The sequence below is a fragment of the Nocardia sp. CWNU-33 genome (assembly GCF_046764895.1).
Lineage (GTDB): Bacteria > Actinomycetota > Actinomycetes > Mycobacteriales > Mycobacteriaceae > Nocardia.
Genome location: NZ_JBKOQN010000029.1, coordinates 1 through 90,119, shown reverse-complemented (window position 1 = coordinate 90,119; position 90,119 = coordinate 1). Strand labels below are relative to the sequence as shown.

95 protein-coding genes and 1 riboswitch are annotated in these 90,119 nt (G+C 66.4%); of the genes, 55 read left to right on the top strand and 40 right to left on the bottom strand.

Annotated elements, in window-relative coordinates; genetic code table 11:
• The first annotated feature begins 118 nt into the window (after window positions 1-118).
• From folB to ACLMAL_RS30120, 16 genes are all read left to right on the top strand, one after another.
• Window positions 119-490 carry a dihydroneopterin aldolase gene (folB, locus tag ACLMAL_RS30195; RefSeq protein ID WP_328408492.1) on the top strand — a complete coding sequence of 124 codons (372 nt, stop codon included), beginning with the start codon at window positions 119-121 and terminating at the stop codon, window positions 488-490.
• A gap of 99 nt (window positions 491-589) precedes the next feature.
• The gene (gene folK, locus ACLMAL_RS30190; protein ID WP_328408494.1) at window positions 590-1,135 is read left to right on the top strand and encodes a 2-amino-4-hydroxy-6-hydroxymethyldihydropteridine diphosphokinase; all 546 of its coding nucleotides are present in this window, start codon (window positions 590-592) and stop codon (window positions 1,133-1,135) included.
• Window positions 1,132-1,608 (top strand): DUF3180 domain-containing protein, encoded by a 477-nt coding sequence (locus ACLMAL_RS30185; protein WP_412002172.1) that lies wholly within the window; start codon window positions 1,132-1,134, stop codon window positions 1,606-1,608. The genes folK and ACLMAL_RS30185 overlap by 4 nt, the downstream gene beginning before the upstream one ends.
• A gap of 70 nt (window positions 1,609-1,678) precedes the next feature.
• Window positions 1,679-2,638 carry a DUF6779 domain-containing protein gene (locus ACLMAL_RS30180; protein WP_412002171.1) on the top strand — a complete coding sequence of 320 codons (960 nt, stop codon included), beginning with the start codon at window positions 1,679-1,681 and terminating at the stop codon, window positions 2,636-2,638.
• A 185-nt stretch (window positions 2,639-2,823) separates the two neighbouring features.
• Window positions 2,824-3,756 carry a Rossmann-like and DUF2520 domain-containing protein gene (locus ACLMAL_RS30175; RefSeq protein WP_328412661.1) on the top strand — a complete coding sequence of 311 codons (933 nt, stop codon included), beginning with the start codon at window positions 2,824-2,826 and terminating at the stop codon, window positions 3,754-3,756.
• The gene (gene panC / locus ACLMAL_RS30170; RefSeq protein WP_412002170.1) at window positions 3,756-4,709 is read left to right on the top strand and encodes a pantoate--beta-alanine ligase; all 954 of its coding nucleotides are present in this window, start codon (window positions 3,756-3,758) and stop codon (window positions 4,707-4,709) included. Before ACLMAL_RS30175 ends, panC begins: the two co-directional genes overlap by 1 nt.
• Before the next feature lie 15 nt (window positions 4,710-4,724).
• Window positions 4,725-5,216, top strand: a complete 492-nt coding sequence (gene panD / locus ACLMAL_RS30165; protein WP_412002169.1) for an aspartate 1-decarboxylase — start codon at window positions 4,725-4,727, stop codon at window positions 5,214-5,216.
• A gap of 5 nt (window positions 5,217-5,221) precedes the next feature.
• Window positions 5,222-6,019, top strand: coding sequence for a type III pantothenate kinase (locus tag ACLMAL_RS30160; protein WP_328408503.1), 798 nt, complete (start codon window positions 5,222-5,224; stop codon window positions 6,017-6,019).
• Between the two features lie 183 nt (window positions 6,020-6,202).
• Window positions 6,203-6,823 carry a cysteine dioxygenase gene (locus ACLMAL_RS30155; protein WP_412002168.1) on the top strand — a complete coding sequence of 207 codons (621 nt, stop codon included), beginning with the start codon at window positions 6,203-6,205 and terminating at the stop codon, window positions 6,821-6,823.
• A gap of 8 nt (window positions 6,824-6,831) precedes the next feature.
• Window positions 6,832-7,254 carry a rhodanese-like domain-containing protein gene (locus tag ACLMAL_RS30150; RefSeq protein WP_328412663.1) on the top strand — a complete coding sequence of 141 codons (423 nt, stop codon included), beginning with the start codon at window positions 6,832-6,834 and terminating at the stop codon, window positions 7,252-7,254.
• Between the two features lie 297 nt (window positions 7,255-7,551).
• Window positions 7,552-9,018, top strand: coding sequence for a lysine--tRNA ligase (gene lysS / locus ACLMAL_RS30145; protein ID WP_328412665.1), 1,467 nt, complete (start codon window positions 7,552-7,554; stop codon window positions 9,016-9,018).
• Between the two features lie 116 nt (window positions 9,019-9,134).
• Complete coding sequence (locus tag ACLMAL_RS30140; RefSeq protein ID WP_328408507.1) at window positions 9,135-9,494, top strand: histone-like nucleoid-structuring protein Lsr2; 360 nt, start codon at window positions 9,135-9,137, stop codon at window positions 9,492-9,494.
• Window positions 9,495-9,707: 213 nt separating this feature from the next.
• The gene (locus ACLMAL_RS30135) at window positions 9,708-10,331 is read left to right on the top strand and encodes an FHA domain-containing protein (RefSeq protein WP_379069093.1); all 624 of its coding nucleotides are present in this window, start codon (window positions 9,708-9,710) and stop codon (window positions 10,329-10,331) included.
• A gap of 159 nt (window positions 10,332-10,490) precedes the next feature.
• Window positions 10,491-11,162 carry a DUF1772 domain-containing protein gene (locus ACLMAL_RS30130; RefSeq protein WP_412002167.1) on the top strand — a complete coding sequence of 224 codons (672 nt, stop codon included), beginning with the start codon at window positions 10,491-10,493 and terminating at the stop codon, window positions 11,160-11,162.
• Between the two features lie 75 nt (window positions 11,163-11,237).
• On the top strand, window positions 11,238-12,179 hold the full coding sequence (locus ACLMAL_RS30125) for an esterase/lipase family protein (RefSeq protein WP_412002166.1): 942 nt from the start codon (window positions 11,238-11,240) through the stop codon (window positions 12,177-12,179).
• Between the two features lie 267 nt (window positions 12,180-12,446).
• Window positions 12,447-15,008 carry an ATP-dependent Clp protease ATP-binding subunit gene (locus ACLMAL_RS30120; protein WP_412002165.1) on the top strand — a complete coding sequence of 854 codons (2,562 nt, stop codon included), beginning with the start codon at window positions 12,447-12,449 and terminating at the stop codon, window positions 15,006-15,008.
• 63 nt (window positions 15,009-15,071) lie between these two features.
• Here ACLMAL_RS30120 and ACLMAL_RS30115 read toward each other — a convergent pair whose 3' ends face one another.
• The 5 genes from ACLMAL_RS30115 to ACLMAL_RS30095 form a co-directional block, all read right to left on the bottom strand.
• Entirely contained in the window at window positions 15,072-15,869 is a 798-nt protein-coding gene (locus tag ACLMAL_RS30115; protein WP_412002164.1) for an LLM class flavin-dependent oxidoreductase, read from the bottom strand.
• A gap of 29 nt (window positions 15,870-15,898) precedes the next feature.
• The gene (locus ACLMAL_RS30110) at window positions 15,899-16,168 is read right to left on the bottom strand and encodes a hypothetical protein (RefSeq protein ID WP_412002163.1); all 270 of its coding nucleotides are present in this window, start codon (window positions 16,166-16,168) and stop codon (window positions 15,899-15,901) included.
• Window positions 16,169-16,341: 173 nt separating this feature from the next.
• Window positions 16,342-17,028 (bottom strand): response regulator, encoded by a 687-nt coding sequence (locus tag ACLMAL_RS30105; protein WP_412002162.1) that lies wholly within the window; start codon window positions 17,026-17,028, stop codon window positions 16,342-16,344.
• Window positions 17,028-18,395, bottom strand: coding sequence for a histidine kinase (locus tag ACLMAL_RS30100; protein WP_412002161.1), 1,368 nt, complete (start codon window positions 18,393-18,395; stop codon window positions 17,028-17,030). The genes ACLMAL_RS30105 and ACLMAL_RS30100 overlap by 1 nt, the downstream gene beginning before the upstream one ends.
• Window positions 18,392-18,544, bottom strand: coding sequence for a hypothetical protein (locus tag ACLMAL_RS30095; RefSeq protein ID WP_412002160.1), 153 nt, complete (start codon window positions 18,542-18,544; stop codon window positions 18,392-18,394). The genes ACLMAL_RS30100 and ACLMAL_RS30095 overlap by 4 nt, the downstream gene beginning before the upstream one ends.
• Here ACLMAL_RS30095 and ACLMAL_RS30090 point away from each other — a divergent pair.
• Both ACLMAL_RS30090 and ACLMAL_RS30085 read left to right on the top strand, forming a co-directional pair.
• The gene (locus ACLMAL_RS30090; protein ID WP_412002159.1) at window positions 18,543-19,445 is read left to right on the top strand and encodes an ABC transporter ATP-binding protein; all 903 of its coding nucleotides are present in this window, start codon (window positions 18,543-18,545) and stop codon (window positions 19,443-19,445) included. The two genes, ACLMAL_RS30095 and ACLMAL_RS30090, sit on opposite strands and share 2 nt — an antisense overlap.
• Complete coding sequence (locus ACLMAL_RS30085; RefSeq protein WP_412002158.1) at window positions 19,442-20,305, top strand: ABC transporter permease; 864 nt, start codon at window positions 19,442-19,444, stop codon at window positions 20,303-20,305. Before ACLMAL_RS30090 ends, ACLMAL_RS30085 begins: the two co-directional genes overlap by 4 nt.
• A 103-nt stretch (window positions 20,306-20,408) precedes the next feature.
• Here the strand turns inward: ACLMAL_RS30085 and ACLMAL_RS30080 are convergent, their stop codons facing one another.
• A complete protein-coding gene (locus tag ACLMAL_RS30080; protein WP_412002157.1) occupies window positions 20,409-21,044 on the bottom strand; it encodes a TetR/AcrR family transcriptional regulator in 636 nt (211 codons plus the stop codon).
• A gap of 109 nt (window positions 21,045-21,153) precedes the next feature.
• Between ACLMAL_RS30080 and ACLMAL_RS30075 the strand changes: the two genes are divergently transcribed.
• From ACLMAL_RS30075 to ACLMAL_RS30065, 3 genes are all read left to right on the top strand, one after another.
• Window positions 21,154-21,801 carry an FMN-dependent NADH-azoreductase gene (locus ACLMAL_RS30075; protein ID WP_328408531.1) on the top strand — a complete coding sequence of 216 codons (648 nt, stop codon included), beginning with the start codon at window positions 21,154-21,156 and terminating at the stop codon, window positions 21,799-21,801.
• Window positions 21,801-22,121, top strand: coding sequence for a DMT family transporter (locus ACLMAL_RS30070; protein ID WP_412002156.1), 321 nt, complete (start codon window positions 21,801-21,803; stop codon window positions 22,119-22,121). Before ACLMAL_RS30075 ends, ACLMAL_RS30070 begins: the two co-directional genes overlap by 1 nt.
• Window positions 22,122-22,349: 228 nt before the next feature.
• Window positions 22,350-22,790, top strand: coding sequence for an OsmC family peroxiredoxin (locus tag ACLMAL_RS30065; RefSeq protein WP_379069053.1), 441 nt, complete (start codon window positions 22,350-22,352; stop codon window positions 22,788-22,790).
• Between the two features lie 71 nt (window positions 22,791-22,861).
• On the opposite strand, the gene ACLMAL_RS30060 is transcribed toward ACLMAL_RS30065, so the two are convergent.
• The 4 genes from ACLMAL_RS30060 to mhuD all read right to left on the bottom strand — a co-directional run bounded on the left by ACLMAL_RS30060 (window position 22,862) and on the right by mhuD (window position 24,989).
• A complete protein-coding gene (locus ACLMAL_RS30060) occupies window positions 22,862-23,284 on the bottom strand; it encodes a hypothetical protein (RefSeq protein ID WP_412002155.1) in 423 nt (140 codons plus the stop codon).
• 114 nt (window positions 23,285-23,398) lie between these two features.
• On the bottom strand, window positions 23,399-24,223 hold the full coding sequence (locus ACLMAL_RS30055; RefSeq protein ID WP_412002154.1) for a CbtA family protein: 825 nt from the start codon (window positions 24,221-24,223) through the stop codon (window positions 23,399-23,401).
• A complete protein-coding gene (locus tag ACLMAL_RS30050) occupies window positions 24,214-24,408 on the bottom strand; it encodes a CbtB domain-containing protein (RefSeq protein ID WP_328408545.1) in 195 nt (64 codons plus the stop codon). Before ACLMAL_RS30050 ends, ACLMAL_RS30055 begins: the two co-directional genes overlap by 10 nt.
• A 30-nt stretch (window positions 24,409-24,438) precedes the next feature.
• Window positions 24,439-24,607, bottom strand: a riboswitch (cobalamin riboswitch).
• Window positions 24,608-24,674: 67 nt separating this feature from the next.
• The gene (mhuD, locus tag ACLMAL_RS30045; RefSeq protein WP_328408547.1) at window positions 24,675-24,989 is read right to left on the bottom strand and encodes a mycobilin-forming heme oxygenase MhuD; all 315 of its coding nucleotides are present in this window, start codon (window positions 24,987-24,989) and stop codon (window positions 24,675-24,677) included.
• A gap of 98 nt (window positions 24,990-25,087) precedes the next feature.
• Between mhuD and ACLMAL_RS30040 the strand changes: the two genes are divergently transcribed.
• Window positions 25,088-25,831 (top strand): alpha/beta hydrolase, encoded by a 744-nt coding sequence (locus tag ACLMAL_RS30040; RefSeq protein WP_328408549.1) that lies wholly within the window; start codon window positions 25,088-25,090, stop codon window positions 25,829-25,831.
• A 3-nt stretch (window positions 25,832-25,834) separates the two neighbouring features.
• On the opposite strand, the gene ACLMAL_RS30035 is transcribed toward ACLMAL_RS30040, so the two are convergent.
• Window positions 25,835-26,713, bottom strand: a complete 879-nt coding sequence (locus ACLMAL_RS30035; protein ID WP_412002177.1) for an A/G-specific adenine glycosylase — start codon at window positions 26,711-26,713, stop codon at window positions 25,835-25,837.
• Window positions 26,714-26,881: 168 nt separating this feature from the next.
• Between ACLMAL_RS30035 and ACLMAL_RS30030 the strand changes: the two genes are divergently transcribed.
• Window positions 26,882-27,505 (top strand): carbonic anhydrase, encoded by a 624-nt coding sequence (locus ACLMAL_RS30030; RefSeq protein WP_328408551.1) that lies wholly within the window; start codon window positions 26,882-26,884, stop codon window positions 27,503-27,505.
• Window positions 27,506-27,627: 122 nt separating this feature from the next.
• Window positions 27,628-28,302, top strand: a complete 675-nt coding sequence (locus ACLMAL_RS30025; RefSeq protein ID WP_328408552.1) for a hypothetical protein — start codon at window positions 27,628-27,630, stop codon at window positions 28,300-28,302.
• 715 nt (window positions 28,303-29,017) lie between these two features.
• Here ACLMAL_RS30025 and radA read toward each other — a convergent pair.
• Both radA and ACLMAL_RS30015 read right to left on the bottom strand, forming a co-directional pair.
• The gene (radA, locus tag ACLMAL_RS30020; protein WP_412002153.1) at window positions 29,018-30,424 is read right to left on the bottom strand and encodes a DNA repair protein RadA; all 1,407 of its coding nucleotides are present in this window, start codon (window positions 30,422-30,424) and stop codon (window positions 29,018-29,020) included.
• 112 nt (window positions 30,425-30,536) lie between these two features.
• Complete coding sequence (locus ACLMAL_RS30015; protein ID WP_412002176.1) at window positions 30,537-31,175, bottom strand: hypothetical protein; 639 nt, start codon at window positions 31,173-31,175, stop codon at window positions 30,537-30,539.
• Window positions 31,176-31,565: 390 nt separating this feature from the next.
• Between ACLMAL_RS30015 and carD the strand changes: the two genes are divergently transcribed.
• The 6 genes from carD (at window position 31,566) to ACLMAL_RS29985 (ending at window position 36,057) form a co-directional block, all read left to right on the top strand.
• Complete coding sequence (gene carD / locus ACLMAL_RS30010; protein WP_011206964.1) at window positions 31,566-32,054, top strand: RNA polymerase-binding transcription factor CarD; 489 nt, start codon at window positions 31,566-31,568, stop codon at window positions 32,052-32,054.
• A gap of 2 nt (window positions 32,055-32,056) precedes the next feature.
• On the top strand, window positions 32,057-32,755 hold the full coding sequence (ispD, locus tag ACLMAL_RS30005; protein WP_412002152.1) for a 2-C-methyl-D-erythritol 4-phosphate cytidylyltransferase: 699 nt from the start codon (window positions 32,057-32,059) through the stop codon (window positions 32,753-32,755).
• Window positions 32,756-32,757: 2 nt separating this feature from the next.
• Window positions 32,758-33,225, top strand: a complete 468-nt coding sequence (gene ispF, locus ACLMAL_RS30000) for a 2-C-methyl-D-erythritol 2,4-cyclodiphosphate synthase (RefSeq protein WP_328412668.1) — start codon at window positions 32,758-32,760, stop codon at window positions 33,223-33,225.
• A gap of 66 nt (window positions 33,226-33,291) precedes the next feature.
• Window positions 33,292-34,719: a cysteine--tRNA ligase gene (cysS, locus tag ACLMAL_RS29995; protein WP_412002151.1), complete on the top strand. Its 1,428-nt coding sequence runs from the start codon at window positions 33,292-33,294 to the stop codon at window positions 34,717-34,719.
• Window positions 34,719-35,699 (top strand): 23S rRNA (guanosine(2251)-2'-O)-methyltransferase RlmB, encoded by a 981-nt coding sequence (gene rlmB / locus ACLMAL_RS29990; protein ID WP_328408559.1) that lies wholly within the window; start codon window positions 34,719-34,721, stop codon window positions 35,697-35,699. The genes cysS and rlmB overlap by 1 nt, the downstream gene beginning before the upstream one ends.
• Window positions 35,700-35,778: 79 nt before the next feature.
• Window positions 35,779-36,057: a DUF4190 domain-containing protein gene (locus tag ACLMAL_RS29985; RefSeq protein WP_412002150.1), complete on the top strand. Its 279-nt coding sequence runs from the start codon at window positions 35,779-35,781 to the stop codon at window positions 36,055-36,057.
• A gap of 3 nt (window positions 36,058-36,060) precedes the next feature.
• Here the strand turns inward: ACLMAL_RS29985 and ACLMAL_RS29980 are convergent, their stop codons facing one another.
• From ACLMAL_RS29980 to kstR, 7 genes are all read right to left on the bottom strand, one after another.
• Entirely contained in the window at window positions 36,061-36,870 is an 810-nt protein-coding gene (locus ACLMAL_RS29980) for an enoyl-CoA hydratase/isomerase family protein (protein ID WP_412002149.1), read from the bottom strand.
• Between the two features lie 578 nt (window positions 36,871-37,448).
• Window positions 37,449-38,624 carry an acyl-CoA dehydrogenase family protein gene (locus tag ACLMAL_RS29975; RefSeq protein WP_412002148.1) on the bottom strand — a complete coding sequence of 392 codons (1,176 nt, stop codon included), beginning with the start codon at window positions 38,622-38,624 and terminating at the stop codon, window positions 37,449-37,451.
• A 261-nt stretch (window positions 38,625-38,885) separates the two neighbouring features.
• Entirely contained in the window at window positions 38,886-39,722 is an 837-nt protein-coding gene (locus ACLMAL_RS29970; protein ID WP_412002175.1) for a metal ABC transporter permease, read from the bottom strand.
• A gap of 29 nt (window positions 39,723-39,751) precedes the next feature.
• Window positions 39,752-40,639, bottom strand: a complete 888-nt coding sequence (locus ACLMAL_RS29965; protein ID WP_412002174.1) for a metal ABC transporter ATP-binding protein — start codon at window positions 40,637-40,639, stop codon at window positions 39,752-39,754.
• A gap of 189 nt (window positions 40,640-40,828) precedes the next feature.
• Window positions 40,829-41,692 carry a metal ABC transporter solute-binding protein, Zn/Mn family gene (locus tag ACLMAL_RS29960; RefSeq protein ID WP_412002173.1) on the bottom strand — a complete coding sequence of 288 codons (864 nt, stop codon included), beginning with the start codon at window positions 41,690-41,692 and terminating at the stop codon, window positions 40,829-40,831.
• 245 nt (window positions 41,693-41,937) lie between these two features.
• On the bottom strand, window positions 41,938-44,508 hold the full coding sequence (otsB, locus tag ACLMAL_RS29955) for a trehalose-phosphatase (protein ID WP_412002147.1): 2,571 nt from the start codon (window positions 44,506-44,508) through the stop codon (window positions 41,938-41,940).
• Between the two features lie 283 nt (window positions 44,509-44,791).
• Window positions 44,792-45,520 carry a cholesterol catabolism transcriptional regulator KstR gene (kstR, locus tag ACLMAL_RS29950; protein ID WP_406235713.1) on the bottom strand — a complete coding sequence of 243 codons (729 nt, stop codon included), beginning with the start codon at window positions 45,518-45,520 and terminating at the stop codon, window positions 44,792-44,794.
• A 162-nt stretch (window positions 45,521-45,682) separates the two neighbouring features.
• Here kstR and ACLMAL_RS29945 point away from each other — a divergent pair, with 162 nt between their 5' ends.
• Genes ACLMAL_RS29945 through ACLMAL_RS29920 form a run of 6 tightly spaced genes read left to right on the top strand, consistent with a single transcriptional unit; the run spans window position 45,683 to window position 52,664 of the window.
• Window positions 45,683-47,899: an acyl-CoA dehydrogenase gene (locus ACLMAL_RS29945; protein ID WP_412002146.1), complete on the top strand. Its 2,217-nt coding sequence runs from the start codon at window positions 45,683-45,685 to the stop codon at window positions 47,897-47,899.
• Between the two features lie 25 nt (window positions 47,900-47,924).
• Window positions 47,925-48,989 (top strand): acyl-CoA dehydrogenase family protein, encoded by a 1,065-nt coding sequence (locus ACLMAL_RS29940; protein WP_412002145.1) that lies wholly within the window; start codon window positions 47,925-47,927, stop codon window positions 48,987-48,989.
• A complete protein-coding gene (locus ACLMAL_RS29935; RefSeq protein WP_406235718.1) occupies window positions 48,974-50,134 on the top strand; it encodes an acyl-CoA dehydrogenase family protein in 1,161 nt (386 codons plus the stop codon). The genes ACLMAL_RS29940 and ACLMAL_RS29935 overlap by 16 nt, the downstream gene beginning before the upstream one ends.
• Window positions 50,135-50,168: 34 nt before the next feature.
• On the top strand, window positions 50,169-51,095 hold the full coding sequence (locus tag ACLMAL_RS29930) for a bifunctional MaoC family dehydratase N-terminal/OB-fold nucleic acid binding domain-containing protein (protein WP_328412674.1): 927 nt from the start codon (window positions 50,169-50,171) through the stop codon (window positions 51,093-51,095).
• Window positions 51,092-51,493 (top strand): MaoC family dehydratase, encoded by a 402-nt coding sequence (locus ACLMAL_RS29925; protein WP_328408578.1) that lies wholly within the window; start codon window positions 51,092-51,094, stop codon window positions 51,491-51,493. Before ACLMAL_RS29930 ends, ACLMAL_RS29925 begins: the two co-directional genes overlap by 4 nt.
• Window positions 51,486-52,664 carry a lipid-transfer protein gene (locus ACLMAL_RS29920; protein ID WP_406235720.1) on the top strand — a complete coding sequence of 393 codons (1,179 nt, stop codon included), beginning with the start codon at window positions 51,486-51,488 and terminating at the stop codon, window positions 52,662-52,664. Before ACLMAL_RS29925 ends, ACLMAL_RS29920 begins: the two co-directional genes overlap by 8 nt.
• Before the next feature lie 135 nt (window positions 52,665-52,799).
• Here the strand turns inward: ACLMAL_RS29920 and ACLMAL_RS29915 are convergent, their stop codons facing one another.
• The gene (locus tag ACLMAL_RS29915; protein WP_412002144.1) at window positions 52,800-53,012 is read right to left on the bottom strand and encodes a hypothetical protein; all 213 of its coding nucleotides are present in this window, start codon (window positions 53,010-53,012) and stop codon (window positions 52,800-52,802) included.
• A 37-nt stretch (window positions 53,013-53,049) separates the two neighbouring features.
• Between ACLMAL_RS29915 and ACLMAL_RS29910 the strand changes: the two genes are divergently transcribed.
• A complete protein-coding gene (locus tag ACLMAL_RS29910; protein WP_328408584.1) occupies window positions 53,050-53,490 on the top strand; it encodes an NUDIX hydrolase in 441 nt (146 codons plus the stop codon).
• A 100-nt stretch (window positions 53,491-53,590) separates the two neighbouring features.
• On the opposite strand, the gene ACLMAL_RS29905 is transcribed toward ACLMAL_RS29910, so the two are convergent.
• Entirely contained in the window at window positions 53,591-54,397 is an 807-nt protein-coding gene (locus tag ACLMAL_RS29905; RefSeq protein ID WP_412002143.1) for a TetR/AcrR family transcriptional regulator, read from the bottom strand.
• Between the two features lie 64 nt (window positions 54,398-54,461).
• On the opposite strand from ACLMAL_RS29905, the gene zapE reads away from it, so the two are divergent.
• The 6 genes from zapE to ACLMAL_RS29875 all read left to right on the top strand — a co-directional run bounded on the left by zapE (window position 54,462) and on the right by ACLMAL_RS29875 (window position 60,286).
• On the top strand, window positions 54,462-55,493 hold the full coding sequence (gene zapE, locus ACLMAL_RS29900; protein ID WP_412002142.1) for a cell division protein ZapE: 1,032 nt from the start codon (window positions 54,462-54,464) through the stop codon (window positions 55,491-55,493).
• Window positions 55,494-55,881: 388 nt separating this feature from the next.
• A complete protein-coding gene (locus ACLMAL_RS29895) occupies window positions 55,882-56,826 on the top strand; it encodes a DUF4129 domain-containing protein (protein WP_412002141.1) in 945 nt (314 codons plus the stop codon).
• Window positions 56,823-57,329, top strand: a complete 507-nt coding sequence (locus ACLMAL_RS29890; protein WP_412002140.1) for a hypothetical protein — start codon at window positions 56,823-56,825, stop codon at window positions 57,327-57,329. Before ACLMAL_RS29895 ends, ACLMAL_RS29890 begins: the two co-directional genes overlap by 4 nt.
• Window positions 57,330-57,597: 268 nt before the next feature.
• The gene (locus tag ACLMAL_RS29885; RefSeq protein ID WP_328408597.1) at window positions 57,598-58,560 is read left to right on the top strand and encodes a MoxR family ATPase; all 963 of its coding nucleotides are present in this window, start codon (window positions 57,598-57,600) and stop codon (window positions 58,558-58,560) included.
• Window positions 58,557-59,831 carry a DUF58 domain-containing protein gene (locus ACLMAL_RS29880; protein ID WP_412002139.1) on the top strand — a complete coding sequence of 425 codons (1,275 nt, stop codon included), beginning with the start codon at window positions 58,557-58,559 and terminating at the stop codon, window positions 59,829-59,831. Before ACLMAL_RS29885 ends, ACLMAL_RS29880 begins: the two co-directional genes overlap by 4 nt.
• A complete protein-coding gene (locus tag ACLMAL_RS29875) occupies window positions 59,828-60,286 on the top strand; it encodes a hypothetical protein (protein ID WP_406235739.1) in 459 nt (152 codons plus the stop codon). Before ACLMAL_RS29880 ends, ACLMAL_RS29875 begins: the two co-directional genes overlap by 4 nt.
• Here ACLMAL_RS29875 and ACLMAL_RS29870 read toward each other — a convergent pair whose 3' ends face one another.
• Complete coding sequence (locus tag ACLMAL_RS29870; protein ID WP_412002138.1) at window positions 60,287-61,153, bottom strand: MaoC/PaaZ C-terminal domain-containing protein; 867 nt, start codon at window positions 61,151-61,153, stop codon at window positions 60,287-60,289. It lies immediately after the preceding gene.
• A 204-nt stretch (window positions 61,154-61,357) separates the two neighbouring features.
• A complete protein-coding gene (kstD, locus tag ACLMAL_RS29865; RefSeq protein ID WP_412002137.1) occupies window positions 61,358-63,058 on the bottom strand; it encodes a 3-oxosteroid 1-dehydrogenase in 1,701 nt (566 codons plus the stop codon).
• Between the two features lie 114 nt (window positions 63,059-63,172).
• On the opposite strand from kstD, the gene ACLMAL_RS29860 reads away from it, so the two are divergent.
• The 4 genes from ACLMAL_RS29860 to dmpG are packed head-to-tail and all read left to right on the top strand — an operon-like array spanning window position 63,173 to window position 67,599.
• Window positions 63,173-64,843 carry an FAD-binding protein gene (locus ACLMAL_RS29860; RefSeq protein WP_412002136.1) on the top strand — a complete coding sequence of 557 codons (1,671 nt, stop codon included), beginning with the start codon at window positions 63,173-63,175 and terminating at the stop codon, window positions 64,841-64,843.
• A 1-nt stretch (window position 64,844) separates the two neighbouring features.
• The gene (locus ACLMAL_RS29855; protein WP_328408609.1) at window positions 64,845-65,630 is read left to right on the top strand and encodes a 2-keto-4-pentenoate hydratase; all 786 of its coding nucleotides are present in this window, start codon (window positions 64,845-64,847) and stop codon (window positions 65,628-65,630) included.
• Between the two features lie 10 nt (window positions 65,631-65,640).
• Entirely contained in the window at window positions 65,641-66,552 is a 912-nt protein-coding gene (locus ACLMAL_RS29850; protein ID WP_412002135.1) for an acetaldehyde dehydrogenase (acetylating), read from the top strand.
• Window positions 66,553-66,564: 12 nt separating this feature from the next.
• Window positions 66,565-67,599, top strand: a complete 1,035-nt coding sequence (gene dmpG / locus ACLMAL_RS29845; protein WP_412002134.1) for a 4-hydroxy-2-oxovalerate aldolase — start codon at window positions 66,565-66,567, stop codon at window positions 67,597-67,599.
• On the opposite strand, the gene ACLMAL_RS29840 is transcribed toward dmpG, so the two are convergent.
• Complete coding sequence (locus tag ACLMAL_RS29840; RefSeq protein WP_412002133.1) at window positions 67,596-67,844, bottom strand: DUF433 domain-containing protein; 249 nt, start codon at window positions 67,842-67,844, stop codon at window positions 67,596-67,598. The two genes, dmpG and ACLMAL_RS29840, sit on opposite strands and share 4 nt — an antisense overlap.
• A gap of 231 nt (window positions 67,845-68,075) precedes the next feature.
• On the opposite strand from ACLMAL_RS29840, the gene ACLMAL_RS29835 reads away from it, so the two are divergent.
• Window positions 68,076-68,603 carry a hypothetical protein gene (locus tag ACLMAL_RS29835; protein WP_412002132.1) on the top strand — a complete coding sequence of 176 codons (528 nt, stop codon included), beginning with the start codon at window positions 68,076-68,078 and terminating at the stop codon, window positions 68,601-68,603.
• A 13-nt stretch (window positions 68,604-68,616) separates the two neighbouring features.
• Here ACLMAL_RS29835 and hsaB read toward each other — a convergent pair whose 3' ends face one another.
• Genes hsaB through hsaA form a run of 4 tightly spaced genes read right to left on the bottom strand, consistent with a single transcriptional unit; the run spans window position 68,617 to window position 72,182 of the window.
• Window positions 68,617-69,189, bottom strand: coding sequence for a 3-hydroxy-9,10-secoandrosta-1,3,5(10)-triene-9,17-dione monooxygenase reductase subunit (hsaB, locus tag ACLMAL_RS29830; protein ID WP_412002131.1), 573 nt, complete (start codon window positions 69,187-69,189; stop codon window positions 68,617-68,619).
• Between the two features lie 20 nt (window positions 69,190-69,209).
• Window positions 69,210-70,115 (bottom strand): iron-dependent extradiol dioxygenase HsaC, encoded by a 906-nt coding sequence (gene hsaC / locus ACLMAL_RS29825; protein ID WP_406235758.1) that lies wholly within the window; start codon window positions 70,113-70,115, stop codon window positions 69,210-69,212.
• Window positions 70,115-70,993, bottom strand: a complete 879-nt coding sequence (gene hsaD / locus ACLMAL_RS29820) for a 4,5:9,10-diseco-3-hydroxy-5,9,17-trioxoandrosta-1(10),2-diene-4-oate hydrolase (protein WP_412002130.1) — start codon at window positions 70,991-70,993, stop codon at window positions 70,115-70,117. The genes hsaC and hsaD overlap by 1 nt, the downstream gene beginning before the upstream one ends.
• A gap of 25 nt (window positions 70,994-71,018) precedes the next feature.
• Complete coding sequence (gene hsaA / locus ACLMAL_RS29815; RefSeq protein WP_412002129.1) at window positions 71,019-72,182, bottom strand: 3-hydroxy-9,10-secoandrosta-1,3,5(10)-triene-9,17-dione monooxygenase oxygenase subunit; 1,164 nt, start codon at window positions 72,180-72,182, stop codon at window positions 71,019-71,021.
• A 198-nt stretch (window positions 72,183-72,380) separates the two neighbouring features.
• Here hsaA and ACLMAL_RS29810 point away from each other — a divergent pair, with 198 nt between their 5' ends.
• Both ACLMAL_RS29810 and ACLMAL_RS29805 read left to right on the top strand, forming a co-directional pair.
• Window positions 72,381-73,592 carry a Rieske 2Fe-2S domain-containing protein gene (locus tag ACLMAL_RS29810; protein ID WP_328408622.1) on the top strand — a complete coding sequence of 404 codons (1,212 nt, stop codon included), beginning with the start codon at window positions 72,381-72,383 and terminating at the stop codon, window positions 73,590-73,592.
• Window positions 73,592-73,921 (top strand): hypothetical protein, encoded by a 330-nt coding sequence (locus ACLMAL_RS29805; RefSeq protein WP_412002128.1) that lies wholly within the window; start codon window positions 73,592-73,594, stop codon window positions 73,919-73,921. The genes ACLMAL_RS29810 and ACLMAL_RS29805 overlap by 1 nt, the downstream gene beginning before the upstream one ends.
• Window positions 73,922-74,031: 110 nt before the next feature.
• Here the strand turns inward: ACLMAL_RS29805 and ACLMAL_RS29800 are convergent, their stop codons facing one another.
• The gene (locus tag ACLMAL_RS29800; RefSeq protein ID WP_412002127.1) at window positions 74,032-74,442 is read right to left on the bottom strand and encodes a cupin domain-containing protein; all 411 of its coding nucleotides are present in this window, start codon (window positions 74,440-74,442) and stop codon (window positions 74,032-74,034) included.
• 18 nt (window positions 74,443-74,460) lie between these two features.
• The gene (locus ACLMAL_RS29795; protein ID WP_412002126.1) at window positions 74,461-75,519 is read right to left on the bottom strand and encodes a saccharopine dehydrogenase NADP-binding domain-containing protein; all 1,059 of its coding nucleotides are present in this window, start codon (window positions 75,517-75,519) and stop codon (window positions 74,461-74,463) included.
• A 96-nt stretch (window positions 75,520-75,615) separates the two neighbouring features.
• Here ACLMAL_RS29795 and ACLMAL_RS29790 point away from each other — a divergent pair, with 96 nt between their 5' ends.
• On the top strand, window positions 75,616-76,539 hold the full coding sequence (locus tag ACLMAL_RS29790; RefSeq protein ID WP_412002125.1) for an AraC family transcriptional regulator: 924 nt from the start codon (window positions 75,616-75,618) through the stop codon (window positions 76,537-76,539).
• A 58-nt stretch (window positions 76,540-76,597) separates the two neighbouring features.
• Here ACLMAL_RS29790 and ACLMAL_RS29785 read toward each other — a convergent pair whose 3' ends face one another.
• The 3 genes from ACLMAL_RS29785 to ACLMAL_RS29775 all read right to left on the bottom strand — a co-directional run bounded on the left by ACLMAL_RS29785 (window position 76,598) and on the right by ACLMAL_RS29775 (window position 79,430).
• Window positions 76,598-77,653, bottom strand: a complete 1,056-nt coding sequence (locus ACLMAL_RS29785; protein WP_412002124.1) for a saccharopine dehydrogenase NADP-binding domain-containing protein — start codon at window positions 77,651-77,653, stop codon at window positions 76,598-76,600.
• Between the two features lie 152 nt (window positions 77,654-77,805).
• The gene (locus ACLMAL_RS29780; RefSeq protein WP_412002123.1) at window positions 77,806-78,558 is read right to left on the bottom strand and encodes a DUF427 domain-containing protein; all 753 of its coding nucleotides are present in this window, start codon (window positions 78,556-78,558) and stop codon (window positions 77,806-77,808) included.
• A 41-nt stretch (window positions 78,559-78,599) separates the two neighbouring features.
• Window positions 78,600-79,430 carry an NAD(P)H-binding protein gene (locus ACLMAL_RS29775; protein WP_328408636.1) on the bottom strand — a complete coding sequence of 277 codons (831 nt, stop codon included), beginning with the start codon at window positions 79,428-79,430 and terminating at the stop codon, window positions 78,600-78,602.
• Between the two features lie 194 nt (window positions 79,431-79,624).
• Between ACLMAL_RS29775 and ACLMAL_RS29770 the strand changes: the two genes are divergently transcribed.
• Both ACLMAL_RS29770 and ACLMAL_RS29765 read left to right on the top strand, forming a co-directional pair.
• Complete coding sequence (locus ACLMAL_RS29770; protein ID WP_412002122.1) at window positions 79,625-80,965, top strand: DUF2716 domain-containing protein; 1,341 nt, start codon at window positions 79,625-79,627, stop codon at window positions 80,963-80,965.
• Between the two features lie 149 nt (window positions 80,966-81,114).
• Complete coding sequence (locus tag ACLMAL_RS29765; protein ID WP_412002121.1) at window positions 81,115-81,300, top strand: DUF397 domain-containing protein; 186 nt, start codon at window positions 81,115-81,117, stop codon at window positions 81,298-81,300.
• 238 nt (window positions 81,301-81,538) lie between these two features.
• On the opposite strand, the gene ACLMAL_RS29760 is transcribed toward ACLMAL_RS29765, so the two are convergent.
• The 6 genes from ACLMAL_RS29760 to ACLMAL_RS29735 form a co-directional block, all read right to left on the bottom strand.
• A complete protein-coding gene (locus ACLMAL_RS29760; RefSeq protein ID WP_412002120.1) occupies window positions 81,539-81,973 on the bottom strand; it encodes a MarR family winged helix-turn-helix transcriptional regulator in 435 nt (144 codons plus the stop codon).
• Window positions 81,974-82,142: 169 nt separating this feature from the next.
• Window positions 82,143-83,198 (bottom strand): acyl-CoA dehydrogenase family protein, encoded by a 1,056-nt coding sequence (locus ACLMAL_RS29755; protein WP_412002119.1) that lies wholly within the window; start codon window positions 83,196-83,198, stop codon window positions 82,143-82,145.
• Window positions 83,195-84,226, bottom strand: coding sequence for an acyl-CoA dehydrogenase family protein (locus ACLMAL_RS29750; RefSeq protein ID WP_412002118.1), 1,032 nt, complete (start codon window positions 84,224-84,226; stop codon window positions 83,195-83,197). Before ACLMAL_RS29750 ends, ACLMAL_RS29755 begins: the two co-directional genes overlap by 4 nt.
• Window positions 84,227-84,281: 55 nt before the next feature.
• The gene (locus ACLMAL_RS29745) at window positions 84,282-85,424 is read right to left on the bottom strand and encodes an acyl-CoA dehydrogenase family protein (RefSeq protein ID WP_412002117.1); all 1,143 of its coding nucleotides are present in this window, start codon (window positions 85,422-85,424) and stop codon (window positions 84,282-84,284) included.
• Complete coding sequence (locus ACLMAL_RS29740) at window positions 85,424-86,311, bottom strand: enoyl-CoA hydratase (protein ID WP_412002116.1); 888 nt, start codon at window positions 86,309-86,311, stop codon at window positions 85,424-85,426. Before ACLMAL_RS29740 ends, ACLMAL_RS29745 begins: the two co-directional genes overlap by 1 nt.
• Entirely contained in the window at window positions 86,311-87,864 is a 1,554-nt protein-coding gene (locus ACLMAL_RS29735; protein WP_412002115.1) for a FadD3 family acyl-CoA ligase, read from the bottom strand. Before ACLMAL_RS29735 ends, ACLMAL_RS29740 begins: the two co-directional genes overlap by 1 nt.
• 97 nt (window positions 87,865-87,961) lie before the next feature.
• Here ACLMAL_RS29735 and ACLMAL_RS29730 point away from each other — a divergent pair, with 97 nt between their 5' ends.
• The gene (locus tag ACLMAL_RS29730; RefSeq protein WP_412002114.1) at window positions 87,962-89,152 is read left to right on the top strand and encodes an acyl-CoA dehydrogenase family protein; all 1,191 of its coding nucleotides are present in this window, start codon (window positions 87,962-87,964) and stop codon (window positions 89,150-89,152) included.
• Window positions 89,149-89,958: an SDR family oxidoreductase gene (locus ACLMAL_RS29725; RefSeq protein WP_412002113.1), complete on the top strand. Its 810-nt coding sequence runs from the start codon at window positions 89,149-89,151 to the stop codon at window positions 89,956-89,958. Before ACLMAL_RS29730 ends, ACLMAL_RS29725 begins: the two co-directional genes overlap by 4 nt.
• Window positions 89,959-90,119: the final 161 nt, after the last annotated feature.

Below are 90,119 nucleotides of genomic sequence, written 5' to 3'. Positions count from 1 at the left end.
GGTGGGGCTGGCAGTACTCATCGTGGCCATCAAATGGCTCGCGACCATGGCCATGCACCCACCGGAACCGAGAGATAACAACCCTATCTGTTCGGGTTGCAGAAGGGATGGTGCCCTAGTGAGCGACCGAATCGAGCTGCGCGGCCTGCGTGCCTTCGGCCATCACGGAGTATTCGAGCATGAACGCCAGGACGGGCAGGAGTTCATCGTCGACCTCACGGTGTCGGTCGATTTCGCCGTTGCCGCTGCGTCCGACGATCTCGCGGCCACCGTCGATTACGGCAGGCTGGCCGAACGGGCCGTGCGTATCATCCAGGGCCCGCCGCGCAATCTCATCGAGACGGTGGTCTCCGAGATCGCCGACGACGTAATGACCGATCCGCGCATCCAGTCGGTCGAGGTGGTGGTGCACAAACCGTCCGCGCCGATTCCGCATACCTTCGCGGATGTGCGGGTTGTCACCGCGCGGCACCGGGAGCGCGCGGCGTGACATTCCGCGATGATGCGCCGACGACCGGCGAGGTGTGTTCGTGAGCGAGCGAACCATGTCACAGCGCTCGATGGAGCCGAGCCGCAGCGAGGCGGCGTCGTGAGTAGGGCCGTGCTCTCGATCGGGTCGAACCTGGGGGACCGGCTCGCCCATCTGCGCAGTGTGATCGACGGTTTCGGACCGCGGGTCGTCGCGGTGTCGCCGGTGTATTCGACCGCGCCGTGGGGCGGGGTCGAACAGGAAGACTATCTGAATGCCGTTGTGCTGGTGGACGATCCGGATTTCGACTGCCGAGACTGGCTGCTCGGTGGCAGGCGGCTGGAGCAGGCTGCCGATCGGGTCCGCGAGGTGCGCTGGGGCGCAAGGACTCTCGACGTCGATGTGATCTGGTGTGCCGGAGCGGACGGTACCGCCTGCCGCAGCGCAGATCCGGAACTGACACTGCCGCATCCGCAGGCGCACAATCGGGCCTTCGTCCTCATCCCGTGGCTGGACGTCGAACCGGACGCGGTGCTCGAGGTCGACGGCATTACCTTGCCGGTGCGCGATCTGGTTGCTGGACTCGACGCCGCCGAACGCGCCGGCGTGCGAGCGACCGAGTTTTCGTTGGCATCGGCCAAGCCTGCGGAGGGGTCGTTGTCGTGAAGCTCAAACCGACCCGAATCTGGGATCTGCTGGCGAATGTCGTCACTGCGGCTGTCATCGCGTGGGTCGCCACCCGGCTGGCCTACAGCAATTTCCCGCCGATATCGATCTTTGCGGGCGCGTCGCTATACCCGGTGGCCGCGATCGAGGTGGCCCTCGCCTTCGTGATCCGCAGCCGGGTCAACGACCACGAGATCGGTAACGGCACCCACCAGCTGCATCCGATCACCGCGGCCCGCGCGGTCGCGCTGGCGAAGGCGTCCGCCCAGGTAGGGTCGCTCGCGGCCGGAGTCTGGCTGGGTTTCCTGTGCTGGGTGCTGCCGCAGCGCGGCACGTTGCGTGCGGCCGCGGCGGACAGTCCGAGTGCGGTCGTCGGCATGCTCGCGGGGGTGGCACTGGTTGCTGCAGCACTGTGGCTCGAGTATTGCTGTCGTGCGCCGGATGATCCTTCGGACGATCCAGCAACTACATAGCAAGTATTCTTTGCGGAATAGCCACGGCTGATTAGTAGCGTGGCTCGCCATCCACGCTACCCTGGCGTCCATGGTTTCACCCTCCCGTAGCAGCAGTTCCCGTCGGCGGCGGGACGATGCGGGAAAATTGTTCATTGGTGTCTTGATTCTGCTCGGTCTGGTTGCCAGCGTTTTCCTCGTTTTCAGCGACAGTCTGCAATTTGTCCGAATAGGCCTCGTTGCGGCCCTGTGGGCGGCCGTGGTCGGCGCCTTGGCTGCCACGCGGTACCGCAAAGAGGCCACGATAGACAAGGCGAAGGTTCGCGACCTGCAGACGGTGTACGAGCTCCAGTTGGAGCGCGAGATCACCGCCCGCCGCGAATACGAGCTCGGCATCGAGTCGCGCGTGCGCGCGGAGGTGGGGGCGGACGCCACCGAGATCGCCGCGCTCCGGGCCGAACTCACCGTGCTCAGGCAGAGTCTGCAGCGCCTCTTCGACGGCGATCTGCCGATGGACCGGCCCGCGCTGCGCGCGGACGCGACCCGGATTCACGAGCTCCCCAGCGCGCTCGCTGATCCGGCGAACGATAGCTCTGGGAATGCCGACGGTCGCGGGTACATGGGCCCTCAGCAACCACGCAGCAGTGTCACTCCGGTGTTCGTCGCAGATCATCCCGAGCCGCCGATGTTCGCAAGCCCTTTCGACGAACCGGTCACCGCCGAGACCGCCGTGGTCCCGCTCGAGTCCGACGACGAGCTGAGCGCCGCCGAGATCACCGACGTCGAGATCGATCGGCACTCCGAGCCGCTCCAGCCGACGCACGGCTGGGCCGATGCCTTCACCGAAGAGCCGCCGACCCCGATTCAGCCGCAGCCGGCGCCACAGCCGCAGGCGGCCCGCCCCACCACCTCTGCGCCACCGGTCGGCACCCCGACCTCCCGCCGCCGCCGCCGCGTCGACCCCGACGCGGACTCCGGCAATTCCTCGCGGCGTCTCTCGGTGGCCGAGATCATGGCGAACCTGCAGTCGGAGGAAAACGGCCGCAGATAGCAGCACTGCGGTGTAAATCACGCCGGTGCCGCATGGCATCGGCAAACTCGAGGCCGATATCCTCGTGACGTAACGTCCGGTACCCGCATGGCGGGACTGGAACGGATCAAGCGCTGGGACGGACGAGTGTCCGGCCATCGCACTTCGAGAGGACAACGTTGACCTCGAGTTCTGGCAACGAGCCGGTGCGTGCCGGCACCGAGCCTGCGGGCTTCGACCCCGCGCCCGCACGACTGACGGTGGGAATCGTCTCGGCGGGACGCGTCGGCTCGGCACTCGGTGCGGCACTCGAGCGCGCCGGGCACGTGGTGTTCGGCGTCGCCGCGATTTCCGATGCTTCCGTGCAGCGGGCGCGTACCAGGCTGCCCGATTCCGAGATCCTGCCCGTCGAACAGGTGGCGGCCCGCAGCGAGTTGCTGCTGCTCGCGGTGCCCGACGCCGAATTGGCCGGGCTGGTTCGTGGTCTCGCCGGTGCGGGCGTGGTGCGGCCGGGCACGATCGTGGCGCACACCTCGGGCGCCAATGGTGTGGCCGTGCTCGCCCCGCTCGCCGCGTTGGGCGCGCTGCCGCTGGCCATCCATCCCGCGATGACCTTCACCGGCCACGACGAGGACCTGGCCCGGCTCGGCAACGCCTGCTTCGGGGTCACCGCGGCCGACGAGGTCGGCTTCGCCATCGCGCAGGCCCTGGTGATCGAAATGGGCGGTGAACCGGTCCGCGTCCAGGAGGAGAACCGCCAGCTCTATCACGCGGCTCTGGCCCATGGCAGCAATCATCTCGTGACGGTGATCGTCGATGCAGTCGCCGCGCTGCGCACCGCGCTGTCCGGTCCGGGCCTGCTCGGCCAGCAGGTCGTCGACGATCAGCCGAACGGTTTGGCGGAGCGGCTGCTTGCCCCGCTGGCCTCTGCCGCGCTCGACAATGCGCTACGCCGAGGCCAATCCGCGCTCACCGGCCCGGTGGCGCGCGGTGACACGGACGCCGTTGTGGCGCATCTGGCCGCGCTGGAAGCCGTCGATACCCGGCTGGCCGCGGGGTATCGCGCGCTGTCGCTGCGCACGGCCGAGCGCGCCAAGACCAATCCTGCCCTGATCGAACTGCTGGAAGGACGCCGATAATGGATCCGAAATTGCGCGGTACCTTCCGGCCGGGCGAGCTGACCGTGCACCACGATCCCGCGGTGATCCAGGCGGTCTCGAAGGCGCTGCGCGGCGTCGGCCGCACCGTGGGCCTGGTGCCGACGATGGGTGCACTGCACGAGGGGCACCTGGAGATCGTGCGCCGCGCCAAGCGGACCAACCAGGTCGTGATCGTCTCGATCTTCGTGAATCCCCTGCAATTCGGTGCGGGCGAGGACCTGGACAAATACCCGCGCACCCTGGACGCCGATGTCGAGCTGCTCCGCAAGGAGGGCGTGGAATTGGTGTTCGCACCCAGCGCGGCCGATATGTACCCGGACGGCATGCGGACCACGGTGCATCCCGGTCCGGTCGGCGCGGAGCTGGAGGGCGCGAGCCGCCCGACGCATTTCGCGGGTGTGCTGACCGTGGTCGCCAAGCTGTTGCAGATCGCGAAGCCGACCGAGACATTCTTCGGTGAGAAGGACTACCAGCAACTCACGCTCATCCGGCAGCTGGTTCGCGACCTGAACTTCGACGTGAAGATCGTTGCGCTGCCGACCGTCCGAGAGCCCGATGGTCTCGCGCTGTCATCTCGCAATCGGTACCTGGATGCGGCGCAACGGGAATCGGCGCTCGCCCTGTCGGCTGCGCTGGCCGCCGGCAAGCACGCGGGCGGCCTGGGCGCGGACGCCGTGCTCGCCGCGGGGCGTGGTGTCCTCGATGCCGCGGCAGGCGTCGAGCTCGACTATCTCGAATTGCGGTCATCGACCCTCGGTCCCGCGCCCGCCAACGGAAATGCCCGGCTGCTCGTCGCGGCCAAGGTCGGCGCCACCCGGCTGATCGACAACACGGCCGTGGCGCTCGGTGCGCCGGTCGACGGCGGCCATCCCACACTTCCCGATTCGCGCGCAGCCGCGGACGACTCCCAGCCTGCCCAGGCCAACATTTAGGAAAGGGCGACGACGATGTTGCGCACCATGATGAAGTCGAAGATCCACCGTGCCACGGTGACCCATGCCGATCTGCACTACGTCGGCTCGGTGACCGTCGACCAGGATCTGCTCGACGCCGCCGATCTGCTCGAGGGCGAGCAGGTCTGCATCGTCGATATCGACAACGGCGCCCGCTTGGAGACCTATGTGATCGCGGGCGAGCGTGGTTCCGGCGTGATCGGAATCAATGGCGCCGCAGCCCATCTCGTCGACCCCGGTGACCTGGTCATTTTGATCGCCTACGGGATGATGGACGAGGCCGAGATCCGCGAGTACGCCCCGAAGGTGGTATTCGTCGACGATGCCAACCGTCCGACCGACCTCGGCTCGGATCCGGCGCATGCACCGGAGGGCTCCGGCCTGGTCACCCCCCGCACATTGACCGCCGCAGTGTCCGAGGCGCCATTCGCGGGGCCCGCCGTGGTTTCGCAGGCAGCCGCCTCCGTGCCCGTCGCGCACGTCTGACGGCCATGCTGCTGGCCATCGATGTCCGCAACACCAGCATCGAGCTGGGCCTTTTCTCCGGCAGCGGCACCCACGCGAAGCTCGCCAGGCACTGGCGGATGCACACCAATCCACTGCTGACTGCGGACGAGTTCGCCATGCAGGTGCGCGGCCTCGTCGGCGCCCAGGTGGAGGAAATCGTCGGGGTCTCGGCACTGTCGACGGTTCCGCCGGTGCTGCGCGAGATCCGGACGATGCTGCATCGCTATTGGGAGAATCTGCCGCATGTGGTGGTGGAACCCGGTGTGCGCACCGGAATTCCGCTGCTCGTCGACAACCCCAAGGAAATCGGCGCCGACCGTATCGTGAACACCCTTGCCGCACACCATCTTTACGGCACCGCCGCGATCGTCGTCGATTTCGGCACGGCGACCACCGTCGATCTGGTTTCGGCAAAGGGCGAATTTCTCGGCGGGGTGCTTGCGCCCGGTGTGGAGATTTCCAGCGAGGCGCTGATCGAGCGCGCCGCGCTGCGCCGGGTGGAGTTGGCGCGCCCGCGCTCGGTGGTCGGCAAGAACACCGTGGAGGCTATTCAGTCCGGCGCGATTTTCGGTTTCGCGGGCTTGGTCGACGGCCTGATCGATCGGATACGCGACGAATTCGATGCCTTTGCCGGCGATGATGTGACGATCGTCGCAACCGGTGCGAGCGCGCCGCTGATCGTCCCCGAGTCCGAAACAATCGACCACCACCAGCCGCATCTGACCCTGACCGGCCTGCGTCTGGTCTACGAACGTAACCAGCGCAGGAAGGGAACTGCTTGATGTTCCCGCTTTCCACTATTGGGAAGGCGAAAGGAAATCGAGTGGGCGGTTCACGCTCTGCTACACTCGCAACCGTGTATTTCCGTGTGCGCACCCAGGAGTGTTGTCGAGGCTGATCCAGCCTCGACCGTTCGAGGCTGACCAAGTCCCTCGACCGTCGATACACTTCCTGGAGATTCGCTCATGCGTTCTTCTGTTCTTTCCCTTTCTTCCGCACGGGACGCCCTTTCGGCTACCCCACCGCTGGATCGTGCTGTCGCACCCGCACTGCCGACCCGCCTGCGTCCCGCCGATCTGCTCCGGCTGACCGACGAGGGCGCCGAGGACGTGCTCAGCGGCCGCTACGACCATCTGCTCCCGGCCGAGGGGGTGTGGCCTGCCGAGGAACGCTGGGCGACCAGGCTGCTCGCCGACGACGAGGTCGATGTCTGGCTGATCAGCTGGACCCCCGGCAAATCCACCGAATTGCACGATCATGCCGGATCGCTCGGCGCCTTGACCGTACTGAGTGGCGCTCTGTGCGAATACCGTTGGAACGGAAAGGAATTGCGGCGCCGCACGCTCACCGCGGGTGATCAGGCCTCGTTCCCGATCGGCTGGGTGCACGACGTCATGCGTGCGTCTGCCGGCCCACGTCCGGTTACCGACAACACCGCCGAGTCCGTCGGCCCACTCGATCCGACGCTCAGCGTGCATGCCTATTCGCCGCCGCTCACCGCCATGTCCTATTACGAGGTCACCGGCCACGGCACCCTGCGGCGCACCCGAACCGTCCTCACCGACCAGCCCGAAGGCGATATGTAATGACCCGTTTGACCATCGATCAGATGCTGGACAACGCGCGGGCCCAGCTGAACCGGATCTATGCGTTCGAATTGCCGGAGGCGCTCGCACGGGGCGCGATTCTGGTGGACATCCGTCCCCAGGCCCAGCGCGGCCGTGAAGGCTCGCTGCCCGGCGCCCTTGTGATCGAGCGCAATGTCCTGGAATGGCGATTGGACCCCACCAGTTCCGCGCGTTTGGCACTGGCCGCCGATCACGATGTGGAATGGATCATCGTCTGCTCGGAGGGCTATACCTCCAGTCTCGCCGCCGCCGCGTTGCAGCAACTCGGACTGCATCGGGCGACCGATGTGATCGGCGGCTACCAGGCGATGAAGGCGGCGAGCCTGCTCACCATCGGAATCCAGGCGCCGCACTTCGCACGTGCGGTGGATGCGCTCGCCTCGCTGTAATTGCCGACGATTTAGTTCTATCTTGAAATAGTCCGTGGCACAGTGGGTTTCGTGTACGACCTGGTCTCGCGGGTGATCTCGGCCTGCGAAAAACCGGTCGCGGTCGCGCGCGGGAACCGCTGCCGGCTCGTTACTCTGCAGTAGTGCACGGGCGGCTCGCAAAACGATTTCCGGTGCCCGCTAGTGTTGTTGGATGTGAGCACCCCGAACACGCCCTCGTCCGGTCGCTCTGCGGGTTCGGTTCCTGCGGAGCAATCAAGCCCAACCGCGCCCGAAGTAGATGACGCGCCGGAGCAGATACGGATTCGCAGGGAGAAGCGTGAGCGCCTGCTCGCCGACGGTGGTGAGGCATATCCGGTCGTCGTGCCCCGCACGCATACCCTCGCCGAAATTCGGTCGGCCTATCCGGATCTGGCGGCGGACACGCAGACCGGCCTGCAGGCCGGTGTAGCGGGCCGCGTCATATTCATGCGTAATACCGGCAAGCTATGTTTCGCGACACTGCAGGAGGGTGACGGCACCAAACTGCAGGCGATGATCAGCCTGAACGGTGTCGGCGCCGATGCGCTCGCGGCGTGGAAGTCCGATGTGGACCTCGGTGACTTCGTTTTCGTGCACGGTGAGGTCATCTCGTCGCGGACCGGCGAATTGAGCGTTATGGCCGATTCCTGGTCCATGGCTGCCAAGTCGCTGCGGCCGCTGCCGGTCGCGCACAAGGAGATGAACGAGGAGTCCCGGGTTCGGCAGCGTTATGTCGATCTGATCGTGCGCCCCGAGGCCAGGGAAATGGCCAGGACCAGGGTCGCGGTCGTGCGTGCGATGCGCAATGCCTTGGAGCGTCGCGGATTCCTCGAGGTCGAGACTCCGATGCTGCAGACACTGCACGGCGGTGCGGCGGCCAGGCCGTTCGTTACTCGTTCGAATGCCCTCGATATGGACCTCTACCTGCGAATTGCGCCGGAACTGTTCCTCAAGAGGTGTGTGGTCGGCGGCCTGGAGCACGTCTTCGAGATCAACAGGAACTTCCGTAACGAGGGTTCGGACTCTACGCATTCGCCGGAGTTCGCGATGCTGGAAACATACCAGGCATACGGCACCTACGACGATGCACAGCGCATGACCCGAGAATTGGTGCAGGAAGTTGCGCAGGAGGTGTTCGGCACGCAGGTGGTGACTCTCGCGGACGGCACCGAATATGATCTGCGCGGTGAGTGGACAACAGTAGAGATGTACCCCTCGCTGTCTGATGCACTGGGTGTCTCGGTCACTCCGGAAACGTCGGTTTCGGAATTGCGCGCACTTGCCGATCGGGTCGGTCTGGAAATTCCGGAAGACAAGGGCTATGGCCACGGCAAACTTGTAGAAGAACTGTGGGAACACCAGTACGGCGACAAGTTGTACGCCCCCACATTCGTGCGCGACTTCCCGGTGGAGACCTCGCCGCTCACCAGACAGCATCGGAGCAATCCTGGAGTTACCGAGAAGTGGGACCTCTATGTGCGCGGCTTCGAGTTGGCAACGGGCTATTCGGAGTTGGTCGATCCGGTGATCCAGCGCGAGCGGTTCGTCGACCAAGCGCGGCTGGCCGCGCAGGGTGATGACGAGGCCATGCTCCTCGACGAGGACTTCCTTGCCGCGATGGAGCACGGCATGCCTCCGACAACGGGTACAGGTATGGGAATCGATCGGTTGTTGATGGCACTCACGGGATTGGGAATCCGCGAAACGATACTGTTCCCAATTGTGCGTCCAGTCACTCGCTGAGCATCGGATTCCATACCGCAGCTCCCCGTCTTGGAATTTTCGAAATTCGGGGTATTCTTGCCTCGGGTAATCGGCCTAGTATGCGGGTCGCACGATTTCGAGAGGACGTTCATCTCATGGCAAAGAAGGTCACCGTTAGCCTGATCGACGATGTCGACGGTGAGTCCATCGCGGACGAGACCATCGAGTTTGCGATCGACGGTGTTTCGTACGAGATCGACCTGTCGTCGGCAAATGCGTCGAAGCTGCGCGACGGGCTGGAAGAGTGGGTTTCGAGTGCTCGGCGCGTGAGCGGCCGACGTCGCGTCAAGGCTGCGGTCGCGGCGGCTGGAAGCCCGAAGAGCCGGGTCTCGATCGATCGTGAACAAAGTGCTGCAATTCGCGAGTGGGCGCGCCGTAATGGCCACAAGGTGTCCGCGCGGGGTCGAATCTCCGCCGACATCACCGATGCGTACAACAAGGCTGCGAAGGCCTGAGTTTCTCTATTTCGGGCTGCCGCCCGGGCAAATCGTGCGACGCCCGGGCGGCAGCTACTTTTTTTGATAGGTCTTCGATATGGCAAGAAGGCCGCACGCGGTGACGCTGCCGCGCCGGGCCGCCGCGATCTTGCTCGCCGAACCGGGACACGGCACCATGGAAACTGTGCAGACGATGTCACCGACGGTATGGAGAGATGGGGTATCGGGGCAGTGACTGCATTCGTCGGATCATTGTTGCGGTTCACTGATGACGAGGGACGTCAGCAGGAGCTGATGCTCACCGCGGACCAGCAGCGCATCACCATCGGCCGTTCCCCGCAGGCCGATTTGGCGTTGCCGTGGGACGCCGAGGTCTCCCGCCTGCACGCGGCCGTCGAGTATCTCGGTGCGCATTGGACCATCGTCGACGACGGCCTGTCCCGCAACGGCACCTTCATCAACGGCGAGCGGTTGGTCGGCAGGCGCCGGCTGATGGCGGGCGATCGAATTCGGGTCGGCACCTCGCTGGTGTCATTCCATGATTTCGGTGGCGTGGCCGATGAGGCCACCAGGACCTCGACCGGCTCGATACCGACATTGCGCTCACTCACCGAGACGCAGCGCGCGGTGCTGATCGCACTGTGCCGTCCGTACAAGAACGGGGCGGGCTTCGCCACCCCCGCCTCCAATCAGCAGATCGCCGACGAACTGTTCCTCAGCGTCGATGCGATCAAGACACATTTGCGTGCGCTGTTCGCCAAGTTCGGCGTGGAAAGTCTCCCGCAGAACCTCAAAAGAGTTCGCCTCGCAGGCCTCGCCATGCAGAGCGGTCTCATTTCCGACCGGGATCTGTGAGCCGTCCTTCCGTCCCATGGTGCGGGCTGCGACGGGCGTAGACGATCGCGTAGTCGGCCGAGCGTCTCAGCCATGGAGGGTCGTGCTCGGAGGCTGTTGACTAAGAGTCATGACGCGGAGCGACAAGGGCTCCGACAGTTCCACGGTAGGAGAAAAACCATGACCGCCTTTCGGATCGCAGCACTAGTGGCGGCCACGCTCACCACCGGCCTGATTGCCGGGCTGTTCTACGCCTACGCGAACTCGGTGATGCCCGCCCTGAATCGCACCGACGACCACGCCATGATCGACGTGATGCAGAAGATCAATGTGGTGATCATCAACCCGGTGTTCATGATCGGGTTCATGGGCACCGTCGCCTTCTCTGTCCTGGCGGCAGCACTGCACTTGGGCAAGGAGCATCGCACCACGCTGATCTGGATCGCAGTGGCCTTGGTGCTCAACATCATCGCCTTCGCGGTGACCTCCGGAATGAACGTCCCGCTGAACGATCAGCTCGCCGCCGCGGGTGACCCCGCATCGATCGTCGATCTGGCCCAGGTTCGCGCCGACTTCGAATCCGCATGGGTCCGTTGGAATATCGTGCGCGCCGTGTTCCACACCCTGGCCTTCCTCGTGCTGATCGGCGCGCTGTTCGTCGCGGGTATGCAGCACGCTCGCAGCACCGCCGCCGTGGCCGGTGCGTCGGTGGGTTCGGCGCCGGGCCGATTCGTCGCCCAGCAGGCGCCGCAGCAGGGTACACAGCCGCAGGTGCCCGGGCAGTTCTCCGCGCCGCAGGCGCACAACCAGTACTCCGCACAATTCGGCGCACCGGCTTACCGCCAGGCCTGATAGTCCGCGGTTTCGCCCCTGCCGGGGCCGAGTGCACGGTAGCTTCCTGGAACACGTTCCAATCTGGGAGGCTTCATGCGACGGGCTCCAGGCGCCGCATTCATCGCAACCGTGCTCGCCGCGCTGTGGATCAGCGCGGCGAGTTCCGCGCATGCGGAGCGTTATGCGGTCGACTACAACTTCTTCTCCGGCATCCCCGCCGAACTGATCGACCACGGTGGCTCGCTGCCGGGCTCCAACGACTGGTCGTGCCGCCCGAGCGCCGAGCATCCGAACCCGGTCGTACTCGCCCACGGCACCGGTGGTGGCGCGCAGACGAATTGGGGCGTGTATGTGCCGCTGCTGGCCAATGAGGGCTACTGCGTCTACTCGTTGACCTACGGCGCTTACGGGCTGCCCTGGCCCCTCTCAGCCGTCGGCGGGATGCTTCCGATGGAGCAGGGTGCGGCACAGTTCGGGGCGTTCGTCGATCGCGTCCTCGCGGCCACCGGTGCGAGCCGAGTCGATGTGGTCGGGCATTCCCAGGGCACGGTGGTGCCGAACTACTACGCGAAGCGATTGGGTGGCGCCGACAAGATCGACAAGTACGTCTCGATCGCACCGGCATGGCGCGGTACCAATGCTGGCGGCGCCGTCGAGATCGCCGCGTACGCCGACCGGCTCGGGCTCGGCCCCGCATTCGAGGCGACGGTGGGTTCGCTGTGTCGGGCCTGTGTGCAACTTCTCCAGGGTTCGCCCTTCCTGACCCAACTCAACAGCGATGGCATCTACGCGCCGACCATCACCTATACCAATATCGTCACCGCATACGACGAAATCGTCGTCCCGTACACCTCGGGGTTCGTCCCGGGGTCGAACGCAACTAACATTGTTGTTCAGGACGGGTGCGCGCTGGACTACTCCGACCATCTGGCGATCGCGGGCAGCCCACGTGCGGCACGTTACGTGCTCAACGCACTCGACCCTTCCCACCCGCGGGACGTCGGGTGCGAGTTTGTTCCCCCGTTCACGGGGTAGCGCGCATACGGCGAGCCGGGGCCGGGTCGGGTCCATGTTCGCTGAGGGCAAAACCTCGGTGGAAACGAATCCCGCAACGTTCACGTTATGAGTGAATGACCGTGCCGCCGCTGGTCCGCAATAGGGTGGACTGGAGGCGGCGGGAACCCCTGCCAACTAGAGTAGAGGCGGGGGCCGCAACCCCCGGGCTTCATGGCAGGCTGGCGCCACAGTCGAACACTGAAGCGTCGGACGCCATAGACGTCGAAGCAGGAGAGTGAGGGAGCGATGTTCGAGAGGTTCACCGACCGCGCGAGGCGTGTCGTTGTCCTGGCCCAAGAAGAGGCCCGGATGCTCAACCACAACTACATCGGCACCGAGCACATCCTGCTTGGGTTGATCCACGAGGGCGAGGGTGTCGCAGCGAAGTCGCTGGAGTCCCTCGGTATTTCGCTGGAGGGTGTGCGCAGCCAGGTGGAGGAGATCATCGGTCAGGGCCAGCAGGCTCCGTCCGGTCACATCCCGTTCACCCCGCGTGCCAAGAAGGTGCTGGAGCTGAGTCTGCGCGAGGCGCTGCAGCTCGGCCACAACTACATCGGCACCGAGCACATTCTGCTCGGCCTGATCCGTGAGGGTGAGGGCGTCGCGGCGCAGGTGCTGGTCAAGCTGGGTGCGGATCTCAACCGCGTGCGCCAGCAGGTCATCCAGCTGCTGTCGGGATACCAGGGCAAGGAGCCGGTCGAATCCGGTTCTCGCGGCGAGGCGGGCACTCCGTCCACTTCGCTGGTGCTCGACCAGTTCGGTCGCAACCTGACCCAGGCCGCGCTCGAAGGCAAGCTCGACCCGGTCATCGGCCGCTCGAAGGAAATCGAGCGTGTGATGCAGGTGCTGAGCCGCCGCACCAAGAACAACCCCGTGCTGATCGGCGAGCCCGGTGTCGGTAAGACCGCTGTCGTCGAGGGCCTGGCGCAGGCCATCGTCAACGGCGAGGTCCCCGAGACCCTCAAAGACAAGCAGCTCTACACCCTCGACCTGGGTTCCCTGGTCGCGGGTAGCCGCTACCGCGGTGATTTCGAAGAGCGCCTGAAGAAGGTGCTCAAGGAGATCAACACCCGCGGCGACATCATCCTGTTCATCGACGAGTTGCACACGCTCGTCGGTGCGGGCGCCGCCGAGGGCGCGATCGACGCGGCCTCGATCCTGAAGCCGAAGCTGGCCCGTGGCGAGCTGCAGACCATCGGTGCGACCACCCTCGACGAGTACCGCAAGTACATCGAGAAGGACGCCGCACTCGAGCGCCGGTTCCAGCCGGTGCAGGTCGGCGAGCCAACGGTCGAGCACACCATCAACATCCTCAAGGGTCTGCGTGACCGCTACGAGGCGCATCACCGGGTGTCCATCACCGACGGTGCGCTCGTCGCCGCCGCAACGCTGGCCGACCGCTACATCAACGACCGGTTCCTGCCGGACAAGGCGATCGACCTGATCGACGAGGCCGGTGCGCGCATGCGCATCCGTCGCATGACCGCTCCGCCGGACCTGCGTGAATTCGACGACAAGATCGCCGATGCGCGCCGGGAGAAGGAAAGCGCCATCGATGCGCAGGACTTCGAGAAGGCGGCGCGCCTGCGCGACAAGGAAAAGCAGCTGGTCGCCAAGCGTGCCGAGCGCGAAAAGCAGTGGCGCTCCGGTGATCTCGACGTGGTTGCCGAGGTCGACGACGAGCAGATCGCGGAGGTGCTCGCCAACTGGACCGGCATCCCCGTCTTCAAGCTCACTGAGGAGGAGACCACCCGTCTGCTCCGCATGGAGGACGAGCTGCACAAGCGGATCATCGGCCAGGAAGATGCCGTCAAGGCCGTCTCCAAGGCGATCCGCCGCACGCGCGCCGGCCTGAAGGACCCGAAGCGTCCGTCCGGTTCGTTCATCTTCGCCGGTCCGTCCGGTGTCGGTAAGACCGAATTGGCCAAGTCGCTGGCGAACTTCCTGTTCGGCGACGATGACGCGCTCATTCAGATCGACATGGGCGAGTTCCACGACCGCTTCACCGCATCGCGGCTCTTCGGTGCCCCTCCCGGGTACGTCGGCTACGAAGAGGGCGGCCAGCTCACCGAGAAGGTGCGCCGCAAGCCGTTCTCCGTGGTGCTGTTCGACGAGATCGAAAAGGCACACCAGGAGATCTACAACACCCTGTTGCAGGTCCTGGAGGACGGTCGTCTCACCGACGGCCAGGGTCGCACGGTCGACTTCAAGAACACCGTGCTGATCTTCACCTCGAACCTGGGCACCTCGGACATCTCCAAGGCCGTCGGTCTGGGCTTCACCCAGAGCAACGCCGAGGGATCGAACTACGAGCGGATGAAGCTCAAGGTCAACGACGAGCTGAAGAAGCACTTCCGCCCCGAGTTCCTCAACCGCATCGACGACGTCATCGTCTTCCACCAGCTCACGACCGAACAGATCGTGCAGATGGTGGACCTGATGATCGGCCGCGTCGCCGTGCAGCTGAAGAACAAGGACATGGCGATCGAGCTGGCCCCGCAGGGCAAGGCGCTGCTGGCCAAGCGTGGTTTCGATCCCGTGCTCGGCGCCCGGCCGCTGCGCAGGACCATCCAGCGCGAGATCGAGGATCAGCTCTCGGAGAAGATCCTCTTCGGCGAGATCGGCCCAGGACAGACCATTGTGGTCGACGTCGAGGGCTGGGACGGCGAAGGCTCGGGCGAGGACGCCAAGTTCACCTTCACCGGCAAGGCGACGCTGACCAAGGAGCCCGCGACCGAAGAGAAGCCGGAAGTCGTGCTGACCGCCGCAGGCGAAGGCGCCACCGAGGCAGCTGCTTCGGGCGAATAAGCTCCAGCCGCATCGAAAAGGCCTTCCCTCACTGGTTTCCAGTGGGGGAAGGCCTTTTTCGTGTTACTGCGCGAAGCTGGTCAGCATCGGTGCGAAGTCGCGGGCAAGGTCGCCGGGGACGACCAGTTCGTCGATTCCGTATTTCTCCCTTCGGGATTCGAGCACATCGACGATCGCGGCCGGATCGGAATCCAGCACACCCGCTGCCCCGTCGGCCCGCAGTTCGTCGGCGGTGAGGCCGAGGTGTGTGCCGAGCCAATATGGGAGCCGGTCGCCGATGCCGACCAATTGGTGGGTGAAGCGAATGTCGCGATCGGTGTTGTCGCGCACCACGCGCACCATCTCGGCCAGCTGTTCCTCGGTGGCCTGCGGGCTGGCTGCCAGCAGGATGCGGTCGGCGAATTCAGCTGCGGCGGCGAGCATTCGCGGGCCATTGGCCGCGACGACGATCGGCGGGGTCGGGTCGACCTGTGCGCGCACCGCGGCGACCGTTGCGGCGAGGATGCCGCGCCGCTCGCTTGCCGAGCCCCACGGCATGCCGAGCCGGTCGGCATCCGAGCGGGCCTCCGGACGCCCCGACCCGATGCCGAGCTCGAACCGCCCGTCGGAAAGCAGTTGCAGCGCTGCGGTTTCCCGCACGGTGGTGGCAGTGGTGCGCAGGGGTGCGGCAATCACATTGGGGCGCAGCCGCACCGTGGTGGTCACCGCGGCCGCGGCCGCGAGCGCCGGGAAGGGCGACGGGGTGTTGAGGGTGTCCGGCATCAGGATCGTCCGATAGCCCTGTTGCTCAGCGCCCTGGACGGCGCGCACCCAGTCGGTTCCCGAGCGCGGGCTGAGGACAATGCCGAAATTCATGCTCATGGTGGGGTCTCCCGTGATTCGGTGCAGGATCAGCTCTTGGCGGGGCGCTTCGGCTCACGCAGCACGGCCAGCCTGCTGCGGTACTGATCCTCGGTGATCTCGCCGCGCGCGAACGCGGTGCGCAATGCGCCGATCCCGCTCTGCTGTCCGATGAATCGACGGCGGACGACGAAGACGACGACCAGGAAGGCGACCCAGAACAGCAGCGGGAAGATCCAGAAAAACGGCCATGGATGCCAGCCGTTGTCGTAGTGATCGGCCAGGAAGGTCAGGGTTTCGGGTTGGGTGAAAATATTCATACCGAAAGCCTGCGCCGCACACCCCTACGGGGGCATCGGCCGCGCGGCGCTACCTGCCCTACGTCTGGACGCGTACGAAAATGCCCGTCCGACAGCGCATCGGTGCCGAAATACCCGATGTTTGCCGCGGCAGAATGCGAGCCGCTGCGAGGCGGTGACCGCGGTGTTGCCCGCTATTGCCAACCGGGGCGGACCAAACCGGATTCGTAGGCCATGACGACGAGCTGGGTGCGGTCGCGGGCGTCGAGCTTCATCAGGATTCGGCTCACGTGCGTGCGGGCCGTGGCCGGGCTCATGAAGAGGCGCTCGCCGATCTCGGCGTTGGTGAGACCCTCGGCAACGAGGGTCATCACCTCGCGCTCGCGGTCGGTGAGTTCGGTGAAGGCCGCAGGCGGCGGTTGTTTTGCGTGTGCGGAGAATTCGGCGATCAGGCGGCGGGTGACACCGGGGGACAACAGTGCGTCACCCGCGGCGACCACCCGGACGGCGCGCACGAGGTCGGCCGGTTCGGTGTGTTTGACCAGGAAACCCGTCGCACCCGCGCGCATTGCCTCGAAGACGTACTCGTCGAGCTCGAAGGTGGTCAGCACGACCACCTTCACCTCGGCGAGCTTCGGGTCCTCAGCGATCATTCTGGTGGCGGCCAGTCCGTCGAGGATCGGCATCCTGATGTCCATCAGCACCACGTCGGGGGCGAGCCCGCGGGTCATCCGCACGGCCTGTTCACCGTTGTCGGCCTCACCGATCACCTCGATGCCGTCCTGGGCATCGAGCAGTGCGACGAAACCGCCGCGCACCAGCGCCTGATCGTCGACGACCAACACCCGGATCGGCGCCTCGGTTGCGCGATGGTCTGTCATCACACCTCCTGAGCGGTGGAGCCACTGGGGTTGTCTGCGTCCTCGGTCGGCACGCTGGCGGGTAGCCGGGCCGCGACCCGGAATCCGCCGCTCGGCCGTGGGCCTGCGGTGAGTGCGCCGCCGAGCGCGTGCGCCCGCTCCCGCATGCCGATGACGCCGTTGCCCCCGCTGGATCCGGACCTGGATGGGGTGCCGGTGGGGCGGGTGTTGTCGACGGTGATGTCGACCGAGTCCGCGGTGTAGCGCACGGTCACCGTCGCCGCAGCGCCCGGCGCGTGCCGTGCCACGTTGGTGAGTGATTCCTGGATGATCCTGGCCGCTGCCACGTCGATGACGCTCGGCAGCCCGTGCGCGGTGCCGATGATCCGGGTGTCGACGATCAGTCCGGCGGTGCGGGCCCGCTGCAGGAGGGTGTCCAGATCCTCGATGCTCGGCGCGGGCGCCCGTGGCGCTGGAATGGGGCGAAGTGGCGGCGGTTGTGATTCGGACTGCCTGCTGTCCGGGTCGGTCGAATAACGTTGCGCGCGTTTCGAATCGCGGCCTGCGGTGGAGCCGCGTGTGGTGCCGTCGGTCCGCTCGAGCGGGGGCTCGGCCTGGGCCTCGGCGGCCGTCGCACCGGTGCGAATCGCGTGCAACAACGTGTGCACCTCGGCCAGTGCGTCCTTGCTCGCGGTCTTGATCGCGGCCAGCGCCGACTCCGCCTGCTGCGGTTTCTTGTCGAACAGTTCCAGCGCCACCGATGACTGCACATTGATCAGCGAAAGGCTGTGGGCCAGCACATCGTGCAGCTCGCGTGCGATAGCGAGCCGCTCCTCGCTGGCCCGCCGCTGCCGCTGCGCCTGCTCGTCGCGGCGGGCGGCTTCGGCCCGCTGCCTGCGCGCCACCAGCACCGCCTGTCGTTGCCTGATGCCCTCGGCGATCGAAATCAGCACGCTGAGCCAGGCGATCATCCCGAAAGCCAGCCACGGGTCGGCGGGGTGCCCGATCAGCGCCGGCAGTGGCCAGACCAGTGCGAGATAGCCGATCGGCACGAGCGGATAAGTCCACCACCGCGACCCGATGACTGCCGCGGAAATAAAGGCGATCACCAGCGAAATGAAGATCGGGCCGTAGCCGTAGCCGCGCAGCAGATACACCGCACAGGACGCGATCGTCACAAGTAGCACGGGCAGCGGCTGTGATCGGCGCAGGAGCAGGGCGATGGGTCCGACGAGCAACAGCGCGTAGCCCAGCACGTCCAGCGAGTGCACGCCGGTTTGGCGCATGTTCGCATTGCGCCCACCGGCAAGCTGGATCACCCCGACGACGAACGCGAGGCCCCAGTCCCGAACGACCGGGCCACGTTTCGATTCCCCTGGCGCTGTCACCCCTGCAGCCTATTAGGCCGCTGCGCGCTCAGCGTCCGCCGCGCTGCGTATTTGCCGGGTACGTCGTGGACGTAGGCCTGGATACGTACGTCGGCCTGCGCCGCGCGGCGGATGTGGCGGACCTGGTCGGGGGCGGATTCTCGGGGCATGACAGATTCCATCGTGGTCACCGCAGGGCTGACCAAACGCTACGGCGCCCACACCGCCGTCGACCGCGTGAGCATGAGTGTCGGGGCCGGTGAGATCTACGGATTCCTCGGCCCGAACGGTGCGGGCAAGACGACCACGTTGCGCATGCTGGTCGGCCTGATCCGCCCGAGCAGCGGCACCGCGACCGTGCTCGGCCATACGCCGGGTGACCCGGCGGTGGTCCGCCGCATCGGTGTCCTGATCGAGGGCCCCGGCTTCTATCCCTACCTGTCCGGCCGCGACAACCTGCGGGTGCTCGCGAAATACCGGGGCCTGGACCGTGCCGCTGTCGAGGAGGCGCTCGACCGGGTCGGACTCGCGGGCCGCGCCGACGACAAGTTTCGCACCTATTCCCTTGGTATGAAGCAGCGCCTCGGCGTCGGCGCGGCCCTGCTCGGCCATCCCGATCTGTTGATCCTCGACGAACCGACGAACGGCCTCGACCCGCAGGGCATGGCCGAAATGCGGGAGCTGATCACCACTCTCGCCGGTGACGGGCACACGGTGCTGCTGTCGAGTCACATGCTCAGCGAGGTGCAGGAGATCTGCGACCGCGTCGGCGTCATCTCCGGCGGCAACCTGCTCGTGGAATCCACTGTGGCCGAATTGCGTGGCGCCTCTTCACTCTTGCTGCGCGCCGAGCCGCTCGAATTGGCCTTCCCCGCGGTACGACAGGTGGTCGGTGATCGTTCAGCGCTGTTGACGGCGGGCGGCATTCGGATCGAATCCGGTGCCGAGACTGCTCCCGCCGTCGCCCGCGCGGTGATCGAGGCAGGCGCGGATCTGCTGGAACTTCGAATCGATGAAAAGTCCCTCGAAGAAGTCTTCTTCGAAATGACCCAGCTGGAGGCGGCGAAATGAATGGGCAGGCAAGGAAAGATCTGCTGGCGAGCACCGGCGCTGAGCTGCTCCGGCTGCGGAAGTGGCCTGCATTCTGGATCATTCTCGGCACCTGGATTCTCTTGAATCTTACGTTTTCGTACCTGTTCAACTACCTCGCCTACAGCTCGGGCGAATCGTCGCGTATGTCGAACGGGCAGCCCAAAGAGGTACTGCTGCAGCAAATGTTGCCCGCGGCCGTCCCGGAAGTCTTCACGCAGGGCATGGCCATGTTCGGCGGCGCGTTGATGCTCATCCTCGGTGCCCTGAGCATCGGCAGCGGATATGGCTGGGGCACCTGGAAGACAGCGTTCACCCAGGCACCGTCGCGGATCACCTCGCTCGGCGGTGCGGTGGTGAGTCTGGCATTCGTGGTTGTGGCGCTGGTCTGCGTCGCTTTCGCGGCGGATATCGGTGTCGCGTCGATCATCGCGCTCTCGCAGTCACAGTCGCTCGCGCTGCCCGGTTTCGGTCCGGCGGCGAACGGAATCATCACCGGGACAGCAATTCTCGGAATGTGGACGCTGGCAGGTGCGCTGATCGGCGCAATCGCCCGTGGTCCTGCGCTTGCGGTAGGTCTGGGTCTGGTGTGGGTGCTGGTTGTAGAGAATCTGCTGCGCGGTGTCGCCGGAATATTCGAGCCGATCAAGGTGATCACCGATCATCTGCCCGGCACGGCGGCGGGATCGATGGCCGGTGCGATGCGCACGGTGCAGGGCCCGGCAACGCCGGGTGTGCTCGATATTCTGTCGCGAACCGAGTCATTGATCGCGCTCGCCGGCTATATGGTCGTGTTCGTTACGGGCACATTGTTATTGGTGCACCGGCGAGACATGGTCTGATTGTCGGCGGAATTCGGAATACCTCGAAACCGTTGGCGGACAACAGTTCGTCAGCGGTTTCGGCATGTTCCCGCTTGCCGGGCCGAGTGGTGCGGAATTCCGATCAACTCGTGGCCGAGCCGATGACGAAATGAGCCAGCCTGCTCAGCGCCTCGGCAATGTGCGCCGCGCTCGAGCCGCGTTCACGTTGATGCTGAAAAACCTCGGCGGCCAATGGCGCGAGCAGCGGATCAACCAGTGCGTCGGGATCTGCGACGCCCCCGGCGACAAGCAGCGACCGCACATGCAGATACCAGAACCCGTATGCACCGGTGCGGAATCGCGCCCCACCACTCTCGGCACCGAGCACCAAATGCGCATGTGCTTCGAGCAATTCGACCATGGCCGTGTAAAAGGCCGCGAGCCGCTCGTCCGGCGGCGCGCCCGGCCCGAGCGGCGCAGCGCCGCGCAGCAACTTCTCCTGCAGCGCGCGCTCGTGCTCGTCCAATAGCGCGACGGCGATCGAATTCTTGTCCGGATACCGGCGATAGAGCGTGCCGCGGCCGACGCCTGCCGCCTTGGCGATGTCATCCATCGTCACGGTGCGCGGATCGCGGGTGGCGAACAGTTCGGCGGCGGCGGCGAGGACCTTGGCGCGATTGCGTGCCGCGTCGGTGCGCTCGGTAGGCGCAGGCGCGATCGCTTCCGGCGGTGTCGCACTCGACGAAACGCCGGTGAGCAGGTCGAATCGGGGGTCCATGTCTCCGACTGTAGTCGATTCGAAGATAAGTGGACAAGATGTCCATTTAGCGCTAGCCTCATTCTCGACACGAAGCGGACATTATGTCCAGTTAGTTGGAGGCCTGACAATGAGCACACTGCTGCACCTCGACGCGAGCGCCCGCCGTCACTCGATCAGCCGCGAGGTGAGCGCCGCGTTCGCCGATGCCTGGCGCGCCGAGAACCCCGAAGGCGGTTATCGGTACCGGGATCTGGCGGCTGATCCGGTGCCGTTCATCGGCGAGGCATGGACCGAGTTGTGCGATGCGGTGCTCGCCCTCGGCAGCACCGACCTGGATCGGCTCCCGGAACTGGTCCGCACCCCGGCTCAGGCCGAAGCTTGGGCGATCGTCGCCCCGCTGCTGGCAGAGCTACTGGCCGCCGATGTGATCCTGATCGGCACCCCGATGTACAACTACTCGATCCCCGCCTCGCTCAAGGCGTGGCTCGATCAGGTGACCTTTCCGCGAATGTCATTGGGACACCGGCGTTTCGTCGTAGCCACCGCCCGCGGCGGCGCCTACTCGCCGGGCGCTCCCAAGGCTGCATTCGACTACCAGGAGCGCTATCTGCGCGACTTCTTCGCAGGCCACTTTGCGGTGCACGACACCGTCTTCGTCAACGCCGAACTGGCCAACTCCCGTCAGGACCCACTTCTGGCGACAAAGCGCGGCGAGCACGACGCGTCCTACGCCGCCGCCATCGACACCGCCCGCAACCTCGCGAAGCAGTACTGATGAACTGGATCGTCCTCGGCGTGGCCGGCGTGGTGGAGATCATCTGGTCGCAGAGCATCAAACCCACCGAGAACTTCACCCGCCTCGTCCCCACCGTCGTCTGCTTCATCCTGGGAGCCGTAGCGGTCTACCTACTGTCCCGAGCCATGCAGACCCTCCCCGTCGGCACCGCCTACGCGATCTTCACCGGCATCGGCGCCGTCGGCGCGATCGGCCTCGGCATCATCGTCAACAAGGACCCGCTCAGCGCAGGCAGACTCCTGTCCCTATCCCTGATCCTCGGCGGCATCGTCCTCGCCCGCGTCACCAACCCGGACTAGTTTCTTGTGATCTCTTCGCCCCAGGTGACAACTGATCTCGTAAGCACATGGGTAACTCACCGGGCACGGGCCAACAGAGCAGCCCGCCGCACCCCCGGGCGCCAACGCCATCCTCGCGGCACCTGAGTCTGGCCTGGATTCGCGGGGAGGCGGATGAGCCCTGAAGACGCGGAGAGGCGGGACCGGTAAGTTCGGTGTGTTTCACGTAACAACATCGAAAGGACCGTGATGCCCACACGTACCGCGCGCACTGCTTGGACCGGCTCTCTGCAGGAGGGTTCGGGACAGGTCGAGCTGGCCAGCTCCGGCGTTGGCAAGTACGACGTGTCGTTTCCCAAGCGTGCCGCCGACGATGCCGACGGCACCACCAGCCCGGAGGAACTGATCGCGGCGGCACACTCCTCATGCTTCGCGATGGCCCTCTCGGCGCAGATCGCCAATGCGGGCGGCACCCCGGAGAGCCTGGATGTCACCGCCGACGTCACCCTCGGCCCTGACCCGGACGGCGGATTCCGCATCAGCGGCATCAAGTTGACCGTCCGCGGCAGGGTCGCCGGCCTCGATGCCGACGGTTTCGCCGCTGCGGCCGCCGCCGCAAAGGCGGGCTGCCCGGTCAGCAAGGCGCTGGCAGGCGTCGACAACATCACGCTGGACGCCGCGCTCGCGTAAGCAGGGTGATTTCCCGGTTTCCTCGCACCTGCTCCGACAGCGGTCCGAGGTGCGAGGAACCGAGTGGTTTATCAGGACGCCCGGGTCGTGCGAAAGTAGCGGCGGGCGGTGGGGTGGTACATCGCGGGGATCGCGATCAGGACGGCGAGAATGTGTCCGGTCCGGAAGATCCCGGTGATCACCGCCGATGGGCTGAGATTGTCGAAGAGATCGCCGATTTCTTTGGCGGACAACGTGGCGGCCGCTGGCTCGATGATCAGCGAGGCGAGTCCGACTATCCCGATGCCGATGGTCAGAACGATGCGGGCCCAACGGGCGCCGTGCGCCATCCGGATGGCGACGCCGAGAACCACGAGGTAGATGATGCCCCGCACTGCTAGGCCGGTGGTGAGAGAACCCACATCGGCGCTGGGGCTGTCGAGCTGCACCGCGACATAGGTCAGGGCCTCGCCGACGCCGCAGAGCAGTGCGGCGACGAGGCCGGTGAATGCCACCGGAACAGCGCGCGGTGGGCGCACAGGATGTTCGGCGCGCAAAGGTGCTGGCCAAACGGAAAAGGCAGTGCCGGTCATGAGACCAACACTGCCTTCGACCTTCCGAAGCGCGGATCAGCCCGCGGTAGCGACCTGCTCTCGTACCGGAGTGCTAGGGCGCGCGGCGAATTCGGTGAGTGCCGCGAAGCCCAAGCCGAGGCACGCCCACAACGTGGCCGATTCGGCCAGCGAGGCCGCCCGGAACTGCCACAGCAGGGTCGCGGGGAAGTCGGCCTTCACCTCGTTCACGCCGGGCAGCAGGATGTAGCCGACCGCCGCGATCAGCACGAAGGCCCCGACACCGACGATCAGCCGGAACGTCTCGAGCTGTGCCGCAAGGGCTTTGTAGACGAACACGCCGATGCCGACGGCCGCGAGGCCGAGCAGCACCGCCGCCACCCACAGCCAGGTGCGGTCGTTGATCGTTTCCGGATCACCCACCGCGGGCGGGTTCGCGGGGTACTTGAAGAACGGCACGGCCACGATCGCCGCCCAGCCGCCGACAGCCAGGCCGATCGCGAGCTTGGGGCCCGACAGTGTGGTGTACCGACGCGCGAAATGCGCCGCCGCAGCGAAGATGGCGCCGAACGCCATTCCAGCGAGGCCGAGCGCGAGGAATTGACCCGCCTTCTGTCCGCTCCGGCTGACCAGCGGTTCTTCCTCGTCGCCGTGCGAATGCCCTGCGGTCGACTCGGCATGCGCCGCTTCCGTAGCGGAATTGGCCTCCTCGATGGCAATGGCAGCGTCCACCTTGGGCTCGCCGACGAAGTAGCCCACCGTACCGGCCAGCAGGCCGGCGATGAGGCCGGCCAGCAGGCCACGTAACAGCAGGGTTTTGAGCGAACCGAGCAGTGGGACGGCAGCCGACAGAGTCGGCGAAGTAGGTGAATTCAGTGGCATGGAACACCGAGCAGGTGACGTCCGTCGTGCATCAACTCGTGCATGAACATCCCGCTACGCGAGATGGCCCCCTGGTCGAAACCGACCAGGTACAGCGTGAGGAGTGCGAGAAGAACGACGCCCACAGCGATGAGTAGTGTGGCGAGTGAATCGGTTGCCCGGCTCGGTGAATGCGCGATGGCCATTCGAATCCTCCTAGGGATGCGCGTCCCGTCGAGTGGTCGGTGCGATGGTGCCGGCGTCTGGCTTTCCGGCACCAGGACTCGAAAACGACCCCTCGATGCATGGAACACAGTGGCGCGACCGCTCCGGATTTGCACCGGAATTACCGCGTCACCATCGCGTTTATCTCCTCGAACTGTGACACCTGCGAGTGCCCGACGTCAATACGGCCGCCGGGTTACCGACGCAACGGTGGGCGAGTCAACCGGCCGGGTGCGCCGGTCTTGCCTCAGGAAGCGGGTTTCGCAGCGACGTCGAGCACGACCTCGAATTCCAGCAGTGACGCACCCGTGGAAACCGGCTTCTGCCGCTCGCCCGCATGCGCCTCACGCGCAGGCCCGTCCCGCCACGCCGCGAAGGATTCCTCCGAATCCCACTGGGTGACAACGAAGTACCGGTTCTCTCCGGCGACGGGGCGCAACAATTGGAAGCCGAGAAATCCCGGCGAGCCCTCGACCGCATGCGCGCGGTGAGCGAACCGCTTTTCCAACTCGGGGCCCGCGCCCTCAGGAACCTCGATTGCATTGATCTTCACGACTGGCATGGGTTCGACAATACGTTTGCCGATCGATCGGTGATCACGCGCAAGCCATCAGAGGGGCCGCGAACACGCGACGGCACAAGCGCTGCAAAATCAGCAGAGTGTTGCATGACGAAGGTGGGGCAGGGGTTCCGATCCTGCTGTTGCACGGGTTGATGGGCAGTGCTCGCACCTGGGGTGGTCAGCTGGAGTGGCTGCGGGGGTTCGGGCATGTCTATACGTTCGATGCTGCTGGGCACGGTCGACCAGCGCCCGCTGAACTCACTACCGAGGCGTTTATCGAAGACTTGGCGGCGGCGACCGCGCAGATCTCCGAGCCCATGGTTGTGATCGGGCATTCGATGGGCGGGTTGCACGGCTGGGTCTTTGCTGCGGCCTATCCCGATCGGGTGCGTGCGCTGGTTGTCGAGGACATCGCACCGGATTTCACCGGACGGACGGCTCAGGATTGGGCGGCGATGATCGAGGCGTGGCCGCCGTTTCCGGACGAGGATGCGGTGCTGGACTTTTTCGGTCCGGTCGCTGGGCGGTATTTCCTGAATTCGTTCGAGCGCGGAGCGGACGGCTATCGGCTGCACGGTTCGGTCGAGACCTTCCGTGATATTTCCGAGGAGTGGGGGACCCGCGATTTCTGGGCGCAGTGGAAGGCGATCACGGTGCCCGCGCTGCTGATCGAAGGCGAATTCACCATTACGCCGGCGGGGCAGATGCGGCAGATGGCCGTCGTCCACCCGGACGCCGTCTATGTGAAGATCCCGAACTCCGGCCATCTCGTGCACGACGACCAGCCCGAGCGGTACCGCGCCGAGGTCGAGGTGTTCCTGCGCCGGGTCCTCGGCGAGTAGCTGTCAACCGACCGGTTGCCCGCCCTCGCCCGCGAGGGCGAACAGGCCCCCGGCGGTCTGCTCGATCAGTCCGTCGATGAGCAGCGAATCCAAGGCGCGGTCGCGTTGGCCCGGGTCACGAGTCCAGGCCAGGTCGAGGCGCACCCGTTCCACCGGTCCGGTGGCATCGCGCAGTACATCGAGCAGTCTGCCCCGAGCCTGCCGGTCGGTGCCCTCGTACTTCTGGGTGCGCCGAACCACCTCCGACACCGGCCGGCCCGAGGCCACCCACGCGCACTGCGGCAGCGGGCAGCGATCGCAGTCGGGGGTTCGCGCGGTGCACACCGTCGCACCGAGTTCCATCAGCGCCGCGGAAAATACCGCGGCCCGATCGATCTGCCGCGGCAGCAGCGCCTCGGTCTCGGGCAGATCGCGCGAGGACGGGTTGCCCGCCTCCGCGCGGCCGTATACCGCACGAGCCACGACTCGGCGAACATTGGTGTCCACCACCGGAACTCGCTGACCGTAGGCGAAACAGGCCACCGCGCGCGCGGTGTACGCACCGATCCCGGGCAGCCCGAGGAGTAGGTCGACGTCGGTGGGCACCTCGTCGCCGTACTGCTCGGCAAGCACCCGCGCGCATTCGTGCAGCCGCAGTGCGCGGCGCGGATATCCGAGCTTGCCCCACGCGCGCAGCACCTCGGCCTGCGACGAGGCCGCCATCGCCGAGGGCACCGGCCAGCGGGCCACCCACTCGCGCCAGATCGGCTCGACTCGCACCACCGGCGTCTGCTGCAACATGATCTCGCTCATCAGAATCTGCCACGCCGTTACCTCGGCCCGGCGCCACGGCAGATCCCGTGCGGTGCGCTCATACCAGTCCAGCAACACCACAGCGTCGATGCTCTTTTGCGCCGAGTTGCTCTTGCTCGGTGCACCCGCGCTCTTGTGCGCTGCGCCGCTCTTCGGCACCGCCCTCACCGTTCCTCGTGTGTTTCGGCCAGTCGATATTTGCCAACCCGTAACGAAACGAACTCGCTGGTAACCAATCTGATGTGCACAATGGTCGGTATGCCTGATTCCAACCCGATCAGTGCCTGGAAATCCCTCCGCGAGGGCAACGAGCGCTTCGTCAACGGCAGTCTGCTGCATCCTAGCCAGGGTGCCGTGGACCGAGCCAAGCTCGTCAGTGGCCAGCACCCGTCCGCAATCCTGTTCGGTTGCGGAGACTCCCGCGTCGCGGCCGAGCTCATCTTCGACCAGGGCCTGGGCGACATGTTCGTGGTGCGCACCGCGGGCCATGTGGTCGACAGTTCGGTGCTGGGGTCGATCGAGTACGGCGTGCAGGTGCTGAACGTGCCGCTCATCGTGGTGCTCGGACACGACAGCTGTGGTGCAGTGAAGGCCACCATCGACGCGCTGGACGGCGGCGAGGTGCCGGGCGGGTTCATTCGCAGTGTGGTCGAGCGGGTCACGCCGTCGATTCTGATCGGTCGCAGGGAGGGTCTGTCCACCGTCGACGAGATGGAGGCCAGGCACGTGGTGGAAACCAGCAGGCTGCTCATGCAGCGCTCGATGATCATTTCGCAGCGGGTGGCCACCGGCGAGTGCGCGATCGCCTGTGTGACCTACAAGCTGGCCGACGGTCGGGTGGAGCTGCAGCGTGTCGTCGGCAACATCGGCGAGCTCGCCTGAATCGATCACTGGAGCGTTTCCCCAGCGTGCGGGGCCGAATTCGGTCGCCACGTTCGCCTTTTCCGCCCCGACACGCCGGAGCCCTGAGTCGCTGCGCCCGATCGTGCCCTTACCGTTGAGGCGTGCTGGAACCGAATGGACCGCTGCCTCCGGAGATCTATTGGCGTCGCCGCGTTCTCGCCATCGGAGTCCTGGTCGTGGCGCTCGCGCTGGTGATCTGGCTGGTGGTGATGTTCGCGCGTGGCGGTGATTCCCCCGTCAGCGCCAAGGCGGCGGCGAGCTCGTCGTCGGTGACCAAGGCTGCCGAAGGCTCGTCGGTCAAGCCCTCGACCAGCGCGGAATCGAGTGCACCGAAGGCCTCCGGCAGTGCGTCCGCGACGCCGAGCGGCAGCCCGGTGGCACAGGGCCAGTGCCCGGATCAGTCGCTCGCCGTGCGGGTGACGGTGGAGCAGCCCACCTACAAAATCGGTGAGACGCCGGTGTTCGGCATCGTGATCACCAATATCTCGACGTCGCCGTGCTCGCGCGATGTCGGCTCGGGCCTGCAGCAGGTTTCCGTGCTCACCCTCGACGGCCAGCGCAGGCTGTGGTCGAGCACCGACTGCTACCCGGATGGCCAACCCGATGTCCGGACGTTGAACCGTGGCGAACAGGCCGCCTTCACTGTCACCTGGTCCGGCTCGACGTCACAGCCCAACTGTGCAGGCGACCGCGTGCCGGTGCCTGCGGGCGCGTATGCCGTTGTCGCACAACTCGGTTCGGTACGTAGCTCGGTAGAGCCTTTCAACATCGCTTGAGCTGTGTTTTTTGGCAGCGCCTGCGGCGCTGCGTGTTCGCGGCCCCCTTGGTCTCGCTTCCGAGCCGTCGAGACTCGCGACTTCGTCGCATGCGCTTCGACGGCTCGGAAGCGAGACGGGCCGCGAACTCTAGTGCTCGGTCTCGCTTCGCTCGGAAGGTGTCATCGTGCCGAGTGGGGGCGTTGGTAGTTGAGCTTGCGACTTTGGTTTAGGCGCTTAGGGGGCTGTAGACGCTCAGGGGCTGTAGAGGTGGGATGCGCCCTGAACTCTGGTGCTCGGTCTAGCTTCGCTTGGAAGGTGTCATCGTGCCGGGTGGGGGCGTTGGTAGTTGAGCTTGCGACTTTGGTTTAGGCGCTTAGGGGGCTGTAGAGGTGGGATGCGGCCCGAACTCTGGTGCTCGGTGTCGCTGCGCTTGGAAGGTGTCATCGCGCCGAGTGGGGGCGTCGGTGACTGAGCTTGCGACTTCGGTGGATGGTCTTCGGCTGTTGTGAAAGGTGGGACGGCCGCGGACGCTGGTGCTGGGTCTCGCTTTGCTCGGAAGGTGTCATCGTGCCGAGGGGTGCGTCTGTGGTGATGGTTGCGACTTTGGTGGATGCGCCTCGGGCGCATGTGGCATGGGCCGGGCCGCTCATTCTGGGCTCGAGTTCCGCTCGGAGTCTGTGTTGTAGCGAGTGCGGGCGCGGTGGCGACGTCGCGAGGGTGGTGGATGTGCTGGTTAGAAGTCAGCCGCCTTCTCGGCGGGGGCCTTGCGGGGTTTGCGGAGGCTTGCGAGGCGGATGGCCGATTTCAGGTCGGTGACTTCGTGGACTTTCATGCCGCTCTTGGACCGCTCCAATCCGGGTGGCACCAGAGCTGTGGTGAAGCCGAGTCGTTCGGCTTCGGCCAGTCTGCGAGCGATTCCGGTCACCTTGCGCACCTCGCCTGCCAGGCCGACCTCGCCGAGAATTACCCAGCCGGGTGGCAGTGCGATGTCGGATTCGGCGCTGGCGATGGCCAGCGCGATGGCCAGGTCGGCGGCGGGCTCCAGCAGCCGCATGCCGCCGACCGTCGCGGCGTAGACGTCGTGTTTACCGAGGAAGACTCGGCCGCGGCTCTGCAGTACAGCAAGGACCATCGCGACCCGGTTGTAGTCGAGGCCGCTGACCGCTCGGCGTGGCTGCGGAATCTCGGTGTTCACCGTGAGCCCCTGGACCTCGGCGACCAGCGGTCGTTTGCCATCCATGGCCACGGTGACCGCGGTGCCGGGCACCGAATCGGTGCGGTGGTGCAGAAACAGCCCGGACGGGTCGGTGACGCAGGCGATGCCGTCGTCGTGCAGTTCGAAGCAGCCGACCTCGTCGGCGCCGCCGAAGCGGTTCTTGATGCCGCGCACCATGCGCAGCGTGGAGTTCTTGTCGCCCTCGAACTGCAGTACGACATCCACCAGGTGTTCCAGGGTGCGCGGGCCCGCGATATTGCCGTCCTTGGTGACGTGCCCGACCAGCAGCACCGCGATCCCGCTCGCCTTGGCGAGCGAGGTCAGCGCCGCGGCCACCGCGCGCACCTGGGTGACGCCGCCGATGGTTCCGTCCACATCGGGCGTGAGCATGGTCTGTACCGAGTCGACGACGAGCAGCGAAGGACGCACCTGCTCGACATGCCCGAGCACCACCGAAAGATCCGACTCCGCCGCGAGGTACACCCGCTCGTGCACCGCACCGGTGCGGTCGGCGCGTAGCCGGACCTGACCGGCCGACTCCTCCGCGGTGACATACAACGACTTCTCGTCGCGCTGATTCGCCCACCGATGGGCGACCTCGAGCAGCAGCGTGGACTTGCCGACTCCCGGCTCGCCGGACAGCAGTACGACCGATCCCGGGACGATGCCGCCGCCGAGCACCCGATCGAGCTCCGAGACGCCGGTCGGCCTGGCCTGTGTCACCTTCGAATCGATCTGCGAGATCGGCGCCGCCGCGGTGCTGGGCAGCATCGCCCGTCGCCCCGCGGGTGTGCCCGCACCGCCCGCCGACCCGGCTACCTCGTTCACCGTGCCCCACGCGCCGCACTCCGGGCACTTGCCCACCCACTTGGCGACCTCGTGCCTGCAGGCCGAGCATTGGAAGATCGACTTGGTCTTTGCCACAGGCGCACCTTACGTACCACGTCCGACAACCGGACTGGACGGAAAAGAAAACGGCTGCCGCGCCCTGCGCGACAGCCGTGTTCACCCCGCGCGACGGCGGGTCACAACCAGCTCAGTGGCCGCCCTTGGCGGGCTCGGCCGCGCCGGACTTGTCGGACTCGTGCCGCTCGGTTCCGGTGCCGGCATCGACGGGCACCTGGACCTGAATGGTGCCGCCCTGCTTGAAATTGAACTTGACGGCGTAGGTGAGGCCCGGGGTGATGTCCCTGGTCAGGCCGCTGATCTCGATGGTCGCAGGCTTGGCGGCCGGATCCTGGGACGGCTTGTCGCCGGTGGCGGGCGCACCGTGCCCGGTCGTCGGCGCCGCGTCATGGGCATCGGGCTTGGCCGCGCCGTGCTCGGCGGATGCTCCCGCAACAACGGTCTGCTGCGGCGCGATCTCGAACTTCGCATCACCCGCGGGACCGGTGATTTTCACGGAGCCGAGGTCGGTGGTGATGCTGGTGAGCTCGTCCGGAACCGACTCGCTGTTGTTGATGACCGACAGCGCGATGAGCGCCTTGCCGCCCTGCACATTGTTGTAGCCCTCGCCGGGGTAGACGATGTGCACGTTGCGCAGCGAGATCTTGTTGATGTCGGCGTGGTTGCCGTTCACGGCGGCGACCTGCGTCGCGGTCTGTGAGATCTGGCCTGCACCGCAGCCGGACAGTGCGAGCGCCGCTCCGGCGGCGAGTGCGGCAACCGTCACCATGCGACGTCGCGCCCCCTTCGAGGCGGTCACAGCTTTCAGGGCAGTCACGGGTTGTCCCTCCATGTCGACCGGGCACACTCCGCTAGGGAGAGTAGTAACTAGGGAGCGTAGTAGTTGGCTCAACCGGGCGGGCGCGGGGGCTCGCGACTCGCGGGTCGTTGATAACAGTTCGGTCGAATGTCGCCGGCTTGCGCGGGTGCTGCCGACCGCACTGATCGGCCGATGTGGTAATCACGCCGGTCGTTAACTCGTTCTGGCACAACGTAATGCACACCAGGTGGGTTATGTCAACCCCCGCGATGTGCTCGTTGTGGCCCTGACCTGCACAGTTGATCGCGCCGTTACCGAGTCGCATGTTAAACTGTGAACATCGAAAGGGGCACGGGACACATGATTTTTAAGGTCGGAGACACCGTCGTTTACCCCCACCACGGAGCGGCGCTGATCGAAGCAATCGAGACTCGCACCATCAAGGGTGAGCAAAAAGAGTATCTGGTCCTGAAGGTCGCCCAAGGTGACCTGACTGTGCGCGTTCCCGCAGAGAACGCCGAGTATGTCGGCGTGCGTGACGTAGTTGGCCAGGAGGGTCTCGATCGAGTCTTCCAGGTGCTGCGGGCGCCGCACACCGAAGAACCGACTAACTGGTCTCGTCGCTACAAGGCCAACCTGGAGAAGCTCGCCTCCGGCGATGTGAACAAGGTTGCCGAGGTCGTCCGCGACCTGTGGCGTCGTGAGCAGGACCGCGGTCTGTCCGCGGGTGAGAAGCGCATGCTCGCCAAGGCCCGTCAGATCCTTGTCGGTGAACTCGCGCTTGCCGAGGGCACCGATGACGGCAAGGCCGAGACGCTGCTCGATGAGGTTCTCGCAGCGGCTTCCTGACCGTGAATGTTGTACACAACGGCGGTTGCGTCGTTGCGTTGGTACCTGCCGCCGGCCGTGGCGTTCGTTTGGGTGAAAGCACGCCCAAAGCGTTCGTCGCAGTCGGCGGCACACCTATGGTCCGACTGGCCGTAGACGGCCTGATCGCCTCCGGGGCGGTCGACCGAGTCGTGGTCATGGTCCCCGCCGAATTCGTGGAGAGCGCCGTCGCCCTACTGCCTGCCACGGACTCGGTGCAGGTGGTCGTCGGCGGCGCCGAGCGCACCGACTCGGTGCGCGCCGGCATCGGCGCAGCGCCGGACGCCTCCTACTTCCTCGTGCACGACGCCGCCCGAGCCCTGACGCCGCCCGAGCTGATCGCGCGAGTCGCCGCCGAGTTGCGCGCGGGCCACCGCGCGGTGGTCCCCGCGCTGCCCGTTGTCGACACCATCAAGTCCGTCGATTCGCACGGCGCAGTGACGGGCACCCCCGACCGCGCGGGCCTACGCGCCATCCAGACCCCGCAGGGCTTCGCTGCCGATCTGTTGCGCGCTGCCTACGCGACCGATGTCCAGGCCACCGACGACGCCGGGCTCGTCGAGCTACTCGGTACCCAGGTGCGCACGATTCCCGGAGACCCATTGGCTTTCAAGATCACCACTCCGCTCGATCTCCTGCTCGCGCAGGCGGTGCTCGACCGCATGGATGCGAGGACATCGTGAGCATGCGGGTCGGCATCGGTAGCGATGTGCACCCTGTCGAGCCGGGCCGGCCCTGCTGGATGGCCGGATTGCTCTTCGACGGCGACGACGGCTGCGCGGGGCACTCCGACGGCGATGTCGCGGCGCACGCACTGTGCGATGCGCTGCTCTCGGCGGCCGGACTCGGCGATGTGGGAGCGGTGTTCGGCACCGGAAGGCCCGAGTGGGAAGGTGTTTCCGGCGCGGCGATGCTCGAGGAAGTGCGTAGGTTGCTGGACGAAGCCGGCTTCGGCATCGTCAATGCGGCGGTGCAGGTCATCGGCAATCGACCCAAGATCGGTCCGCGCCGCGCGGAGGCGCAACAGGTGCTCGGCAAACTCCTCGATGCACCGGTCTCGGTCTCCGGAACAACCACGGACGGACTGGGTCTCACGGGTCGCGGCGAGGGTGTCGCGGCAGTGGCTACCGCGTTGCTGGAGACGCGGGTATAGCATCCGGCCGGTCACACCCCGAGCCGGGCCGTGAACCCGCAGGTACACCAGCTAGTATCGACGGTCGTGACGCTGCGCCTCTTTGACACCGACACGCGGACCGTGCGCGATTTCGCGCCCTTGGTCCCCGGCCGTGCTTCGGTATATCTCTGTGGCGCCACCGTTCAGGGTGAGCCGCACATCGGTCATGTGCGCAGCGGAGTTGCGTTCGATGTGCTGCGGCGCTGGCTGCTTGCGCACGATTACGACGTCTGGTTCATCCGGAATGTCACCGACATCGAGGACAAGATCCTGACCAAAGCCGCCGAGGCCGACCGGCCGTGGTGGGAATGGGCCTCGACCTATGAGCGGGCCTTCGATCGCGCCTACTGCCTGCTCGGTGTGCTGCCGCCGTCGGCGGAACCGCGGGCCACCGGTCACATCACTCAGATGGCCGACCTGATGCAGCGGCTGATCGAGCGCGGGCACGCCTACGCCTCGGAGGGCAACGTCTACTTCGACGTGCTCAGCTATCCGGACTACGGCAAGCTGTCGGGTCACCGGATCGGCGATGTGCACCAGGGCGAGAGCCTCGGCCACGGCAAGCGCGACCCCCGCGACTTCACGTTGTGGAAGGCCGCAAAGCCCGGCGAGCCGTCCTGGCCGTCGCCGTGGGGTCCCGGCCGCCCCGGCTGGCATCTGGAATGCTCCGCGATGGCCGAGTTCTATCTCGGCCCCGAATTCGATATCCATTGCGGCGGTATGGATCTGGTGTTCCCGCACCACGAGAACGAGATCGCCCAGTCCAAGGCCGCCGGTGACGGCTTCGCGCGCTACTGGCTGCACAACGGCTGGGTGACCATGGGCGGCGAGAAGATGTCCAAGTCGCTCGGCAATGTGCTTTCCGTGCCGAATGTGCTCAAACAGGTTCGGGCCGTGGAACTTCGGTTCTACCTCGGCAGCGCGCACTACCGTTCGATGCTGGAGTACTCGGACAAGGCGCTGCACGACGCCGCGCAGTCATATCAGCGCATCGAGGCCTTCATTCATCGGGTCGTGGAGCGGGTGGGTGACATCCCGGTCGGGAAATGGACCGACGCGTTCGCCGCTGCCATCGACGACGACCTCGCCGTGCCGAAGGCGCTGGCCGAGATCCACTCCGTGGTCCACGAGGGCAACAAGGCGCTGGAGGCGGGCTCGATCGACACCGCCCGGGATCTGGCCGGACAACTGCGCGCCATGCTCGGCGTTCTCGGCGTCGATCCGCTCGATCCGCATTGGTACACCCCCGAGGACAACTCGGTCGCACTCGATGCGCTCGACGTGCTGGTGCGTGCGGAGCTCGAGCGCCGCCAGCAGGCGCGCGCCGAGAAGGATTGGGCGAGCGCCGATGCCGCGCGGGACCGGCTGCATGCCGCAGGCATCGAAGTGACAGACACCCCTGACGGTCCGGAATGGTCGCTGGCCGCTACAACATCATCGCCTGGCGCGGTGCAGAGTGGAAAGGCGAACTGATGGCAGGCAACTCACAGCGTCGAGGCGCAATTCGTAAGGGCGGCACCAAGAAGGGCGCGGTCGTCGGCTCCGGTGGGCAACGCCGCCGCGGCCTCGAAGGGCGCGGCGCGACGCCGCCCGCCGTCGAGCGCACCAAGCATCCCGCGGCCAAGCGGGCCGCCGCCAAGGCGAAGGCCGAGGCAAAGGGGCGTCCGGGTCCTCGCGGTGCGGCAGGACGCGCAGCAGGACGCAAGAACGACGACGCGCCGGAGATGGTGCTCGGCCGCAATCCGGTCGTCGAATGCCTGCGTGCCGGTGTTCCCGCGACGGCGCTGTACGTCGCGGTCGGCACCGAGAACGACGAGCGACTGACCGAGAGCGTGAAGATCGCCGCCGACGCGGGCATCTCCATCCTCGAGGTGCCGCGCACCGATCTGGATCGGCTGAGCGCCAACGGTTTGCATCAGGGCGTCGGGTTGCAGGTGCCCCCGTACCGGTATGCGCATCCGGACGATCTGATCGCCAAGGTGCGGGAATCGGCGGAGCCCGCCCTACTGGTGGCGCTGGACAATATCTCCGATCCGCGCAACCTGGGCGCCGTGATCCGCTCGGTGGCGGCGTTCGGCGGGCAGGGTGTGTTGATCCCGCAGCGTCGCAGTGCGAGTGTCTCGGCGGTGGCCTGGCGCACCAGTGCGGGCGCCGCGGCCAGGCTCCCGGTCGCCCGGGCCACGAACCTGACTCGCACACTGAAGGATTGGGCCGCCCAAGGCTGCCAGATCGTCGGCCTCGACGCGGGCGGCGACACCACCCTCGACGACTTCGACGGCCGCGAGCCGACCGTCATCGTGGTCGGTTCGGAGGGCAAGGGCCTGTCGCGGCTGGTCCGTGAGACCTGCGACTCGATCCTCGGCATCCCGATGGCGGGCCCGGTGGAATCGCTGAACGCCTCGGTCGCGGCGGGTGTGGTGCTCTCCGAGATCGCCCGCCAGCGCCGCGCCTGAGCGACGAATCGACACAGTCCGACAAACTCGGGCACGCCATTGAGCGGCAAAGTGGCTCTCGCCCCGTAGAATTCGGGCGGTGGTGATACCCAACCAGCCCATCGGCCAGCCGGTCGAACATCCGAATGCGACGGCTGTGTTGTTCCTGGGCGCGGCCAGTCTGATCTGCTGTGGTCTGCTCGGGCCGGTGGCCTGGGCTCTCGGCAAGCGTGCCCTCGACCAGATCGAGGAATCCGGCGGCGCCTACGGTGGCCGTGTTCAGGTGATGGTCGGGTACATCCTCGGCATCGTCGGCACGATCCTGATGGTCTGCTGGGCCGTGCTCGTCCTGATGATCACGATCAACGGCAACGCGTAGGCGTCAATCGAGGCTGGGGCGCTCGGATTCGCCCTTGCTGTCCCACGCGGGCCATTCCTCGCTGATGCTGCCGGTCCAGTTGGGCTGTCTGCGATCGCGGAAGGCCGCCATCGCCTCGCCGCCATCGATGCTCTTGGCGACGTGCTCGTTCAGGTCACCCTCGAGTTGGCCGACCACGGTCGGGCTCATACCGAGCCCCTCCCACAGCAGTCGCTTCGACAACGCGACCGGCAGCGGTGCCGACCCGTTCGCGATGTCGTGCGCGATCGCGAGCGCGGTCGGCACCACTTCGCCCGCGGGCAGGCAGCCGTTGGCGAGGCCCATCGCCTTGGCCTCGTCGCCGTCGAAGGTCCGGCCGGTCAGCATGATGTCCGCGGCATTGGCCATGCCGACCAGCCGCGGCAGCGTCCAGTGCGCGTAGCCGTCGGCGAGCACGCCGCGGCGGACCTGGTTGAGCCCGTACACCGCATCCCGCGCCATGTACCGCAGATCGCACTGGAGAGCCAGCGCGAGCCCGATACCGACCGCGTGGCCGTTCACCGCGGCGATCACCGGTTTACGTACCCGCCACGGCGGCGGCTCGATGGTCGCACTGACATCACCCACCCGATTGGAAAGGTCGGCGCCCGCGCAGAACGCGGGCGGCGTGCCGGTCAGGACGACCGCGCGAATCGCATCCTCGGCGTCGCAGCGTGCCAGCGCGGCACTGAGTTCGGCAGCCATCGCCGGCGTGACGGCGTTCTGCTGAGCGGGACGATTGAGCGTGAGCACGGCGATGCCCGCAGAGACATCGACGAGCAATTCCGGACTCATGCCACTGGATGTTAATGGAGTTTGATTTGCAGCGGGCTGTGTAGTTTTGGCAGCGCCTGCGGCGCTGCGTGTTCGCGGCCCCCTTGGTCTCGCTTCCGAGCCGTCGAGACTCGCGACTTCGTCGCATGCGCTTCGACGGCTCGGAAGCGAGACGGGCCGCGAACTTTAGTGCTCGGTCTCGCTGCGCTCGGAAGACATCATCGTGCCGAATGGGCGCGGTTGTCGGGATCTTGCGGCTTTGTTGTCGGCGCTTCGGGTGTTCGGATACGAGATGGGGGTCGCGAACTTGGTGCTGGATGTTGCTGTGTTCGGAAGGCGTCATCGTGCCGAGTGGGCGTGTTTGTGGGGGTCTTGCGATTTTGTTGTCGGCGCTTCGGGGGTTCGGAGGCGAGATGGGGTTGCGAACTTTGGTGCTGGGTCTTGCTGTGTTCGGAAGGCGTCATCGTGCCGAGTGGGCGCGTCTGTGGGGATCTTGCGAACTGTTGTACGCGCTTCGACGGCTCGGAAGCGAGACGGGGCGAACTCTTTTGCTGGATCTCGCTGCGCTCGGAAGGTGTCATCGTGCCTAGTGGGGGCGCTCAGTTGCTGCGCAATACCTTGCGGCCGATGGCGTACTTGTGGACCTCTGTCGGGCCGTCGTAGAGGCGGAAGGCGCGCATGTCGCGGAAGATCATTTCGACTACGGTTTCGTCACTGATGCCGATGCCGCCGAGCACCTGCACGCAGCGATCGGCGACCTTGAACAGTTCTTCGGAGACGAAGGCTTTGGCGATGGAGCTTTCGTGCCGCGCCTTCTCGCCCTGGTCCATCAGCCAGCAAGCGTGCCAGATAGTCAGGCGGCACTGGTGCAGTGCGATCTCGTTGTCCGCCAACATGAACGACACGCCTTCGTGGTCGCCGATCGGCTTGCCGAATGCGGTGCGGGTCTTGGCGTAGTCGACCGCGATGCTCTGTGCCCGCTCAGCCGCGCCGAGCCAGCGCATGCAGTGGGTGAGCCGGGCGGGGGCCAGCCGCAGCTGCGCGTAGCGCAGCGCCTGGCCGGTCTCGCCGAGCAGTGCCGACTGGGGCAGGGTGAGGTTGTCGAAGCGGACGACGCCGTGGCCGCCGACGTAGTTGCGGTCCATCGTGTTCATGGTGCGCTCGATGACGATGCCGGGCTGGTCGCCGTCGGTCAGGAACAGCGTCGGGCCTTCCGGCACGTGCGGGTTCGGCGCAACCTTGGCCATGATGATCCAGGTCTTCGCGCCGTCGGCGCCGGTGATCAGCCACTTGCGGCCGTTGATGGTGAAGTTCTCGCCGTCGAAGGTCGCGGTGGTGGCCAGCTGGCCTGGGTCCGAGCCCGCGCCGTCCGGCTCGGTCATCGCGAAGACGGTGCGCTGGTGGCCGGCAACCGCGGGGGCGAGGTGGCGTTCGACCTGCTCGGGGTTGGCGATCTTGGAAAGCAGGAACATATTGCCCTCGTCGGGCGCGGCGCAGTTCATGGCGACCGGGCCGAGGGTGGACCAGCCCGCCGCCTCGTAGATCACGGCTTGCTCGATGTGCGTGAGCCCGCGCCCGCCGAGGGACTCCGGGGCCTGGACGGTCAGCAGCTTCTCGGCGCGGGCCAGTTCGACGAGTTCCTGCCTGAGCTCATCGGTCGGGCCGTGCGAGGTCAGCCGCGGGTCGCGCTCGAAGGGGACGATCTTGTCGATGACGAACTGGCGTACCCGGTCGCGTTCGGCGGCGAGTTCGGCGGGAATCGTGAAGTCGATCATCGTTGGTCACCATTCGTTCGGGGTCGCGTCCGTCGAGCATACGAAACCTCCGCAGCCCTACTGAAGGCACCCGCCCTCAGGCATCGGAGATGTCGATCGCGCAGACTTCGTGCGAATCGGAGTTCGCCAGATGTGCCGAGAATCCGGCCGGTGTTTCGACCGGTCCGTGTCCGCGACGGTTCCGATAACGTGCTGTACCGCTAGCGGGTCGAGCGATCCGAGGTGTGAGGTGCGCGGTCGCGTGTCCGGCGCTCGGTCGGCTCAGGCGGTCCGGGCGACGCGGCGACGCCGCGGCCCGACCACGCGGCAGATCAGGTAGATCAGGAACGAGATCGTCGTGACGAACGTCGACACCGGAACGCCGGGCGCGAGCGACAACAGAATGCCGCCGACGGCGGCGATCTCGGCGAACACCACGGCAAGCACGGTGGCGCGCACCGGATTCGCGGTCAGCTGCGCCGCCGCCGCTGCCGGGGTGATCAGCAGCGCGAGCACCAGCAGGGCCCCGACGATCTGCACGCCGAACGCGGCCGTGATGCCGAGCATGACGGCGAACACCACCGACAGCGCCCGCACCGGTACGCCGCGGGCCAGCGCCACCTCCGGATCGGAGCTGGCGAACAGCAGTGGCCGATAGACCACGGCGAGCACGGCGAGCACCAGCACCGTGCAGGTCGCCAGCAGCGCGAGGCCGCTGTAGCCGACGCTGACCACCTGACCGGTCAGCAGCGAGAACTTCGATCCGGCGCGTTCGGGACCGAGCCAGAGGAACAGTACCGAGAGCCCGAGCCCGAACGACAGCACCACCGCGATCACCGAATCACGTTCCCGTGCTTTGGTTCCGAGCACGCCGAACAGCACCGCGGCCACGACGGAGCCGACGATCGCGCCGAGGCCGACCCCGATCCCGGCAAGCAAGGCGGCGGCCGCACCGGTCAGCGACAGCTCGCTGGTGCCATGCACCGCGAAGGACATCTGCCTGCTGATGATCAGCGGGCCGATGGCGCCCGCGAGCAACCCGAGCAGGGCAGCGGCCAGCACCGCCTGCTGGACGAAGGAGTAGGACAGCAGGTTCACGGTGGTGGAGAAGTCGAACATCTTCGACACCACACCCGAGAGTTTGTCGATCACGCACGAACCCCGCTCGGCTCGGTCTCGGTTGCGGAAAGCCGCGACTCGGGCTCGGATGGCGCGGCGCCGTGGCAATGCTGGGCGCCGGCCGCGCCGAGCGCGTCCATCGTGTCTCCGGTGCCGACCACGACCAGCCTGCCGCGTACCCGCAGCACGTCGACCTCGGTCTGATACAGCTCCGACAGCACCGCCGAAGTCATCACCTCTTCCGGCGTTCCGATCCGGAACTTCCCGTCCACCAGGTACAGCACCCGATCCACCAGCGGCAGAATCGGATTGATCTCGTGCGTCACGAACAGCACCGCGGTGTCGTGGGTGCGTCTGCGCCGATCGATCAGCTCGGACACCAGCCGCTGATTGGCCAGGTCCAGGCTGAGCAACGGCTCGTCACAGAGCAGCACCTTGGGATCGCCGACCAGCGCCTGCGCAACCCGCAGCCGCTGCTGTTCGCCGCCGGACATGGATTCCAGTGGCGCGTAGGCGAATTTCTCGGCGCCGACGTCGGCGATGGCGGCCGCGACCTTGCGCTTGCGTGCCGCCCGCCCGCGCAGCCCCAGCCCCCAGCGGTGTCCGTCGACGCCGAGTCCGACCAGGTCGACGCCACGCAGCTGCACGCCTGCGTCGATGGTCTTCTGTTGTGGCACATAGCCGATGTCGGGATTGCCCGCGCGGGCGGGCGCGCCTGCGATTTCGGCGGTTCCCGAGCTGAGGGCGAGCTGTCCGAGCAGCACCTTCAGCAGCGAGGTCTTGCCGGATCCGTTCGGCCCGAGCACCGCGACGAATTCGCCTTGCCGAATGTCGAGATCCAGTCCCTGCCAGAGCGTGCGGTCGCCGAACGACATCCGCGCGGCGTCGAGATGGACGGCGGCCTCATCGTTGGCCATCCGCGACGGCAACCGCCGTTCGACCGGTTCGGCATGTTCGGTCAGCGCGGTTCCCTCACTCATCTCGGCACATCTCCGCCCGCATCGGGCTCGCCCCTGGTGGCGCAGGCTCGGCCACCGGCCGCATCAGCGCGGTGCTCGGCGACATCGGTATGGTCCATGGCCGCATCGGCTCAGCCCCCGGCGACATCATCGCAGCGCCGCGGCGAGAGCCTGGGCGTTATCGGTCTGCCACTGAATGTAATCCACACCCGCGGGCAGCGTTTCGGTCACCTCGACGACAGGGAGGCTCGCAGACTCCGCCAACGAGCGCAGATTCTTGGTGATCTTGTCCTGGGTCTGCACGTTGTAGACCAGGGCGCGGACCTTCTTGCCGGTCAGCAGATCCTGGGTCGCGGCGACGGCGGCGGGGGCCGGATCGGTCTCCTGCTCGATCGCTTCCTGGAACTCGTGCGGGGTCAGATCCGCGGCGCCCGCGGCGACGAGCAGGTAATGCGCGAGCGGTTCGGACTGCAGCACTGGCGTTTTCGGGTGCTCGGCGGCGATCTTGGTGGCGATGGCGGTGATCGCGCCCAGCCGGCTCTTGAACACCGCGGCGCGGTCGGTGTAGGCGGCGGCGTGCGCCGCGTCGATCTCGCTGAGTGCTGCGGCGATTCGGTCGGCGACCGTACCGACGGTGCTCAGGTCGTAGAAGACGTGCTCGTTCTCGTCGCTCTTGTCGGTGCGGGATTCGAAGGCGTCGACGGTGCGCTTGCTCTTGCCGGATACGGCTTTCTCGATGAACTCGTCGTAGCCGCCGCCGTTGTAGACGACCAGATCTGCATCACTGATCTTTGCGGACTCCACCGCGGAGGTCTCGTGGGAGTGCGGATCGGCCGACGGATCGCTGACGATGGCTGTCACTGTGGCGTCCGGCCCTGCAATGGTCGCGGCGATGCCACCCCACACATTCGTCGATGCGACGACACTCGGTTTGTCGGAGTCCTTCGAGGCGCCGCACGCGGTGAGGGCGAGTGCGGTGGCCACTCCCACGCTGATGCCGGCGAATTTCATGGCAATTCGGGATCTCACGCGGGGTACTCCTGGCGGCGCTCTGGATCTCGCAGCGCTGTGTTCCGACCGACCCGCAAGTAGTCGCTGGCGGCAGTGCTCTAGATCATAATGGAAATCGTTACCGTTTTACTTTAGCAAGAGTCCCCGCTGAGCACGAGTCGGTGTTTCCTGCATCACTCGAATACGAGCCGGGCCCGCGAACAGGGAATCGTTCGCGGGCCCGGGTTATGTGGTTGTCGAAGCGGCTAGACGAGCGCCTCCACCGGCTTGCCGAGCAGCTGGGCGCAACGCAGCAGGCCGAGATGGCTGTAGGCCTGCGGGTGGTTGCCGAGCGAGCGTTCGGCCACCGGGTCGTACTCCTCGCTGAGCAGGCCGGTCGGGCCCGCGACGTCGACCAGCTGGGCGAACAGCGCCTCGGCGTCCGAGCGCTTGCCGATCAGCAGATACGCCTCGACCAGCCAGGCCGCGCACAGATGGAAGCCACCCTCGCCGCCGGGCAGGCCGTCGTCGTGGTGGTACCGGTACACGGTCGAGCCGCTGCGCAGCTCGGCCTCGGTGGCAACGACCGTCGCCGCGAACCGGGGATCGGAAGGATCGATGAGCCCGCTGAGACCGATGTGCAGTGTGGCCGCGTCCAGGTCGGTGCCGTCGTAGGCCGCGGTGTAGGACTGGACCTCTTCGTTCCAGCCCTTGGTCTTGACCTCGTCGGCGATGATGTCGCGCAATGTGACCCAGACCGGATCGATCTGCCGATCGAACTTCTGTGCCAACGTGATCGCCCTGTCGATGGTCAACCAACCCATCACCTTGGAATACACGTGGTGGCGCGGGTTGCCGCGGATCTCCCAGATGCCGTGGTCGGGTTCCTGCCAGCGCCGCTGCACCGCGGAAACCATGGCGTGCACCAGCTCCCAGTCGGCATCCGGCAGCGCGTGCGCCGGATCGGTGATCCCCTTGTGCTCGCGGCCATGGGCCAGCGACGCGATGAGGTCGACGATCGGACCGAAAACGTCCAGCTGCACCTGCATATTCGCGGCGTTACCGACGCGCACCGGCCGCGATCCCGCATAACCCGGGAGCTGATCGATCGACGCCTCGGGCGGCAGGGTCTCGCCGTACAACGTGTACAGCGGGTGCAGGCGCTCCGGGCCCGGCAAGGTCTCGAGCACCCGGTGCACCCAGCCGAGGAATTCCTCCGCCTCGGTGAGTGAGCCGAGTGAAACCAGCGCCTGTGCGGTCAGTGAGGCATCGCGCAGCCAGCAGTAGCGGTAGTCCCAGTTGCGCACGCCGCCGATGTCCTCCGGCAGCGAGGTGGTCGCGGCGGCCAGGATCGAACCGGACGGGGCGTGCACGAGCCCGCGCAGGGTGAGCGCGGAGCGCTTCATCAGATCCGGCTTCAGCGGCGGCAATTCGAGCTTGGCCGCCCACTGGGCCCAGTAATCCTCTGCGTCCCTTCGTCGTTCCGGCTCGCTGGTCATGGCGGGCGCGAGATCCTGCGTGCCACAGCGCATTTCCAGCACGATCGGACCGTCCGACGGATCGACGACGGCGCGCGCCGAGCTGTGCATGCCGTCGGTCTGGATCTCCCATTCCACGCCGGGGGAGCGCAGCACCATCGGGTCGTTGGTGCCGAGCACGCGCAGCCCGGTCGGTTCGCATTCGATGGTCACCGGCACCTGGCCGAATTCCGGTCGCGGTGCGAAGGTGACGACCGCTTTGGCGTCACCGGTGATCACCCGGGTCAGGTCGGTCCTGGTCGGCGCGACGTCGTGCGGCAGGTAGTCGACCACTTGCAGGCTGGCCCAACGGGTTTCGACGGTCATGGTGCCGTCGATGTAGCGCTGCGAGAGCGGCAGCCCCGGCCGTTCCGGAGCGATGGTGAAGTGGCCGGCGTCGGGTCCGCCGAGCAGGTGTGCGAACACCGCCGCCGAATCCGGTTCCGGATGGCAGAACCAGGTGACCGTTGCGTCCGGCGTCAGCAGCGCGACCGAGCGCGGACTCGACAGCATGGTCAGACGCTCGATGCGCGGCGCGCTCGCGCCCGCCAACCAGGTGCGTCGCTCTTCGAGCAGGAAGGCCAGCGCCCAGGACACGCACTCGGTGTTGTCGACCCGGAACTTGGCCGTGCTCTCGCCCTTGCCGACCTTGATGCCGACATCGGGGCCCGAGAGCATGCGGAAGGCCTTCTCGTCGGTGACGTCGTCGCCGAAGAACACCGCGGCGGACGCGCCCTCCTGGTGTCGGACGGTATCGAGCGCGACACCCTTGTCCGTCTGGATCACCGCGAGCTCGATGACTTCCTTGCCCTCGGTCACCTGCACACCGACCCAACAGGCCGGCCCTTGCCTGACCTGTTTGAGCGCGCGGAGGCCGATTTCCGGGCTGGCATTGCGCACATGCAACGCGACGCTGGCAGGTTTGATCTCCACCGAGGCGCCAGGGTTATCCGCGGCGATCTGGGAAAGAGAGGTCTGCACTTCTTGCAGCAGCTGCTTAGCGTCGTTGTCGATGGCATGCACGAAGCCGACATCGAATTCCGAGCCGTGGCTACCGATGAGTTGCACCTCGACCGGGAGTCTGGACAGTGCCGCGAGATCCCGCAGCGCGCGGCCGGAAATAACGGCCGCGGTCGTTCCCGTAAGGCCGGCGAGCGCGCGCAGCGCGCTCACCGATTCCCGGTGGGGAAAAGCCTTCGTCGGGTCGGACACGATGGGCGCGATCGTCCCGTCGTAGTCCGATGCGACCAACAGCCGTGGCACGCGCGCAACCGTCGACAATGCACGGCGAAGTTCAAGTGGCAGATCCTGTGCGCTCACGCATCCAACCTAGTGATCGGAGGAGTTTTTTCAGGGGCGCGGTGAACAATACTGTGTTTAATTTGCCGCACATACGCGCGCCGGTGTGCGTGCGCACGATTGCGTCCTGGCTTATCGACCATCTGGTGGATTTGCCCAGCTGGCGTGCTTTTACCCAACTTCCAGCGTGGGCTGGCTCACTTCGGCCGACTCGCGCTCAGGTGCTCCCGGTGGTGGTGAGCCCGCCCGGCGGAGTTGCCTGGAATCAACTGGATCCGCGCTCGTCCGGGTGCGGGCCCCGCCGTTACTTGCGGTTCTCGCCCAGCAGGAGATCGACCGTCAATTCCAGGCGCTCGGTGACATCGGTCGCCGAGGCGCGCCTGGTCAGCCAGGCCACCAGGTTGGAAAGCCACACGTCGCTGATGACCCGCGCAATCGCCAGCTGGTGTTCGGTGGGCTCGCCGTCGTTCATGGCACGTGCGAACACCCGATCCATCACCTTGCCGACCCGGTCGACCTCGGCGGCCGCCGACGCGTCGGCGAACATAAAGGCTCTGGTCATGGCCTCGGTGAGCAGCGGGTCGCGCTGCATCATCCTGGTGATCTGGGTGAGCAGCAGATGCATGCGTTCGCGCGGCGACTGTCCGGCCAGCGGCTTTCGTTTGCCCTCGATCTGCTCGAATTCCCGCGACAGCGCGGAGACGAGCAGATGCACCTTGGAGGGGAAATAGCGATACAGCGTCCCGACGGCGACATCGGCGCGTTCGGCCACCGCGCGCATCTGCACCGCGTCGTAGCCGCCCTTGGAAGCCAGCGCCAGGGTCGCATCCAGAATTCGCTTCCGGCGTTCCCGCTGTGCGGCCGAACTCAGCTCGTCCTCACTGAGCGTGGTGACCGTCGCGGTAGGCGGTGCTGCATTCGATTGGCGGCGTTCGCGGGCCCCTGCGTGGTCACGCTCCGCTACCGCCTCCGTGGCCGTCGCTCGCGCCGCCGGGCTCGAGTCGGCAGGCTGGGATCGGGAGGGACTGGCCATTGATGAGAGTCCTTTCCGGAAACGTCGTTCCATCGGCTTGCTTTTAGGTCGTTGGCGTGCGCTTTCGACCCACAAGGCGAGTTCGTCTCTTGACTTCCGCCCAGCTAGGATATTAGAACATGTTCTAGGTGTGGGAGTCACGCCGGAGAGGCGGTACGGAGTGTGACCATCGCCACCACTGACGAGCATAAAGCCGTTCAGGAGTCGATGCGTGGATGGGCCGGATCGGTGCATCCAATTGCAACAATGCGCGACGACGCCACGAACTTCTGGCGCGCGTACTGGCCCGCGCTCGCGGACCTCGGAATCTTCCGGGTCGCGGTCGCCGAGGATGCGGGCGGCGCGGGCGGCTCGGTCGCCGACCTCGCCGTTCTTATCGAACAAGCAGCGCATGATCTGGTGGGTGGACCGGTGCTGGCAACGGCATTGGCGAATCTGGTTACCGAGGGCGCCATCGATGAGGACCTGCCGTGCGGTGTCGCGCTCGACTTCATTGTCGAATCCGCAGTGAGCGTACCGGCCGCATCCGATGAGCTACTGCTCACCGGTGTCTGGGATTCGGTGCTCGGCGCGGCGCCCGAAACCGCGGTGCTGCTGCCGGTGCAAACCCCGAATGGGCAGCGCTGGTGCCTGATTCCGGCGGATGCCGACGGTCTGCGGGTCGAAGCGCTGCCGCCGTTGGACCCCAGCACCCCACTGGCCAAGGTGCACTGCGCCGAGGTGCGGGTGCCCGCCGAGCGCGTGTTCGCCTCGCCGCACCCGGTCGAGGATCTCGTGGTGGTGCTGGTTGCCGCCGAGCTTGCCGGCCTGGCCGGTTGGTGTTTGGAGACCGCGGTCGAATACGCCAAGGTGCGTGAGCAATTCGGCCGTCGGATCGGGTCTTTCCAAGCGGTCAAACATATTTGCGCCTGGATGCTGTGCCGGGCCGAGCTGATCCGTGCCGTCGCGGCCGACGCCGCTGCCGCGGTGGACGAAGGCGGGGCCGAGCTGCCGATCGCGGCCGCGATTGCCGCGACCATTTCCCTCGATGCCGCGGTCGAGACCGCGAAGGACTGCATCCAGGTGCTCGGTGGCATCGGATTCACCTGGGAGCACGACGCGCACTTCTATCTGCGCCGTGCGATCGCCCTGCGGCAACTGCTCGGTGGTTCGGCCCGCTGGCGGGCCCGAGTGACCGAGTTGACCCGCGCGGGCCGCCGCCGCACCACCGGAGCGGACCGGGTTTTCGCCGCGGCGCGAGCGACGGACCCGGAGGCGGTAGCGGAGCGTGACCACGAAGACAGCAAATTGAACACTGTCGACGGTGTCGCCGTCGACGACGCGAGCACAAACGAACTGGCCGCCGAGGTGGCCCGTATCGCCGCGCTGCCCGCCGAGCAGCGACGCGACGCCATGGTCGAGGCCGGGCTCGTCATGCCACACTGGCCCGCGCCCTATGGTCGTGGCGCGGATCCGATGACGGGGCTGGTGATTTCGGAGGAACTGCGCCGCGCCGGGCTGGAATCGCCGGACCTGGCGATCGGCGGCTGGGCGGTGCCCACCCTGCTGCAGCACGGCACACCGGAGCAGATCGAACGCTTCGCGTGGCCGACGCTGCGCGGTGAGGTCGTCTGGTGTCAGCTCTTCAGCGAACCGGGAGCCGGTTCGGATCTGGCCGCCCTGCGCACCACCGCCAAGAAGGTCGACGGCGGCTGGGTGCTGCGCGGCCAGAAGGTGTGGACATCGTTGGGCGACAAGGCAAACTGGGCGATCTGCCTGGCCCGCACCGACGCCGAACTGCCCAAGCATCGTGGCATCAGCTACTTCGTCGTCGATATGCACAGCGCGGGACTCGAGGTGCGCCCGCTCGTGCAGATCACCGGTGAGGCGCGCTTCAGTGAGGTATTCCTCGATGATGTCTTCGTTCCCGACGACGGTCTGGTCGGCGCGCTGAACAACGGCTGGAAGATCGCCCGCTCCACCCTGTCGACCGAGCGGGTCGCCATGGGCGGCAACGGAATCGGGCCGGTGCTCGAGGAGCTCATCGCCAAGCTGCCCGCGACCGGACCCGGGGCAGAGCTGCTGAACGATCGGCTCGGCGGCTTCGTCGCCGACGCGATCGCTGGACTATTGCTCGAGCAGCGCGCCGCAGTGCGGATGCTGGCGGGTGGCGATCCCGGTGCGCAGAGCAGCGTGCGCAAACTCGTCGGTGTCCGCCATCGCCAGGCGGTCGCCGAATTCGCCGTGGAGACGGCAGGTGCTATCGGTGCGCAGGACTCGGAAGTGGCAAAAGAGTTCCTGCTCACACGCTGTTTGTCGATCGCTGGGGGAACCGAGCAGATTTTGCTGACCGTGGCTGGTGAGCGGATCCTCGGACTACCCCGCGACACGGACAGCTAGTCGACAAGTCAACTGGGAGAAAAGCGTGGACTTCACCAGGGACGAGGGCCAGGACGCCGTGGCCGAGGTCGTCGTGAGTTTGCTGGAGCATGAACCGGCACGCGATATCGAGCTGTGGCCGAAGCTCGTCGACAGCGGATTGCTGTCGGTCGCCTTGCCGGAGCGCTTCGGCGGTGATGGCATGGGCCTGCCGGAAGTAGCGGTGCTGCTGACCGAACTGGCCACCGACGCGGTGGCGGTGCCCGCCGTCTCGACGCTCGGTTTCGGGCTGCTTGCGCTGCTGGACGCGTTGCCCGAGAGCGTTGCCGAGCAGGTGTTCCCCGAGGTGGCCAAGGGCGCCGTGCTCACCGCGGCGTTGAGCGAGCCGGCCAACCCGTTTGTGGTCAAGCCGGAAACCACGGCGGTCACCGAGGGCGGTTCGGTGCGCATTACCGGCCACAAGGTGGCGGTGCCCTACGCAGACCTTGCGCGCTGGCTGCTGATTCCCACCAATTCCGGTATCGCGCTTGTCGAATCGGATGCCGAGGGCATCACGCTCACACCGTCACCGGTGTCCGGCGGCATTCCCGAGTGCAGTGTGCGCCTGGACAATGTCGAGATTCCGGCCGAGCGGCTGCTGCCCGGCGGCGTCGCACAGCTGCACCGGCTCGCGGTCGCGTCGATCGGCTCCATCGCGGACGGGCTGCTGAAGGGCGCGCTCGTCTTGACCGCCGAACATGTCCGCACGCGCAGACAGTTCAACAGACCGCTTGCCGAATTCCAGGCGGTGGCGCAGCAGATCGCCGATCTGTATGTCGTCTCGCGCACCCTGCACGCCGCCGCCGTATCGGCGAACTGGGCGCTGGCGCACGATGATCCCGGCCAGGCACACCAGGAGCGGATCGACGACGATCTCGATGTCCTGGCCTACACCGTGGCGTCGGAATTGCCCGCAGCCATGCAGAAGTGTCATCACCTGCACGGTGGCCTCGGCGTCGACATCACCCACCCGATGCACCGCTACTACTCGCAGGCCAAGGACATCGCGCGCTGGCTCGGCGGCGAATCGTTCCGACTCGATCGATTGGGGGCCAGATGTTCATCGACCTGACCGCGGAGCAGCGCAAGCTGCGCGATGAATTGCGTTCGTACTTCGCCGATCTCGTGACTCCCGAAGAGGAAGCCGAGATGGCGGTCAACCGACACGGCGACGCCTACCGCGCGGTGGTGCGCCGGATGGGCGCGGACGGTTGGCTCGGTGTCGGCTGGCCCAAGGAATACGGTGGCCAGGGCTTCGGTCCGATGGAGCAGCAGATCTTCTTCAATGAAGCGGTCCGCGCCGATGTGCCGCTGCCGCTGGTGACACTGTTGACCGTCGGGCCGACGCTGCAACAGTTCGGCACCGACGAGCAGAAGGCCAAGTTCCTACCCGGAATCCTCTCCGGCGATATCCATTTCGCGATCGGTTACTCCGAACCCGAAGCGGGCACCGACCTGGCCTCGCTGCGGACCAGTGCCGTGCGCGACGAGTCCGGCGACTGGATCGTCAACGGGCAGAAGATCTTCACCACCGGTGCGCACGAAGCCGACTTCGTCTGGCTGGCGTGTCGGACCGGATCGGTCGAGTCGCGGCACCGCGGCATCACGATCCTGATCGTCGACACCACCGACCCCGGTTATTCCTGGACCCCGATCATCACCTGCGACGGCGCCCACCACACCAACGCCACCTACTTCGACAATGTCCACGTCCCGGCGAACATGCTGGTCGGCGCGGAGAACCGAGGGTGGAAGCTGATCACCACCCAGCTCAACCATGAGCGGGTGAGCCTCGGCCCGTCGGGCAAGATCGAGCAGCTCTACGACAAGGTGCGCGACTGGGCGCAGCCGCGCGGTGTGCTCGCCGAGGCCGACGTGCGCCGTTCGCTCGGCCGTATCCACGCCATGGTCCGGCTGAACGAGCTGCTGAACTGGCAGGTGGCAGCCACCGTCGACGGTGACCAGGCCACGGTGATCGCCGATGCGTCGGCGACCAAGGTGTTCTCCACCGAATCGCTGCAAGAGGCGGGCCGGCTCGCCGAGGAAATCATCGGCCGCTACGGCGATCCCGCCGATCCGGCTACCGCCGAATTGTTGACCTGGCTGGACCGCAGAACCAAACAGAACCTGGTGGTGACCTTCGGCGGTGGCGTCAACGAGGTGATGCGCGAGCTGGTCGCCTCGTCCGGGCTGCAGTTGCCGCGAGTACCGCGATAGTGAACAACCAAAGGAGCCGCGCGTGCCGGAAACCATGACTCCGGAAGCGATTACCGCCGCCGCCGAGCACATCATCGCGGCCGGGGACTGCGCGCCACGTCCTGGGCGTGACCCGGTGAACCAGCCGATGATCAATAACTGGGTCGAGGCGCTCGGGGATGCCAATCCCATCTACGTCGACGAAGAAGCCGCACGGGCCGCAGGTTTCCCCGGCGCTGTCGCACCGCCTGCCATGGCCCAGGTGTGGACGATGTTCGGGCTCAACGGTTCGCGCCCGGACGACGATCCGATGGCCAAGGTCACCGAACTGCTCGACGGCGCGGGCTACACCTCGGTGGTCGCCACCGACTGCCAGCAGACCTACCACCGGTATCTCACCGTCGGTGAGCAGGTTTCGGTGACGAGCAGGCTTGCCGAGATTCGCGGCCCCAAGCGGACCGCGCTGGGGGAGGGCTGGTTCGTCACCTTCCAGACCAGCTGGCAGGTCGGCGACGAGGTCGTCGCCGAGATGCTCTTCCGGCTGTTGAAGTTCGCGCCCGGCACCGGCGCCGCACCGAAAGAACCCGAGGGGGCCCGCGTCAAGCCGCTGGTCTCCTGGGACACCGAGTTCTTCTGGGAAGGCACCAAAGCAGGCGAGCTGCGCATCCAGCAGCTGCCCGACGGCACGCTGCGACACCCGCCGATCCCGGCGATCTGGAAAGACAAGTCCGAGCAGACCGACTATGTGGTGGCCTCGGGACGCGGCGAGGTATTCAGCTACGTCGTGCATCACGCTCCGAAAGTGCCCGGTCGGCAGCTGCCGTTCGTTGTGGCGCTCGTCGAATTGGAGGAAGGCGTGCGCATGCTCGGTGAACTGCGCGGCATCGACCCGGCCGAAGTGAAGATCGGGATGCCGGTCGAGGTCGAGTTCGACAAGCTCGACGACGAGGCCGTGCTGCCGGTCTGGCGGGTGTGTGCATGACCGCCGTGCAGGTAGGCACCGTGCTGCCGGAGCTGGTCATCGAGGCCGACCCGACCTTTGTGGTCAGCACGGCCCTGGCCACCAGGGATTTTCAGGATGTCCACCACGACAGGGACAAGGCGATAGCCCGCGGTTCCAAGGACATTTTCGTCAATATCCTCACCGACACCGGGCTGGTGCAGCGCTTCGTCACCGATTGGGCCGGTCCGCGCGCCATCGTGAAGTCGATTGCGCTGCGGCTGGGTGTTCCGCTGTATTCCGGTGACACCCTGACCCTTTCCGGCACGGTGACCGAGGTGGCAGGCGACGAGGTCCACATCGACATCGTCGGCAAGGACAGCCTCGGCGACCATATTACGGCGAAAGCCGTTATCTCCTATCGGGGTTCGAATGACTGAGCAAGGTATCTCGGGCCGCGCGGCCATCGTCGGGATCGGCGCCACCGACTTCTCCAAGGACTCCGGGCGCAGCGAACTGCGGTTGGCCGCCGAGGCAGTGACCGCGGCGCTCGCCGATGCGGGCCTCACGCCCGCCGATGTCGACGGCCTGACGACCTTCACCATGGACACCAACACCCAGGCCGCGGTCGCGCGTGCCGTCGGGATTCCACAGCTGAAGTTCTTCAGCCACATCGGTTACGGCGGTGGCGCGGCGTGCGCCACCATCCAGCAGGCGGCGATGGCGGTGGCCACCGGCGTCGCCGACGTCGTCGTCGCCTATCGGGCGTTCAACGAGCGCTCGGTGTCGCGCTTCGGTCAGTTCTCCACGGCGCTGGCCACCGCACCGACCTCATCGGGCATCGACGCGGGCTGGTCCTATCCGCAGGGGCTGGGCACACCGGCCGCCCAGGTGGCCATGGTCGCCCGCCGCTACATGCATGTGTACGGCGCGACGAGCGAGGACTTCGGCCGGGTGGCCGTCGCCGACCGCAAGCATGCCGCGGTGAACCCGAACGCCTTCTTCTACGGCAAACCGATCACGCTGGAAGAGCATCAGAATTCGCGTTGGATCGCCGAACCACTGCATCTGCTCGACTGCTGTCAGGAGTCCGACGGCGGGGTGGCGATCGTTGTCACCAGTGCCGAACGCGCCCGCGATCTTCCGCAGCGTCCGGCCGTAATCGCCGCCGCCGCACAGGGTTCCGGTGCCGACCAATACGTGATGACCAGCTACTACCGCGACGCCATGACAGGTCTACCGGAGATGGGCCTTGTCGGTGCCCAGCTGTGGGCGCAGAGCGGGCTACGCCCCGACGATATGCAAGCCGCCATCCTCTACGACCACTTCACCCCGTTCGTCCTCATGCAACTGGAGGAACTCGGCTTCTGCGGTCGCGGCGAGGCCAGGGACTTCATCGCCGACGGAGCCATCGAAGTGGGCGGCCGCCTCCCACTGAACACGCACGGCGGCCAACTCGGCGAGGCCTATATCCACGGCATGAACGGCATCGCCGAGGCCGTCCGCCAAATCCGTGGCACCTCCGTCAACCCGGTCCAGGATCTGGAGAACATCCTGGTCACCGCGGGCACCGGGGTACCAACCTCGGGTCTGGTGCTCAGCGCGAACTGATCTGATCCCGGCGTTGACCGGGATCGCATGGCCGTCGCCGGGATGCGGGATATTGTCTGCCGCTATCCCGGCGACCAGCCATGCCTGCCGATCGAATGCAGCCAGGATGTCGCCTGGTATCGACGATGAGCGCCGTCACTCGCCGAAACCTCGGGCGAGCTCGGTACCGATTTCCTCGGCGGTGAGTGGTCCGCTGCTGCGGTACCCGCCGGTTGTCGGGCGTGGTCTCGCCGCAGCTTCGTCGATCAGCCTGTCGGTCTGCTGTGCCGGCGTCAACCCGTGGGCTGCCGCTGGCCGATGCAGCCTGTCGCGGGTTGCCTTCGGTACCTTGATGGTTGTAGCGGTCATGCCGCAGGGTAGACCGATCTGCCCTGGGAGGAGTTCGATGACCGACCGGCACCTTGTCGACGCTCATATCCTGGTCATCCGTGACGGTGAGCTGTTGCTCAGCAAGCGACGTAGCGACGACGAGTTCGACGGCCTGTGGCATCTGCCCGCCGGCAAGCTCGAAGCGGGTGAGTCCGTGGCCGTCGCGGCGGCGCGTGAGGCGCACGAGGAGGTCGGCATCGTCATCGACCCTGCGGACCTTCGACTCTTTCACGTCGCCCATGTGATCGGCTCCGGTCGCGAAGCCCGCCTCGGCCTGTTTTTCGAGGTGCTGCGCTGGATCGGCGACCCGGTCAATCGCGAACCGGACAAGTCCTACGAACTGCGCTGGTTCCCACTCGACGCACTGCCCGAGGACACACTTATCCGTTACCCACTGGCCGGAATCCGCGCCTATTTCTCTGGAAGCACCTACAGCGAACGCGGTTGGAATCACTAGCTCCTCGGCGCCGCACTCGGACTCCTGTGATTCGGAGCAGTCCCCGCCGAGCTCGCGCGCACACGAATGCTCGCAGACGTCCGCAACGAGCAGCAGGACGCTATGTCGAATCTTGTCGACTGCTGAGGTAGCGCGACAGCAGTGCGGTGAGTTGGTCGACGCTCTCCGGTGTTCGCGCTGGTAGGTGACTGCGGGCTCCTGCGAAGCGATCGAACACCGCCCCCTCGATGACGGCTACGAAATCGGCTGCAGCCGCCGCGGGGTCCGCGAAACCCAAGGCGTGGAAGAGGTCTCGTGCGCGTTCGACGGAGAACAGACTGTGCACCAGCCGGGGATGCAGATCAGGATCGGCCAGCAGATCGATGAGCAGCGCATGCCGGACGATGAGGTGATTGCGGCGGTCGGCGAGTAGCTGGTCGAGCCATGTCGCGATAGCGCGGGCGATGTCGCCGGTGTCGATTGGCGGTGTGCCCTGCGCGGTGGGAGTTGGCTCGTCCGGCTGTGCGCCATCTGCCTGGTGCAGCCGTGTCTGTTCCACACTGCCCGCGTGATCGGCTCCCGCCGCGAAACTCTCCTCGGGTTGTTCATCGAGGTGCTGCGCTGGAGCAGCGGCGGATGCTGCGGCTTCGGACCGGACGTCGGCGGATTGTGCGTTGGCGGATTGCGGGTCTATGAAACGGATGTCGGCGATCCGGGCGGCGAGGAAGTCTGTGCGGGAGCGGCTGGTGATGCGGTCGGTGATCGCTTCGATGAGTGCGCGTTTGGTGCGGAAGTAGTATGAAGCGGATCCGGCGGGCAGGTCGAGCGCGGTGTCGATGGCCCGGTGGGTGAGGGCTCGGATGCCTCGGGTGGCAATCACATCGATGGCGCCGTCGACTATTAGTGCGCGTCGGTCGGTTGTGGACATCGTCACCTTCTCTGGCGGATACAACTCCTGATCCTCTACAACTGTAGAGGATCAGGAGGATGTTGTGGATACCAGTGCGATCGAATTGAATGCCGACCAGCTGCGGGTTGCCGCTCGACTCGGTGAACTCGTCGATCGGCGCGGCCGCCCGGTCAAGCGTCACCGGGGGATCTACCTGCACGGCAGGCCCGGTCGCGGGAAGACAATGCTGATGGACCGGTTCTTCGCGAGTGTCACATCGAATCGCAAGCGCCGCTTCCATTTCCACACTTTCTTCGCCCAGTTGCACACGACCCTTGCCGCATCCGGGGCCATCGATCGCGCCATCGACACCCTGCTCGGTGACGCCGACCTGGTCTGCTTCGACGAATTCCATGTGCACGACATCGGTGATGCGATGTTGATAGCCCGAACCCTCGACGCACTGTTCGCCCGGCACATCGTGCTGGTGGTGACGTCGAACTATCCGCCGCAGGAGCTGCTGCCCAACCCGCTGTTCCACGACCGCTTCGTGCCGACCATCGACCGTATCGTCGCCCACCTGGATGTCGTCTCGGTCGACGGCCCGCTCGACTACCGCACCCGCGCCTCGCACGAGGGCGCACCAACCGGATTCGTCGCGGGCCGATACTTGGTCCGTCCGGCGGCGGGCGAGGTCGAAGCAGGCCTGTCCCATCCGGGGGTCACCTCCTGCGGGGCGGGTGATGTCGAGGTAGCCATCGACGTTCGGCACGTCCACGCTCGAGCTGTCGACGGTGCATCGATTGTCATCGACTTCTGTGCCCTATGCGGCACGCCGACCTCGTCGGCGGACTATGTCCAACTGGCCCAACGCTTTTCGAACTGGACCCTCTGCGATGTGCCCCGCCTACGCGATGTGCCACCCGACTGGGCGATGCGCCTGGTGAACCTGGTCGACGTGCTCTACGACGCAGACCTCCAGCTCACCGTGTCGGCTCGAGTGCCACTGACGGATCTGGTCGCCGACGTTGCGCTCCCCGATATCTCGCGCACCGCCAGCCGGTTGAGCGAACTCACCCAACCCGACCTGCCCACGATCCAATTGCCACCCAACCTGGCAACAGCGGTGGTGTAACCCGTCCGACGTACTTCATCGACACCTGCGCCCGCTTCGGGTGAGCGCGGAACGTGCGGAGCGGTTCGCGACCGGGCAGTTGCGTTGTCCTGCGCTGAGGTGGTCATCGACGTTAGTCGAATGGTGGTTGGTGACCAGTGGCAGAGCAACCATTTCACTACGCTCGGCGGTTTCTCTCCTTTGGATGGTTTGCCGATGCCACAAGATTGGGCCACGGCATTTGTGATGGGGTCCGAACAGGGGTGATAGCGCATGCTGATCGGGCTGGAGCTGTGGTGGTGCAGTTTGAGAGGCGGGAGTCCTAAGTATTCGATTCGCGCTCGCGCGGACCGCTCGGCATGTAACTATGTGGCTGTTTTGTGCAGTACTCAGAGGTGGCGGTAACGAAGTGGCCGGGGCGCGAGCGCCGATATTGCGCGTGATCGTGCTGATCACGCTGGTTGCGTTTGCCGCGATCGCATTGCGTGGACACATCCCGGGCACGGCGGGGCCCGCGCAGCCCCGATCGATTCCGTCGGCGCTCGCGGTGGCGTTGACGCCGGTGCTGCTCACCGTCTCGATCGTCATTCTGATCGCCGGAGTAATCGCAAGTCAGCATCGGCTTCCGCTCGCCATGCCGGTGTCGGATCGCGTCGTCGACCGCAGGCCGGGACGGCTCGGCAGGTTCGGCTTGCTGGTGCTTGCCGTGCTGGCAGGTCTTTCATTGGTGATCGCGGCGGCGTCCGCGGTCTTCTTCGTCGGCGTCGGCCGTGAAGGTGGCGCCGAGCAGCCGCCGCCCCCCACCGGCTCCGCCGAACCGACCGAACAAGTTGTCACCACACCCGCCGACCCGTCGGGGCCGGCCTCCCAACTGACCGGCACCGCGCTGCTGTTGGCCACGGTCGCGGCTATCGTGCTGGTCGCCGTCGCCATCATCGGCCTGGTGGTGGTCGCGGTGGCGGTCCGGCACCGACCGGTTCCGGTGGCACCGCCACCTGCCCCGGCCGCGCCGACCGAGGCCGGCTCACTGGCGCGGGCCGCCGAAATGGGCCTTGCCGCGATGAATGCGCCGGGCCAGGACCCACGTACCGCGATCATTGCCTGCTACGTCGCGATGGAGCACGGCCTGTCCTTCGATCGCGCTGCCGCGCCGCTGGCCTCGGACACCCCGATGGAGGTGCTGGCGCGCGCCTTCGAACGCGGTGCGCTGCACGACGCATCCGCACGGGAACTGGTCGCACTGTTCGAGGAGGCCAGATTCAGCCCGCACTCGATGCTCGAATGGCAGCGGATGCGAGCCGAACAGCTGCTGCGCATTGTGCTCGCCGATCTGCAAGGTGAGGTGCGGGTATGAATCGTATGGGAATCGTGCTCGGCGCGGCCGCGGTTGTCGTGCTGATCGAGCTCGTCACCTTCGGCAAGGCGCGCGAAGCCATGCTGATGCTGGCCGGAGTCCCGGTCGCGCTCGCGCTTTTCCAGCTGATCTGGTCGCTGCGCGCCAAGCCTGCACACAGCGACCACAGCGACCACAGCGACACCGACAACATCGAGAACGGCCCTGCGGAGATGCTGTACCACTGGCACGCCAGGGCGGAGATGCTTGCCGACCGGGCCGACGGGACCCGTGCCGAATGGGATCGGCACTTGCGGCCGCTGCTGGCCAAGGAGTTCGAGTTGTCCACCGGTCTGCGGGTCGCGAAGAACCGCAGGGCGACTGAGGCCGCCGGAATACTGCAGTTCGGCCCGGAACTGTGGCGCTGGGTGGATCCGGCCAACTCGGCCTTGCGCGATCAGACGACTCGCGCACCTGGGCGGGCGGCGCTGGATGAGATCCTGCGTCGGCTACAGGGGATGTAATGCGTGGCATGAGGGATCAGGTCCGGAGGAGGCAGCGTGTGTAACCACGTAGGGCCCCGATCATGCCCATCGAACTCTGGCATGAGAGGTCAGGCCCGGAGGAGGCAGCGTGTGTAACCACGTAGGGCCCCGATCATGCCCATCGAACTCTGGCATGAGAGGTCAGGACTGGAGGAGGCAGCGTGTGTAACCGCGTAGGGCCCCGATCATGCCCAATTAATTGCCGTCTACAGAGAATGAATGGGTTGAGGCAAGTGCGGGAAGTCAAATGACGATGCCGATGGACGCGACGGTCCAGCGCAGCGAGGCGGTGCTTCGGGAGTTGTCCCGGGTCATCGTCGGCAAGCGGGACGAGTTGCAGCTGATCATGATCGCCGTCTTGTCCGGTGGTCATGTCCTGATCGAGGACCTACCCGGTCTCGGCAAAACGCTCATCGCCAGATCTTTCGCCGCCGCGTTCGGGCTGGAATTCACCCGCGTGCAGTTCACGCCGGACCTGTTGCCCGCGGATCTGCTCGGGTCGACCATCTACGACATGACCTCGGGCCGGTTCACTTTCCGGCGTGGGCCGGTGTTCACCAATCTGCTGCTCGCCGACGAGATCAACCGGACGCCGCCGAAGACACAGGCGGCGCTGCTGGAGGCGATGGCCGAGGGCCAGGTCAGCATGGATGGCGAAACCTATTTGCTGCCACAGCCTTTTGTTGTGCTCGCGACCGACAATCCGATCGAGTACGAGGGCACCTACCCGCTGCCGGAAGCGCAGCTGGACCGGTTCGCGATCCAGCTGCGGCTCGGTTATCTCTCCGAGCACGACGAGACGCAGATGATCCGCCGCCGTCTGGAGCGTGGCTCGACACCGCCGACGGTGGGGCAGGTGGTGGACGCGAACGGGCTGCTGGAAATGCGGCAGTCGGTGGAGTTCGTCACGGTGCACCCCGATGTGGTCGGCTACGTCGTCGCGCTCGCGACCGCCACCCGCGGGCATCCGCAGGTGGAGGTGGGTGCAAGCCCGCGCGCCGAACTCGACCTGGTGCAGATGTCGCGGGCACGAGCCTTGCTGCTCGGCAGGGACTACGTGATTCCGGAGGATGTGAAAGCGCTGGCGATTCCCGCGATGGCGCACCGGATCACGCTGCGCCCGGAGATGTGGGTGCGCCGGATCCGCGGCGAGGACGTCATCGGCGAGCTGTTGCGCCGCCTTCCGGTTCCGCGCGCTTCGGTGACATGAGACATCGCGACGCGAGCACGACCGTCGAGGTCGAATTACAGTGGCGGCCTGCGCCATTGGTGTTCATGCTCGCGGTGTGCGCGGCCTCGGCACTGCTGCTCGCGGTGGTATTGGGCCGCTGGCAGCTCGTGGTGTTTGCCGCGCCGCTGCTCGGTGTGCTCGCCACCGCATCGTGGCAGCAGTCGCCGACCAGGATTCAGGTCGACGGCGGTGGGACGCTGCGGTGTTTCGAGACGGAGGAGGTGGTGCTGACGGTCGCGGCCTACGTCGAGACCGGACACGCATTGCTGCGCTGTAAGCCGGAACCGGTGGAAAGGCTCGGGATCGAGGTCGAGGAGGCGAATGATTCCGGGACGGCTCCCGCCGGGCTGCGGATGGCGCTGACGGCCGACCGTTGGGGTCGGTATCCGCTGTCGGTACGGATTTCCGCGCTCAGCCCGGCGGGACTGTCGGTGGCCTCCGCGGTGGTGCCCGCCGGTCAGCTGTTCGTCTATCCGATCACCGATCCGCAGCGCATGCGGCTACCGCGCACCGAGCTGCCCGAACGGCTCGGCACCCACCTGACTCGCAAATTCGGTCCCGGCGTCGAGTACGCCGATATCCGCGCCTACGCCCCCGGCGACCAGCTGCGGATCGTGAACTGGCCGGTAAGTGCGCGCCGCGGCAGGCTCTACGTCACCGAGCGGCTGACCAACCGTTCCGCGGATGTGGTTGTCCTCGTGGACACTTCGCAGCAGGCGCCGGGGCCTGCCACCGAGTCCTTGGAGCTGTCGGTGCGCGGCGCGGCGCAAGTGGTGCAGTCGACATTGCAGGCCGGTGACCGCACGGCGGTTGTCTGCCTCGGCCAGTCACCGCGCTGGCTGCGGCCCGATATCGGCCGCCGCCAGTTCTATCGGATCGTCGACACTGTGCTCGATGTCGGCGACGAGCACATCCCGACGACCGGCACGCTCGCTCCGCACGGGGCAGTGCCGATCGGCGCGATCGTCGTCGCCTTCTCCACCCTGCTCGACACCCAGTTCGCGCTGGCACTGATCGATCTGCGCAAGCGCGGGCACGTCGTGGTCGTCGTGGATGTCCTGCGCGGCACGCCCTTCCATGATCATCTCGATCCGACGCTGGCCAGAATGTGGCAGCTGGAGCGCACGTCGATGTACCGGGACATGGGCACCGTCGGCGTCGACATCGTGGCGTGGCCGGATGGTGTGCGCCTCGATGAGGTCATGCGGCTGATCCCGGAGCACCGACGCACGGTTCGGGTGCGCCGATGATCCGTTTCCTCGCCGTCCTGTCCGGTGCGCTGCTGGTGACATCGGTGACCCTCATGACGCCATGGGCAGGCATTCCCGCGTTGATACTGGTCGCGGCGGGCTGGTGGTTCCGGCTCGCGGCCGTGGCAGCGGTGCTGCTGGCGATCGGCGTGCTCGCCGCCGCCGACACCGGTGTGCTCGCCGCCGCGGCGACGGGATTGGTCGCCACCACCTACCTGCTGAACACCGCGACGGTGTCGGCGCCGATCGGTGTGGTCCCGACGACGGTTCCCTCGGTGGTCGGCGCCGTCGGATTCACCGCCGCGGCCGTCGGTGCGGCGCTGCTGCCGCTGCGCCTGGCCTGGGCTCCGATAGCGGCACCGATCGCGGTGATCGTGTTGTACGCCCTGATAGTTCAGGGTCTCGCCGCTCGTCGCGGCCGCACCGGAGACGAATCCGCCACGGCCGCGGGCTGATCAGGCGGGCAGGAAACGCAGCGTGACGTCGCCGAGCACGGGGGCATCGTCGCGTTCGACCACGGTGGCCGCGATGGTCAGCTCGTTGCCTTCGCGCCAGATCCGGGTGCGCAGGGTTTCACCCGGGTAGAGCACCCCGGCGAAGCGCGCACGGAATCCGGTGACCCGGCTCGCATCCGAATCGAGCACGGTGTCGGTGGCGGTCTTGCAGACAATCCCGTAGGTGCACAGTCCGTGCAGGATCGGGTTGGGGAAGCCTGCGGCGCGGGCGAATGCGGGGTCCGAATGCAGCGGGTTGCGGTCGCCGCACATCCGGTACAGCAGCGCCTGCTGCGGCAGCGTCGGTGTGATGACGTCGAAATCCGGTGTGCGATCGGGCAGCACCGACTTGGTGCTCGGGCCGCGTTCGCCGCCGAAACCACCCTCGCCTTTGGCGAAAATGGACGAGCGCGCGGTCCACAGCGGCTCGCCGTCGGAACCGGTGACCGTCTGCTCCTGCACGACGACGGCGGCGGAACCTTTGTCCCAGAGTTCGGTGATCCGACCGGTGCTGGTCGCCTTGCCCGCGGCCGGGATCGGGCGGTGCACCTCGACCTCCTGATGCCCGTGCACCACCTTGGCCAGATCGATATCGATGCCGGGGAACCGCACTGTGGGCGGCTCGGTGTCGTGCAGCGTCGCGGCGACGGTCGCGAAGGTCGGCAGCACCTGCGGGCCGCGGTCATCGAGATAACGCAGCTCGGCGGGGTCGGTCCAGCGGGTGCCCGCACCCAGCCCGAGCTGATAGAGCTGCACGTCGGACGGCGTCCACGCGAACTCCCGGCTCGGGAGCTGCGCGCCGAGCGCGATTTGCGGGTCGATGGGCATCGAGTTCTCCTTGTGAGTGCTTGTGGACAGCTTCCGCAGTCCGGTGCAGGCAGCCATCGGTCGGACGCGTCCTTGCCGGGTCGATCCGAGGCGACCTCCGGTCCGTCCCTCGCGGTGACGGTGGCCTCGGATCGATCCTGCGGCGTCCGTATCGGACCGGGCAAGGGGGCGTCCGGTCGGTGAGACGGACGCCGCGTCGATCGGTTACGCCTCGGCGGCGGCCTTGTTCGACAGCTGCTTCTTCCGCTCGGCGATATCCAGCACCGCCAGGTAGCCGAAGGTGATGGCGGGTCCGATGGTGGCGCCGGGGCCCGCGTAGGTGTGGCCCATCACCGGAGCACTGGAGTTGCCGGAGGCGTAGAGGCCCTCGATCACGGTCTGGTCCTCGCGCAGCACGCGGCCTGCGGTATCGGTGACCAGCCCGCCCTTGGTGCCGAGGTCGCCGGGCACGATTTTGGCCGCATAGTAGGGGCCCTGCACCAGCCCGGCCAGGCACGGGTTCGGCTTCACGGTCGGATCGCCGTAGTAGCGGTCGTAGTGGCTGTCGCCGCGGCCGAAGTCCTCGTCCTTGCCGAGCTCGGCGAAGGTGTTGAACCGGGCGACGGTTGCGGCGAGGGTGTCGGCGGGCACGCCGATTTTCGCCGCCAGCTCCTCGAGTGTGTCCGCCTTGACGATGTTGTCGTTTTCCATCCAGCGGGACGGAAACCGCAGACCAGGCTGCAATCCGGCGAAGATGTAGCGGTTCCGGTAGCGCTGGTCGAACACCAGCCACGAGGGAATGTTCTCGCCGGGACCTTCACCCTGCCCGTATTCGCCGCCGTACATGGTGTGCACAGCCTCGACGTAAGGAGCGGACTCATTACCGAATCGCTTGCCGTCGGCGTTGACCATGATGGTGCCGGGCAGATTGCGCTCGGCCAATGCGAACCACGGCCTGTCGCCCTTGAACACGGTCGGCCCCCACCAGGCGTCCTCCATGAAGCCGACGGCGCCGCCTGCCTCCATGCCCGCGATGATGCCGTCGCCGGTGTTGGCGGCCGCACCGGTGGTCCACTCGGTGGTGATCGGCTGCCGCTGGTATTTCGTCCGCATCTCGGCGTTGTGCTCGAAACCGCCGCTGCCGAGCACGACGCCGTAGCGCGCGGTGAAGGTGACGGGCTCGCCGTCCTGCAGCGCCTCGACGCCGGTGACCACCCCGTTGTCCACGATGAGCTTGGTCAGTGGAGTGTTCAGCAGCAGCGGCACCTTCGCGTCCATGACGCCCTTGCGCATGGCCGCGATGATGGCCTGACCCATCACCATCAGGTGCTTGCGGGTGAACTTGGCCCAGTAGGTGCGCGCGCCGACCCGCAGGGCCCGCATCATGCCCTTCGGATGGCGACGGATCAGGTTCAGGCGCACGAAATCGGCCTGCGTGACCGCCACGTTCAGTGGCGCCTTGGCGTACGGCGGCTCCAGCTTGAACCGTTCCTCGCCGAGGATCATGGCGTTGAACGGCTTCGGCTCGCACGAGCGCCCCTCGCCCTTGCCGCCGGGGGCCTCCGGGTAGTAGTCGGAGTAGCCGGGCACCCACTTCATCTGCAGCGGGCTGTGATCGAGCACGAAGTCGAACGCTTCCGCGCCGCGGTCGATGTAGGTATCGATCCTTTCCTTCGGCACCACCTCGCCGATGATGCTGTGCAGGTAGGTGCGCGCGACCTCGCGGTCGTCGGGCCGCCCGGACGCCAGCAGCGCCTTGTTGCCGGGGATCCACACGCCACCACCGGAGCGGGCGGTCGATCCGCCGTAGTGCGCGGCCTTCTCGATGATCACCGCGCTGAGCCCATGGTGTGCCGCGGCGAGGGCGGCGGTCATGCCGGCAGCGCCGCTCCCGACCACCACCACGTCGTATTCCCGATCTGTCATGTAGAACACGTTATAGAATGGGGCGGCCGTTGGTCTATGTTGTGTGGCAGAAGACTTGCTCGGCGTTCCATTAGTCGGGAAAACTTGTTTCAGTTTCAGACCGGAGTGGAGTACATGGGCCTCGAATGGGACCTGGCCGCCGACGTAGTCGTGGTCGGATACGGTGCCGCGGGTGCGGCGGCCGCGCTGGAAGCGACGGATGCGGGTGCGCAGGTACTGGTACTGGAGCGGTTCGCCGGTGGCGGTGCATCGGCGTTGTCCGGCGGCATCATCTACGCAGGCGGCGGCACATCGGTGCAGCAAGAAGCGGGTGTGCGTGATACGCCGGAGCAGATGCTCGCCTATCTCGAGCGTGAAGTCGGCACCGCTGTCACACCCGAGACGCTGCGTCGCTTCGTGGCCGAGAGCCCCGCGATGATCGAGTGGCTGAAGGGCCACGGCGTGCCGTTCGAGGCGTCGCTGTGTCCGTACAAGACCTCGTATCCGAACGACAGCTACTACCTCTACTACTCGGGCAGTGAGGTTTCCGGCTACGGCCGCGAGGTCGCGACGCCCGCGCAGCGCGGTCATCGGGTCAAGGGCAAGGGCACTTCCGGCAAGAAGCTGACCGGCCCGCTGGCCGCATCGGCCTCCCGGCGGGGTGTGCGGGTGGAAACCCTCACGCAGGCAACCCGTTTGATCGTCGATGACAACGGCACCGTGATCGGCGTCGAATGCCGGACGCTGCGCGACGCCCCCGGCCGGATCAGGGATCGCTACACCCGGATGGCGAAAATCGCCGCCAAGCCCGGCATTTACTATCCACCGCTGCGCAAAGCCATGGAACGACAGCTGGCGAAGATGGATCGCCGCTACCGCACCACTATTCGGATCCAGGCCAGGCGCGGCGTGGTACTCAGCGCGGGCGGGTTCATCGCCAATCGCGCGATGGTGCAGGAGCACGGCCCGCGGTACCGCGGTGGCCTCGCCCTCGGCACCACCGGCGACGACGGCAGCGGAATCCTGATGGCGCAGCAGGCCGGCGCGGCGACCGATCGGATGGGCAATATCTCGGCCTGGCGATTCATCTTGCCGCCCAGCGCTTTTACCGGTGCAGTGCTGGTCGACGCGGACGGCAAGCGGGTGATCGACGAAACCAGGTACGGCGCGGCAGTCGGGCACGCGCTGATCACCGAGCACGACGGCAAAGGCTGGCTGCTCGCCGATGACGACCTCATGCGCACCGCCATCTCGCAGATCGGCGGCCAATCCGCCTGGTTCCAGCGCGGACAGTTCGAGGCGATGCGGCGGACCGCGGTGCGCGGCGTGACCCTGGACGCGGTGGCGGCGAAGGCCGGTGTCGACGCGGACGGCTTGCGTGCCACCGTGGCCGCCCACAATGCCGCCATCGAGAACGGCACCCCCGACCCGGTCGGCAAGCCCGCCGAATTCACCAAAACGGTAGGGGCAGGGCCGTTCTGGATGTTGGATGTGGGTATCAAGCCGAGTGTCGTCAACCCGTGTCCGATGCTCACCCTCGGCGGCGTTGTCGTCGACGAAGGCACCGGAGCGGTGAAGTCGGCTGCCGGAATCGATATTCCCGGCCTGTACGCGGCGGGACGGACAGCGGTCGGGATCTGCTCGGACTCCTATGTCAGCGGATTGTCTCTTGCCGACTGCATCTACTCCGGCCGTCGCGCGGGAAAGTTCGCGGCAGGCAGCGAAACCAGCTCGCGGGCGGCAGCGTCCGAAGGGGTCCTTGCACGGGCCGCGATGCCCGAGCCGACAACAGTGGAAGGAAATTAGCGTGCTGTCCGACTCGGTACGAACCGAATTGGCCGATGAACTCGAAGTCGCCGAGCGCGACCGGGTGGCCATCGACCCCCTCGTCGCCAGGCATCCCGATATCGATGTCGTCGACGCCTATGAGATCCAGCTGATCAATATTCGGCGCAAGCTCGACAACGGGGCCACGGTGGTCGGCCACAAGGTCGGGCTCTCGTCGCTCGCGATGCAGCAGATGATGGGCGTCGACGAACCCGACTACGGTCATCTCCTCGCGGACATGGAGGTCTTCGAGGACGTTCCGGTCGAAGCGTCGCGCTACCTGTTCCCGCGAGTGGAGGTCGAGGTCGGCTTCGTGCTCGGTGCCGACCTGCCCGGCGAAGACTGCACCGAGGCCGATGTGCTCGCCGCGACGGTCGCCTACGCGCCGTCCATCGAACTGATCGATTCCAGGATCAAGGACTGGAAGATCGGGCTCGCCGACACCATCTCCGACAATGCGTCCTCCGCGGGCTTCGTGCTCGGCGCGGCACGGGTCGCGCCGAAAGAGCTGGATATCAAGGCCATCGACGCCGTGCTCACCCGCAACGGTGAGGTGGTCGCGGAGGGCCGCAGCGACGCGGTGCTCGGTGATCCGGTCATCGCGGTGGCGTGGCTGGCCCGCAAGGTCGCCGGTTTCGGCGTGCGTTTGAAGGCCGGCGACATCGTGCTGCCCGGTTCCTGCACCCGTGCCATCGACGCCCGCCCTGGCGATGCGTTCCACGCCGAGTTCGCCGGACTCGGTTCTGTTCGTTTGCAATTCAAGTAGGAGGCCTGCCGTGTCCGAAACGGGGACCGTCACCGCCGCGATCGTCGGATCCGGCAATATCAGCACCGATCTGCTGTACAAACTGCTGCGCTCCATCACGGTGGAACCGCGCTGGATGATCGGCATCGACCCGGAGAGCGAGGGTCTGAAGCGGGCTCGCGGGCTGGGGCTGGAAACCTCGCACGAGGGCGTCGACTGGCTGCTCGGCCAGTCCGAGCTGCCGGACCTGGTCTTCGAGGCGACCTCGGCGTACGTGCACCGCGCCGCCGCGCCGCGGTACGCCGAAGCCGGCATCCGCGCGGTCGATCTCACGCCCGCCGCCGTCGGACCCGCCGTGGTGCCGCCGGTGAACCTCGGCGCGAATATCGATGCGCCGAACGTCAATATGATCACCTGCGGTGGTCAGGCCACCATCCCGATCGTCGCGGCCGTGTCGCGTGTGGTGCCGGTCGCCTACGCCGAGATCGTCGCCTCGGTGTCGTCGGTTTCCGCCGGACCGGGCACGCGCGCCAATATCGACGAATTCACCAAGACCACCTCGCGTGGCGTGGAGACCATCGGTGGCGCCGAGCGCGGCAAGGCGATCATCATCTTGAACCCGGCCGAGCCGCCGATGATCATGCGCGACACCATTTTCTGCGCGATCCCGGAAGACGCCGATACCGAAGCCATCGCCGAATCCATCCACCGGATGGTCGCCGATATCCAGCAGTACGTGCCGGGCTACCGGCTGCTCAACGAGCCGCAGTTCGATCCGCCGTCGGTGATTTCCGGTGGTATGGCGAAGGTTTCGGTGTTCGTCGAGGTCGAGGGTGCAGGCGACTTCCTGCCACCGTACGCGGGCAATCTCGACATCATGACCGCCGCGGCCACGCAGGTCGGCGAGGTCATGGCCAAGCAGATCCTCTCGGCCCGGGTGTAAGGAGCTCCAACCATGACATATTCCGCAGAACTCGACATCCGCGTCACCGACACCTCGCTGCGCGACGGCTCGCATCACAAGCGCCATCAGTTCACCGGCGAGGACGTCCGCAATATTGTCGCGGCCCTCGACGGTGCAGGCGTTCCGGTCATCGAGGTGACCCACGGCGACGGCCTCGGTGGCTCCTCGTTCAACTACGGCTTCTCGAAAACCCCTGAGCAGGAACTGGTCAAGATCGCCGCCGAGACGGCGAAGCAGGCCAAGATCGCCGTGCTGATGCTGCCCGGTGTCGGCGTCAAGGAAGACATCAAGGTCTCCCAGGACAACGGCGCCTCGATCTGCCGCATCGCGACCCACTGCACCGAGGCCGATGTCTCGATCCAGCACTTCGGCCTCGCGCGCGAACTCGGCCTGGAAACCGTCGGCTTCTTGATGATGTCGCACACCCAGCCGCCGGAGGCGCTCGCCAAGCAGGCCCGCATCATGGCCGACGCGGGCTGCCAGTGCGTGTACGTGGTGGATTCGGCAGGAGCCCTTGTCCTGGAACAGGTTTCCGATCGCGTGGCGGCCCTCGTCGCGGAACTGGGCGATGACGCCCAGGTGGGTTTCCACGGCCACGAGAACCTGGACCTCGCGGTCGCCAACTCGGTCTACGCGGTCCGTGCGGGCGCCAAGCAGATCGACGGCAGCGCCCGCCGTTTCGGCGCGGGCGCGGGCAACACGCCCGTCGAAGCCTTCGTCGGCGTCTGCGACAAGCTCGGCCTCGAGACCGGCATCGACTTCTTCGCCATCGCCGACGCCGCCGAAGACGTCGTCCGCCCCGTCATGCCCCAGGAATGCCTACTGGATCGCCAAGCCCTCATGATGGGCTACGCGGGCGTCTACTCCAGCTTCCTCAAGCACGCCGAACGCCAAGCCGAACGCTACGGCGTCTCGGCCGCTGAAATGCTGGTCCGCGCAGGCAAACGCAAACTGGTCGGCGGCCAGGAAGACCAGCTCATCGACATCGCCCTGGAACTCCAGCGCGAACAGGCGGTTTCGGCCTAGCCGATGTCCCCGCAGTCGGGCTGCGATCGGTGCGCATCACCGTCCGCGTCCCGACTACCGGTCACCTCGAGCGCGGCGAGGATGTCGTCGCGTTCGAGATCCGGGTAGTCAGCCAGGATGTCGTCGACGCTCATCTCGGCGTCAAGCAATTCGAGCAACATAGCTACGGGATATCGCAGCCCGCGCACCACTGGCTTCCCGTGGCAGATGCCTGGATCCGTGGTGATGCGATCAGCACTCGGCATAGGTCCACGGTATCGAGTGTGTTGCAAGGTTCGGCGGAATATCCACAATCCGAAGATTCCCACTTCGCGCGGCATTTCCTCGCAGGTACCCGGCTCCTATACTGGCCAGTGCAAGCCTGGTCGGGTGTCGGCGATCGCAGTGGTCTTCGGTGGTCGGCGTTCGATGGTTACCCAATCGAGGTCGCTTTGCGGGTCGGTATAGCGGCCGAAGCCTCTCACGAGGAGGGCTGCATGACTGATCCGGTCCACACAAAGGTCTGTTTGACCTGCCGGGAGTACGCGGATCCCGCGTTGGCGGTGTTTCTCGTTCCGGAGCCGCTGGTCCGTGGCGGATGCATTCTGCATCTGTTGGAGCAGACGCCGCTCACTTCCGCGGCCCCGCATCTCGATGCCGGTTTGATGGAACTGGTCCAAACCCAGGTCGAGCCGTACAGCTCCGTGCGTGCGGAGTTCCGGGATTTCCCCGCGCGACTACCCGACTACGCGCGCACCCGCGCCATCCTGCACGACCACTTGATCACCGATCCCGCCCCGATCGGCCTGGACACCGCCGACACCGCCGACATGACGCGCCTGGCATCACTCCCGGAACTCCCGATCGGCCCCCGGCGCGTCGACGACTTCCAGGACTACGCCGTCCGCATAGCCATGCTGGCCATCTACCGTCATTTCGAAATAGACCAGCGCATTCCCCTCCTCTACCACGGCTACGCCGATCCCACGAACGGCTGGTTCGCTCTCCGCGCCGCCTCCGCCTGATCACTACATGGGGCTACAGCCAGGTGTCCAACGTCGTCGTGGTGAGGAAGTGCTCGAGGTCGTGGCGCCAGGGGGCCGGGACGGTCTTGTCCGGTTCGATGGCGCTGTACTGGCCTCGGTAGAACAACAGCGGCCTGCCGGAGGTGGTCGACTCCGACAGGGCCAGCACTCGGCCGATCACGATGTAGTGATCGCCGCCGTCGACGACGCTGTCCACCGTGCACTGGATGGTGGCCAAAGCATCGTCCAGGAGCGGAAGCTCCAGTTCTGAAGTGTGCCAACTGGTTTCGGCGAACTTGTCGGGTTCGCGGGAACCGAAGCGGGCACACAGCTGCTGCTGTTGTTCGGCGAGGACATTCACGCAGAAGCGCCCGGACTGTTCGATCGCCGCCCAGGACCGTGAGGTCTTGGTGGGGCAGAACAGCACCAGTGGCGGTTCGAGGGAGAGGGCGGCGAACGACTGGCAGGCGAACCCTATCGGGGCGTCACCATCGAAGGTGGTGATCACCGTGATGCCGGTGGCGAACTGGCCGAGTACGTTGCGGAACTGCCGTCCGTCGATGGCGGGAGAATCTTCAGTTGTCATCGTGTCGCTCGCCCCGTTCATTATTGCTGTCGCTGTCCGACCGTGAAGTCGTGACCCCACAGGCTCACCGCGGTGGATTCCCGGGCGATCCATGAATGATCGTCGACTTCGAGCCCTTCGCAACCGAATTCGACATCGAATCCGCCAGGGGTCTTCATGTAGAAGGACAGCATCTTGTCGTTGACGTGCCTGCCGAGCGTCGCGGACATTTTCACCTTCTTGCGCAGCGCCCGATCGAGGCACAGCCCGACGCTGTCGGAGCCCTCCACCTCGAGCATCAGATGTACGATGCCGCTCGGTGTCGGCATCGGCAGGAAGGCGAGCGAGTGGTGGCGCGGGTTGCAGCCGAAGAAGCGCAGCCAAGCCGGTTCGCCGTCGGCAGGCCGCCCGACCATCTGCGGTGGCAGCCGCATCGAGTCACGGAGCCGATAGCCGAGAACGTCCCGGTAGAACGTCAGCGAGGCCTGGTCGTCCTTGGTGCTCAGCACCACATGGCCGAGTCCTTGTTCGCCGGTGACGAACGTGTGCCCGTACGGGCTGACCACGCGCCGATGTTCCAGCGCCGCACCGTGGAAAGCCTCCAGCGCATTGCCGGAGGGATCCTCGAAACGGATCAGCTCGTCGACCCTGCGGTCGGCTCGTTCGGCCGCGGTGCCCTCCTTGAAGGGCACCCCGGCCGCGTCCAGCCGATCCCGAATATCCTGCAGCTCACCGGCATTGGCGGTCTCCCAGCCCGAGACCTGTAGCTGGTCCCGCTCGCCGGGCACGATGACGAGCCGAGCCGGGAAGTCGTCCATCCGCAGGTACAGCGCGTTCGGATCGCTGCCCTTGCCCTCGACCATGCCGAGTACCTTGAGGCCGTACTCGCGCCAGGCCGCCATGTCGGTGGCCTCGATGCGCAAGTACGCCAATGATCGAATGCCCATCACTTCTCCTTGACGCCGGCGAGGAAGTCGCTTGCCAACCGATTGAATTCGTCGAACTTTTCCAGCTGCGCCCAGTGGCCGCAACCACCGAATACGTGCAGCTGAACTCGTGGAATCAGTTTCGTCGCCACCAGCGCGCCGTCGAGCGGATTCACTCGATCTTCTCGACCCCAGATGAGCAGCACCGGTTGGCGCAGCTTGTAGGCGTCGCGCCAGATCATGCCCTTCTCGAAGTCGGGTCCGGAGAACGACTTTCCCATCGCCCTGGTCGCCGCCAGCGACTCCGGCGTGCTTGCCGAGGCGAAGCGCTCCTCGATCAGTTCTTCAGTGATCAGCGACTGGTCGAAGACCATGATCCGCAGGAAGGCTTCGATGTTCTCCCTGGTCGGCGCGTAGTTGAACTTCCCGAGTTGCTTCACGCCCTCGGTCGGGTCCGGCGCGAACAGGTTGACGCTCAACCCGCCGGGGCCCATCAACACCAGCTTCCCCGCGCGCTCCGGGTAGTCCAGCGCGAACCGCACCGCGGCACCGCCGCCGAGGGAATTGCCGAGCAGATGGACCCGGCCGCTGATCTCCAGGTGATCCAGCAGGTCCTTCAGTGCCGACGAACTGTGCACGAAGTACTGCGGATGGTCGAGCGGCTTGTCCGACTGCCCGAACCCCGGCTGATCCACCGCAAGCACGTGGAAGTTCTGCGCCAGCACCGGGATGTTGCGTGAGAAGTTCGACCAGGAGGAGGCGCCGGGCCCGCCGCCGTGCAGCAGCACGATCGTCGGGCCGTTGCCGACACCGGCCTCGTGGTAGTGCAGCCGAAGATCAGGGCGCACCTGCGCATAGCGCGAGGTGGATTCGAAGGTGAGTTCTACGGTCGAGGTCATCACGCCTCCGATGTCGTCGTGGTCATCACACCATGCCGTCGGTGACGGGCAGCCCGAACTCGTGGGTGCCGTACATGAGATAGGCACGCTCGGGATCGTTGGCCGCGTGCACCCGGCCTGCGTGCGCGTCCCGCCAGAAACGCTGCAGCGGAGTGCCGTTCGCGAGTGCGGTGGCGCCCGAGCTCTCGAAGAGCTTGTCGATGGAGGCGATTGCCCTTCCGGTGGCGCGGACCTGATCGCGGCGCGCCCGCACCCGCAGGTCGAACGGAATCTCCTTGCCTGCCACCAACAGCGCGTATTCATCGGCGACATTGCCCGACAGCTGCCGCCACGCGGCATCGATATCGCTGGCGGCCTCGGCGATCCGGACCTTGGCGAACGGGTCGTCTTTGGCCTTCTCACCCGCGTAGGCGGCGCGGATGCGCTTGCCCTGATGTTCGACGTGCGCCTCGTAGGCGCCGTAGGCCATGCCGACGATCGGTGTCGCGATAGTCGTGGGATGGATGGTGCCCCACGGCATCTTGTACACCGGGTCGGTGTTCTGCTCCAGGCCGGGGGAGGCGAGCTCGCTCATCTTGCGGAAGCTGAGGAACCGGTGCGACGGCACGAAAACCTCGTCCACCACAACGGTATTGGATCCGGTGCCGCGCAGGCCGACCACATTCCACACGTCATCGATGCGGTAGTCGGTGCGCGGGATCAGGAAGCTGCCGAAGTCGACCGGCTTGCCGTCCTTGATCACCGGGCCGCCGAGCACCGCCCAGGTGGCGTGGTCGGAGCCCGAGGACCAAGCCCACGCGCCCTTGACGATGTAGCCGCCGTCGACGACGGTGCCCGCGCCCATCGGAGCGTAGGACGAGGAGATGCGGACCTCGGTGTCCTCACCCCACACGTCTTCCTGGGCTTGCTGCGAATACAGCGCGAGGTGCCAATTGTGAACGCCGACAATGCCTGCCACCCAGCCGGTGGACCCACATGCGCTCGCGATCTTGCGGACCGTGTCGTAGAAGGTCACCGGGTCGGCCGCATAGCCGCCCCACTGCTTGGGCTGGAGCAGGCGGAAGAACCCGGTCTCCTGTAGCGCCTTCATTGATTCGTCGGGGATGCGCCGCAGGTCCTCGGCCTCCTGCGCGCGCTCGCGCAGCGTCGGCAATAGCGCTTCGACCCGTTCGGTCACTTCTTGCGTCATCTCGGGACCTGCTCCTGCCTGGTCGGATTGATAACCGGTACTCATTTGCCTCTGAGACTAGAACAGGTTCTTATTTATGTCGAGAACCGCCGTTCATCTCGAACAAAGTATGGACATGTGCTGGAAGTAGGCCGAATCGCTGGCGTGGAACGCGACATTTTTGTAACGTGTTCTAGTACAGAAGGAGGAGGAATCGCGATGGCAGTTACCCCACAGGGGAGCGGTGCGAAGGTTCGAGAGCTCGATGTGGGCTCCGCACCCACCCGATATGCGCGGGGATGGCATTGCCTCGGTCTGGCGAAGTCGTTCCGCGACGGCAAGCCGCACGCCGTCGAGGTGTTCGGCACCAAACTCGTGATCTGGGCCGATACCAATGACGAACTGCGGGTGCTCGATGCCTACTGCAGGCACATGGGTGGCGACCTGAGCATGGGCGAGGTCAAGGGCGACGACATCGCCTGTCCGTTCCACGACTGGCGCTGGGGCGCCAGTGGCAAGTGCACGGCGATTCCCTATGCGCGGCGGGTGCCGCCGCTGGCGCGCACCAGGAAGTGGACAACGCTGGAGCGCAACGGTCAGCTGTTCGTCTGGCACGACCACGAGGGCAGCCAGCCGCCGCCGGAAATCACCATTCCGCACATCGAGGGTCCGTACACGGACTCCGACGGCAATCCGACCGAGCAGCTCGACAGTGGATGGACCGACTGGACCTGGAACTCCCTGTTGATCGAGGGCGCGAACTGCCGCGAGATCATCGACAACGTGGTCGACATGGCCCACTTCTTCTATATCCACTTCGCCTTCCCGACGTACTTCAAGAACGTTTTCGAGGGGCACATCGCCACCCAGTTCCTGGAGACCAAGGGCCGTCCCGACATCGGCATGGCCTCCAAGTACGGCGGCGACACCCTGCTGAAGTCGGAGGCGTCGTACTTCGGGCCGTCGTACATGATCAATCCGCTGATCAATATCTACAGCGGGTACGAGGTCAAGAGTGTCCTGATCAATTGCCACTACCCGGTGTCGCAGGACTCGTTCATGCTGCAGTGGGGCATCACGCTGGAGAAGCCGCAGGGCGTCGACGGTGAGATGGCCGACAAGCTGGCGGCGAAGATGACCGAGGGCATCAGTGTCGGCTTCCTGCAGGACGTCGAGATCTGGAAGCACAAGTCCAAGGTCGAAAACCCGCTGCTGTGCGAGGAAGACGGCCCCGTCTACCAGCTGCGTCGCTGGTATGACCAGTTCTACGTCGACCTGGCCGACGTGACGGAGAAGATGACGCAGCGCTTCGAGTTCGAGGTGGACACCACCAAGGCCAACGAGGCGTGGGAGGCCGAGGTTGCGGAGAATCTGCGGCGCAAGGCGGAGGCCGACGCGGCCGAGGCGAATCAAGCGGAGGCAGGTGTCTGATGGCTGCGACCTGGGCCAAAGCACCCGACTTCGCCGACCAGCCGGCTCGGCGGGCAGCGGTGCAGGCCCAGACCGTGGTCGACAAACAGCGCTACCTGGAGGACGGCCTCACCCCGCTGCGGTGTCAGGCATGCGACAGCGAAGTCCTGGTGCGCAAGAGCAGTTCGCACCAGACCTCCGTGCAGTGGAAGGGCAATCCCGCCGCCCACTGCCCGGTCTTCGCCCAACTCGCGGCCAAGGGAAACGCACCCGGCCGCCCCGACTCCTGCCCGAACTTGGAGAAGACCATCAAGTGGGCGGTGGACGAAGGCGTCATCGAAGTTCCGTGATACCGGATCAGGCCTGAGTGGCCGTTATTCGGCGGAAGTGCGCAATCCTGCACGTTTCCGGGGATGGAACCTGCACGCATACCAGCACTAGCAGGGCTCGAACCTGCTGCTCAGTCCAAACGGAAGTCGGCGAAATCGAAGCCGGGCGAGACGATGCAGCTCACCAGTGCGTAGTCCGTGCCCGCAGGTCGCGCGGCCTGGCTGACACCGCCGGGCACCACCGCCTGCAATACCTGACCGTGCTCGACATCGGGACCGAGGATGATCTCCTCGCCACCGATGTCGAGCACCAATGGTCCGCCGCGGTGCCACAGCCACACCTCGTCCGATTGCACCGTGTGCGGTGCGGACCTCTCGCCGGGCAGCAGCAAGAAGTAGATCCCGGTCGCGCTCGCGCGCATACCCGTGTACCCCTCCGGCGTGAATTCCACAGCGCTGCGCCATGTTTCCCGATACCAGCCGCCCTCCGGGTGCGGTTCCAGATCGAGTGCGACGGCGAGCGGCGGTCGAGTGTCGGTCATGAATCGACTATGCCCGACTCACAGCTCTTCGATGCGCCAGGTGATGCCGAAGGGCGTGAGCGCGTCGAGGAAGTCGGTGGCGTCGAAGGCCTCGGCCGCGGCGAGTGCGCCCGGCTTGCTGGTGCCTTCGGCGAGCCGGATGGCGGCCTCCACGGCCATCAGCGCCGAATCGCGGTAGGTGTGGCCGCCGCTCACGATGCCGCGGACGTGGTCGCCATTGGTGCCATAGGCGTCGACGACGAGGTCGTAGCGCAGGTCCGAGCTGGGATTCTCGGGCAGCGATTCGATGATCTCCGCGGTGAAGCTGCTCAGTGTGTTGTGGACCTGCGTGGGCAGCACGCCCTCGACGTGGGAAACATTCGAGTGCCGGGGGATGGTGAGCACCGGCGGCAGTGGGAATTTCGTGACGGCGGTGGGTTCGGTGTCGCCCGGGATCGTCAGCTCCGCATGCTTGATCGTTGCGTCGGTGCGGAATTCACCGTCCGCGAAGTGCCAGCCGCCGCTGCGGAACCAGTCGAGGTTGGCGAATACCGTTTTCGCGCTGCCTTTGGAGCCGTTCCCGCCGCTCTTGCTCAGATGGCTGAGCACGATTTCGGCGGGACCTGGCACGGCACGAGAAGTCAGGTAGCCGAGCAGATCGCCGGGCAGGCTGCTATCGGTGATCCCGGAAACGACGGTGACACCGGCCGCCTCGGCGCGGGCCGCGTAGTCGTCGAACACCTGCTTCGAGAACCGTTGCTCGCCGGAGATATCGGTGTAGTGCGCTCGGGCGTCGATCGCGGCCGCGAGCACCGCCGCGCCGTGATCGATGTAGGAGTGCAGGCTGCTGATCACCGCGTCCACGCCGCTGAACGCGGCAACGAGAGCGTCGTGGTCGGTGAGCGCTGCCACCCGGATCTCCGCGGCCGGGATGTCCGCGGCTGCGGCGGCGGCACGCAGGCGATCGGCATTGCGGCCCACCAGGATCGGGGTGATGCCGCGGCGATCCAGTTCGGTGAGCAGGTGGCCGCCGGTGACGCCGGTGGCGCCGTAGACGGCGATCGTCTTGGTGGTTCCGGTGGCGTTCGTGTTTGTCATGAGCCCAACGGTATTGCTGGATTCTGGGTGAATCCATGGCTATTTTACTCAGAATCATGTCCTGAGCGCTCAACGATTAAGCGCTATGGTGAGTGGGTGGACATTCTCAGCGAGACCATCGCGGCCATCCGCACGGGCAACCCGGCCTCCGGCATGTTCGTCCGGCATGCCCCCTGGGGACGCAGCTACCCGGTGGTTCCCGGTGCGGGCTTTCATGTGGTGTTGCAGGGTTCCTGCTGGCTGGTGCCGCCGCAGGGCGAGCCGGTCGCACTCGGCGCCGGTGACGTCCTGTTCATGCCGAGGGGCGCCGACCATGATCTGGTGGATCGTCTGGACAGCCCGGTCACCGAGACGGCGCGGCCCGGCGAGCCGCGCGACATCCCCGGGGCCGGTGCGCGCACCGCATTGCTGTGCGGGGCATACGAACTCGGCAGACAACGCAGTCACCCACTACTCGACGAGCTACCCGAATTCATCCACCTCCCCGCGCGCCCGGGCCGCCACCCCTCGCTGCGCGCGACCGTCGACCTGCTCGCCGCCGAGATCGCGGAGCCGCGGCAGGGCAGTGACGCCGCGGTGCCCGCCATCCTGGAGACCCTGCTGCTGTTCATCCTGCGGGCCTGGTTCGACGAACAGGCTGCCGCTGACGAGCCTGCCTCCGGCTGGGCGGGCGCGTTCGCCGACCCCGCGGTCGCGGCCGCCCTGCGGGCTGTGCACGAGCAGCCTGCCCGGGCCTGGACCGTGCCCGACCTCAGCGATATCGCAGGCGTCTCCCGTGCCACCCTGGCTCGTCGTTTCACCGCCACCGTCGGCGAGCCGCCGCTGGCCTATGTCACTCGGTGGCGCATGCTGACCGCGGCTCGTCTCCTGCGCGACACCGACAGCTCGCTGAGCACCATCGCCCGAAAGGTCGGCTACACCTCGGAATTCGCCTTCGCCAAGGCGTTCAAGCGCGAATACGGCCGTGCCCCTGGCCGCTACCGCCGCGCCGAGGACAGGCCACCGCTCATCGCAGTCTGAACCGGTGCCCTCATTGCGGGACAGCGTATTTCGCGGCCGGATCGCCGCGCTCCACGACCTACGGTTCGATGCGCCAGGTGATACCGAACCGGGCGAGAGCATCGAGGAAGTGCCCGGCGTCGAATGCTTCGGCAGCCGCAAGGGCTCCTGGCTCGGTGGTGCCATCGGCGAGCCGGACCGCGGCCTCCACCGCCATCAGCGCCGAGTCGCGATAGGCGTCCGTGCCGCTCACCACGCCGCGCACCCTACGGCCGTCCTCGCCGAATGCGTCGACGACGAAGTCATAGCTCAGCCCCGAAGTCGGTTCGTTCGGGAGTGATTCGACGATTTCGGCAGTGAGGCCGCCGAGCTGACTGTGGAATGCGGTGTCGAGCACGCCCTCGACGTAGGAGACCTTCGAGTGGCGGGGAATGGTGAGCACCGGGGGCTGGGGGAACTTCGAGACGGTGGTGGGTTCGGTGGCGCCGGGGAAGGTCATCTCGGCGTGCCTGGCGGCCGCGCCGGTGTGGAATCCGCCGTCCTGGAAGTGCCAGCCGCCACTGCGGAACCAATCCAGGCTCGCCAGTATGGTTTTCGCGCTGCCCTTGGAGCCGTTGCCTTCGCTTGTACCGTGCAGGCTCATGGAGATCTCCACCGGACCGGTCAGGCGTCGGGAGGTCAGGTAGCCGAGCAGGTCGCCGGGGAGATTGCTATTGGTGATGCCGGGGACCACCGTCACGCCCGCCGCCTCGGCGCGCGCCGAGTAGTCGTCGAACACTCGCTCGAGGAACAGTTGCTCTCCGGACAGGTCCGTGTAGTGCGCGCCCGCGTCGATCGCCGCCGCGAGCACCGCCGCGCCGTGGTCGACATAGGACGGCAGGCTGCTTATCACCACATCGGCACCGGTGAATGCCGCAACGAGAGCGGCCTGGTCGGAGACCTCCGCGACCCGAACCTCTGCGTTCGGGAGCCCGGCGGCGGTCGCGGCGGCGTGCATGCGACCGGCATTGCGGCCCACCAGGATCGGGCTGATACCGCGACGGTTCAATTCGGTCAGGAGATGGCCGCCGGTGACTCCGGTGGCGCCGTAGACAGCGATTGTCTTGGTGGACTCGGTGGCTTTCGCGTTGGTCATGACTCGAACGATATGGCCAGTCGATGAGTAAATGAATGGCCTGATTGCTCATGATGATGTCCGAAACACTCACGCCCTGCCGCGTGCGGAGGTGTCGGGTCGAATGAGGTCCGACATCCAGTCCGGTGCGCCGCGCCGACACCTGTCGTCGGTCAGCTGAACGGCGTGTGCGGGCGGTCCTGGAGTTCGTCGTCGAGGTAGATGTCGACCTTCTCGTTGAAGAAGCAGGCGAGCCCCGCGATCTTCTGGCTTTCGGGCAGCGGCGTGCGATAGCCCCACACGAGGTCGGGGTATTCCTTGTCGCCGACGCGGATGTTCCAGTAGTCGGCGGTGCCTTTGTACGGACAGCTCGAATGGGTCTGCGAGGGGCGCAGCAAGTCCATGTGCACATCGGTCAGCGGCAGGTAATACCGTGGGGGAAGCCCGGTTTCGAAGAGGATGCGTGGCGAACGGCAGTCGGCGACGGTGACGCCATCGATCTCGACGCGCACGTGCCGCGAGCTGGCCAGGATGTCGATCCGGGAGTACGGATCGCGCGGATGGACGTAGACCGGCTCGTCCTCCTCGAACCATTCGTCCATCGAGTTCCAGTCCAGCCGGACCAGATCATCGAGTTCGGAGAATGGCGAATCGTGATAGCGCAGCGCGCCGCCCGGCGCGCTTGCGCCGTCGACCACCACGTCGTACCCCGTTGCCTCGCCCCGGCTGGGGGAGTGTTTCGTGATGCCGTTCGGTTCGAGCTTCGCGTGCAGGTCGGCGAGCGGCACGTAGTAGGTCGGGTAATGCGGGCTCTCCCAGACCAGGACCGGCCGCGCCGTATCGGCGACCAGTTGTCCGCCGAGATAGACCCGCACCCGCTTCCGGCTCGTCTCGATCTTGACGCGACCCCGCTGCTCTTCGGTCATAGTTCCCGACCGTACTCCAGAAAATCGACGAAAATCCGAAGTCAGTGCGCCGTCCAGACGCCCGTTGCGGCGGCCGCACCGGCATAGTCACGAAAGTCGCGCGGTTCGCGGCCGAGAATCTTCTGGACGCCGTGCTCCACCCGGGCATTGCGGCCGTCCATGAGTTTGGTGAACAGATAGATCGACTGTTCGACCTCGGCCGCCGACCTGCCGTGCGCGGTCAGCGTCGCGGCGTACGCATCTGGCGGCACCTCGACGAACCGGATGTCGCGCCCGCTGGCTGTGCCGATCTCGGCGACCGCGTCGGCGAAGGTCAGCAGGCGGGGGCCGGTGAGTTCATAGATCGCCCCCGAATGCCGCGGCTCGGTGAGGACGGTCGCCGCGACGTCCGCGATGTCGTCGGCATCGATGAACGCTTCGCCCACCGCGCCGACCGGCAGCGCCACCCGCCCGGCCCGCACGTCGTCGCGGAGAAACCCTTCATCGAAGTTCTGGTCGAACCAGGCCACCCGAAGGATCGTCCACTCCGCACCCGAGTCCTGTAGTCGGCGCTCGCTGTCCACCCCGACCTCGGCCCGCTGTCCGGACAACATGACCAATCGCCGGGCGCCTGCGGCAACCGCCTGCTCGGCGAAAGCGCCGATCACCTCCGGCGCCCCCGGCATCGCCACATCGGGGGAGTACACGACGAAAACGGCGCTGATCCCATCCAGCGCGGCGGCCCAGGTCGCCGGATCGGTCCAGTCGAACCGCGCCGTCCCCGTCGTGGAACCCACACGCACCGGCCGGTTTACGGCACGAAGTCGCTGCACCAGGCGTCGACCGCTCTTGCCGGTTCCGCCGAGCACCAGCGTCTGCGCTGTCTCCAACATGCTGCTCCGTTCGACCGAAGGGATCTCCGCACGCAAGGCTCCGACTCGGCGGACGCTACCTGGCCTGCTGGGACGACTCCGAGCAGGCGCGCCGAACCATCGCCGATCGCCGGCACGCACATCCCGCGTCTCGAAGCGGCTGCCGTCGGCGTCGTGGTGAAGGCAGGGGCGGGAGCGATGGGATGATAGGCAGAATGGGCTCGAGGACGGAGAGCATCGAAGATTTGTTGGGGCTGCACGACGCCCAACTACGGGGTCGGCTACCGGTGCCGCGGCCGGTCGGCAGCGTGGTCGAAGAGGACGGACCGGTTGTCCGGATCCACTACGGCACCCACGCGAGCATCGAGCATCGAGCCTTGCCGGTCGAGGGCCTCGACGCTCTGATCGCCCGCCAGCGCGATGCCTGCGATGCGCGCGGTGAGCCCGCGGAATGGAAGGTCTATGCGCACGACAATCCTGCCGACCTACCACAGCGGCTGCGGGCGGCGGGTTTCATCACGGGTAGAAAACGCGCGGTCCTGGTTGCGCCGGTAGGGCAGATCACCGCTGTCGAGCCGCTGACGGCCGGGGCAGTCGTGGCAGAGGTGTCCGACCACCGACACCTCCAGGACGTTGCCAGGTTCGTCGCCGCAGCCGGACCGCACCAGATCGCTTTCACCGAATTCCTCGCCGACGGACGGTCGTTGCGCTGGGAGGACCATGTGCTGGTCGCCACGCACGACGGACGGATACGGGCCGCCGCGTGGGCCGCTCACCTCGCGCGCACGAACTTCATGGCCATCGGCGGGATCGTGGATCCGGAGGGCGTGTTCGCCGATCACCTGTGCGGGTGGGATTGGCAACGCGCCAATTCGATCGGCGCGAACGGCGAACCCGAGGTGGGTTACGTGGTCGCCGAGGCCGACGGCGAGCTGCAATCCGCGCTGGAAGCAGCAGGCATGCGTGTCATCACCACGGTCACTGCCTATCACTGGTTTCCGGAGGAACCGCCCGTGAAGACGCGCCCCATCCGCCAACTGTTCGACGGTCCTGAATACGACGCGCTGTGGAATCGCTTCTATGCCGAGTTCGAGTTCCGCCCGAGTGTCGCGACCTCGCCGGGCATTACCGAACCGACCGCATCGGCGACCTGGCATTTGGGCGCACTCGATCTGACCGACGCCGAACACGATGGCGTCGAACAACTTCAGCGCATCATCCGCGCGGGTCTGCTCGCGTGCCATAGGCCCGGCGAGGTGCTTTATTGGCTCGACTGGCAGCACGTCGGATACCGTTTCGATCCGAGCCGGGTGGGTGGTGCAGGCCGACCGGACTGGCCCGGTTCCGCATACCCCGACGGCGATTACCACATCTACGCGACGCCCGACTTTCGGCTCGGAACCTTCGGTCACCCTTGGGAATACACGGTGTGCGTCTTCGGTGATCAGCTGCTGTCGGAGGTCGAGCACGAGCTCACCGCCCTGCTCGGCGCCCCGATTCGCCGCGGCGGCCACCCCGCCGGCGCGACATCGACATCCGGACCCCACACGCCATAGCGCCACTGCCCTGGTCTGGGGACTGGGAGCATTGACACGGCTAGCTCGGAACGAGATCAGATCCTCGTCGACCACTAGGTCCTGAACTGACGAGGGTTGTCGACAGATTGGGCTCCTGATACGAAAGGAGCCCTTGTGCCCGAACGTGTTTGGGGTGGTTCAACAGCAGCCGCAGTGGGGGAAATGATAACTGTGTGGAAGTCGCGTTTTTAGATAGAAACATGGTGGGTGTCCGTGACTCCAAGAACCCGACCGGCCCGGCACTGGTGTTCACTCCTGGCGAGTGGGACGCCTTCACCGCTGGCGTGAACGACGGCGAGTTCGACCGTCAGTAGCTGTTTCGCTCGATCAGGTTACGAGCCCGGTCCGTCCTTCGGATCGGGCTCGAACTATGTGCAGCCCTCGTGTGGGTCACTGCGCATGCATTGGATCGACCAAGCCGATCCCCAGGCGATCACGCTCGCAAACGCAACGGCCCATACGACTTTCGGTTGCCCGGTCTGCTCGCCGGTGTCCGCGTCGCGGTCGGTGCGGGACATCGTCATGTTCATCGGTATGCCATCTCGATGTCGATCAGTGCTGCGGCGCAGCCTTTTTCAGGGCGTCCAGCAGTTCGTTCAGATCTGTTTCCATTCGGGCGAGTCGGTCGGTGTCGAACTCGGACAGGCGGGTCGTGAGTGCGGTGCCGAAGGCGCGGCGCGCGTGGTGCAGCCGGTCACGACCGGCCGGGGTGAGTTCGACGACGACGGCCCGGAAATCCTCCGGGTCCTTGCGTCGGGAGGCGTAGCCGTCCGCGACGAGCCGGGCGATCAGCGCCGTTGCCGCCGGCTGTGAACATCTATCGATGCGGGCGAACTCGCTGACTCGCATAGCACCGTGTTCGTCGAGCACCGCCAGCGCTCGCAGCACGGCCCGCGGCAGATCGTCACCGCTGATCACCCCGGCCAGCCGGGTCAGCCGACCGGCGGTGACGAGTAGATTGACCACGCTGTCTTCTGCTGATGTCACCTGAGACTGCTGCACCCGAGTATTATTTCATAAGCTAACTATGCAAATCGAGGAACTGCGTGACGCAGGCTACTACCTGCGGATACGTCGCCGTTCGGACGCGAAAGCGCCTCGGGGAGTGCAATGACTCCGCCGAGGCGCTCGGTCGATGATGACGCGGAGGAGATAGCTACACCGGTTGGGGCAGGGGCCGGTGGGGCGTGCCGAACAGTTGGGCGTCGCCGTGGGCGCGCTTGAAGAACAGGTGCGCGTCGTGCTCCCAGGTGATGGCGATGCCGCCGTGCAGTTGGACTGTTTCGGCCACGATGGTGCTCAGCGCCTCGGAGCAGTGCACGCGTGCGGCCCAGACGTCCTCTGCGGCCGAGGGACTGTTCGCAGCGACGGCGGCGGTCGCCGCGTAGGAAGCGGACTTGGCGGATTCCAGCAGCACATACATGTCGGCCATGCGGTGCTTGAGTGCTTGGAAGCTGCCGATCGCGCGGCCGAACTGCACCCGGGACTTGGTGTATTCGACCGTCATGTCCAGGCACTGCTCTGCGGCCCCGACCTGCTCTGCGGCCACTGTCGCCCAAGCGATTTCGTGCAGGCGTGCCGTGACCGCCGCCGGATCGCCGGCGCCGAGCCTGCGGGCGGCAACCGCAGTGAAGACGACCTCGGCGAGCTTGCGGGTCGGGTCCATGGTCGGGAGGGCGCGTCGGGTAATGCCCTCGGTCGCGGCCTCGACCTCGAACAGGCCGGTGGGCGTCACCACGATGAAGGTGTCGGCGTGGGTGCCGTCGAGCACGTAACTGGCTGTGCCGGTGAGTGTTCCGTTGTCGGCATGCACGCCGGGCTCATCCCAGCCGCGCCGGCCCGCCCAGCACACCGCGATCGTGCGGGTGCCCTCGGCCACCTCGGGCAACAGTCTGTTGCATGCGTCGACGTCGCCGGACAGCAGCACGGCCTGCGCGCCGAGCACGGCCGAGCCGAGCATCGGGACCGCGGCCAGCGTGCGCCCCAATTCGCTGACCACCAGCAGGGATTCGACAAGGCTTGCGCCGAAGCCGCCGTACTCCTCCGGAATCGCGAGCGCCGCAACACCGATCTGCTCGCACAGCAGTCGCCACAGCGCCTCGTCGTAGCCGAGTTCGGTGTCCATGCCCGCGCGCACCGCGTCGCGGCCCGCATGCTTGGCGAGCAGCGCACGGACGGAGCTGACGAATTCGAGATGCTCGGTGCTTGTCATACCGCACCCCGCAGGCCGCGGTCGCGCACCGTCTCGTCGCGCAGTGCGCGGGCGATTCGTGAGCGATGCAAATCCGGTGAGCCCCATGCAGACCGGAGCGCGGTGACCTTGGTCAACCACAGCGACAGATCGTACTCGGCGGTGTAGCCGATGGCGCCGTGCACCTGCAGGGCAGCCCTTGCCGCCTGGTAGGCGGCATCGCCGCAGGCGACAACGGCTGCCGACACATCGCGGCTGCGAGTGGGCTCGGCCATGGTCAGCGCGGCGCGGAAGAGCAGCGGCTCGGCGAGGTCGAGGCCGATCAGCACATCGGCGAGCTTCTGTTTGACGGCCTGGAATTCGCCGATCGGCTTGCCGAACTGCTTGCGCTGCTTGGCGTATCCGGTGGCGGCGTCGAGCAGCGCTCGCCCGGCACCGAGGAGCTGAGCGGCGGCGGCAAGTGCGCCGGTGTCGAACGCGACCGCGATGGCTCCGGACACTTGTTCGCCGGTGGCGACCACGTCGTCGGATGCGACGGTGAACAGCCGCCTGGCCGGATCGACCGACCGCACCAGACCGGTCCGATGCGCGGTGGACAGCTGGTCACCGTCGGCGATCAGCACCACTTCCGCGGTGTCCGCATCGAGCGCGACTGCGTCCTGGTCGGGCGAGGCGAAAGCTACGGTTCCGAGCGCCGCACCGTCCGCGAAGCCGGGCAGCCATCGTGCGGCGAGTGCGGCATCCGGAAGAGCCTGCAGTAGCGCAGGAATCGCGGCGGCGGTCTCGACCAGAGGTCCTGGCGCCGCGGCCCTGCCGATTTCCAGGAAGGCGACGACGAGGTCGATCGGGTCGGCGCCGATTCCGCCGTTGCTTTCCTCGACCGCCAAGCCGAGCACGCCCGCGCCGGCCAGCTGGCGGATCAGCGACCGGCCGGGACGGGGATCACCGGCCGCCCAGGCACGAACCGCTGCGGGGGTGCGTCCGGCATCGAGCAGCTTGCGCACGCTCGTGCCGAAGTCGAGTTGTTCCGGGCTGAGCGCGAATCTCATCGAGCCCTCCTTTCCGTACGCGATTGCCGCGTCGTCGAAGCAGACCGATGCACACTCATCGGCTGCTCCCTCTCGGTAGTCCGAGCAGCCGCTCGGCGATGATATTGCGCTGAATCTCGTTGGTGCCCGCGTAGATCGGGCCCGACAGCGAGAACAAATAGCCGTCGGTCCACCGGCCGGCCCGCTCGGCGGCGGCGCCGAGTACCTCCAGCGCGGTTTCGTGCATGGCGATATCGAGTTCGGACCAGAACACCTTGGTGATCGAGGATTCCGCGCCGAGCTTGCCACCCTCGTTCAGCCGGGTGACCGTCCCGAAGGTGTGCAGCCGGTAGGCCTCACTGCCGATCCAGGCGTCCACCACCGCATCCCGCTGCGTGGTGTTGGTGCGGTCGCCTTCGTCGAGCCACAGATCGATCAGCCGCTGTGCGGTCGCGCTGAACCGGCCGGGGCTGCGCAGCGAAAGCCCCCGCTCGTTGCTGGAGGTGCTCATAGCCACCCGCCAGCCGTCGTTCGGTTCTCCGATGACGTCGCGATCGGGAACGAAGACGTCGTCGAGGAAGATCTCGGCGAAGCCGGGCTCGCCGTCCAGCTGGGGGATCGGGCGCACCGAGACACCGTCGGCCGTCAGCGGGAACATCATGTAGGTGAGCCCGCGGTGTCGCTCGGCCTCGGGATCGCTGCGGAACAGCCCGAATGCCCAGTCTGCGAACGATGCTCGCGAACTCCAGGTCTTCTGCCCGCTCAGTAGCCAGCCGCCCGTGGTGCGACGCGCGGTGGAGCGGATGCCCGCCAGGTCGCTGCCCGCCTCGGGCTCGGACCAGGCCTGCGCCCAGATGTCGTCGCCGCGCGCCATCCGCGGCATGATGCGGTCGAGCTGCTCGGGGGTGCCGTGCTCGAAAAGTGTCGGCGCGAGCAAGAAGATGCCATTCTGGCTGACGCGTCCCGGCGCGCCCGCGGCGTAGTACTCCTGCTCGAACAGCACCCACTCCAGCAATGAGGCGTCGCGGCCGCCGTATTCCGGTTGCCAGGAAACGACCGAAAGGCGCGCATCGGCGAGGGTGCGTTCCCATGCGCGGTGCGCCTCGAAGCCGGCCTTCGTATCCATCGAGGGCAGCGGCTGCTCAGGTTTGTTGGTGGCGAGGAATTCGCGGACTTCCCGCTGGAATTCCTGGGTCGCCGTATCCAGATCCAGATCCACTACGTCGTTCCGTTCTGCTCGGCGGTGCTCGCCGTCGCCTTCATGGATTTTGCGTTCATGCCGCCCAACGAGTCCGCGCCGACCTCGGCGTTGTGGGCGTGGGCGAAGTGGTGCAGGCCGAATACCGAGTCCATGCCCGCACGCATGCCCATGAGGTCCTCGGCCTGATTCACCGCCTTCTTGGTCAGTGCGAGCCCGAATCGCGGCATGGTCGCGATCTTTTCGGCGAGCGCCAAGGTCTCGGCCTCGAGTTCGGCACGCGGCACGACCCGGTTGACCATGCCCCACTCCTTGGCCTGGGCTGCGCCGAACCGGTCACCGGTGAACAGGAACTCCTTGGCCGCGCGCGGTCCCATCACCCACGGATGCGCGAAGTATTCGACACCCGGGATACCCATGCGGACAACGGGATCGGAAAAGAAGGCATCGTCGGAGGCGATGATCAGATCGCACACCCAGGCCAGCATCAGCCCGCCCGCGATGCAGGCGCCCTGCACCATCGCGATGGTCGGCTTCGGAATCTCGCGCCAGCGGCGGCACATGCCGAGATAGACCTCGAGCTCACGCGCGAAGCGCTGATCGCCGCCCACCTTGTCGACGTGGTCCCACCACAGCGCGGCCTTGTTCGGGTAGCGCACGTGGTGATCGCGCCCCGGTGTGCCGATGTCGTGTCCGGCGCTGAAGTGTTTCCCGTTGCCCGCCAGCACGATCACACCGACCTCGTCGTCCTCGACGGCGCGTTCGAAGGCGGCGTCGAGGGCGTAGGTCATCACCGAGTTCTGCGCGTTGCGGTAATCCGGTCGATTCAAGGTGATGATCGCGACCCGGCCGCGCCGTTCATAGGTGACGACGTCTCCTTCGTCGGGAACACCGACTTCGTCCGACATTACGACTTCTCCTCACGTAGTTGACGCTTGAGCACTTTCCCGGCGGCGCTGTAGGGCAGCTGATCGCGGAATTCGATGAGTCGCGGCACCTTGAAGTTGGCCAGCACGGTGGTTGCGTGCGCGAGCACCTGGTCTTCGGTCAGGGCGGATCCCGGCTTGCGGACCACGTAGGCCTTGCCGACCTCGCCCATCCTGGTGTCCGGCACGCCGATGACCGCGGATTCGGCGACGCCGTCCAGCCGGGCGAGTGCCTGTTCCACTTCCGCCGGGTACACGTTGAAACCGCCCGAGATGTACATGTCCTTGAGCCGGTCGGTGATCTTCAGATAGCCGCGCTCGTCGAGCGTGCCGATGTCGCCGGTGTGCAGCCAGCCGTCGGCATCGATGGTCTCGGCGGTGCTTTCCGGATCGTCCAGGTAGCCGAGCATCACGTTCGGGCCGCGCAGCAGTACTTCACCGTCGGGGCCCAGGCGCAGCTCGAAGTCGGCGATCGGCCGTCCGCAGGTGCCTGCGGTGGTCTCCGCGTCGTCGTCCGCACGGCACATGGTGCCGAACCCCGCAGCCTCGGAAAGGCCGTAGCCGGTGATGACCACATCGAAATCGAGCTCCGAACGCATCCGCTCGACCAGCACCACCGGCACGGTCGCCGCGCCGGTAACCGCGACCCGCAGCGTGCTCAGGTCGAACTTGTCGCGATCGGGGAAGTCGAGAATCGTCTGATAGATCGTCGGCGGGCCCGGCAGCACCGTGATCTGCTCGTCGCTGACCAGCCGCATGGTGGCAGGCACATCGAACACCGGCTGCGGGATGATCGCCGCGCCGGTGACCAGGCAGGCCAGGATGCCCGCCTTGTAGCCGAAGTTGTGGAAGAACGGGCTGACGACGAGATAGCGGTCGGTGCCCGCGAGGGTGGTGCACTCGGCCCAGGCTCGCACCACCGACAGCGCTTGCCGATGCGCGACCAGGGTGCCCTTGCTGCGTCCGGTGGTTCCCGAGGTGAACAGGATGTCGGAGATGTCGTCGGGGGTGACGGCGAGCGCGCGCTTTTCCGCCTCGTCGACGGTGACGGGCTCCGCGGCGGCGGGCAGCTCCGACCAGTTCAGCACGTTGTCGCCTGCGGCCGTTGTGCCCGGTTCCACCGGGATGACGACCACGGTGTCGATAGCCAATTCCGGTGCTGCCGCCCGCAGTTCGGCGAGTCGATCGCGCCCGAGGAAGGTGCCGGCGATGAACAGCGCCTTCGCCTCGACCCTGGCGAGCACATCGGCGGCTTCGTCGGCGACGTAGCGGGTGTTGAGCGGCACGAGGGCCGCGCCCGCATAGTGGGCGGCCAGCGCCGCGATCACCCAGTGATGGGTATTGGGTGCCCACATGGCGACCCGGTCGCCTGCTTGCACCCCGCGCGCGATCAGTGCTCGAGCCACCTCCTGGACCGACGTCAGCAACTGCGTCCAGTCGAGCCGGACGTCGCCGTCGCCGACGGCGGGTGCGGCACCGAACGTGCGTGCGGCGTGGTGCAGTGCCAGCGGTGTCGTTTGAGCAGGGGTTGTCACGGTTGTCCTCACCGTCGGTGCGGTCATTTGATGCCGATACTCAGTCAAAGTCATCAGGCTCTAACAAAGCAAGTGCTTGGTAGGTTATCCTACCGGCGTGGTTGCGATCCAGACCTCAGATTCCGACACTGCCGCACAGGACGCGCGGTTTTCCGCAGAAGTGCGCCAGTGGTTGGACGAAAACCTCAACGGAGAATTCCGCGAGCTGCGTGGACTAGGCGGGCCGGGCCGGGAACACGAGGCGTTCGACGAACGCCTCGCCTGGGACCGGCACCTGGCCGCGTCCGGCTGGACCTGCCTCGGCTGGCCCAAGGAATACGGCGGCCGCGAGGCGTCCGTGCGGCAGCAGGTGATCTTCCACGAGGAGTACGCCAAGGCCAATGCGCCTGCCAGGGTCTCGCACGTCGGCGAGGAACTGCTCGGGCCGACGGTCATCGCCTTCGGCACTGATGCGCAGAAGGCTCGGTTCCTGCCGGGCATTCGCAATGTCACCGAACTGTGGTGCCAGGGCTATTCGGAACCAGGCGCAGGCTCGGACCTGGCGGCCATCACCACCACCGCCCAGCTGGACGGCGACGAATGGTCGATCAACGGCCAGAAGATCTGGACCTCGCTGGCCCACGTCGCCGACTGGTGCTTCGTCATCGCACGCACCGAACGCGGCTCCACGCGTCACAAGGGCCTTTCCTACCTGCTGGTTCCCATGAAACAGCCGGGTATCGAGGTGCGCCCGATCATCCAGCTGACCGGAACCTCGGAATTCAACGAGGTCTTCTTCGACAACGCGCGCACCGCCGCGGACCTGGTGGTCGGCGCGCCCGGCGACGGCTGGCGCATCGCGATGGGCACGCTGACCTTCGAACGCGGCATCTCCACGCTCGGTCAACAGATCAGGTTCGCCCGCGAACTCGCCGATGTCGAGGCGCTCGCCCGACGCACCGGCGCGGCCGACGATCCACTGATTGCCGACCGAATCGACAAAGCTTGGGTCGGACTGCGTGTGCTGCGCGCCCACGCACTGCGCACGATGGAAGGCGCCGGCGCCGACGACGGGGGACAGGCGTCGGTCTCGAAGCTGTTGTGGGCCAACTGGCATCGCGGTCTCGGCGAACTCGCCATGGCGGTGCTCGGTCCCGCCGGCCTGGTCGCCGACGAGAACGATCTGAACGAATGGCAGCGGCTGTATCTGTTCACCCGCGCCGACACCATCTACGGAGGTTCGAACGAAGTGCAGCGCAACATCATCTCCGAGCGCGTGCTCGGTCTGCCACGGGAGGCGCGTCCATGAGCGACAACATCGCACGGCCGCTGTCTGTGGCACCCGAGCCCATCCCCGGCCACGGTCTGTTGACCGGCCGGACCGCCGTCGTCACCGCCGCAGCAGGCACCGGAATCGGTTCGGCCACGGCACGCAGGCTGCTCTCGGAGGGTGCCGATGTCGTCGTGTCCGATTGGCACGAGCGGCGCCTTGCCGAGACCGAGGTCGAGCTGAAGGCCGAGTTCCCGGATCGCCGGGTGGCGTCGATCGCCTGCGACGTGCAGAGCACCGAGCAGGTCAACGAGTTGGTGCGCGGCGCGGCAACCGCATTCGGCCGCATCGACATCATGGTCAACAACGCGGGCCTCGGCGGCGAGACCCCGGTGGTCGATATGACCGACGAACAGTGGGACCGCGTCCTCGACATCACCCTCAACGGCACCTTCCGCTGCACCCGCGCGGCGCTCGGCTACTTCCGCGATGCGGGCCACGGCGGTGTGATCGTCAACAACGCAAGCGTTCTCGGCTGGCGTGCCCAATACGGCCAGGCGCACTACGCCGCCGCCAAGGCGGGCGTGATGGCGCTGACCCGATGCAGCGCGATCGAGGCTGCCGAACTCGGTGTCCGGATCAACGCGGTGGCTCCGAGCATCGCGAGGCACGCTTTCCTGGACAAGGTCAGTTCGACCGAATTACTCGACCGCCTCTCCGAAGGTGAAGCGTTCGGCCGAGCCGCCGAGCCGTGGGAAGTCGCTGCGACCATCGCGATGCTGGCAAGCGACTACACCTCCTACCTGACCGGTGAAGTCGTCTCGGTCAGTAGTCAGCGCGGTTGAGCTGTGTTTTTTGGCAGCGCCTGCGGCGCTGCGGGTTCGCGGCCCCCTTGGTCTCGCTTCCGAGCCGTCGAGACTCGCGACTTCGTCGCATGCGCTTCGACGGCTCGGAAGCGAGACGGGCCGCGAACTTTAGTGCTCGGTCTCGCTGCGCTCGGAAGGTG

Excerpts from the sequence above, each read along its gene's own strand:
- ACLMAL_RS29805 (WP_412002128.1), top strand. The coding sequence starts at position 73,592 with ATGGCTGCGACCTGGGCCAAAGCACCCGACTTCGCCGACCAGCCGGCT.
- ACLMAL_RS30140 (WP_328408507.1), top strand. The coding sequence starts at position 9,135 with ATGGCAAAGAAGGTCACCGTTAGCCTGATCGACGATGTCGACGGTGAG.
- ACLMAL_RS29970 (WP_412002175.1), bottom strand. The coding sequence starts at position 39,722 with ATGTTCGACTTCTCCACCACCGTGAACCTGCTGTCCTACTCCTTCGTC.
- ACLMAL_RS29780 (WP_412002123.1), bottom strand. The coding sequence starts at position 78,558 with ATGACCGAAGAGCAGCGGGGTCGCGTCAAGATCGAGACGAGCCGGAAG.
- ACLMAL_RS29795 (WP_412002126.1), bottom strand. The coding sequence starts at position 75,519 with ATGACAAACACGAACGCCACCGGAACCACCAAGACGATCGCCGTCTAC.
- ACLMAL_RS30180 (WP_412002171.1), top strand. The coding sequence starts at position 1,679 with ATGGTTTCACCCTCCCGTAGCAGCAGTTCCCGTCGGCGGCGGGACGAT.
- ACLMAL_RS29785 (WP_412002124.1), bottom strand. The coding sequence starts at position 77,653 with ATGACCAACGCGAAAGCCACCGAGTCCACCAAGACAATCGCTGTCTAC.
- panD (WP_412002169.1), top strand. The coding sequence starts at position 4,725 with ATGTTGCGCACCATGATGAAGTCGAAGATCCACCGTGCCACGGTGACC.
- panC (WP_412002170.1), top strand. The coding sequence starts at position 3,756 with ATGGATCCGAAATTGCGCGGTACCTTCCGGCCGGGCGAGCTGACCGTG.
- ACLMAL_RS29965 (WP_412002174.1), bottom strand. The coding sequence starts at position 40,639 with ATGGCCAACGATGAGGCCGCCGTCCATCTCGACGCCGCGCGGATGTCG.
- ACLMAL_RS29915 (WP_412002144.1), bottom strand. The coding sequence starts at position 53,012 with ATGACCGCTACAACCATCAAGGTACCGAAGGCAACCCGCGACAGGCTG.
- ACLMAL_RS30120 (WP_412002165.1), top strand. The coding sequence starts at position 12,447 with ATGTTCGAGAGGTTCACCGACCGCGCGAGGCGTGTCGTTGTCCTGGCC.
- dmpG (WP_412002134.1), top strand. The coding sequence starts at position 66,565 with ATGACATATTCCGCAGAACTCGACATCCGCGTCACCGACACCTCGCTG.
- ACLMAL_RS30155 (WP_412002168.1), top strand. The coding sequence starts at position 6,203 with ATGCGTTCTTCTGTTCTTTCCCTTTCTTCCGCACGGGACGCCCTTTCG.
- ACLMAL_RS30115 (WP_412002164.1), bottom strand. The coding sequence starts at position 15,869 with ATGAGCATGAATTTCGGCATTGTCCTCAGCCCGCGCTCGGGAACCGAC.
- ACLMAL_RS30065 (WP_379069053.1), top strand. The coding sequence starts at position 22,350 with ATGCCCACACGTACCGCGCGCACTGCTTGGACCGGCTCTCTGCAGGAG.
- ACLMAL_RS30085 (WP_412002158.1), top strand. The coding sequence starts at position 19,442 with ATGAATGGGCAGGCAAGGAAAGATCTGCTGGCGAGCACCGGCGCTGAG.
- ACLMAL_RS30015 (WP_412002176.1), bottom strand. The coding sequence starts at position 31,175 with ATGGTGACGGTTGCCGCACTCGCCGCCGGAGCGGCGCTCGCACTGTCC.
- ACLMAL_RS30095 (WP_412002160.1), bottom strand. The coding sequence starts at position 18,544 with ATGCCCCGAGAATCCGCCCCCGACCAGGTCCGCCACATCCGCCGCGCG.
- ACLMAL_RS29870 (WP_412002138.1), bottom strand. The coding sequence starts at position 61,153 with ATGCCCATCGACCCGCAAATCGCGCTCGGCGCGCAGCTCCCGAGCCGG.
- ACLMAL_RS29755 (WP_412002119.1), bottom strand. The coding sequence starts at position 83,198 with ATGACAAGCACCGAGCATCTCGAATTCGTCAGCTCCGTCCGTGCGCTG.
- ACLMAL_RS30050 (WP_328408545.1), bottom strand. The coding sequence starts at position 24,408 with ATGGCCATCGCGCATTCACCGAGCCGGGCAACCGATTCACTCGCCACA.
- ACLMAL_RS29925 (WP_328408578.1), top strand. The coding sequence starts at position 51,092 with ATGACCGCCGTGCAGGTAGGCACCGTGCTGCCGGAGCTGGTCATCGAG.
- ACLMAL_RS30130 (WP_412002167.1), top strand. The coding sequence starts at position 10,491 with ATGACCGCCTTTCGGATCGCAGCACTAGTGGCGGCCACGCTCACCACC.
- ACLMAL_RS29910 (WP_328408584.1), top strand. The coding sequence starts at position 53,050 with ATGACCGACCGGCACCTTGTCGACGCTCATATCCTGGTCATCCGTGAC.
- ACLMAL_RS29750 (WP_412002118.1), bottom strand. The coding sequence starts at position 84,226 with ATGAGATTCGCGCTCAGCCCGGAACAACTCGACTTCGGCACGAGCGTG.
- ACLMAL_RS29810 (WP_328408622.1), top strand. The coding sequence starts at position 72,381 with ATGGCAGTTACCCCACAGGGGAGCGGTGCGAAGGTTCGAGAGCTCGAT.
- ACLMAL_RS29800 (WP_412002127.1), bottom strand. The coding sequence starts at position 74,442 with ATGACCGACACTCGACCGCCGCTCGCCGTCGCACTCGATCTGGAACCG.
- ACLMAL_RS30090 (WP_412002159.1), top strand. The coding sequence starts at position 18,543 with ATGACAGATTCCATCGTGGTCACCGCAGGGCTGACCAAACGCTACGGC.
- ACLMAL_RS29775 (WP_328408636.1), bottom strand. The coding sequence starts at position 79,430 with ATGTTGGAGACAGCGCAGACGCTGGTGCTCGGCGGAACCGGCAAGAGC.
- ACLMAL_RS30030 (WP_328408551.1), top strand. The coding sequence starts at position 26,882 with ATGCCTGATTCCAACCCGATCAGTGCCTGGAAATCCCTCCGCGAGGGC.
- ACLMAL_RS30055 (WP_412002154.1), bottom strand. The coding sequence starts at position 24,223 with ATGCCACTGAATTCACCTACTTCGCCGACTCTGTCGGCTGCCGTCCCA.
- ACLMAL_RS29885 (WP_328408597.1), top strand. The coding sequence starts at position 57,598 with ATGACGATGCCGATGGACGCGACGGTCCAGCGCAGCGAGGCGGTGCTT.
- ACLMAL_RS29880 (WP_412002139.1), top strand. The coding sequence starts at position 58,557 with ATGAGACATCGCGACGCGAGCACGACCGTCGAGGTCGAATTACAGTGG.
- carD (WP_011206964.1), top strand. The coding sequence starts at position 31,566 with ATGATTTTTAAGGTCGGAGACACCGTCGTTTACCCCCACCACGGAGCG.
- ACLMAL_RS29920 (WP_406235720.1), top strand. The coding sequence starts at position 51,486 with ATGACTGAGCAAGGTATCTCGGGCCGCGCGGCCATCGTCGGGATCGGC.
- kstD (WP_412002137.1), bottom strand. The coding sequence starts at position 63,058 with ATGACAGATCGGGAATACGACGTGGTGGTGGTCGGGAGCGGCGCTGCC.
- ACLMAL_RS29890 (WP_412002140.1), top strand. The coding sequence starts at position 56,823 with ATGAATCGTATGGGAATCGTGCTCGGCGCGGCCGCGGTTGTCGTGCTG.
- ACLMAL_RS30160 (WP_328408503.1), top strand. The coding sequence starts at position 5,222 with ATGCTGCTGGCCATCGATGTCCGCAACACCAGCATCGAGCTGGGCCTT.
- mhuD (WP_328408547.1), bottom strand. The coding sequence starts at position 24,989 with ATGCCAGTCGTGAAGATCAATGCAATCGAGGTTCCTGAGGGCGCGGGC.
- hsaD (WP_412002130.1), bottom strand. The coding sequence starts at position 70,993 with ATGACCTCGACCGTAGAACTCACCTTCGAATCCACCTCGCGCTATGCG.
- ACLMAL_RS29770 (WP_412002122.1), top strand. The coding sequence starts at position 79,625 with ATGGGCTCGAGGACGGAGAGCATCGAAGATTTGTTGGGGCTGCACGAC.
- ACLMAL_RS29935 (WP_406235718.1), top strand. The coding sequence starts at position 48,974 with ATGTTCATCGACCTGACCGCGGAGCAGCGCAAGCTGCGCGATGAATTG.
- ACLMAL_RS29930 (WP_328412674.1), top strand. The coding sequence starts at position 50,169 with ATGACTCCGGAAGCGATTACCGCCGCCGCCGAGCACATCATCGCGGCC.
- ACLMAL_RS29860 (WP_412002136.1), top strand. The coding sequence starts at position 63,173 with ATGGGCCTCGAATGGGACCTGGCCGCCGACGTAGTCGTGGTCGGATAC.
- ACLMAL_RS30070 (WP_412002156.1), top strand. The coding sequence starts at position 21,801 with ATGAACTGGATCGTCCTCGGCGTGGCCGGCGTGGTGGAGATCATCTGG.
- ACLMAL_RS30075 (WP_328408531.1), top strand. The coding sequence starts at position 21,154 with ATGAGCACACTGCTGCACCTCGACGCGAGCGCCCGCCGTCACTCGATC.
- ACLMAL_RS30080 (WP_412002157.1), bottom strand. The coding sequence starts at position 21,044 with ATGGACCCCCGATTCGACCTGCTCACCGGCGTTTCGTCGAGTGCGACA.
- ACLMAL_RS30110 (WP_412002163.1), bottom strand. The coding sequence starts at position 16,168 with ATGAATATTTTCACCCAACCCGAAACCCTGACCTTCCTGGCCGATCAC.
- ACLMAL_RS29835 (WP_412002132.1), top strand. The coding sequence starts at position 68,076 with ATGACTGATCCGGTCCACACAAAGGTCTGTTTGACCTGCCGGGAGTAC.
- ACLMAL_RS29840 (WP_412002133.1), bottom strand. The coding sequence starts at position 67,844 with ATGCCGAGTGCTGATCGCATCACCACGGATCCAGGCATCTGCCACGGG.
- ACLMAL_RS29875 (WP_406235739.1), top strand. The coding sequence starts at position 59,828 with ATGATCCGTTTCCTCGCCGTCCTGTCCGGTGCGCTGCTGGTGACATCG.
- kstR (WP_406235713.1), bottom strand. The coding sequence starts at position 45,520 with ATGGCCAGTCCCTCCCGATCCCAGCCTGCCGACTCGAGCCCGGCGGCG.
- ACLMAL_RS29740 (WP_412002116.1), bottom strand. The coding sequence starts at position 86,311 with ATGTCGGACGAAGTCGGTGTTCCCGACGAAGGAGACGTCGTCACCTAT.
- ACLMAL_RS29975 (WP_412002148.1), bottom strand. The coding sequence starts at position 38,624 with ATGATCGACTTCACGATTCCCGCCGAACTCGCCGCCGAACGCGACCGG.
- ACLMAL_RS29905 (WP_412002143.1), bottom strand. The coding sequence starts at position 54,397 with ATGTCCACAACCGACCGACGCGCACTAATAGTCGACGGCGCCATCGAT.
- rlmB (WP_328408559.1), top strand. The coding sequence starts at position 34,719 with ATGGCAGGCAACTCACAGCGTCGAGGCGCAATTCGTAAGGGCGGCACC.
- hsaB (WP_412002131.1), bottom strand. The coding sequence starts at position 69,189 with ATGACAACTGAAGATTCTCCCGCCATCGACGGACGGCAGTTCCGCAAC.
- ACLMAL_RS29725 (WP_412002113.1), top strand. The coding sequence starts at position 89,149 with ATGAGCGACAACATCGCACGGCCGCTGTCTGTGGCACCCGAGCCCATC.
- ispF (WP_328412668.1), top strand. The coding sequence starts at position 32,758 with ATGCGGGTCGGCATCGGTAGCGATGTGCACCCTGTCGAGCCGGGCCGG.
- ACLMAL_RS29960 (WP_412002173.1), bottom strand. The coding sequence starts at position 41,692 with ATGAAATTCGCCGGCATCAGCGTGGGAGTGGCCACCGCACTCGCCCTC.
- ACLMAL_RS29980 (WP_412002149.1), bottom strand. The coding sequence starts at position 36,870 with ATGAGTCCGGAATTGCTCGTCGATGTCTCTGCGGGCATCGCCGTGCTC.
- ACLMAL_RS30105 (WP_412002162.1), bottom strand. The coding sequence starts at position 17,028 with ATGACAGACCATCGCGCAACCGAGGCGCCGATCCGGGTGTTGGTCGTC.
- ACLMAL_RS30125 (WP_412002166.1), top strand. The coding sequence starts at position 11,238 with ATGCGACGGGCTCCAGGCGCCGCATTCATCGCAACCGTGCTCGCCGCG.
- hsaC (WP_406235758.1), bottom strand. The coding sequence starts at position 70,115 with ATGGGCATTCGATCATTGGCGTACTTGCGCATCGAGGCCACCGACATG.
- hsaA (WP_412002129.1), bottom strand. The coding sequence starts at position 72,182 with ATGACGCAAGAAGTGACCGAACGGGTCGAAGCGCTATTGCCGACGCTG.